The organism is Pseudomonas sp. CFBP13508, from assembly GCF_005233515.1.
Taxonomy (GTDB): Bacteria; Pseudomonadota; Gammaproteobacteria; order Pseudomonadales; family Pseudomonadaceae; genus Aquipseudomonas; species Aquipseudomonas mercuritolerans.
The window spans coordinates 115,344-228,942 of sequence record NZ_QFZZ01000007.1; the positions used below are offsets into that span (position 1 = coordinate 115,344).

The window sequence follows — 113,599 nt, forward strand, 5'->3', positions numbered from 1 at the left end:
TGCAGCGATTATTGCCCGCGATCAGCCCTTGAGCGCTTCAATCAACTGCGCCAGCCACGGCTCGGCATCGGTTTCCGGCGTGACGCTTTCGCTGGCGTCGATGCGCAGCATTTCCTGAACCTCGTTCACGCCCAGTTCGGCAAACAACTCCCGCATCTGCTCGCCACCGCCGCAGAAGGTGTCGCCATAGCTGGCATCACCCAACGCAATCACCGCGCCGGGCAGACCGCGCCATGCCGCAGGCAATTGATCACGAATAGCCGAATACAACGGTTGCAGGTTGTCCGGCAGCTCGCCCATGCCAGTGGTCGAAGTCACAGCCAGAAGCGCCTCGGGGCCGAACGCCTGGATATCGGCCAGCGTGGCGCGCGAGTTGTAGAAGGTTTCAAAGCCGGCGGCTTTCAGCAGGTCCTGGGCGTGGCGGGCGACTTCTTCGGCGGTGCCGTAGACTGAACCTGAGAGGATGGCGACTTTCATCAATCTGATCCTGGAACTGAAAAAAAGAGCCGCGATAGTAACAGCCCATGCCGCGAAGTTGCGATTGGCTCTCAATGCAAGCTGCTGGCCTATAGACAGCCTGTGGCTTTCTTCTAGAATGCCTGCCACTGACATAACGGAAGGGATTCTCGGATGATCAACGCCAGCCTGCTGCAAATGGTGATCAACGCATCAAACGACGGAATCGTGGTCGCTGAAAAGGAAGGCGAGCAGGACAACATCCTGATTTACGTCAACCCCGCTTTTGAACGGCTGACCGGCTACAGCAGTGAGGAGATTCTTTATCAGGATTGTCGTTTCCTGCAGTCTGGAGACCGCGACCAACAGAGCCTGGAACTGATTCGCGATACATTGCGCGAGGGCGGCTCATGTCGTGAAATCCTGCGTAACTACCGCAAGGATGGCACCCCGTTCTGGAACGAACTGTCGCTTTCGACCGTTAAGAACGCCGATGACGGGCAGACTTATTTCATCGGCGTGCAAAAGGATGTGACGGTTCAGGTCAAGGCGCAGCAGCGGGTTGCGCAGCTGGAAGCGCAAGTGGCGGCGCTGCAAAGCGAGCTAGCGGCGTTGAAAGCGACGAACGGCGCAAACAAAACCGCGAACTGATGGTCATTAACTACAATCACCAATGACTTTGTAACTATCCACTTCGAGTTAGCCATGCAGCGCGACGCCCTCCTCACTCAGGACGAGCTGGATTTCATCCAGACCATGCAGCACAACCCGCAATTGAACGTGCGGGATGCGACGTCGAGTCTGCTGGTTAATGGCGGTTCGCAGATCCGCGATCTGCTGACGCGCCTTGCAGCACATGAGCAAGTGACGATCCAGGCCAACTTCGAAAATCAGCAGATGACCTTCCCTCTGCATCTGGTTGAAGACGAGTTCCACGCCCTGCATCTGCGTCTCGGTGTGCCGAGCATCTACGAAGACGGCCCGATGGTGCGCCCATGGCGTCTGGTTCTTGAAGAGCCGGTGGCGCTGGAAAACGCCAAAGGCCAGCCCGGCACGCTGTGGGTACACGAGGTATCGCACAAAGGCGTGTTGCTGGAAGTGCGCAACAAGACCAAACCACCGAAACATTTCGCCCTGTGGTTCAGCCCTTCCGGTTATGAGCGCATCTCGTTGCGCGGCCATTTCGAGCGTGAAACCGAGCAAGGTTTCTTCGCCTACGAACTGAGCCAGACCGATGCCGACGAAACCGAGCGCTTGCGCCAGTTCATTCTGCAACAGCATCGTTTGACCCACCCCGCCCTGCACGCCTGAGTTTCAGGTATCCAGCGTGCCTGCCATGAATTGTTTCATGCGTTGACGCATTGTTGCGCCCTCATTCCCCAGACATGCCACGGATGAACCGGCCAGACTGTCTTCTGCAAGTTCGGAGGCATCGCCGGCCAGCATCAACTGACAGTCGAGGCTAAGCGCGAGGCGATTCAGACGCCGTGGCAGTTCAGCGCCAGGCGCATGATTGGAAAATAGCACCAGTACGTCAGGTTTGACCTTTTCGCAGACCAGCGTCAATTCATCGAATGGCTGGCCCGTGGTCAGCACCCGCACGCCAGAGTCGTTGCCACTGAGAAACAGCGCCGCGACCAGCAACTCAAGCTCTCTGCATTGCCCCGCAAGCGCACTGACGACCACCCGGCGCGGTTGCGCGCCGCGCAACATGACAATGCGCTGCAGCACGCGCGCCCTCAGAAATCCATCGAGAAACAACCATTCGCTGGTTTGCCCGAAAGCGTCCTGGCGCTGCAGCAATTGCCGCCACAACGGCATGATGATGGCTTCGAACACCACCGGCAGCGTGTACGACGAGAAAATCTGCCCGTAGACGCGATCCAGCTGCTGGTCGTCGAACGCACTCACCGCCTGCTGAATCTGCTCCTGCCATTGCCTGTAATCGGCCTGCACATGGTCATCGGGGATGAAATTGGCCAACACCTTCAACGGCTCTGTCTTCGCCAGAATCTTGCCGACCTTGCTCACGGCCACGCCGCGATCGATCCAGTCGACAATGCTGCGAACACGCTCGATATCGTTCATTGAGTACAGACGATGCCCGCTTTCGGTGCGGGTCGGCTGGATCAGGCCGTAACGGCGCTCCCAGGCACGCAGGGTCACCGGATTGACGCCGGTCAAACGCGCCACCTCGCGGATGGGGAACAGCTCTTCGCGCTCGAGCGTACCGGGCGCTGTTGAAGCCGGGCGAGTGTCCGTGATTACAGGCATCTGGCGGTCAACTTCCATGTCGGTTCATTGGATCCCATTCTAAACATGGCGGGGCGGAAACGTTCAAGTAATGATCTACGACGAAAGTGGCTGGTTTAATCGATAAAATCAGGAATAATCCTTGCTTGCTGTAAAGCGCAGGCCTCTACCCCGGCCTGCGTCAGGCGTAGCTCCTACCCGGAGAGACGCACTCGAAATACGGAGATACAAAATGTCTACTTCCCCCGTCACGCTCATGGTAGCGCGTCGCGTCGCTGATGGCCGCTATCACGAACTGATCGCCTGGCTTCGCGAAGGCGAACAACTGGCAACCGATTTTCCCGGCTACCTCGGCTCCGGCGTCCTCGCGCCACCACCGGGTGACAACGAATTCCAGATCATCTTTCGCTTTGTCGATGAGCAGACGCTGCATGCTTGGGAATATTCGGCGTCGCGTACCGCCTGGCTGAACCGCGGCAGCGATTTGTTCGAACATCCCAAAGAGCACCGAGTCAGTGGCATCGAAGGCTGGTTTGGTGCGACCGGGCAACGTCCACCGCGCTGGAAACAGGCCGTGGCGATCTGGCTGGCGTTTTTTCCGGTGTCGCTGATATTCAATTTTGTACTCGGCCCGTTGCTCGCTGAGTTGAGCCTGTTGCCACGCATATTGATCGGCACGGCATGCCTGACGCCGCTGATGGTGTACTTCTTCATCCCGTTGTCGACGCGCCTGCTGGCGTCTTGGTTGAACAGCACACCGACGCGGCCACTGGCTGGCGCACCGTCGGCGCAGAATCGCTGATCTGCAGCGGGCGGCGAGCCTGTTATAGTTTTCGCTTCAACCGCGATGCGAGCCGCCCATGCCAGATTCCGCAGCCCCGATCCTCATCACCGGCGCCGGCCAGCGTGTCGGTTTGCACTGCGCGCAGCGCTTGATCGAGGACGGCCACCCGCTGATTTTCACTTACCGCACCGAACGCCCGGGCGTGCAGGCCCTTCGCGATCTTGGCGCGACAGCGCTGTTCGCGGACTTTTCCAGCGAGGCAGGAATACTGGCCTTCATTGATTCACTGAAAGCGCACACCGACAGCCTGCGCGCCATCGTGCACAACGCCTCCGAATGGCTGGCAGAAACCCAGGGCAGCGAAGCACAAGCCTTCAATCGCATGTTCAACATTCACATGCTCGCGCCTTACCTGATCAACCTGCACTGCGCCGAGTTGCTGCAGTGCTCGACACCTGCCGACATCATCCACATCAGCGACGATGTCACCCGCAAAGGCAGCAGCAAGCACATCGGTTATTGCGCCAGCAAGGCCGGGCTCGACAGTCTGACCCTGTCGTTTGCCGCGCGCTTTGCGCCGGCCATCAAGGTCAACGGCATCGCCCCGGCGCTGTTATTGTTCAACCCAGACGATGACGCGGCGTACCGCGCCAAGGCGCTGGCCAAGTCCGCGTTGGGTATCGAGCCCGGCAGCGAGGTGATCTATCAGAGCCTGCGCTATCTGCTCGACAATCCCTATGTCACCGGCACGACCCTCACCGTCAACGGTGGACGGCACGTCAAATAGGCCGTCCCGCTTCGGCCGCGAGTCGAGTAAGATCCACCAGAACGCCTGCAATAGACTGGACGGAGCAAATCAATGCCACAACTTCAACCGGGGATGGCGCGCATCCGGGTCAAGGATCTGCGCCTGCGCACCTTTATCGGCATCAACGAGGACGAAATCCTCAACAAGCAGGATGTGCTGATCAACCTGACCATCCTGTACGCAGCGCAGGAGGCGGTGCGTGACAACGACATCGACCACGCGCTGAATTACCGCACCATCACCAAAGCGATCATCGCCCACGTTGAAGGCAACCGCTTCGCGCTGCTCGAACGCCTGACCCAGGAATTGCTCGACCTGGTGATGACCAATGCATCGGTGCTGTACGCCGAAGTCGAAGTCGACAAACCGCACGCCCTGCGCTTCGCCGAGTCGGTATCGATTACGCTCGCGGCAAGCCGCTGAGCTTCAAGCTTCAAGCTTCAAGCTTCAAACGGTAAGCTAACAGCCGACCCCGATCCATCTTGCAGCTTGCAGCTTGCCGCTTGAAGCTGTCTCGAAGAGACCCCCCATGACTGATCAACAACGCCTTGAACTCGAAGCCGCCGCCTTTCGCCGACTGGTCGCCCACCTCGACAGCCGCAAGGACGTGCAGAACATCGACCTGATGAACCTCGCCGGGTTCTGCCGCAACTGCCTGTCGAAGTGGTACAAGGCCGAAGCCGATCAACGCCAGATCGAGGTCAGCCTCGATGACGCCCGCGAAGTGGTGTACGGCATGCCCTACGCCGAGTGGAAAGCTCAATACCAGCAAGAAGCCAGCGCCGAACAGCAAGCGGCGTTTGCCAAAGGAAAACCCCAATGACTGATCTGAACACCCTGCGCGCCAGCCTCAAGAGTGGCGAGCATGCTTTCGCCGACACCCTGGCGTTCATCGCCGCCGGTTACGACTACCAGCCTCAAACGTTCAACAACGGCGGCGTGGAAAACGCTGCCGGCCAGAACGAAGGCTCCTGCAAGACACTGGGCCTGGCATTGCTTGAGGGTCTGAGTAATGAAGAAGCGCTGCTGGCGTTCGGCGAGCATTACCGTTCGGTACTGGCGACGCCTGAGGGCAGCGATCACGGCAATATTCGCGCGTTGATCAAGCACGGCCTGGCCGGGGTGAAATTCACCGCGCAACCGCTGAGCCGCCGCTGATCCCAATAGCCACACCTATCCCCTGTGGGAGCGAGCCTGCTCGCGAAGACGGACTGACATTCTTCGATGATGTCGACTGATACACCGCTTTCGCGAGCAGGCTCGCTCCCACACTGGATGCGTGGCGGCTGCGAATCTCGGGCACAAAAAAACCGGCCAATCTCTGGCCGGTTTTTTATGCCCGCGGTCTTAGAACGTGGCGTTCTGCAGGCCGTCCAGGTAGCGTTCGGTGTCGAGTGCCGCCATGCAACCGGCGCCGGCCGAGGTGATGGCCTGACGGTAAACGTGGTCAGCCACGTCACCGGCAGCGAAGATGCCTTCGACACTGGTGGCCGTCGCATTGCCTTCACGGCCGCCCTGCACGACCAGATAACCGTCCTTCAGAGTCAGCTGACCTTCGAACAGAGAAGTGTTCGGGGTGTGGCCGATGGCGATGAACACGCCGTCGACTTTGATCTCGTCGAAGCTGCCATCGTTGTTGCGCAGACGCGCGCCGGTGACGCCCATGTTGTCGCCGAGGACTTCGTCCAGGTTGGCGTTCAACTTCAGGATGATCTTGCCTTCAGCCACACGGGCGTTGAGCTTGTCGATCAGGATCTTCTCGGCGCGGAAGGTTTCGCGACGGTGGATCAGGGTCACGGTGCTGGCGATGTTGGCCAGGTACAGCGCTTCTTCGACAGCGGTGTTGCCACCGCCAACCACGGCGACCGGCTTGTTGCGGTAGAAGAAACCGTCGCAGGTCGCGCAGGCCGACACGCCTTTGCCCATGAACGCTTCTTCCGACGGCAGGCCCAGGTAACGGGCACTGGCACCGGTGGCGATGATCAGAGCATCACAGGTGTAAACCGCGCTGTCGCCGGTCAGAGTGTACGGCTTGGCAGCGAAGTCCACGGCGTTGATGTGATCGAAGACGATCTCGGTCTCGAAACGCTCGGCGTGCTCGCGCATGCGCTCCATCAGCACCGGGCCGGTCAGACCGTGGACATCACCCGGCCAGTTGTCGACTTCGGTAGTGGTGGTCAGTTGACCGCCGGCCTGCATGCCGGTGATCAGCAATGGCTTGAGGTTGGCGCGGGCCGCGTAGACCGCAGCGCTGTAGCCGGCGGGGCCGGAACCGAGAATGATCACTCGCGAATGACGGACTTCAGACATGAATCTGCTCCTGTTGGCCGGCCATGAAAAATCTGGCGCGGACGCCGGACGGCCGGCGGAATAAAAAAGGACCGTGGACACCTTGGGGAAGGCTTGAACTCGACAGTCCTGTAAAAAGTTGGGTGCAGCGTATCGAGGGGGGCAAGATTAAGGAAATACGGTTTAACAATCCAGCTCATAGGTGGTCTCTATGCCGAGACGCTGACGAGATAGACCTCTTTGTTACAGTGAATGTCGATTGCTCTGCCGCGCTTTCGCCGCTAGGGCAAAGCCGGTAACGTCGGCGCGTTTTCCCTTGCTTCGGAGCACCTTATGCCCGCCCCCGTTCTGTCCGGCCCGCAATACTTGCGCGAAGGCCTCAAACTGGTCTTGAGCCCAGGCTTGCGCCTGTTCGTGTTGCTGCCCTTGGCGATCAACCTGGTGCTGTTCGTCGGATTGATCTATCTGGCCGGCCACCAGTTCAGCCTTTGGGTCGATACGCTGATGCCGTCGTTGCCTGAATGGCTGAGTTTCCTCAGCTATATTCTGTGGCCGTTGTTCGTGGTCCTCGTGGCCTTGATGGTGTTTTTCACCTTCACCATGCTCGCCAACATCATTGCCGCACCGTTCAACGGCTTCCTTGCGGAAAAAGTCGAAGTGGTGGTGCGCGGCACCGATGATTTCCCGGCGTTCAGTTGGGGCGAACTGATCGCGATGATCCCGCGCACCCTTTCCCGGGAAATGCGCAAGCTCGGCTACTTCCTGCCGCGCGCCATCGGCCTGTTCATCCTGTCGTTCATCCCGGTGGTGAATATCGTCGCCGCGCCGTTATGGCTGCTGTTCGGCGTGTGGATGATGGCCATCCAGTACATCGACTACCCGGCGGACAACCACAAACTGGGCTGGAACGAGATGCTTGCCTGGCTGCGGCAGAAGCGCTGGCAGAGCATGAGTTTTGGCGGGATCGTCTATCTGGTGTTGCTGATTCCGGTGGTCAACATCCTGATAATGCCGGCGGCGGTAGCCGGGGCGACGTTGTTTTGGGTGCGTGAGCGTGGCGCCGAAAATCTGGTGATCCAACACTGACCGCGTCACAAATCCATCATCCGACCGTAACAAGCTCGACATGGCCTCAGCCGACACTGAGGTCATGACGACAGCTCTACATATCACTCTCATCAGCGAAACCTTCCCACCGGAAATCAACGGCGTGGCCAATACCCTTGGCCGCTTGTGCGAGGGTTTGCGCGCACGTGGGCATCAGGTGGAGCTCGTGCGCCCGCGCCAGGCCATCGATCCGCAACGCAGCGAAGACGATGCACTGTTGCTGTGTCGCGGATGGCCACTACCGGGCTATCCGGGGCTGCAATGGGGCCAGTCGTCGATGCATAAACTGCTGCGCCGTTGGAAACGCCAGCGCCCGGATGTGCTGTACATCGCCACGGAAGGCCCGCTCGGGTTGTCGGCACTGCGCGCGGCACGGAGGTTGGGGATTGCGGCAGTGAGCGGCTTCCACACCAACTTCCAGCAATACACCAGCCAGTACGGCCTCGGCCTGCTGACGCGAATGCTCACGCATTATTTGCGCTGGTTTCACAATCGTTCGGCAATGACTCTGGTGCCGAGCGCCAGTCAGCGCCTGGAGCTGGAGCGGCGGCATTTCGAACGGCTGGCGTTGTTGTCGCGGGGTGTGGACAGCCAGTTGTTCCATCCGAGCAAACGTCAGAGCGCGTTGCGTGAGCAATGGGGACTCTCTGATAAAGATATCGCGGTCATCCACGTAGGAAGGCTCGCCCCCGAGAAAAATCTGGGCCTGCTCAAACGCTGCTTTGAAGGTCTGCGCGAAACTTATCCACAGCGCCATCTGAAGCTGATCGTGGTCGGAGATGGACCGCAGCGTTCGGCGCTGGAAAAAGAACTGCCGGAGGCGATCTTCTGCGGCGCGCAGCGGGGAGAAGCACTGGCGGCGCACTACGCCTCAGGGGATCTGTTCGTATTTCCCAGCCTGACCGAAACCTTCGGCAATGTGGTGCTGGAAGCCCTCGCCTCGGGGCTTGGCGTGGTGGCTTATGACCAAGCAGCGGCGGCGCAGCATATTCGCCACGGCTACAACGGCGTGTCAGCCATGCCCGGTGATGAGCAGGCGTTCTGCGAAGCGGCGGCGTGGTTGCTGGAGGAGGATGAGCGGTTGCGCTGTGTAAGGCTGAATGCGCGGCAGCATGGCAGTCGCCAGGGCTGGGCGGCAATTATCGAGCAGTTCGAGGGGTATTTGCGTGGGGCTTGTGTGGGTGAGCTGGTGGTGCCTGGGGCGCAGACACAACCTTAGATTTTCGGCGACATAGAAACAGCTTTCGCGAGCAGGCTCGCTCCCACATGGGTACTGCATTCTTTCAGATGGAATGCGGTCGAAGGTGGGAGCGAGCCTGCTCGCGAATGGTTCGAACTGGCGCCGCTTAGACCAAGGTCATCAACGCCTCACGACTAAACGGAAGAATGTCCTGCTCCCGCCCTTCACGGACTTTCTGCGCCCAGTCCGGATCGACCAGCAGCGCGCGGCCCACTGCTACCAGGTCAAACTCTTCTTTGTTCAGACGCTCCAGCAGGTTTTCCAGGCTGGCCGGTTGCGCGACCTTGTCGGTGTTGACCATGAACTGCAGGAACTCGCCATCCAGGCCGACGCTGCCCACGGTGATGGTCGGTTTGCCGGTCAGCTTGCGGGTCCAGCCAGCAAGGTTCAGATCCGAACCGTCGAACTCCGGCTCCCAGAAGCGTCGGGTCGAGCAGTGGAAAATGTCCACACCGGCGGCGGACAGCGGCTTAAGAAACTCGCCCAGCGCTTCGGGGGTTTGCACCAGACGCGCAGTGTAATCCTGCTGTTTCCATTGCGAAAAACGGAAGATGATCGGGAAGCCCTCACCGACAGCCGCGCGCACTGCTTGAATCAATTCGATGGCAAAACGCGAACGATTGGCCAGGCTGCCACCGTATTCGTCGGTGCGCTGGTTGCTGCCTTCCCAGAAGAACTGGTCGATCAGATAGCCGTGGGCGCCATGGATTTCCACACCGTCCATGCCGATGCTTTGCGCATCTTTGGCAGCCTGGGCAAATGCAGCGATCACGTCCTGGATGTCCTGCTTGGTCATGCCGTGAACCACGACCTGACCATCCTTGAGTTTTTCCGACGGACCGTAGCCCGGCACGCTGGCGTCCGGCTCGGTGCCAAGGCGACGTACGCTGCCGACATGCCACAGTTGCGGGACGATCTTGCCGCCCTCGGCGTGCACGGCGTCGACAACTTTTTTCCAGCCGGCCAGCGGCGCGTCACCGAAAAACTGCGGCACGTTTGGATAGCCATTGGACGCGATGTGGCCGACCGTGGTGCCTTCGGTGATGATCAAGCCAACCCCAGCGGCCGCGCGACGGCGATAGTACTCAATGACTTTGGAATTCGGCACGCCGCCCGGCGAGAACGAGCGGGTCATTGGCGCCATGACCACGCGGGTCGGCAGTTCGAGGGCACCGAGATGGAACGGTTTGAACAGGGCTTGAACAGGCATCGAGAGGCTCCATAGCGATCGATTTATGACGGCGATAATATGGAGAGCCGGAGCCTTTGAATAGCATTATTGATTTGGGTGATTAATGATTAAAAGATTGAAAAGCAAAGATCGCAGCCTTCGGCAGCTCCTACAGAGGAAACACAAACCACCTGTAGGAGCTGCCGAAGGCTGCGATCTTTTGATGCTGCTTGTCAGCTCAGCGCTTTTTCAATCGCATGCACGATGGTCGGATCATCCGGCGCCGTGCGCGGCGAGAACCGCGCCAGCACGCGGCCGTCCTTGCCGAGCAGAAACTTTTCGAAGTTCCAGGTGATGTCACCGGGAAACTCGGCGCCCTCGCCCGCCAGCAGGCGATACAACTGATGCCGCTCGTGGCCGTTGACTTCGAGCTTGCTCGACAACGGAAAGGTCACGCCATAGTTGAGGCTGCAGAACTCCTGGATTTCTTTCTCCGAGCCTGGCTCCTGACCGGCAAACTGGTTGCACGGCAGGCCCAGCACAGCAAAGCCTTTATCTTTGTATTGCTGGTAGAGGTTTTCCAGTGCCGCGTACTGAGGGGTCAAGCCGCATTTGGAGGCCACGTTGACCACCAGCACGACTTGGCCCTTGAACGGCGCCAGCGGTAGCTCCTGACCATCCAGGGCTGTCAACTTAAGGTCGTGAAAAGCACTCATGCCGAACTCCAGGATTCTCGTGTTCTACTCGAAACAGCCACTTGGCGAGGCCACCAAGGACAGCCGCGGACTAAAAAGGCGCCCACAGGCGCCTCTCCAGTACTCGAAGCTTAGCGCAGAAAATCAGTGGTGATGGCCACCTTCGCCATGGACGTGACCATGAGCGATTTCTTCCTGGCTGGCGTCACGGATATCAACGATCTTCACTTCGAAGTTCAGGCGCTGACCGGCCAGAGGGTGGTTGCCATCAACGGTGACGTCGTCGCCGTCCAGATCGCGGATGGTGACGATCTGCATCTGGCCGTCCGGCGCCGAAGCGTGGAACTGCATGCCGACTTCCAGCTCGTCAACGCCTTCGAACATGCTGCGGCTCAGGGTGCTGACCAGTTCAGCGGCGTATTCACCGTAAGCGTCTTCCGGCTCAACGGCCACTTTCAGCTCGTCACCGACAGCTTTGCCTTCAAGGGCTTTTTCCAGGCCCGGGATGATGTTGCCTGCGCCTTGCAGGTAAACCAGCGGAGCGCCGCCGGCGGAGCTGTCGATGACCTCACCAGCGTCGTTGGTCAGGGTATAGTCGATGGAGACAGCCTTATTGGCGGCGATCAGCATGGGGCGAGACCTTTTGCATAAGAATATAGAAAGGCCAAGTTTAGCGAAGCAATCGCGTGAAAGCGACCACAAGCCGGACAAACGGGTTTCGACCATCACCGGCTTCCATCAGGACGAAGACGGCCATTGGGTGGTCGAGCTTTCCTGTGGCCACACCCAGCACCTGCGCCACCAGCCGCCGTGGCAAACCCGCGCGTGGGTCCTGGATCCGGCGCAACGTATTGAAAAAACAGGTCAACCCTTTGCCTGCGGTTGGTGTGCACAAGGCTCGGTTAGCGATAACCTTGGCGACTGAATTTCGGTAGTCGGCCAGACATAGGCTGACACCCTTGCATAGAGAATTCCCATGCAAACTTTTTTTATCGCCCCCACCGATTTTGGCGTGGGTCTGACCTCCATCAGCCTCGGGCTGGTGCGCACGCTTGAACGCGCCGGCCTCAAAGTCGGCTTCTTCAAACCGATCGCCCAGCCGCACCCGGGCGACACCGGCCCTGAACGATCCACCGAACTGGTGGCGCGCACCCACGGCCTGAAACCGCCGCAGCCGTTAGGCCTGGCGCACGTTGAACGCATGCTCGGCGACGGTCAGCTCGACGAACTGCTCGAAGAAATCATCGCCCTGTATCAGCAAGCGGCCGTCGGCAAAGACGTGCTGGTGGTCGAAGGCATGGTGCCGACCCGCAGCGCCAGTTACGCGGCGCGGGTCAACCTGCACTTGGCCAAGAGCATCGATGCCGAGGTCATTCTGGTCTCTGCGCCGGAAAACGAAGTGCTCGCCGAGCTGTCCGGCCGCGTCGAGTTGCAGGCACAAATGTTCGGCGGCCCGAAAGATCCGAAAGTCCTCGGCGTGATCCTCAACAAGGTCAAGACCGACGAAAGCATGGACGCCTTCGCCACGCGTCTGAAGGAACATTCGCCGTTGCTGCGCAGCGGTGATTTCCGCTTGCTTGGCTGCATCCCGTTTCAGCCGGAACTCAACGCGCCGCGCACCCGCGACGTCGCCGACCTGATGGGCGCGCAAGTACTCAACGCGGGCGACTACGAAACCCGGCGCATGAGCAAAATCATCATTTGCGCACGAACCATGCGCAACACTGTCGAGCTGCTCAAGCCCGGCGTGCTGGTGGTAACGCCGGGCGATCGCGACGACATCATCCTCGCTGTCAGCCTTGCGGCGATCAACGGTGTGCCGCTGGCCGGCCTGCTGCTGACCAGCGACACCCTGCCCGACCCGCGCATCATGGACCTGTGCCGGGGCGCGTTGCAGGCCGGTCTGCCGGTGTTGTCGGTAAGCACCGGCTCGTACGACACCGCCAATCTGCTCAATGGCCTGAACAAGGAAATTCCGATCGATGACCGCGAGCGCGCGGAGATCATCACCGATTTCGTCGCCAGCCACCTCGACGCCAACTGGCTGCACCAGCGCTGCGGCACGCCTCGGGAGATGCGCCTGTCGCCGGCGGTGTTCCGCTACCAATTGATCCAGCGCGCGCAAGCGGCGAACAAGCGCATCGTGTTGCCCGAAGGCAGCGAGCCGTTCACCGTGCAAGCGGCGGCGATCTGTCAGGAACGCGGGATCGCCCGCTGCGTATTGCTGGCCAAACCCGAAGACGTAGAAGCGGTCGCCCGTGCCCAAGGCATCGTGCTGCCGCCGGGTCTGGAAATCCTTGACCCGGACCAGATCCGCGAGCGTTACGTCGAGCCGATGGTCGCCCTGCGCAAGAGCAAAAGCCTCAACGCACCGATGGCCGAGCAACAACTGGAAGACACTGTGGTGATCGGCACCATGATGCTTGCGCTGGACGAGGTCGACGGCCTGGTCTCAGGCGTGATCAACACCACCGCCAACACCATCCGCCCGGCCCTGCAACTGATCAAGACCGCACCGGGCTGCACGCTGGTGTCGTCGGTGTTCTTCATGCTCTTCCCGGAAGAAGTGCTGGTCTACGGCGACTGCGTGATGAACCCGCACCCGAGCGCCGCAGAACTGGCAGAGATCGCCCTGCAAAGCGCCGACTCGGCGGCCGCATTCGGTATCACTCCACGGGTGGCGATGATCAGCTATTCCAGCGGGGAATCGGCGCGCGGTGAAGAAGTCGAGAAAGTCCGCGAGGCAACTCTGCTCGCCCATGAGCAACAAAATTCGCTGTTGATCGACGGCCCGTTGCAATACGACGCTGCCGCCAACGCCGACGTGGCGCGGCAACTGGCGCCGAACAGTCAGGTCGCCGGGCGCGCCACGGTGTTTGTGTTCCCCGATCTGAACACCGGCAACACTACGCACAAAGCCGTGCAGCGCAGCGCTGATTGCGTCAGCCTCGGGCCGATGCTGCAAGGCCTGCGCAAACCGGTGAACGACCTGCCGCGCGGTGCGCAAGTCGATGACATCGTCTACACCATCGCGCTCACTGCGATTCAAGCCGCCAACCGACCTATGGATGTGTAAATGCTGGACTTTCTCCCTGCACCGTTGCGCGGCGTGATCGCCTCGCTGCTGTTGGCGCTCAATACGATTCTGCTGTGCTCGTTCCTGTTCTGCGTGGCGCTGGTCAAGGCCCTGCCGTTTGCCTTTACCCAGCGCATCGCTGGTTGGCTGATGAGCCACACCCATGAGGCGTGGATCAGCAACAACAAAGGCTGGATGAATCTGGTACGGCGCACCCGCTGGCACGTCAGCGGCCTGCAAGGCCTCGACTATCAGCACTCGTACCTGATCACCAGCAACCACCAGAGCTGGGTGGATATTCTGGTGCTGCAATACGTGCTCAACCGCAAGATTCAACCGCTGAAGTTTTTCCTCAAGCAGGAGCTGATCTGGGTGCCGGTGATTGGCCTGGCCTGGTGGGCGCTGGGCTTTCCGTTCATGAAGCGCTACTCCAAGGCGTACCTGGAAAAACACCCGGAGAAGAAAGGCAAGGACCTGGAAACCACGCGCAAGACCTGTGCGAAATTCCGGCATAACCCGGTGGGAATTTTCAACTTCGTCGAAGGCACACGCTTCACCGAAGGCAAGCATGCGCAGCAGCAGTCACCGTTCAAGTACCTGCTCAAGCCCAAGGCCGGCGGGATCGCCTTTGTGCTCGATGCGATGGGCGAACAGCTGGAGTCGATCGTCAACGTGACCATCCACTACCCGGCCGGACGTCCGGGGTTCTGGGACTTGCTCTGCGGCAATGTGCGCGATGTGGTGGTGCATTTTGAAGAAATCAAAATCCCGCCGGCCTTCATCGGCAAGAACTACGACCAGGACGGCGAGTATCGATTGCAGTTCCAGGGCTGGATCAATCAGCTGTGGCTGGACAAAGATGCGTTGCTGGAGCAGATGCACCGCGAATATCCAACCAAACACTAACCCCCTGTGGGAGCGAGCCTGCTCGCGAAAGCGGTGGATCAGCTTGCAAAGATGTTGAATGAGATAACGCTTTCGCGAGCAGGCTCGCTCCCACAGTTTTGATCGCCGTATGCCCGAATAAAAAAGCCCGCCGATGATTGCTCATCGGCGGGCTTTTTATTTGTCGCTAACGCTTAAATCGCGCCACGCTGACGCAACAGCTCCAGCACTTGCTTGACGCTTTCTTCCAGGCTCAGCGACTGCGTGTCGATCACCAGGTCGGCATTGAGCGGCACGTCGTACGGGAAGGATTCGCCGGGAATGTTGTCGCCGCCAGCGGCGTAGAGACCTTGCGGATCACGCTCGGCGCACACGGTCGGCGAGGCCTGCACATAGACCGTCAGCAAGCGATCCTTGCCGATCAGTTCCTTGGCCTGCTCGCGACCTTCGGCACTCGGCGCAACGAACGCGGCCAGGGTCAGCAGCCCCGCTTCGTTGAACTGACGCGCCACGTGGGCGGCTCGACGCCAGTTCTCGGTACGCCCGGCGCGATCCTGTGGCAGACCTTTGTTCAAGTCATGACGCAGGTTCTGGCCATCCAGTACAAACACCGCGCGGCCCATGTCGAACAGCTTGCGCTCGACCGCGTATGCCAGGGTGCTTTTGCCCGCGCCCGACAGGCCGCTGAACAGCACGGTGGCCGGTTGCTGGCCGAAGCGCTGGGCACGCTCTTCAGTCGCCACGTGCGCCAGTTTGCCGTGGTGGGTGGCAGTGCCGTGCGCTACAGGCTGAGCGACGATCATGCCAGCGCCAACGGTGCCATTGGTCAGGCGATCGATAACGATGAACGCGCCGGTGGTGCGGTTGCTTTCGTAACCGTCGAGGGCGATCGGCGCGTCGAGCGCGATCTTCACCTTGCCGATTTCGTTGAGCTGCAACGCGCTCGCCGGGCCTTCTTCCAGAGTGTTGACGTCGACCTTGTTGACGATGCTGGCGATCGAGCCCGGCACGTAACTGGTGGCGCGTTTGATGTCATATTTCTTGCCCGGCAGCATCGGCTCTTCAGCCATCCACACCAGCATCGCTTCAAAGCTGTCGGTGACCGGCGGCACGTTGTCGGCATGCACCAACAGGTCGCCACGGGAGATGTCGATTTCGTCTTCCATGGTCAGCGTTACCGCCTGACCTGGGCCTGCGTGTTCCAGTTCACCTTCAAAAGTGACGATGGACTTCACCCGGCTGCTCTTGCCCGACGGCAGCACCACGACTTCGTCGCCCTTGTGCACGATGCCGCTGGCCAGGGTGCCGGCGAAACCACGGAAGTTCAGGTTCGGACGGTTGACGTACTGCACCGGGAAACGCAGATCGGTGAAGTTGCGGTCGCCCGCCACTTCCACAGTCTCGAGGATTTCCATCAGCGACTGGCCTTTGTACCACGGCGAGCGCTCGGACTTGTTCACCACGTTGTCGCCTTTAAGGGCAGACATCGGCACGAAGTGCATGCTGGTCGGCTTCATCTTCAAGCCTTCGGCGAACTTCAGGTAGTCGGCCTTGATCGACTCGAACACGCCTTCGTCAAAGTCCTTCAAGTCCATCTTGTTGATGGCGACGACGATGTGTTTGATACCCAGCAGGGAGGCGATGAAGCTGTGGCGACGGGTCTGGGTCTGCACGCCGTAACGGGCGTCGACCAGAATGATCGCCAGGTCACAGGTGGACGCACCGGTGGCCATGTTGCGGGTGTACTGCTCATGGCCGGGGGTGTCGGCGATGATGAATTTGCGCTTGGCAGTGGAGAAATAGCGGTAAGCGACATCAATGGTGATGCCCTGCTCACGCTCGGCCTGCAGACCGTCGACCAGCAATGCCAAGTCGATGTCGTCACCGGTGGTGCCGACTTTCTTTGAATCGCGGGTGATTGCTTCAAGGTGATCTTCGTAGATCATCTTCGAGTCGTGCAGCAGGCGCCCGATCAGGGTGCTCTTGCCGTCATCGACGTTACCGCAGGTCAAAAAGCGCAGCAGCTCTTTACGTTCGTGCTGGCCCAGGTAGGCGAGGATGTCCTCGCTGATCAAATCAGAAACATGCGACATGACAGCCCCTTAGAAATAGCCTTGACGTTTTTTGTCTTCCATCGAGCCTGCGCCATCGTGGTCGATGACCCGGCCCTGGCGCTCGGAAGTTCGCGTCAGGAGCATTTCCTGAATGATGTCCGTCAGGCTTTCGGCCTCGGACTCCACCGCGCCCGTCAACGGGTAGCAGCCAAGGGTGCGGAACCGCACTTTCTTTTTCACGATGCGCGCTTTGTCTTCATCGGACAGGTGCTCGAGGATGCGCTCGTCGTCGATCATGATCAGCGTGCCGTTCTTCTCGATCACTTCGCGTTCGGCGGCGAAGTACAGCGGCACAATCGGGATGCCTTCGAGGTAGATGTACTGCCAGATGTCCAGTTCGGTCCAGTTCGACAACGGGAACACACGAATGGATTCGCCCTTGTTGACCTTGCCGTTGTAGACGTTCCACAGCTCCGGACGCTGGTTTTTCGGGTCCCAGCGGTGCTTGCTGTCGCGGAACGAGTACACGCGCTCTTTGGCGCGGGATTTCTCTTCATCGCGACGGGCGCCGCCGAACGCTGCGTCGAAACCATGCTTGTCGAGTGCCTGTTTCAGGCCTTCGGTTTTCATGATGTCGGTGTGTTTGGCACTGCCGTGGGTGAACGGGTTGATGTTCTGCGCCACGCCATCGGGGTTGATGTGGGTGATCAGGTCCAGGCCCAAGTCTTCGACCATCTTGTCGCGGAACTTGTACATTTCCTGGAATTTCCAGCGGGTGTCGACGTGCATCACCGGAAACGGCAGTTTGCCCGGGAAGAACGCCTTGCGTGCCAGGTGCAGCATCACGGCGGAGTCTTTACCGATGGAGTACAGCATCACCGGGTTATCGAACTCGGCGGCCACCTCGCGGATGATGTGGATGCTTTCCGCCTCCAGCTGTTTCAGATGCGTCAGTTTGTCGACCATGGCTACTCACGAAAGCTTTCTTATGAACGGCCAGCGGGCCGTGTTCGAGCGAGGAATCCTAGCACAGCGACCTCTTCTAATCAGGACGCCAACTAGATCGAAAGGGTATATGAATATGCCCACCAGTTCGGCCCGTCAGGGCCGAATGTGGGAGCGAGCCTGCTCGCGAAAGCGGATTGTCAGGCACCTTTGTATTGAAGGTCTGAGGCGTTCGCGAGCAGGCTCGCTCCCACAGGAGTTTGCGGCGAGCTCAGATCGGATTCGGGCAATCGATGAAGATGTGCTCAAGGGCAAAGCGCTTCGCCAGATACTCACCCAGCGCCTGCACGCCGTAGCGTTCAGTAGCGTGGTGGCCAGCGGCGATGAAGCTGATGTCGTTTTCCCGGGCGCTGTGGAAAGTCTGCTCGGAGGCCTCGCCACTGATGAACAGGTCGACCCCCGCCGCCACGCCCTGATCGATATAGCCCTGGCCGCCGCCGGTGCACCAGCCGACGCGGCGGATCATGCCGCTGCCTTCGATCAGCAGCGGCTCGCGCCCCATGACTTCCTGCACCTTGCGCGCGAAATCCCGCGCAGTCATTGGCTCATTCAGCGAGCCGACCAGCCCGACGACTTTCGGATTGCTCGGGTCGAGCGAACCTTCGACAGTGATGTCGAGCTGACGCGCCAGTTGCACGTTGTTGCCGACGTCCGGGTGCAGATCCAGCGGCAGGTGATAGGCGAGCAGACTGATGTCGTGCTTGAGCAGGGTTTTCAAGCGGCGCTGTTTCATGCCGGTGACGCAAGGGTTTTCGCCTTTCCAGAAATAACCGTGGTGGACCAGGATCAGGTCGGCCTCGGCTTCGACGGCGGCATCGAGCAACGCCTGGCTGGCGGTGACGCCACTGACGATGCGCATCACCTGCGGGCGGCCTTCGACCTGTAATCCGTTGGGGCAATAATCGGCAATTTTCGCACTGCCCAGGTAACGGTCGGCTTCTTCGACGAGGGTGCTGAGGGCAACGGCCATGAAAGACTCCTAAATATCCCGTTCAGAGGCACGCGCGGCCTCGTATAATGCGCGACATTATGGGCGGTCTGACCTCGCCTGCAACCTTTCCAGGAACGTGCTTAATGCTCAAGGCGCTGCGTTTTTTTGGCTGGCCGCTGTTGGCCGGTGTGCTTATCGCTCTGTTGATTATTCAGCGTTACCCCGAGTGGGTCGGGCTGCCGAGCCTCGACGTCAATCTGCAACAGGCCCCTCAGACCACGATCGTGCAACAGGGACCGGTGTCCTATGCGGATGCGGTGGGCATCGCCGCGCCGTCGGTGGTCAACCTGTACACCACCAAGGTCATCAACAAACCGGCGCATCCCTTGTTCGAGGATCCGCAGTTCCGCCGCTTCTTCGGTGACAATTCGCCGAAACAGAAGCGCATGGAATCGAGCCTCGGTTCCGGGGTGATCATGAGCCCGGAAGGCTACATCCTCACCAACAACCACGTCACCAGCGGCGCCGACCAGATCGTCGTGGCGCTCAAGGATGGTCGCGAGACGCTGGCACGGGTGATCGGCAGCGATCCGGAAACCGACCTCGCTGTTCTGAAAATCGATCTGAAAAACCTCCCGGCAATCACCGTCGGCCGCTCCGACAGCATTCGCATCGGCGACGTCGCGCTGGCCATCGGCAACCCGTTCGGCGTCGGCCAGACCGTGACCATGGGCATCATCAGCGCCACCGGCCGTAATCAGTTGGGCCTGAACAACTACGAAGACTTCATCCAGACCGATGCGGCGATCAACCCGGGCAACTCCGGCGGTGCGCTGGTCGACGCCAACGGCAACCTCACCGGTATCAACACGGCGATCTTTTCCAAGTCCGGCGGCTCGCAAGGCATCGGTTTTGCCATTCCGGTGAAACTGGCGATGGAAGTAATGAAGTCGATCATCGAGCACGGTCAGGTGATTCGCGGCTGGCTGGGCATCGAAGTGCAACCGCTGACGCAGGAACTGGCGGAGTCGTTTGGCTTGTCCGGGCGTCCGGGGATTGTCGTCGCGGGGATCTTCCGTGACGGCCCGGCGCAGAAAGCCGGCCTGCAACTGGGCGATGTGATTCTGAGCATCGATGGCGAGCCCGCCGGCGATGGTCGCCGCTCGATGAACCAGGTGGCGCGGATCAAACCGACCGACAAGGTGACGATTCAGGTCATGCGCAACGGCAAGGAGCTGAAGTTGACCGCTGAAATCGGCCTGCGTCCCCCACCGGCACCGGTGAAAGAAAAAGAAGAGTAAAAATGTTTTCGCGCCAGCGGCGCGAATAACAGACATTCTCAACGGGCATGTTATATTGTTTCAATTCTAGCAATTGGAACAACATAACATGTCGTCTCGCAAAAAGGCCTCGCTGTTGGGCCTGACTCTGGGTTTGCTCTGCGATCCCGCCTTCGCCGATGAGCCGCAGCCCGTTGAGCTGGAAGCCATCAGCGTCACTTCCGACTACGAATCACCCACCGGCCCGGTCAGCGGATATCGCGCGACTCGCTCGGCCAGTGCGACCAAAACCGACACGGCGATTCGCGATATCCCACAAGCCATCAGCGTCGTGCCGGCCAGTGTGCTCTCGGATCTGGGCAGCACCAGCGTTGAACGCGCGCTGGATTTTGCCGGCGGCGTGTCGAAGCAAAACAACTTCGGCGGCCTGACCCTGTACGAATACAACGTGCGCGGCTTCACCACCTCGGAGTTCTACAAGGATGGTTTCAGCGCCAATCGCGGTTACCCGAGCACGCCAGATGCGGCCAATATAGAACGCATCGAAGTGCTCAAAGGCCCGGCCGCCAGCCTGTACGGCCGGGGTGATCCCGGCGGCACGGTGAACATCGTCACCAAGAAACCGCAGCCTGAAGCGTTCACCACTCTGCAGACCAGCGCCGGCAGTTGGGACCGCTACCGCACCGCGCTGGACGTCAACACGCCCCTTGATGATCAGGGCAATGTGCTCTCGCGCATCAACCTCGCCGTGGAAGACAACAAAAGCTTTCGCGACCACGTCGACAGCCAGCGGGTATTCGTCGCGCCTTCGATCAGTTGGCAGTTGAACCCGGACACCTCGCTGCTGGTGGAAAGCGAAATCGTCCGTCACAACTCGACGTTCGATCGTGGCGTGGTGGCGCCGAACAACAAGTGGAGCGGCGTATCGCGCTCGACGTTCTTGGGCGAGCCCAACGACGGCAACATCGACAACCACAACAACCTGCTCCAGGCCACTCTTGAACACCATCTGAACGACAGCTGGAAACTGCGTCTGGCCAGCCACTACAAGGAAGGCAAGCTCTGGGGCGACGCCACGGAACAACGCGCGCTGAACGCCGACGGCCACACGGTCAACCGCCGCTTGCGCGAACGCGATACGAGTTGGCACGACAGCATCACCCAACTGGAACTGCGCGGTCTGTTCGACCTCGGGCCGTGGCAGCATGAATTGCTGATCGGCACCGAGTACGAGAATTACCGCAAGGACGAACGCGTCACCACCATTGCTGGCGGCCCCTACGCCATCGACATCTATAAACCGGTTTACGGCCAGCCGAAACCCAACGGCGCACGCTCGGGCACCGACTTCTTCGAACACGTCGAAAGTCATGCGCTGAATCTGCAGGACCAGATCATCTTCACCGACAAGCTGCGCGGCATGGTCGGCGCGCGCTTCGAGCATTTCGATCAGCGCATCGACGATCACAGCCGCAACGCCAAAAGCCAGCAACGCCACGACGCGCTGACTCAACGCGCCGGCCTGCTCTATCAGCTCACGCCGAACACCGGCCTGTTCGCCAACGCCTCGACCTCGTTCAAACCGAACAACGGCCTGGATGCATCGGGCAAATCCTTCGACCCGGAAGAAGGCGTCGGTTACGAAGTGGGGATCAAGAACGAGCTGTTCGATGAGCGGGTGAGCAGCACCCTCTCCTTCTTCCACATTGACAAGGAAAACGTTCTCGCCCTCGATCCGGGCACCGACACCAGCCGCGCCATGGGCAAGGCGCGCAGTCAGGGTTTCGATTGGCAAGTGAGCGGTCAGGTGACCGACGCAGTGCGGGTGATCGGCGCCTTCGCCTACATCGACGCCGAGGTGACCAAGGGCGACGCGACCATTCCTACCGGCAGCCGCATCCTCGGCGTGGCTAAACGCAGCGGCAGTCTGCTGGGTGTTTATGAATTTCAGGATGGCCATCTGCGCGGTTCAGACGTCGGTGCAGCGTTCACCTACGTCGGTGATCGTTCGGGCGAATCCGGCAGCGACTTCGAATTGCCGGCCTACCAGACCGTCGACTTGCTCGCCCATTACAAGGCAAGCGACAACGTCACGCTCGGCCTGAATCTGAACAACATCTTCGACGAGAAATACTACGAGCGCTCCTACAGCAACTACTGGGTCAACCCCGGCGAGCCACGCAATTTCACTGTCAGCCTGACACTCAACCTGTAAAAGGACGTCACCATGCACTACGGCAAATCCCTTCTGCTCATCGCTGCGCTGTTCACCGGTCAGGTGTCGGCGCACGGCCTGTGGACAGAGGAGCGACGCGGCAACATCGAAGTGGTCTACGGCCACGGCGCCGAAGACAACGCCTTCAAGGCGCAGAAAATCAGCGGTGCCTGGGCTTATGACGCAAGCGGCAAAATGATCCCGGTCAGCGTCGAGCGCCTGGCCGATCATGCCCGTTTGAAACCATTGAAGCCGCCGGCGCTGATGGCCGTGGCGCTGAACAATGGCATGTGGTCGCAGACGGCGGACAAGAAGTGGATCAACGAAGGACGCAGCAAAGTACCCGGCGCCACCGAGGCCACGCAGACGTTCAAGTACAGCCTGGCGATCTATCAGCCGGGGGCGAAGTTGCCGAAACTGGAGCAGATCAAACTGCTGATCCTGCCGGAGGTCGATCCGTTGACGGTCGGGCCGGGTAAATCGTTACCGGTGCGGGTGCTGCTCGATGGCAAACCGGCGGCGGGGGTGAAGTTGTATGGCGACTATCGCAGCGCGCCAAACACCCTGAGCACCGAGACCGACAAGGATGGGCGTGCGCAGGTGCTGGTGCGTAATGAAGGGTTGAATGTGATTGCGGCGCAGGTCGAGGTGCCGGTGAAGGACAGTGTGGATGTGGAAAGTAGAGGTTTGTTTACCTCACTGACCTTCCTTGGCGAGCCGCATCACGAGTGAGCAAGGGTCGTTTTCAAAATCCATGTTCGATCTGAATACCATCCCCCTCACCCCAGCCCTCTCCCCCAAGGGGGCGAGGGGGAAAGGGAGCCGATCTGTTTGCTTTTCAACACTGGAGTTCGACTCGGTATCTCACGTCGGTGCAACTCTAAAGTGCGCCTCGGTCAGTCCCCTCTCCCTCTGGGAGAGGGCTAGGGTGAGGGGCTTTTGCTTTTAGAGGTCGCCAAGGCCGTTGATCAACGCCTGATTCTGCTCAGGCGTCCCCACCGATATCCGCAGGAACTGCGCAATCCGCTCCTGCTTGAAGTGCCGCACGATCACGCCCTGCTCGCGCAGCTTGGCCGCCAGGCCCGCCGCATCATGCTGCGGGTGGCGAGCGAAGATGAAGTTGGCCGCCGACGGCAGCACTTCAAAGCCTTTAGCCTGCAACTGCGCCACCACCCATTCGCGGCTCTCGATCACCTGACGACAGGTCTTGTCGAAATACTCGCGATCGGCAAAAGCCGCCGCCGCGCCGACAATCGCCAGACGATCCAGTGGATAGGAGTTGAAGCTGTTCTTGATCCGCTCCAGCGCTTCGATCAAGTCCGGATGCCCTACCGCCAGACCGACACGCAGGCCGGCCAGCGAGCGTGACTTGGACAGCGTCTGCGTCACCAGCAGATTCGGATAGCGGTCCACCAGACTGATCGCCGTCTCGCCGCCGAAGTCGATGTACGCCTCATCTACGACTACGACCGAATCAGGACTGGCCTTGAGGATTTGCTCGACCGCGTCCAGCGCCAGCAGGCACCCGGTCGGCGCGTTCGGGTTGGGGAAAATGATCCCGCCATTCGGTTTGGCGTAGTCGGCCGGGTTGATCTGGAACTGCGCATCCAGCGGAACAGCGTCGAATTCAATGCCGTACAGACCGCAGTAGACCGGATAGAAGCTATAGCTGATGTCCGGAAACAGCAGCGGCTGGTCGTGTTGCAGCAGACCGTGGAAGATGTGCGCGAGCACTTCGTCCGAACCGTTGCCGAGGAACACCTGACTGGTTTGCACGCCGTAGTATTCGGCCACGGCGTTTTTCAGCAGATCACTGTTCGGGTCCGGATACAGGCGCAGGTTGTCGTTGAGCTCGGCTTGCATCGCCGCCAGCGCTTTTGGCGACGGGCCATACGGATTTTCGTTGGTATTGAGCTTGACCAGTCTGGTCAGCTTCGGCTGTTCGCCCGGCACGTAGGGCACCAGGTCCTTGACGAACGGGCTCCAGAATTTACTCATCGCTCAGTTCCCCTGCCCTTTCAGAAAGTCTTGGTCTTTGATGCGGTATTCGGCGCTGCGTGCGTGGGCGCTCAGCGATTCACCACGGGCCAGTACCGATGCTGTTTTGCCCAGCTTGGAAGCGCCGGCCTCGGAGCAGAAGATGATCGACGAGCGCTTCTGGAAGTCGTAGACGCCCAGCGGCGAGGAGAAACGCGCGGTGCCGGAAGTCGGCAACACGTGGTTCGGGCCGGCGCAGTAGTCGCCCAACGCTTCGGAAGTGTGGCGGCCCATGAAGATCGCACCGGCGTGGCGGATCTGCGGCAGCCAGGCCTGTGGATCGGCGACCGACAATTCCAGGTGTTCCGGGGCGATGCGGTTGGCGACTTCGATGGCCTGGGCCATGTCGCTCACCTGAATCAGCGCACCTCGGCCATTGATCGAAGTTTCGATGATGGTCGCGCGGTCCATGGTCGGCAGCAGTTTGTCGATGCTCGCGGCCACCTTGTCGAGGAACTCGGCGTCGGGGCTGACCAGAATCGCTTGCGCGTCTTCGTCGTGCTCGGCCTGGGAGAACAGGTCCATGGCGATCCAGTCCGGATCGGTCTGGCCGTCGCAGACCACAAGAATTTCCGAAGGGCCGGCGATCATGTCGATGCCGACTTGGCCGAACACGTGGCGCTTGGCCGTGGCCACATAGATATTGCCCGGGCCGACAACCTTATCGACACGCGGCACGCTTTCGGTGCCATAAGCCAGTGCGGCAACCGCTTGCGCGCCGCCGATGGTGAACACGCGGTCGACACCGGCGATGCAGGCAGCGGCCAGCACCAGCTCGTTGATTTCACCGCGCGGGGTTGGCACGACCATGACCACTTCGGTCACGCCGGCCACCTTCGCCGGAATCGCGTTCATCAATACCGACGACGGATACGAGGCCTTGCCGCCCGGCACGTAAAGGCCTGCGCGATCCAGTGGCGTGACTTTCTGACCAAGCACGGTGCCGTCAGCCTCGGTGTAGCTCCAGGAATCCTGCTTCTGTTTTTCGTGATAGCTGCGCACGCGGGCGGCGGCTTTTTCCAAGGCCTCGCGTTGCGGCACAGTGATGCGGGTCAGGGCCAGTTCAAGGCGCTCGCGCGGCAGGATCAGGTCGGCCATCGAGGCGACTTCGAGGCCGTCGAACTTCTGGGTGAACTCGACCAGCGCCGCGTCACCGCGCTCGCGCACAGCCTTGATGATGTCCAGCACGCGCTGATTGACCGAGTCGTCAGACACACTTTCCCAGCTCAGCAGATGATCCAGATGATGCGCGAAATCCGGGTCAGCAGCGTTGAGTCGGCGAATTGCAGTCGGTGCGGTCATAGCGAGAGCCTCATAGGAATTGGCAAAAAACTCAGGCGCCCGAAACTAGCATTCGATCCGCTTGGGCACCTGAGAATTCTGGCTATGAGGCGGATAGACGGCGCGGCCTCGGGCCGCGCTGGTAGATCAGCCGCGGTGTCGCGATTCCACTGCGTTGCGCAGGGTGTCGATCAACGCCTGGATTCGGGCGTGCTGCATTTTCATCGAAGCCTTGTTTACCACTAGACGCGAGCTGATCGTGGCGATCAGTTCCTGTGGCTCCAGACCGTTGGCGCGCAGGGTGTTGCCGGTGTCGACCACGTCGATGATCTTGTCGGCCAACCCGATCAGCGGCGCCAGTTCCATCGAGCCGTACAGCTTGATGATGTCGACCTGACGGCCCTGCTCGGCGTAATAACGCTTGGCAACGTTGACGAACTTGGTCGCCACGCGCAGACGGCCCTTGGGCTCGGCCGCGCCGATCTTGCCGGCGGTCATCAGCTTGCACTGGGCGATCTGCAGGTCCAGCGGCTCGTACAGGCCCTGGCCGCTGTATTCCATCAGCACGTCCTTACCGGCGACGCCGAGGTCGGCCGCGCCATGCTCGACATAGGTCGGCACGTCGGTGGCACGCACGATCAGCAGACGCACGTCGTCCTGGGTCGTGGGAATGATCAGCTTGCGGCTCTTGTCCGGATTCTCGGTCGGCACGATGCCCGCTTCAGCGAGAAGCGGCAGGGTGTCGTCAAGGATGCGGCCCTTGGACAGTGCGATGGTCAACATGGGAAACGTCAGTCCTTATCAAGGTACTCATGCCCGGTCGCAATCGGCGCCGGACACACATCGAGGGTGCGTACACCCTCGACTCGAAACGAATTCAGTGGACACGTCCCTGTGTCCCGATGCAGCGATCAGCCCGGAACGCGGCGGATCTTGGCACCCAGCATTTGCAGTTTTTCTTCGATGCACTCGTAACCACGGTCGATGTGGTAGATGCGGTCGATCAGCGTGTCGCCTTCGGCAACCAGCGCCGAGATCACCAGGCTGGCCGACGCGCGCAGGTCGGTGGCCATGACTGGCGCGCCCTTGAGCTTCTCGATACCGGTGACGATGGCAGTGTTGCCTTCAACCTGGATGTGCGCGCCCATGCGGTGCAGTTCGTACACGTGCATGAAACGGTTTTCGAAGATCGTCTCGATCACCGCACCGGTGCCTTCGGCAATGGCGTTGAGCGAGATGAACTGGGCCTGCATGTCGGTCGGGAACGCCGGGTACGGCGCGGTGCGCACGTTGACCGCTTTCGGGCGCTTGCCGTGCATGTTCAGCTCGATCCAGTCTTCACCGCAGGTGATTTCCGCACCGGCTTCACGCAGCTTTTCCAGTACCGCTTCGAGGATGGTCGGATCGGTGTCCTTGACCTTGACGCGGCCACCGGTCACGGCAGCAGCGACCAGGTAGGTGCCGGTTTCGATACGGTCAGGCATGACCTTGTAGAAAGCCGAACCCAGACGCTCGACGCCATCAATGGTGATGGTGTCGGTGCCAGCACCGGAAACCTTGGCGCCCATGGCATTGAGGAAGTTCGCCAGGTCGACCACTTCAGGTTCGCGAGCGGCGTTCTGCAACACGCTGCGGCCTTTGGCCAGTGCAGCGGCCATCATGATGTTCTCGGTACCGGTCACGCTGACGGTGTCGAAGAAGAAGTGTGCGCCGCGCAGGCCGCCTTCAGGCGCCTTGGCCTTGATGTAGCCGCCTTCGACGTCGATGACCGCGCCCATGGCTTCCAGACCGCGGATGTGCAGGTCGACCGGACGCGAACCAATGGCGCAACCGCCAGGCAGTGCGACTTCGGCTTCACCGAAACGCGCGACCATCGGGCCGAGCACAAGGATCGACGCGCGCATGGTTTTCACCAGTTCGTACGGCGCGATCAGGGTCTTGATGGTACGTGGGTCGATTTCGACGCTGAGCTTCTCGTCGATCACCGGCTCAATGCCCATGCGCCCGAACAGCTCGATCATGGTGGTGATGTCGTGCAGGTGCGGCAGGTTGCCAACGGTAACCGGGCCATCGCACAGCAACGTCGCGGCCAGAATCGGCAGGGCGGAGTTCTTCGCGCCGGAAATGCGGATCTCGCCATCGAGACGAGCGCCACCGGTAATAATCAATTTATCCATTAGTATCTCGACGCCCTAGGGCTCAGGTGCGCTCGGCCCAGGCCGTGCTGCTGAAAAATTTCATAGTGACCGCATGGATGCTGCCATCGACGATCCATGGGTTCAAATGGGCATAGACCTGCTGCTGACGCTTCACCGGGCTCAACGCCGCCAGTTCATCGCTGATCACGTTCAGCTGGAAGTTGCAGCCTTCGCCTTCAACTTCTACCAGCGTTCCTGGCAGCTTTCCTTCAAGGAAGCTCTTCACTTCTACGGCCTGCATGCTCAACCTCAATCGGCGCCCTGTGCGCACGGGTCGGACATCATACAAAAAAGCCCCGCGCCTGCGAACCCCGCAACGCAGGACTCTGACGGGGGGCTTCTTTATAGATGCGGGTTCAGGGGTGCGCCAACAGCTCGGTCAACTCGCTGACCTGAGCGATTTCGCGCATGTCTTCGGGCATCGCGCGGATGCTGACGGCCTTGCCGGCCGCCTGTGCATCACGCATGAAGCACAGCAGCAACGACAGGCCGACGCTGCTGGACTTCTGCACCGCCGAACAATCGATGACCAGCGCCGACGCCTTGCTCGACTTGATCAGCGCCTGCCCTTCCTTGCGCAGCTCAGGCCCGGTGCGGTAATCCAACACGCCGCTGAGCACCAGCTCGTCGACATCACTCATACGAACTGCCGCCTCACTCATTGCGCTGGCTTCGCGGCGGCTTTGTCGGTTTCCTGCTTGGCCTTGGCCACTTCACCGGCCCAGCCATCGATGGTCTTGTCCAGATCGTTGCCATTGCGCTGCATGGCGTCGGCGAACTGGTCACGGAACAGCTTGCCGATGTTGATGCCATTGATGATCACGTTGCGCAGCTTCCACTCGCCGCTGATCTTCTCAAGCGTGTACTGCACCGGATAGATCGCGCCATTGCTGCCCTTGACGGTCATGTTGACGCTGGTGCGCTCGCCCGATTCGTCTTTGGCCGGGTCAACGGTGATGCCCTGGTTGTTGTATTCCAGCAGAGCGTTGCCGTAGAACTGGAACAGACCGCGCTTGAAGTTTTCCTGAAAGCGCTGCATCTGCTCAGGCGTGGCCTTGCGCGAATACTTCACGGTCATGATGCTTTTGGAGATGCCCTCGGCATCCACCACCGGACCGACAATGTTGTTCAGCGCCGCATAGAAATCCTGCGGATCCTGCTTGTACTTCTCTTTGTTTGCCTGCAAGTCGGCAAGCATCCGGTTCGTGGTGTCCTGAATCAGGTCATGAGCCGATTGCCCCGGTGCAGCGTTAGCCATCAACGGCAGGGCCGCGAGCAACACCAACAGGCCACGTCGCAAGATAGAGATCATTCAAAAGCTCCTCATTTGGCGTCTTTGCTAACGGTATTGAGCAGGAATTTACCGATCAGGTCTTCCAGTACCAGTGACGACTGCGTGTCGTGGATGGTTCCGCCGTCTTTCAACTGTGTGTCCTCGCCGCCGACGCTGATACCGATGTATTTCTCGCCCAGCAGACCCGCGGTGAGGATAGACGCAGTCGAATCAACCGGCAGGTTGTCGACCTTTTTATCCACCTGCAGCGTGACCCGACCGGTGAAGCTGTCGCGATCCAGATCGATAGCGGTGACCTTGCCGATGGTCACACCGGCCATGGTCACTTTGGCTCTGACCGTCAGACCGGCGATATTGTCGAAATACGCATACAACTTGTAAGTGTCGGTGGACGAAGTCGGAGACAGGCCGCTGACGCGCAAGGCGAGCAGCAGCAAAGCCAGGATCCCTGCCAGCAGGAACAGGCCGACACCGATTTCCAGGGTGCGGTTTTGCATCAGAAATCTCCAAACATCAAAGCGGTCAGAATAAAGTCCAGGCCGAGCACTGCCAGCGAGGCAAACACCACGGTCTTGGTGGTGGCACGACTGATCCCCTCGGAAGTGGGCTCACAGTCATAGCCTTGGAATACGGCGATCCAGGTCACCACAAAGGCGAAAACGACACTCTTGATCACGCCATTGAGCACGTCACTGGTGAAATTCACGCTGTTCTGCATGTTCGCCCAGTACGAGCCTTCATAAACGCCCAGCCAGTCGACTGCGACCCACGAACCGCCCCAGATGCCGACGACGCTGAAGATCATCGCCAGCACCGGCAGGGAAATGAAGCCGGCCCACAGGCGCGGGGCAATGATGTACTTGAGCGGATCGACACCGATCATTTCCAGGCTGGACAACTGCTCGGTGGATTTCATGTTGCCGATCTCGGCGGTCAACGCCGAACCGGCGCGCCCGGCAAACAGCAACGCGGTGACAACCGGCCCCAGTTCACGCAGCAGCGTCAGGGCGACCATCTGCCCCACCGCCTGCTCTGAACCATAGCTGGAAAGAATGCTGAAGCCCTGCAACGCCAGGACCATGCCGATGAAAATGCCGGAGACCACGATGATCACCAGCGACATGACGCCGACCGAATGCAGCTGCTTGACCAGCAGGCCGAAACCACCGCTGATACCGCCACGGCCCAGCAGGGCGTGAAACAGGAACAGGGTCGCCCGACCAAACACCGCGACCGCGTCGATCGCCGATTCGCCGAACCGACGCACGCGTTCCATCAATGAAATTCTGCGCATCAGCGCTTCCCCAGAAGATCTGCGCGGTAATCCGTCGCTGGAAAGTGATACGGCACCGGGCCATCGGGATCACCGGTCATGAACTGGCGGATACGCGGGTCATCGGATTTCATCAGCTCATCCGGTGTGCCTTGGCCCAGCACCTGACCATCGCCCACTACATAGATGTAGTCGGCAATGCTCGCGGTTTCTGCAAGATCGTGCGAGACCACGATGCTGGTGATGCCCAGGGCATCGTTGAGCAGGCGGATCAGGCGCACCAGCACGCCCATGGCGATCGGGTCCTGGCCCACGAAGGGCTCGTCGTACATGAGAATCTGCGGATCGAGGGCAATCGCCCGGGCCAGCGCAACACGGCGCTTCATGCCGCCGGACAGTTCGTCCGGCATCAGCTCGATGGCGCCACGCAGACCCACTGCCTGCAATTTGAGCAGGACGATGTCGCGGATCATGTCTTCCGGCAGTTGCGTGTGCACCCGCAGCGGGAAGGCCACGTTCTCGAACACATCAAGGTCAGTGAACAGCGCACCGCTCTGAAACAGCACGCCCATGTGCTTGCGCGCATCGAACAGATCACTGCGCGACAGCGTCGGCAGATTCTGCCCGTTGACCCAGACTTCACCGCTGGACGGCCGCAACTGTGCGCCCATCAGGCGCAGCAGCGTGGTCTTGCCGCAGCCGGAAGGCCCCATGATGCCGGTGACCTTGCCGCGGGGGATGCGGATATCGACGTTATTGAAAATGCTCCGCGCACCGCGCTTGAAGGAGACTCCCTTCAGCTCGACCGCGTAGGCGTTATCGGCACTCATCTAAACTCCTTGCGATGCAGCCTCTCACTGGGATGCCAGACTTTCCTCGGAAACACCTGCATCCCGGGCAGGCCGAACTGGCGGCGAACTATATCACTGCAAAGGCTGAGCGCCCAAGCGAGAACCCGGCCAGAATCGCCGACACATGAGGGTCGCAGCGACTTTCAGAGTGTTTTGGTAACCAGTAATGACAAAGCACGACGAACTTGCGTGAGGCTTTGCCACATAACCGCTATAATCGCCGCCTTTTCATCGGCCCATACGATTCTGACATGAGCAAAACCCGCGACCTGATTCAGTCGGCACAACGCACCATCCGCCTCGAAGTGGAAGCCGTCCAAGGCTTGATGGCCCATATCGACGCCGATTTCGTACGCGCTTGCGAGATGATTCTGGCCAGCAAGGGCCGCGTCGTCGTGGTCGGCATGGGCAAATCCGGGCACGTCGGCAACAAGATCGCCGCCACCCTGGCCAGCACCGGCACCCCGGCGTTTTTCGTGCATCCGGCCGAAGCCAGCCATGGCGACATGGGCATGATCACCCGCGACGACGTGATTCTGGCACTGTCGAACTCCGGTTCGACCAACGAAATCGTGACCCTGCTGCCACTGATCAAACGCCTGGGCATCCAGTTGATCAGCGTTACCGGCAACCCGCAGTCGCCCTTGGCGAAGGCCGCCGAGGTCAATCTCAATGTGCATGTCGAGCACGAAGCCTGCCCGTTGAATCTGGCGCCGACTTCTTCTACTACTGCAGCACTGGTCATGGGCGATGCCCTCGCCGTGGCTTTGCTGGAAGCGCGCGGATTTACCGCTGAAGACTTTGCCTTCTCACATCCGGGTGGCGCCCTTGGTCGTCGCCTGCTGCTGAAAGTCGAAAACGTCATGCACGCCGGGCAGGAGCTGCCGCAGGTACAACGCGGCACCCTGCTCAAAGACGCGCTGATGGAAATGACCCGCAAGGGTCTGGGCATGACCGCTATCCTTGAAGCCGACGGCAAGCTCGCCGGGATCTTCACTGACGGCGATCTGCGCCGCACCCTGGATCGTGCCATCGACATTCGCAGCGCCACCATCGATCAGGTGATGACCGCCCACGGCAAGACCGCCCGGCCCGACATGCTCGCCGCCGAAGCCCTGAAAATCATGGAAGACCATCGAATCAACGCCCTGGTAGTCGTCGACGAGGAGGATCGCCCGATCGGCGCCTTCAACCTCTCCGATCTGCTGCGCGCAGGAGTCATGTAATGAGCAACGATCTGCTGCACCGCGGCAAAGCGATCAAACTGGCAGTGTTCGACGTCGACGGTGTGCTCACCGACGGCCGCCTGTACTTCCTCGAAGACGGCAGCGAGTTCAAGACCTTCAACACCCTCGACGGCCAGGGCATCAAAATGCTGATGAATGCCGGCGTGCAAACGGCGATCATCAGTGGCCGCAAAACCCCGGTGGTCGAGCGCCGCGCGAAAAACCTCGGCATCCCGCACCTGTTTCAGGGGCGCGAAGACAAACTGGTGGTGCTCGACGGCCTGCTCGGACAACTGGGCCTGAGCTATGAAGAAGTCGCCTATCTCGGTGACGATCTGCCAGACTTGCCGGTAATCCGCCGTGTAGGGCTGGGCATGGCGGTGGCCAACGCTGCCGACTTTGTCCGCGAACACGCCCACGGGGTTACCCGCGCCCGCGGCGGCGAAGGTGCCGCCCGCGAATTCTGCGAATTGATCCTGCGCGCCCAGGGCCGCCTTGAAGCGGCCAATGCCGCGTACCTGTGAGCCTGACCATGTTTAGCAAAAAGTTTCGCAACTTCCTGCTGTTTGGCTGCATCGCGGCGATTTTCGCTGCGGTCGGCTACTGGAACATCAGCCCGGAACGCTTCCTCGACAAGCCACCGGTTTCGGCGGCCGAGAATCCGATCGACTGGTACGCGACCAACACGCATACCATTCAGTACCTGCCCGACGGTAAGGTGCAGTACGAGATGACTTCCGACAAGGCCGAGCACGTCAAGGCTACCGATATCACCCTGGTGACCAAGCCTGATTTGAACATGTACCGCGGCACCGACTTCCCATGGCACGTGACCAGTGAGCGCGGCGAAGTGAATTCGGGCGGTACCGAAGTGGAATTGATCGACTCGGTACGCGTACAGCGCACCGACGAGAAACAGCGCGGCACCCTGATCACCAGCACCCGCATGACCGTGTTCCCGCAGCAGGAATATGCGCAGACTGCGCAACCCGTTAGAATCGAGGGCGCTGGCGGTGTATCGACTGGCGTCGGAATGAAAGCGTACCTGAAGGAAAGCAGGATACACCTGCAATCGAACGTAAGAGGACAGTATGAGGCTCGTTAAAACCCTCCCTATTTTGCTCAGTCTGGGCGCAGCACTGGGAAGCGCGAGCGCCTGGTCCCTGCCGAACGATCAGCAGCAGCCTATCCGCATTCAGGCCGACGACGCGCAACTGGACGACAAGAATGGCATCGCCACCTATAAAGGTGACGTGATCATTACCCAGGGTTCGATGATCGTCAAAGGCAACACAGTGACCATGACTCGCGCGCCCAATGGCGACATCGACGTGGTGACCTCGGTGGGCAACCTGGCTTACTTCGAGCAGCTGCAGACCCAGGGCGACGCCAACCCGGTCAAGGGCTACGGCGTGACGATTCAATACCACGCCCAGCAGAACCGGGTGGTGCTGATCGACAAGGCCAAGGTTATCGACAAGGATAACAACGTCACCCAGGGCGAAAAAATCGTCTACGACACCGTGAAGAAACTGGCCAGCGCCGGTCGCGCCACGGGCAGCAAGGTCACCGAATCGCGTCCGCGCATCGACATGGTGATCCAGCCGAAGAAGAAAACCGAAGAGAAATCCCAGTAATGGCAACTCTGAAAGCTCAGCACCTGGCCAAGGCCTATAAAAGCCGCCAGGTCGTGCGTGACGTCAGCCTGTCGATCGACAGTGGGCAGATCGTCGGCTTGCTCGGTCCGAACGGCGCCGGCAAGACGACCTGTTTCTACATGATCGTCGGCCTGGTGCAGGCGGATCAGGGCCGCGTGCTGATCGATGATCTGGACGTCAGCCATCAGCCGATGCACGGCCGCGCCAAGGCCGGTATCGGCTATCTGCCGCAAGAAGCGTCGATCTTCCGCAAACTGTCGGTCGCCGACAACATCATGGCGATCCTCGAGACCCGCCCGGAACTCGACAAGGCCGGCCGTCGCAAGGAGCTGGAAAGCCTGCTGCAGGAATTCCACATCAGCCACATCCGCGACAACCTCGGCATGAGCCTGTCCGGTGGTGAACGCCGCCGAGTGGAAATTGCTCGCGCGTTGGCCACTGCGCCGAAGTTCATCCTGCTCGACGAACCGTTCGCCGGCGTCGACCCGATCTCGGTCGGCGACATCAAGCAGATCATTCATCACCTCAAGGCCAAGGGCATCGGTGTGCTGATCACCGACCACAACGTCCGTGAGACGCTGGACATCTGCGAAACCGCTTACATCGTCAACGACGGTCAACTGATCGCTGAAGGCGATGCCGAGACGATCCTGGCCAACGATCTGGTCAAGGAAGTGTATCTGGGTCACGAGTTCCGCCTGTAAGCGCGACAGCGCTGTATCGATTCAAGGTGCATTTATCCGCTTTAATTGTTACAGCGCTCTAGGCAAACACTTCAGTTTCAGGCATATAATTTGCTTAAGTTTGGCGCTTCGGCGCCCTGTAGTGGATGGCGCAAAGCGCCGGCGAATAAGGTGTTAAGCCCCTGCCATGAAACCATCGCTAGTCTTGAGAATGGGCCAGCAGCTGACGATGACACCGCAGCTGCAACAGGCCATCCGCCTGCTCCAATTGTCGACCCTGGACCTGCAACAGGAGATCCAGGAGGCTCTGGAATCCAATCCGATGCTCGAACGCCAGGAAGAAGGCGACGACTTCGACAACGCCGATCCTCTGGCCGACAACGCCGAACAGAAGCCCGCCGAAATCCAGGAACCCTCCTACCAGGAAACCGCCCCGACGGTGGACAACCTTGAGGATGGCGAGTGGAACGAACGCATCCCCAACGAACTGCCGGTGGATACCGCCTGGGAAGACGTCTACCAGACCAGCGCGAGCAGCCTGCCCAGCAGCGATGACGACGAGTGGGATTTCACCACCCGCACCTCCGCCGGCGAGAGCCTGCAAAGCCATCTGCTCTGGCAACTGAACCTGGCGCCGATGTCCGACACCGATCGATTGATCGCCGTGACTCTGATTGATTGCATCAACAATCAGGGCTATCTGGACGAAACACTCGAAGAAATTCTCGAAGCGTTCGATCCTGAACTGGACATCGAGCTCGACGAGATCGAAGCCGTCCTGCATCGCATCCAGCAATTCGAGCCCGCCGGTATCGGCGCCCGCAACCTCAGCGAATGCCTGCTGCTGCAATTGCGTCAGTTGCCCGCGAAGACGCCGTGGCTGACCGAGGCCAAGCGCCTCGTCGCCGATTACATCGACCTCCTCGGCAGCCGCGATTACAGCCAGTTGATGCGCCGGATGAAGCTCAAGGAAGACGAGCTGCGCCAGGTCATCGAGCTGGTACAGAGCCTCAATCCGCGTCCGGGCTCGCAGATCGAATCAACCGAAGCCGAATACGTCATTCCCGATGTGATCGTGCGCAAGGACAACGAGCGCTGGCTGGTCGAGCTGAACCAGGAATCGGTGCCACGCCTGCGCGTCAATGCCCAGTACGCCGGGTTTGTTAAGCGTGCCGACACCAGCGCCGACAACACCTTCATGCGTAACCAGTTGCAGGAAGCCCGCTGGTTCATCAAGAGCCTGCAGAGCCGCAACGAAACCCTGATGAAAGTGGCCACGCAGATCGTCGAACATCAGCGCGGCTTCCTCGAATACGGCGACGAAGCGATGAAGCCGTTGGTATTGCATGACATCGCCGAAGCGGTCGGCATGCACGAATCGACGATTTCCCGGGTGACCACACAGAAATTCATGCATACCCCGCGCGGTATTTATGAGCTGAAATACTTTTTCTCCAGCCACGTCAGCACCTCCGAAGGCGGCGAATGCTCGTCCACGGCGATCCGCGCGATCATCAAGAAACTGGTCGCAGCGGAAAATCAGAAAAAGCCGTTGAGTGACAGCAAGATCGCTGGTTTACTGGAGGCACAAGGCATTCAGGTGGCTCGCCGCACCGTCGCCAAGTACCGCGAATCCCTCGGAATCGCGCCTTCGAGCGAACGCAAGCGGTTGATGTAAGCCACGTTACAGCGTTCCAGTGGCAGGCTTTTCGGCCTGCCGCTTTATGCACTGGCAACGAAGGAGAAGCTGTATGCAAGTCAACATCAGTGGACACCAACTGGAAGTGACCCAACCTCTGCGTTCCTACATCGAGGAAAAACTCCAACGACTGGAGCGACATTTCGACAAGATCACCAACGTGCAAGTCACGATGTGCGTCGAAAAGCTGAAGCAGAAGATCGAAGCCACCTTGCATATCCCCGGCAGCGAAGTGGTCGCCAACGCAGAAGATACCGACATGTATGCTGCGATCGACTCACTCACCGACAAGCTGGATCGCCAACTCAAAAAGCATAAGGAAAAGACCCAGAGCCTCCTCCAGGGCGCGACCGGTCGTTAACCCCCCTATCCCATGATCCGACTTGAAACCATCCTGACCCCCGGCCGTTCCCAAGTGAACGCGCCGGGCGGCAGCAAGAAAAAAGCCCTCGAACATATTGCCAACCTGATCCACCGCGAAGTGCCGGATCTGGCGATGCAGGATGTCTTTGAGGCGTTGATCGCCCGTGAAAAACTCGGTTCTACCGGTTTTGGCAACGGCATCGCCATTCCTCACTGCCGCCTCAAGGGCTGCACGGCGCCTGTCAGTGCCCTGCTGCATCTTGAAGCGCCAATCGATTTCGACGCCATCGACGGCGCTCCGGTCGACCTGCTGTTCGTGCTGCTGGTCCCGGAAGCCGCGACCGATGCGCATCTGGAGTTGCTGCGCCAGATCGCCAGCATGCTCGACCGCAAGGAAGTTCGTGAAAAACTGCGCAGCGCCGCGAGCAACGAAGCCTTGTACCAGGTTGTACTGGACGAGCAGAACGGGCACTAATCATGCGTTTGATCATTGTCAGTGGCCGTTCGGGCTCGGGTAAAAGTACCGCCCTGAATGTCCTTGAGGACAACGGCTACTACTGCATCGACAATTTGCCGGCCGGTTTGCTGCCGGAACTGGCCGAGCGGGCGCTGATTCACACCGAACTGGCGCAGCCGCTGGTCGCCGTGTCGATCGATGCACGCAACCTGCCCAGCCATCTGTCACGTTTCCCTGAGCTGCTCGAAGACGTGCGTGCCAAACATATCAAGTGCGATGTGCTGTACCTGGACGCCGATGAAGAAACCCTGCTCAAGCGTTTTTCCGAGACCCGTCGTCGTCACCCGCTGAGCAACGCCAATCGCTCACTGGCCGAGGCGATTCACGATGAAACCGCCCTGCTTGGCCCGATCGCCGATCTGGCTGACCTGAAAATCAACACCACCAACCTCAATCTGTATCAACTGCGCGATACCCTGAAGTTGCGCCTGTTGAATCAGCCTGAGCCCGGCACGGCGTTTCTGGTTGAATCATTTGGCTTCAAGCGCGGCATGCCGGTCGATGCCGATCTGGTCTTCGATGTGCGCTGCCTGCCCAATCCGTACTGGAAACCGGAGCTTCGTGCGCAGTCGGGCCTTGATGCACCGGTGGCGGAGTACCTGGCGCAGCAGCCGGATGTCGAAGAAATGTATCAGGACATCTACGCCTACCTGAACAAGTGGCTGCCACGTTTCGCCGCCAGCAACCGCGCTTACGTGACCATTGCCATCGGCTGCACCGGCGGGCACCACCGCTCCGTCTACCTGACCGAACGTCTGGGTCAGGCCCTGCAGAAAACCCTGAAGAACGTCCAGGTTCGCCACCGCGACCTCACCTAAAGGATTCACACCGCGATGCCTGCTCGTGAAATCGAAATCATCAATAAGCTGGGTCTGCATGCCCGGGCGTCGGCCAAATTCGTCGGCGTGGCCGGCAAGTTTCCCGAGACGACGATAAGAGTCGGTCGCACGCCCGAGACCACCGTGGACGGTAAAAGCATCATGGCAATGATGATGCTCGCAGCTGGCAAGGGCACCAAGATCCATTTGAGTACCGAAGGCGAGCAGGCAGAGGAAGCCATGGATGCGCTGGTGGAGTTGATCAACAACTACTTCGATGAAGGTGGTTGAAAGAACCATCAAAAGATCGCAGCCTTTGCCGGCGCTGCCGAAGGCTGCGATCTTTTGATCTTCTTCAACCCAACGCCGTATCCATCACCATCATCAGACAAAACCCGATCAGCAGGCCCAGACTGGCCAGCTTGTCATGCCCATGACGGCGCGACTCCGGAATAACTTCGTGGGTCACCACCAGCAACATCGCCCCGGCCGCCAGTGCCAGTCCCAGCGGCAGCAGGACCTGAGCCAGACTCACCAGCCACGCGCATAACAGTGCAAATACCGGTTCGACCAGCCCAGACGCCGCGCCGATCAGAAAGGCCCTGACCCGCGACATCCCCGCCCCGGCCAGCACCAAAGCAATACAGGCCGAATGCGCCGAACAGGATGCCGAAGCAGATCAGGCCACTGGCGGCCCACGGCGTCAGGCCAAGACTCTCCGCCGCAGCAATGCCCGGCACGATCAACGAGAACGCCGTCGCCGCCAGCATTACCCCGGCACCAAACCCAAGCAAGGTATCGCTGAGTGCCTGCGGCATGCGCCGAATGACCAGCACCGGCACCGCGCCGAGCGCCGTGCCCAGCGCGCAAATGGCGCCGCCCTGCAAGGCGCGTAACAATCTCGGTTCCAGATTCAGCCATTGCAAACCTTGGGTAACCAGCAAAGCCATCCCCGCCAACAGCAACAGTGAACCCACAGCGTAACGAAACATCCGCCCGCTGCCAATCGCCAGTGTTTCAGTGCCCATAGTCAGCCCTGGAATGTTTTTATTGAAGGCTTAAACCAGTGCGGCCTGATAGCGCGCAGCAACTTCCGGCCAGTTGATCACGTTGTAAAAGGCGTTGATGTATTCCGGACGACGGTTCTGGTAGCGCAGGTAGTAAGCGTGCTCCCAGACGTCGAGCCCGAGAATCGGGGTGTTGCCGTTCATCAACGGACTGTCCTGGTTGCCGCTGCTTTCCACGATGAGCTTTTTCTCCGGGGTCACGCTGAGCCAGGCCCAGCCACTGCCGAAGCGGGTCAGCGCGGCTTTGGTGAACGCTTCCTTGAAACTGTCGAGTCCGCCCAGTTGCTCATCAATAGCCGTGGCCAGCGCGCCGTCGGGCTTGCCGCCTCCGTTGGGCACCATCACTTCCCAGAACAGCGAATGATTGGCGTGCCCGCCGCCCTGGTTGATCACCGCCGCGCGAAGTTTTTCCGGTAGTTGCTGGACGCTGGCGACGAGTTTTTCCACCGGCCATTCGGCAAACTCGGTGCCTTCTACGGCGGCGTTGAGGTTGTTGATGTAGGTCTGGTGATGCTTGGTGTAATGGATCTCCATGGTCTGCGCATCGATGTGCGGTTCGAGGGCATCGTAGGCGTAAGGCAAGGCAGGCAAGGTAAAAGCCATTTCAATGGACTCCATGCTGATGAGAAGCTGAGGCGCGGCGGGCATTGCCGGTGTCTGGATGCAGCAGGCGCTGGGTGCGCGGGTACTCGCCGTGCTCGCTGATGAAATTCAACAGTTCGACGTAGGTCTTGCTGCTCTGGCGCAACGCTGCCTCACGCAGGGCCGGGCGCAGGCGTTCGTCCTGCATGGTCTGCAACAAACGCTGATGGATAGCGCACAGGTATTCGGCGCTCTCCTCCGGTTGATTCAGGCGCAAATGCAGGTCGGCGAGGTTGTGATGAGAGACGACGCAGGCCGCCACCGCTTCGTCGGCATCCGCCCAGCGTTCGAACAACACTTGCGCCAGGGCCAGGGCCTGCAGGTAAGCCTCGCGGGCGTCGATCAGTTCGCCCAGCATGAAGCAGCGATTGGCCCGTTCGATCGTGCGTTTCCAGTGCTCCATGGTGAGCCTCCAAAGCGGTTGCGGGGTTTACACGCCGCCGGCGGTGAGTTTCTCGGGGTTGAGCAACTCTTCCAGTTGGCTGCGCGACAGGTCGGTGTGTTCCAGGGCGACGTCGATCACCGCGCGACCTTCCTTGTAGGCCTGCTTGGCGATTTCGGCGGCTTTCTGGTAACCGATGATGGGGTTGAGCGCGGTGACCAGAATCGGGTTGCGCGACAACGCTTCCTGCAAGCGCGACTCGTTGACCTTGAAGCTCGCAATCGCCTTGTCACCGAGCAGGCGACTGGCATTGGCCAGCAGTTCGATGCTGCTCAGCAGGTTGTGCGCGATGATCGGCAGCATCACGTTCAGTTCGAAGTTACCGGATTGGCCGGCCACGGTGATCACCGAGTCGTTGCCGATCACTTGCGCAGCGACCATGGCGGTGGCCTCCGGAATCACCGGATTGACCTTGCCGGGCATGATCGACGAACCCGGTTGCAGCGCTTCGAGTTCGATTTCGCCGAGACCGGCCAGCGGACCAGAGTTCATCCAGCGCAGGTCATTGGCGATTTTCATCAGCGACACGGCGGTGGCCTTGAGCTGGCCGGAAACGGCGACGGCGGTGTCCTGCGAGCCGATCAGCGCGAACAGATCCTTGCCTGGGGTGAACTGCACGTCGGTGAGTTGGCTCAGATGCCGACTGAATCGGGCGGCGAACTCCGGATGCGCATTGATCCCGGTGCCGACCGCGGTGCCGCCCTGCGCCAGCGCTTGCAGGCTTGGCAGCAAATCCTGCAGATGCCCGATATTGGCCTTGAGCTGCTGTGCCCAGCCGTTGAGCACCTGGCTCATGCGCACCGGCATCGCGTCCATCAGGTGGGTGCGCCCGGTCTTCACATGATGATGCACCTGCCCGGCCTTGCGCTCGATGGCCTGGACCAGATGCAACAGCGCCGGCAGCAATTGTTCATGCAGGGCCAGCGCGGCGCTGACGTGGATGGTGGTCGGGATGATGTCGTTGCTGCTTTGCCCGCAGTTGACATGATCGTTGGCGTTGACCGGCTCGCCGAGCATGCGACTGGCCAGCGTCGCGATCACTTCGTTGGCGTTCATGTTCGAGCTGGTGCCGGACCCGGTCTGGAAGATATCCACCGGGAAATGCTGCATGAAATCGCCTTCGAGCAGACCTTGCGCGGCATCACTGATGGCTTTGCCCTGGGCCGCGCTGATCTGGTTCAGCTCAACGTTGGCCCGGGCAGCGGCGGCTTTGGCGAGGATCAGCGCGCGGATGAACTGCGTCGGCATCGGTTTGCCGCTGATCGGGAAGTTGTCCACGGCGCGCTGGGTCTGCGCGCCATAGAGCGCATCGACCGGCACCTGCAGTTCGCCCATGCTGTCGCGCTCAATACGTGTCTTGGTCATGCGAATGTCCTTGCAGCAAATCAATGAGAGGAATCGACGGTTGCAACTCGCAAGTGGCGAGCTGCCAGGTGTAGCGTTGCCAGCGCCGCAAGCGGCATTGGCATAGCGACAGGCGCTCCATTTCACGCAAGGGACGCCAGGCTTGATCGAGACAGACGCTGCGCCAGTGCCACGGCAACGCAATGTCGGTGGCGGTATCGAGCAGCAGACGGAAAGACGTTTCGGCGACAGTCCAGGGCGAAGTGGCTGTGCAACAGGACAGATAGCGCCCTTCGGCGAGGTAGTGTTCGATCAGGCGCGGTTCGTCAGGATCCAGCGCGCAACGGATCTGGCGACTCATCCAGCGCCAGCTTTCGAGGTAGGGCTGCTCGTGCAAGGCAGAACTCATGATCCGGGACTCGTTCTGAGATGAGATTCATTATTAGATGATAATGAGAACCAACACAAGCATTCGAGTTTGCGCTGTTCGCTTGTGGGAGCGAGCCTGCTCGCGAATGCGCTGTGTCAGTCAGCACATTTACAACTGATCCACCGCTTTCGCGAGCAGGCTCGCTCCCACAGGGGATTTGTGCGAAGCGAATAAAAAAGGCGCGCCATCCAGAACGGAGGGCGCGCCTTTTTTTGTTGGCGGATTCGCGGCTTAGCTGCCGGCGACAGTCATCCGCTCGATCAACACCGAGCCGGTGCGGATGTTGCTGCGCAGCTCCAGATCATTACCCACCGCGACAATCTGCTTGAACATGTCGCGCATGTTGCCGGCGATGGTCACTTCCTGCACGGCGAACTGGATCTCGCCGTTTTCCACCCAGAAGCCCGCCGCACCGCGCGAATAGTCACCGGTGACCATGTTCAGGCCGTGGCCCATCAATTCGGTGACCAGCAGTCCTCGGCCCATGCGCTTCAACAGCGCTGCCTGATCCTCGTCGCCATGGGTGACGAACAGGTTGTGCACACCGCCCGCGTTGGCGGTGCTCGGCATGCCCAGTTTCCGTCCGGAGTAAGTGCCGAGGATGTAGGAGACCAATTCGCCCTTTTCGACGAACGGTTTGGCGTAGGTCGCCAAGCCGTCACCATCGTAGGAAGCACTGCCCATGGCGCGCATCAGATGCGGACGCTCATCGATGGTCAGCCATTCCGGGAACAGCTTTTGCCCGAGTGTGCCTTCGAGAAACGACGATTTGCGATACAGGCTGCCGCCGGATACTGCCGAGAGGAAGCTGCCGAACAGACCGCCCGCCAGTTCGGCGGAAAACAGCACCGGCACTTCGCAGGTCGGCACCGGCCGCGCGCCCAGACGGCTCGCCGCCCGTTGCGCGGCACGCTGGCCGATGCTCACCGGATCGGCGAGCAAACTGCCCTGGCGATTGACGTCGTACCAGTAATCGCGCTGCATCTGGCCGTCAGCTTCGGCGATCATCACGCAGCTCAGGCTGTGCCGGGTCGACGCGTAGCCGCCGATGAAACCGTGGCTGTTGCCATACACCCGGCAGCCCTGATGGGTGCTGAGGGTGGTGCCGTCGGCGTTCTTGATCCGCGCATCAGCATCGAACGCCGCCGCCTCGCAGAGCAAAGCCTTCTCGATGGCCTGCTCCGGGGTAATGTCCCACTCGTGGAACAGGTCGAAATCCTGCACATCCCTGGCCATCAGTGCGGCGTCGGCGAGGCCCGAGGCTTCATCTTCGGAAGTGTGCTTGGCGATGGCCAGTGCTGCTGCGACGGTTTCACGAATCGCCTCCGGCCCGGTGGCCGAGGTGCTGGCCGAGCCTTTGCGCTGGCCGACATACAAGGTAATGCCAAAACCCTGGTCACGATTGAATTCAACGGTTTCGACCTCGCGCTGACGCACCGAAGTCGACAGCCCCTGCTCCAGCGACACCGCGACTTCACAGGCGCTGGCGCCCTGGCGCTTGGCTTCGGCGATGATCTGCTCGACCTGTTCTTGCAGTGCCGGCAATGCCTGCGGGCCGACGCTTTGAACTGCACTCATGCTCATCTCCACTCAAATTCTGCTTTCGGCTGGGGTCATCGAGCGACCGGGCCGGACAAGCGGCCCCCGACTGGTTATCATGGCGGCGTTTCTTTGCGGACTGCCACCATGGTTGATTCTTACGACGACTCCCTCGATACGGGAGAAAAAAGCAAATCTCAGGTCAAACGCGAGTTGCATGCGCTGGTTGACCTCGGCGAGCGCCTGACCACACTCAAGCCTGATCTGGTCGCCAAACTGCCGTTGACCGACGCTTTGCGCCGGGCATTGGCCGATGCGCCCAAGCACACCGCGAACATCGCGCGTAAACGGCATTTGCAGTTCATCGGCAAACTGATGCGCGACCAGGACACTGACGCGATTCTGACTCTGCTCGATCAACTCGATGCCTCCACTCGCCAGTACAACGAGCGCTTCCATAATCTGGAACGCTGGCGTGACCGCCTGATCGCGGGCGATGACGCCGTGCTGGAGAAATTCGTCATCGAGTACCCGGACGCCGATCGCCAGCAATTGCGTTCCCTGATCCGTCAGGCCCAGCATGAGGTTGCGCAAAACAAACCGCCTGCTTCGAGCCGCAAGATCTTCAAATACATTCGGGAGCTGGACGAGACTCAACGCGGCCTGCGTTGAAAATCGCCACCGGGTGGCCGTCCTGCGCGCCACCCGAAAGCCCCACCGTTCTTATGCGCCCGTGCCACCCACGGTGATCGCATCGATTTTCAGCGTTGGCTGGCCGACACCCACCGGCACCGACTGCCCATCCTTGCCACACGTACCCACACCGCTGTCCAGCGCCAGATCGTTACCGACCATCGACACCCGGCTCATCGCCTCGGGACCATTGCCGATCAATGTCGCGCCTTTGACCGGTGCAGTAATCTTGCCGTCCTCGATCAGATAAGCCTCGCTCGTGGAGAACACGAACTTGCCGCTGGTGATGTCGACCTGACCGCCGCCGAGGTTGGCGCAGTAGATGCCCTTCTTCACCGAAGCGATGATTTCTGCCGGATCGCTTTCACCGCCGAGCATGTAGGTGTTGGTCATCCGAGGCATCGGCAGGTGCGCATAGGATTCGCGACGACCGTTACCGGTGCGTGCCACGCCCATCAGCCGCGCATTGAGCTTGTCTTGCATATAGCCCTTGAGTACGCCGTTTTCGATCAGCGTGGTGCACTCGGTCGGGGTGCCTTCGTCATCGACGCTCAGCGAACCGCGACGGCCGCTCAAAGTGCCGTCATCGACGATGGTGCATAACTTGGAGGCAACCATTTCGCCCATGCGCCCGCTGTAGGCCGAGCTGCCCTTGCGGTTGAAATCGCCTTCCAGGCCATGGCCGACCGCTTCGTGCAGCAGCACGCCGGACCAGCCGGAACCCAGCACCACCGGCAAGGTACCGGCCGGCGCCGGAATCGCTTCCAGATTGACCAGCGCCTGACGCAACGCTTCACGGGCATAACCCATGGCGCGGTCTTCGGCGAGGAAGTAGCGGTAATCGGTACGCCCACCGCCGCCGTGCCCGCCGCGTTCGCGGCGGCCATTCTGTTCGACGATGACGCTGACATTGAAACGCACCAGCGGACGCACATCGGCAGCCAGGCCACCGTCCGTCGAGGCCACCAGAATTCGCTCCCAAACCCCGGCCATGCTCACGCTGACTTGCTGAATCCGTGGGTCGAGCGCGCGGGTAGCAACGTCGATACGCTTGAGCAGCTCGACTTTTTCCGCGCGGCTGAGCACTTCCAGCGGATTATCCGGCGCGTACAGTTGCGCCACGTCCTGGGTGCTGAACGCCTGCACCGTGCCGTTCTGCCCGGCGCGGGAAATCGAGCGCGCAGCACGGGCAGCAGCACCGAGGGCTTCGAGGGTGATCGCGTTGCTGTAGGCGAAACCGGTCTTCTCACCGGACTGCGCACGTACGCCGACACCCTGGTCGAGGTTGAAGCTGCCTTCCTTGACGATGCCGTCTTCCAGCGCCCACGACTCGGAGATCTGGCCCTGGAAATACAGGTCGGCGGCATCGATGCCCGGCCCGGCCAGATCGCCGAGCACGCCTTGCAGGCTCTCGATCGTGACACCGCCGGGTGCCAACAGGTGATCACTGACTGAGGACAACAACTCGCTCATAGGTTTACGCCTTAAATTCGTGTTCTGAAGCAGGCCGCTGGGCGCCCTGCGAGAAAAACCGCCGATGACGCGTCACCGGCATGCGCGCCCGGATGGACGCTTGTTCATCGCTGTCGCGGGCGGCCAGCAACACCGCCTCGCCTTGATCCTGCTGGGCCAGCACACGCCCCCACGGGTCGACAATCGCCGCATGCCCGAAGGTCTCGCGTGGCCCCGGATGACTGCCGCCCTGTGCGGCCGCGAGGATATAACACTGTGTTTCGATGGCCCGCGCGCGGATCAGTACATCCCAATGCGCGGCGCCGGTTACGGCCGTAAACGCCGACGGAGCGGTAATCAACTCGGCACCGGCGGCACGCAATTCGCTGTACAGCTCCGGGAAGCGCAAGTCGTAACACACGCTCAGACCGACTCGCCCCACCGGCGTATCCGCCACCACTACATTACCGCCATAAGCATAGTCATCGGATTCACGGTATTGGCCGCGATTGTCGGCGACATCGACATCGAACAGATGCAGCTTGTCATAGCGCGCGACGATCTCGCCGTATTCATTGATCAACAACGAGCAGGCATTGGCCTTGGCCGTGGGTTGACCCAACGGTGGCAACGGCAATGTGCCGGCGACTATCCATAAGGTGAGGTCGCGGGCGGTCTGTTTCAACCAGGGCAGGATCGGCCCTTCGCCCAAGGCTTCGGCGCGGCCGATATCGGCGACGTCACGACGGCCCATGGCGGCGAAGTTTTCCGGCAACACCGCAAGTTTCGCCCCGCCGGCGGCGGCCTGTTCAAGCAGGCGTCGGGCCTGGGCCAGATTGGCCGGCACGTCGCTCTGGCTGACCATTTGAATCACCGCTAAAGACATGGCCACTCCTCGGGATTTGCATATGACTGTGTAGGAGCTGCCGAAGGCTGCGATCTTTTGATTTTTTTTAAGAGCCAGATCAAAAGATCGCAGCCTTCGGCAGCTCCTACAGGGGTAGTGTCTGCTAGTTAAAAAGGCTTGTCGAAGGTGATTTTCGGCTCTTTCCATGGGCCTTTGACGGTGTACTTGACGCTGGCGAAGCGCGCCACGCGGTCGCCGATCAGCTTGTCGATGAGGAACAGCGCGCCGCCGACCGCCGGTGCGCCGACGAGCAGCGCGGCGATCGGCAGGTTGTTGGTCACCGGCAACGTCACCAGCAATTTCGCATCGACCTTGTCACCGAGCAGATCCAGCGTGCCGTCCAATTCCAGGTTGCTCGAAGGCCCGGTCAGGCGAATCGGCTCACGTGTCACGTAGACACCATTGTTCGCCACCAGCAGACCTTTGACCCGGTCGTAGCTCAGGCCTTTGCCGAACAGGTCGGAGAAGTCCAGACGCAGGCGCCGGCCGATGGAGTTGAAGTTGAGCAGGCCGAACACCCGCAGCGCCTGAGCACCGCCTTCCACTTCAACGAACTGGCCCTTGTTCAGCGAGGCATCGAGCGTGCCGGAGAAGCGCTTGGTCGCCAGCCACGCCGGCGAGCCCGGCCAGCGGCCATCGACATCCATGTGGAATTCTTCACTGGTGACGCTTGGCGCGAAGCCCCAGCCTTTGAGCACGTCGGCCAGATTCTTGCCGCCGACCCGGCCCTTGTACCAACTGCTGGTTGCCCCCGGCGCGCCTTCCCAGCCGCCGTTGCCTTGCAGGAGGATGCCCTTGAGGCCCATGTCGAGGTTGTTCAGGGCGATGCCCTTGGCCGTCGGCCGCACTTTCAGCGACCAGCCACCGACCAGATCGGGGCCGAGGAACAATTGATTGAGGGTGATATCCAGCGCCGGGATTTTCGTCGGGTCGACCGACGCCAATGGATCAGGCGCGTTCTCGTCAGCCTGCACCGCCGGGTCCGGCGCCGGCAGTTTCACGTATTGCAGATTCACCGCAATCGGCACGCCGTTGGCGTCCGGCAGGCTGGCACTGCCCTTGGCCTGTTGGCTGTCGAGCGCCAGATTCCACGCGCCGGGCTTGCGATTGATTTGCACCGAGGCCTGATCCAGCGTGGTACCGAACGCTGTCAACTTGCCGACTTTGACGTCAGCGCTGCTGAGCAGTTGTTTGGCGCTGCCGCCCGGATCCCCGCCAGCGTACTTGCTGGCCAGATCCTGCCACGGCGCGACGTCCAGCTCTGATAGCACGCCGCGAATGCGCAGGCCCTTGGCGCCTGGCAACACCGCTTCGCCAGCGCCGAGAAACAGTTCACCACGACCATCGGCGAAATTGCTCGGCGGCGCGGCAAAGGTGAAATTGGCCAGTTGATCGTAATTGACCCAGTAACGCCGCTCCTGCCCTTGCAAGGTCATGCGGAACACCGTGTCGCGCCCGACATCGGCGGCCATGCCGAACGGCGCCGGCAAATCCACTGCAACGCCTTTGAGGCTGGAACTGACTATCAACTGACTGTCGACCCCTGAGAGGTTCAGCTGCAACTGATAAGGAATGGTCCCGGACACCGGCAACGGCTGGGTCACGCCCAGCCAGTCAGTGAGTTTTTTCACTTCAACCTGCCCCGAGGCAGCCACCCGAGTCTTGATCTGGTTGGGGCTGCCGTCGGCGAATATCTGCGCAGTGACCGGTTTGTCGAAGGCCCGTGCAGAGATGTTCTGGCCGCTGAGGCCTTTATTGCTGTCGAAGCGGAAATCGCCCTTGAGCTGGCTAAGTTCCAGTTTCGGTTCGGCCAGTTTCAAACGCGCATTGGCGGTCTTGAAATCTACGAGGATTTTCGGTTGTTCGCCCTTGGCCAGCGGAATATCCAGCTTGAGCTTGCCGTTCAGATCACCCGCGCCCTCCCAACCGGCAAAGGTTTCGCCGGTGCCGATCGGCGCGTCCTGAAGAATCTTCAAGCCATCGCCCAGGCCACCAGCAAACGCGCCGTCGAGGAACAGATGGCTATTCTGCCCGGCCGGTACGTGCGGAATATTGACGAAGACATCGCTGACTTGGGTATCGAGCAACTGGCCCTTGCTGGCCCAGATGCGCACGCCGCTGTCCTCGATGAACACGTCACCGCTGACCTTGCTCACGTGCGGCCAGCCCGGCTGAAAGGCCAGTTCGGCGTCATGGACCTTGAAGAACAGGCTGATGCTGCGATCAGCCTCGCCGGCGTTCTTGCTCAGTGAGCCCTGATACTGGAAGAAGCCCTGGTCCACCGCGCCTTTGAGGATCGCCGTGCGCAGCCACTCATCGAGCGCCGGGCTCAACACAGCCGGCAGGTATTTGGCGGTGTAGCGACCGTCGCCATCGACCAGGCCGACGCGCAGGTCCATGTAATCTTCCTGGCTATGGTCGAAGTGCAGGCGGATGAGGAAGTCGCCGGCAATCTTGCCCTCCTCGCCCAGCACCTTCAGGTACGGCGCAATCAGGGTGAAGCCATCCTTGTCGATCTTCCACGTCAGCCGCGCATTGGCCTGCAGGTATTGCCATGGTTTGGCGAAAATCGGATCGAGGTGCAGGACGAAGTCCTTGCTGTCGAGGCGCAACTCGCCGCCGTCGAGGTTGCCACTCAGGCTGCCACTGACATTCCGCGCCGCCGGAGCGCCGTGGTAGGCATCGAAACCGACATTATCGAGGTTGGCGGCAAAGCCGAATTTGCTGCCATCGGTGGCGGTCGGGCGGAAGTCCAGCAACACGTTGCGCAGGCCGCCGGTTACCTTCAAACGCTCGACCACAGTGGCGAAGCTTTGCGGTAACGGCCCCAGCGCATTGAGCAGCGGCGTGATCGGGGTCAGATCGAGGCGATCGGCCTGCAAATGCCAGAGCTCTTCAGCGTTGGCGCTGGCGCGAGCCTGCTGCACCTGCACATGGGATTCCCAACGGGTGTCGCCGAAGCTCATCGCCAGTGAATCAAGAGTGACCTTTGCGCCCTCGGCGGTGTTGCGGTAATAGGCGTTGAGCGCCAGATTGTTGATCTGGATCGGCTTGCGCTCGGCGTAGGCACCGGTCACTTGCGGCGCATTCAGGCGCAACGCGGCGCTTTGCAACGCGCCTTCGGCCCAATCGACCCAGAGTTCACCGCCGGCCTTGATCTCGGAAAAATTCCATTGCTGGGTCAGGCGCTCGGGCAGCCATTTCGACCAGTCGCTTTGCGGCAGGCTGGCATAACCCTCGATGACGCTGTTCTGCCACTGATCAGGACGCAACTGGCTGCGCAGGCTCAGCGCCACAGGCTGGCCGTCGGGCAAGGTCAGACGCGCATCGAGACGCTGGCGACTGGCGCCGGTACGCACATTGAGGCCGACATAGGTGAGCGTCATGGGCGGGTGATCGAGCGGTTGCAGGGTCACCTGGCTGTCTAGTACCGACAGTTGCTTGATCATCTGCGAGCGCTGGAACAGTTGTGCCGGATCGAACGGTTGGTCCTTCTGCACCGGCAGGCCTTCCAGCGCCCAGGTGCCGTCTTCGGCTTCCTTGAGGCTGATCTTCAAACCGTTGAGTTCGATATGCGCGAGGCGCACCTCGCGGGCGAGCACACTGGCCCACATATCCGGCACCACCCGCACGCGGTCGAGGCGCAGCGCGTTGGCGCCGTCGCCGACCATCACGTCATGGGCCAGCAGGATCGGCGCGAAACCGCTCCAGTTGCCTTCCAGCTCACCGATCTGCAAGGGCATGCCGAGGGCGGCGCTGGCCTTGTCTTCGATGTCGGCGCGGTATTCCGCCACCAGAGGGGTCAGCTCGCGGCCGAGGCTGACGTACAACGCCATCAACACCAGAACCAACGCGCACAGGCCCAGCCCCCAGCGGGTGAGTGCGGCCAGAATGCGTGTCAGACGCTCCATGTCAGTTGGCTCCCATGGCAAAAATACTGCGAAAAGCTGAGGCCAGCCGCGTTGAATGAGTGGTGATGCAGGGCTTCAGAGCAGCACCACGTCATATTGTTCCTGGGAATACATGGTTTCCACCTGGAAGCGTATGGTGCGGCCGATAAAGCCTTCAAGCTCGGCGACGTTACCGGACTCTTCATCGAGCAGACGATCGACTACTTTCTGGTTGGCCAGCACCCGATAACCCTCGGCCTGGTAGGCCCGGGCCTCGCGCAGAATCTCGCGGAAGATCTCGTAACAGATGGTTTCGGCGGTTTTCAGTTTGCCGCGTCCCTGGCAACTGCTGCACGGTTCGCACAGTACCTGCTCAAGGCTTTCGCGGGTGCGCTTGCGGGTCATCTGCACCAGGCCCAACTCGGTGATGCCGATGATGTTGGTCTTCGCGTGATCGCGCTCCAGCTGTTTCTCCAGAGTGCGCAGGACCTGACGCTGGTGCTCTTCATCTTCCATGTCGATGAAGTCGATGATAATGATCCCGCCAAGATTGCGCAGGCGCATCTGCCGGGCAATCGCCGTGGCCGCTTCGAGATTGGTCTTGAAAATGGTTTCTTCGAGGTTGCGATGACCGACGAACGCCCCGGTGTTGACGTCAATGGTGGTCATGGCTTCCGCCGGATCGATCACCAGATACCCCCCGGACTTCAGCGGCACCTTGCGCTCCAGCGCGCGCTGGATTTCGTCTTCGACACCGTACAGATCGAAGATCGGCCGCTCGCCCGGATAGTGTTCCAGACGATCGGCGATTTCCGGCATCAGTTCGGCGACGAACTGCGTGGTTTTCTGGAAGGTTTCCCGCGAGTCGATGCGGATCTTCTCGATCTTCGGATTGACCAGATCACGCAGGGTGCGCAGGGCCAGGCCGAGGTCTTCGTAGATCACGCTCGGCGCGGCGATGGTCTTGATTTGCTCGTTGATCTGGTCCCAGAGGCGCCGCAGGTAGCGGATGTCCATGAGGATTTCATCAGCGCCCGCGCCTTCAGCGGCTGTGCGCAGAATGAAACCGCCGGCTTCCTTGATGCCTTCTTTGGCTACGCAATCGCTGACCACCTGCTTGAGACGCTCGCGCTCGGCTTCGTCTTCGATCTTCAGGGAAATCCCAACGTGGGCAGTGCGCGGCATGTACACCAGATAACGCGAAGGAATCGACAGTTGCGTGGTCAGGCGTGCGCCTTTGGAGCCGATCGGATCTTTGGTGACTTGCACCACCAGGCTCTGGCCCTCGTGCACCAGCGAACTGATGCTTTCCACCGCCGGGCCTTCACGCAGGGAGATTTCGGCGGCGTGAATGAAAGCCGCGCGATCAAGACCAATGTCGACAAATGCCGCCTGCATGCCCGGCAGGACGCGGACGATCTTGCCTTTATAGATGTTGCCGACGATCCCGCGTTTCTGCGTGCGCTCGACGTGGACTTCTTGCAGCACACCGTTTTCGACCACCGCCACGCGCGACTCCATCGGCGTGATGTTGATCAGAATCTCTTCACTCATGGCAGGATCTCGTTCAGGCATGTTCACGATAGTGGCCGCATCTGGATTCGTACGACGCTCAGGGCGTGTTCAGGTTTTGCCAACAGGGTATGCCGAAATGGCCCAACACCTCGCAGGTTTCGCACAGCGGCAGGCCGACCACCGCCGAATAGCTGCCGTCGAGCCCGGCGACAAACACCGCCCCCAGGCCCTGAATGCCATAGCCGCCGGCCTTGTCGCGCGGTTCGCCACTGGCCCAGTAGGCGCCGGCCTCTTCGCGGCTGATGCTGCGAAAACGCACGCGACTGCGCACCACCCGCGACTCGCAGCGCTCACCTTCAAGCACGGCGATGGCGGTCAGCACTTCGTGTTCGTTGCCGGACAACATCATCAGCATGGCGCATGCATCGGCTTCGTCCACCGGTTTGCCAAGTATTTTGCCGTCGAGTACCACAGCGGTGTCGGCGCCAAGCACGCAGAACGGCTGGTCAGAGACGACCGAGCGGCGCCCGGCCTCAGCCTTGCCACGCGCGAGGCGCTCGACATAGGCCGATGGGGATTCTTCAGGAAGCGGGGTTTCGTCGATGTCCGCGCTGATGGCAGAGAACTGCACGCCGATCTGCGTGAGCAATTCACGGCGGCGCGGTGAGCCGGAGGCGAGGTAAAGCAGTTTCATCAAAACATCTCCCTGTTCAGTGCCCTGCTTCACCGGCTCAATAAATTCTGTAGCGTCGGCACATCCCGCGAAGGGCGAAGCTGACCCACGGCCAGAGCAAGGCGCTGACCAGCGCCGGCAAGACCAGCGCCAGGGTTGGCTGACGGTTGCCGGTCAGAGCGCTGAGCCACAGTTGCGCCAATTGTGCGAGGCCGAAGATCACCAGGATCACCAGACACTGCTGCCACATCGGGAACATGCGCAGACGCTGCTGCAACGACAACACGAGGAAGGTAATCAGGGTCAGGATCAGCGCGTTCTGCCCGAGCAGGTCGCCCTGCAGGACATCTTCGGCCAGTCCCAGACAGAACGCGGTGACCATGCCGACCGTGTGCGGCATGTACAGCGCCCAGAAGGTCACGAGCAAGGCCAGCCACAGCGGGCGCAGGATTTCCATGAAGATCGGCAGCGGCGAAACGCTGAGCAGGATGCCGACGAAGAAGGTTAGCCAGATCATCCAGCCGTTTGCGGATTTTTTCGCGCCGACCATTATTCTCGTCCCCCGGTAGTCGCTGGCGGTTTCGCCGGTGGTTTGCTGGTGGCCGGTGGTTTGGCCGCGGCGGGAGCGGCAGCGGGCGGCTTGCTCGCGGCGGGCTTGGCAGGCGTGGTGGCAGGCGCCGCTGCTTCAGCGGCCGGCGCTGCGGCAGCGGTCGACGGCGTGGCAGGCATGATCAACGGTTTCGGCACGCTGGCCGGCAACATCGGGCCGCCGCCGTGGGCATCGAGCTGTTCCTGGGCCTGGGCGGCGTCATTGGCGCGTTCCTCGGCGGTGCGGCTATCGCTGAACACCAGCAGCAGGTAGCGGCTGCGGTTCAGGGCGGCGGTAGGTACCGCACGGACAATGGCGAACGGTTGGCCGGAGTCGTGGATGACTTCTTTTACCGTCGCCACCGGATAACCGGCCGGGAATCGCTGGCCAAGACCGGAGCTGACCAGCAGATCGCCTTCCTTGATGTCCGCCGTGTCGGCGACATGACGCAATTCCAGGCGTTCCGGGTTGCCGGTGCCGCTGGCAATCGCGCGCAGACCGTTACGGTTTACCTGCACCGGAATGCTGTGGGTGGTGTCGGTCAGCAGCAGGACACGCGAGGTGTAAGGCATCAATTCGACCACTTGACCCATCAGCCCGCGTGCATCGAGCACCGGTTGGCCGAGCACCACGCCGTCGCGCTCACCTTTGTTGATGATGATGCGATGGGTGAAGGGGTTGGGGTCCATGCCGATCAACTCGGCCACTTCGACCTTTTCATTGACCAATGCGGAGGAATTGAGCAACTCGCGCAGCCGAACGTTCTGCTCGGTCAGGGCCGCGAGCTTTTGCATGCGCCCCTGCAATAGCAGGTTTTCGGTCTTGAGTTTTTCGTTTTCGGCGACGAGCTCGGTGCGGCTGCCGAACTGACTGGCGACCCCTTCCCACAAGCGGCCGGGCAGGTCCGTGATCCAGTAGGCATCCATGAGCACCAGCGACGCTTGCTTGCGCGCGGGCTTGAGCAGGTCGAAACGTGCATCGACCACCATCAGTGCGACCGCAAGCACGGCCAGCACCAACAGGCGCACGCCCAACGAAGGGCCTTTGGTGAAAAGCGGTTTAATAAGCCGCTCCTCCCAGGCAAATGTTCTGTTTATTCATACGGCATCAAACCGGCCTGGATGAAGACTGACAGAAGATAAACGCCAACAGGCAGCACTGCAAAGTGCTGCCTGTGCGTTCACCCACGTATTGCATTCGAAGCTTATTCGCTCGAAAGCAGATCCATGGTGTGCTTATCCATCATTTCCAGCGCACGGCCCCCGCCGCGAGCGACACAGGTCAGCGGGTCTTCGGCAACGATCACCGGCAGACCGGTTTCCTGGGCCAGCAACTTGTCGAGGTCACGCAGCAGCGCGCCACCACCAGTCAGCACCAGGCCACGCTCGGCGATGTCGGAAGCCAGTTCCGGCGGCGATTGCTCCAGCGCGCTTTTCACCGCCTGAACGATGGTGGCCAGCGACTCTTGCAGAGCCTCGAGCACTTCGTTGGAGTTCAGGGTGAATGCGCGTGGAACGCCTTCGGCCAAGTTGCGACCGCGAACATCGACTTCGCGCACTTCGCCGCCCGGGTAGGCAGTACCGATTTCCTGCTTGATGCGCTCGGCGGTGGATTCACCGATCAGGCTGCCGTAGTTGCGGCGCACGTAGGTGATGATCGCTTCGTCGAAACGGTCGCCGCCGACACGTACGGATTCGGCGTAGACCACACCGTTGAGGGAGATCAGGGCGATTTCAGTGGTACCACCGCCGATGTCCACAACCATCGAACCGCGCGCTTCTTCAACCGGCAGGCCGGCACCGATCGCAGCAGCCATCGGCTCTTCGATCAGAAACACTTCACGGGCACCGGCGCCAAGGGCCGATTCACGGATGGCGCGACGCTCAACCTGGGTGGACTTGCATGGAACGCAGATCAGCACACGAGGGCTGGGCTGCAGGAAACTGTTTTCGTGAACCTTGTTGATAAAGTACTGCAGCATCTTTTCGCAGACGCTGAAGTCGGCGATCACGCCGTCCTTCATCGGACGAATGGCGGCAATGTTGCCCGGCGTACGGCCGAGCATGCGCTTGGCCTCGGTGCCGACAGCGACGACACTTTTCTGGTTACCGTGTGTCCGAATGGCCACAACCGATGGCTCATTCAGGACGATACCGCGCTCGCGCACGTAAATAAGGGTGTTGGCAGTGCCCAGGTCAATGGAAAGATCGCTGGAAAACATGCCACGCAGTTTCTTGAACATGGGAAAGGGACCCTAGGCAACGCGTGGGTAAAAAAGTGCGGCAAACTCTAACAACGACAGGGATTTTGGGCAAGGCGCCAATATGTTAAATTGGCCGCTTTTCTGTGCACCAAGCCCCACAATCGCGGCCTTATGACCGTAGAAGTGCGGTAGTGTTCCGACAATCTAACACACGGACGCCGTCCGTTCTGTTTTCCACTGGAGAATCCCGATGGCGCTAGAACGCTCCGACGTGGAAAAAATCGCGCACCTGGCCTGCCTTGGCCTCAACGATGCCGATCTTCCGCACATTACTTCCGCCCTCAACAGCATTCTCGGGCTGGTCGACGAAATGCAGGCCGTTGATACCGACGGTATCGAGCCGCTGGCCCACCCCCTGGAAGCCAGTCAGCGCCTGCGCGCCGACGTGGTGACCGAGACGAATAATCGCGAGGCCTACCAGTCCATCGCACCAGCGGTCGAAAACGGCCTGTATCTGGTTCCGAAAGTCATCGACTAAAGGGAAAGAGCCTGCAATGCATCAAATGACTCTGGCCGAGATCGCCCGCGGTCTCGCCGATAAAAAGTTTTCTTCCGAAGAGCTGACCAAAGTCCTGCTGGCGCGTATTACCCAGCTCGACCCGCAGCTCAACAGTTTCATCAGCCTCACCGAGGATCTGGCCATCGAGCAGGCGAAAGCCGCCGATGCACGCCGGGCCAATGGTGAGAGCGGCGCCCTGCTCGGCGCGCCGATCGCCCACAAGGATCTGTTCTGCACCCAAGGCATCCGCACCAGTTGCGGCTCGAGGATGCTCGACAACTTCAAGGCTCCCTACGACGCCACCGTAGTCGCGAAACTGGCCGCTGCCGGCGCCGTGACCCTGGGCAAGACCAACATGGACGAATTCGCCATGGGTTCGGCCAACGAGTCGAGCTGGTACGGCGCAGTGAAAAACCCGTGGAATCTGGAACACGTGCCGGGCGGTTCGTCCGGCGGCTCGGCGGCGGCGGTTGCTGCTCGTTTGTTGCCAGCGGCCACGGCCACCGACACCGGCGGTTCGATCCGTCAGCCGGCGGCGTTCACCAACCTCACCGGCCTGAAGCCGACCTACGGTCGCGTTTCGCGCTGGGGCATGATTGCCTACGCTTCCAGCCTCGATCAGGGCGGCCCGTTGGCGCGCACGGCCGAAGACTGCGCGATCCTGCTGCAAGGCATGGCCGGCTTCGACCCGAACGATTCCACCAGCATCGATGAGCCGGTTCCGGATTACTCCGCCAGCCTCGGCGAGTCGCTGCAAGGGCTGCGCATCGGCGTGCCGAAGGAATACTTCAGCGCCGGTCTCGACCCGCGCATTGCCGAGCTGATCCAGAACAGCATCCAGCAGTTGCAGAAGCTCGGTGCGGTGATCAAGGAAATCAGCCTGCCGAACATGCAGCACGCGATCCCGGCTTATTACGTGATCGCCCCGGCAGAGGCCTCCTCGAACCTGTCGCGTTTCGACGGCGTGCGTTTCGGCCATCGCTGCGAGAACCCGGAAAACCTCATCGATCTGTACAAGCGTTCCCGTGGCGAAGGCTTCGGCGCGGAAGTGCAGCGCCGGATCATGGTCGGTGCCTACGCGCTGTCCGCCGGTTACTACGATGCCTACTACCTGAAAGCGCAGAAGATCCGTCGTCTGGTGAAGAACGATTTCATGGCTGCGTTCAATGAAGTCGACATCATCCTCGGCCCGACCACGCCAAACCCGGCGTGGAAACTCGGCGCGAAGAACAGCGACCCGGTCGCTGCCTATCTGGAAGACGTCTACACCATCACCGCCAACCTCGCCGGCCTGCCGGGCCTGTCGATGCCGGCCGGTTTTGTCGACGGTCTGCCGGTGGGCGTGCAGTTGCTCGCGCCGTATTTCCAGGAAGGCCGCCTGTTGAACGTTGCCCACCAGTATCAGCTCAACACTGACTGGCACACCCGCACCCCAACCGGCTTCTGAGGAGACACACATGCAATGGGAAGTCGTGATCGGGCTGGAGATTCACACTCAGCTCACCACCCGGTCGAAAATCTTTTCCGGTAGTTCCACCACCTTCGGTTCCGAGCCGAACACCCAGGCCAGCCTGATCGACCTGGGCATGCCCGGCGTGCTGCCGGTGCTCAACCAGGAAGCGGTGCGCATGGCGGTGATGTTCGGTCTGGCGATTGACGCCGAGATCGGCCAGCACAACGTGTTCGCCCGCAAGAACTACTTCTACCCGGATCTGCCGAAGGGCTATCAGATCAGCCAGATGGAATTGCCGATTGTTGGCAAGGGCCACCTGGACATCGCCCTCGAGGATGGCACGGTCAAACGCGTCGGCATCACCCGCGCGCACCTGGAAGAAGACGCCGGCAAGAGCCTGCACGAAGAATTCAACGGTGCCACCGGCATCGACCTGAACCGTGCCGGCACGCCGCTGCTGGAAATCGTGTCCGAGCCGGACATGCGCAGCGCCAAGGAAGCCGTGGCTTACGTCAAGGCCATCCACGCGCTGGTGCGCTACCTGGGTATCTGCGACGGCAACATGGCCGAAGGCTCGCTGCGTTGCGACTGCAACGTCTCGGTGCGCCCGAAAGGCCAGGTCGAGTTCGGCACTCGCTGCGAGATCAAGAACGTCAACTCGTTCCGCTTCATCGAGAAAGCGATCAACTCGGAAATCCAGCGCCAGATCGAGCTGATCGAAGACGGCGGCAAAGTCATCCAGCAGACCCGTCTGTACGATCCGAACAAGGACGAGACCCGTCCGATGCGTTCGAAAGAGGAAGCCAACGACTACCGTTACTTCCCCGATCCGGACCTGCTGCCGGTGGTCATCGAAGAGTCGTTCCTCGGTGAAGTGCGTGCCACCCTGCCGGAACTGCCACCGCAAAAGCGCGAACGCTTCCAGAGCCAGTTCGGTCTGTCGGCCTACGACGCCAACGTGCTGGCCACCAGCCGTGAACAGGCGGACTACTTCGAGAAAGTCGCGGCCATCGGTGGCGACGCGAAACTGGCGGCGAACTGGGTGATGGTCGAGTTGGGCAGCCTGCTCAACAAGCAGGGCCTGGACATCGAAGACTCGCCAGTCTCCGCCGAGCAACTGGGCGGCATGCTGCAGCGCATCAAGGACAACACCATCTCCGGCAAGATCGCCAAGGTGGTGTTCGAAGCGATGGCCAACGGCGAAGGCAGTGCTGACGAGATCATCGAGAAGCGCGGCCTCAAGCAAGTCACCGACACCGGCGCGATCTCGGCTGTGCTCGACGAAATGCTCGCGGCCAACGCCGAACAGGTCGAACAGTACCGCGCGGCAGACGAAGCCAAACGCGGCAAGATGTTCGGCTTCTTCGTCGGCCAGGCCATGAAAGCCTCGAAAGGCAAGGCCAACCCGCAGCAGGTGAACGAACTGCTGAAAAGCAAGCTCGAAGGCTGACCACCAATGGAGCCGGATGCAAAGCCTGGCTCCATCCCCTGTGGGATTGATCTTCTGTGGCAGAAGATCAGTCCCACATTTGTATTCGGGAAACCTTGAATGAAGCGTCTGTTGCTGAGCAGCGCCCTGCTCTCTCTGCTGGCCGGTTGCGCCAGTACCGACACCATCGACCCGCACGGTTACGACCAGACCGGCGTCGCCTCCTACTATGGAGCCAAACATCACGGTAAACGCACCGCCAGCGGCGAAGCGTTCAACCAGCATTCCCTGACCGCCGCCCACCGCCAGTTGCCGTTCGGCACGCGGGTGAAGGTCACCAACCTGAAAAATGATGAATCAGTCGTGGTCCGCATCAATGACCGCGGCCCGCACACCCGTGGCCGGCTGATCGATCTGTCGCGCGAGGCCGCCGATGAAATCGGCATGCTGCGCAGCGGCACCGCACGGGTTCGCGTGCAGGCCCTGGACTGATGGAGCGCCGACCATTTTCGGACTAGCCGATCTGCCGCTGATCAACGTCATCGAATTGCTCAGCGGCCTGGTTCTTTTGCTCATCGGCGCCGAGCTGATGGTGCGCGCCGCCGTGCGCCTGGCCGAGCGCCTGCACGTGCGTCCGTTGATCATCGGCCTGACCATCGTCGCTCTCGGCAGCAGCGCGCCGCAGATGACCGTGAGCCTGCAAGCGGCGTTGACCGACAACCCGGACATCGCCGTCGGCAGCGTGGTCGGCAGCGGCATTTTCAACATCCTCGTAACCCTTGGCCTCTCGGCATTGATCATCCCCCTGCGCGTGTCGCGGCAACTGGTGCGCCTGGATATCCCGCTGATGATCGGCGCCAGCCTGCTGGTATTCATCCTCGCTTGGAATAAAGATCTCGGGCGTTTCGACGGCGTCCTGCTGCTCGGGGCGTTGGCGCTGTACCTTGGCTTGTTGTTCCGCCAGTCGCGACACTCGACCCGCCCCCATACCGAACGCCCGAAGGATACGCAGCAATCCTGGCTGATCAGTGTGCTGATGATTCTCGCTGGCCTGGCCATGCTGGTGTTCGCCGGGCGTTTGCTGCTCGGCGCCGCCGTGGTCGTGGCCACCGACCTTGGCCTGTCCGAACGGGTCATCGGTCTGACCGTGGTCGCGGTCGGCACTTCGCTGCCGGAGCTGGCGACTTCGCTGATCGCTGCGTTGCGCGGGCAGCGCGACATTGCCGTGGGCAACGTGATCGGCGCCAACCTGTTCAACCTGCTCGGGGTGCTGGGGCTGACCGCGCTGCTCGCACCGACGCCGCTTTCCGTTTCCCCGAATGCGCTGGATTTCGACTTGCCGGTGATGCTCGGCGTCGCGGCGCTGTGTCTGCCAGTGTTTTACTCGGGCTACCGCGTTACCCGGGCCGAAGGCTTGCTGCTGCTCGGTTTGTATCTGGTCTACGGGCTGCATGTGGTGTCGTTCACCACCGGCATGCCGCTGGCCGGCAAACTCGAGCGCTTGATGCTGTTTTATGTCCTGCCGGCGCTGCTGACGTTTCTGCTGTTCACGTCGATCCGCGCCTGGCGTCGCCAACACCACAAGAGAGATGTGCCATGAGCGAGTCGAAGCAGTCCGGGGTTGAAATCCGTCGTCAGGTCATGGGCGATGCGTTCGTTGATCGCGCCCTGGGCAACGCCACCGAGTTCACCCAGCCGTTGCAGGATTTCGTCAATGAACACGCCTGGGGTGGGGTGTGGAATCGTGAGGGGCTGCCGCTGAAAACCCGCAGCCTGATCACCCTCGCCGCGCTGACCGCGTTGAAGTGCCCGCAGGAGTTGAAAGGCCATGTGCGCGGTGCGCTGAACAACGGCTGCACGGTGGAAGAGATTCGCGAGGCGCTGCTGCATTGCGCGGTGTATGCCGGCGTACCGGCGGCGATCGATGCGTTTCGCGCGGCGCAGGAAGTGATCGATACCTACCAGAAACCGCAGTGACCGCCTTCGCGAGCAGGCTCGCTCCCACATTTGCAATGCGCTTCCCTGTGGGAGCGAGCCTGCTCGCGAAGAGGCCCTGGCAGACAATGCGAATCCTTGCTCAGATCCACCCACCCCACTGCAACACAAAGATCCCGACATTGGTGGTAATCGCCGCCATCAAGGTGGTCATCACGATGATCGCCGCTGCCAGCTCATGATTGCCCTGCGCTGCCCGGGCCATGACGAAACTCGCCGCTGCCGTCGGGCTGCCGAAGTACAGAAAAAGAATCCCCAGTTCCGCCCCGCGAAAGCCCCACAGCCACGCGCCCACGGTTGCCAGTAACGGCAGACCGACCATCTTCACCAGACTGGAACTGAGCGCCATCTTGCCGCTCTTGCGCAACGCCGCCAGCGACAGCGTGCCGCCGATACAGATCAGCGCCAGCGGCAAAGTGGTCTGCGCCAGATACTGGCCGGAGGTTTCCAGCCAGCCCGGCAAACCGATCTTGAAATAAGCGAACGGCGCCGCCGAAATCACGCTGATGATCAGCGGGTTGCTGAACACGCTTTTGCAGATGCTCCACGGATCGGACTTGATCACCGGGCTGTACACCGCCAGCACGATGGTGGAGAGCGTGTTGTAGAACAGGATCACCAGCGCCGCGAGAATTGCCCCGAGGGAAATGCCGTAATCGCCGTACATGCTCGCGGCGAGTGCAAGGCCGATCACGCCGTTGTTGCCACGAAACGCGCCCTGGGTGTAGATGCCGCGATCTTCCCGCGGACATTTGAAAATCGCCCAGCCCCAGGCCACGGCGAAACTCACCAGGGTCGCGAGGGAAAAGTAGATGAGCAGCGAGGGTTGCAGCGCGGCGTGCAGGTCAGCGTGGAGAATGCCGAGGAACAGCAGCGCCGGCATGGTCACGTTGAACACCAGCGACGAGGCGGTGTGGATGAAGTTGTCGTTGATCCAGTCGATGCGCTTGAGCAGCACACCGAGAAACAGCATGGCAAACACCGGCGCGGTGATGTTCAGGGTTTCAAGAAAGATTGCCAGCATGCCGGGGAGCCTTGGGTGAGCTTAGTCAGGGGGGCAATGATAAAGCAAAAGCCCCTCACCCTAGCCCTCTCCCAAAGGGAGAGGGAACCGATCGGGGGATATTTAAACAATCCACCGACCTGAAATGACATCGTCGAATCCATAATCGACCCGATTCGTCAGGTCGATGTATAGCGCAGAACAACTCGGTCGGCCCCCTCTCCCTCCTGGAGAGGGAACCGATCGGGGGATATTTAAACAATCCACCGGCCTGAAATGACATCGTCGAATCCATAATCGACCCGATTTGTCAGGTCGATGTATAGCGCAAAACAACTCGGTCGGCCCCCTCTCCCTCCGGGAGAGGGCTGGGGTGAGGGGCTTTTGATCTTCCATGAAACGATCAGGTAATCGGCGCCGGGTTGAACAGGGTGATGTCGTTATGCAGCTTGTGCTTCTCCGCCCAGGTCTGTTGCTTGCCACTGGCAACATCCAGGTAATAGTGGAACAACTCCCAACCCAGCTCTTCGATGGTCGCGCGTCCGGTAGCGATACGCCCGGCATCAATGTCGATCAGATCTGGCCAGCGCTGCGCCAGTTCGGTCCGCGTCGACACCTTGACCACTGGCGCCATGGCCAACCCATAAGGCGTGCCGCGACCGGTGGTGAACACGTGCAGGTTCATCCCCGCCGCCAGTTGCAGCGTCCCGCAAACAAAGTCGCTGGCCGGCGTCGCGCAGAAAATCAGGCCCTTGTGCTTGAAACGCTCGCCCGGGCCAAGCACGCCGTTGATCGCGCTGCTGCCGGACTTGACGATCGAGCCCAGGGACTTCTCGACAATGTTCGACAACCCGCCCTTCTTGTTACCCGGCGTGGTGTTGGCGCTGCGATCGGCTTCGCCCTTGGCCAGGTAACGGTCGTACCAGTCCATCTCGCGCACCAGCTCTTCGGCGACGGTTTGCGTTTGCGCCCGCGACGTCAGCAGATAGATCGCATCGCGCACTTCGGTGACTTCGGAAAACATCACCGTCGCCCCCGCACGCAACAGCAAGTCCGAGGCATAACCCAGCGCCGGGTTGGCGGTGATGCCGGAGAACGCGTCGCTGCCGCCGCACTGCATACCGAGAATCAGCTCGGAGGCCGGCACGGTTTCGCGGCGGCGCTGGTCGAGTTTCTTCAAACGCACTTCGGCCAGTTCCATGATCTGTTCGATCATTTCGGTAAAACCGTGACTGGAATCCTGCAAGCGGTACAGCCACGGATCGCTGAGATCCACCGAGGCATCGTCCTCGTGCATCACCTGCCCGGCCTGCAATTTCTCGCAGCCCAGACCGATCACCAGCGCCTCGCCACCCAGGTTCGGGTTGCGCGCAAGATTGCGCACGGTACGAATCGGGATATAGGCGTCGGTGGCGGTGATCGCCACACCGCAGCCATAGCTGTGGGTCAGCGCCACCACGTCATCGACGTGCGGGTACTTCGGCAGTAGCTCTTCCTTGATGCGCTTGACCGCGTGATCGAGCACACCGGTGACGCACTGCACGGTCGTAGTGATGCCGAGAATGTTGCGCGTGCCAACGGTGCCGTCGGCGTTGCGATAGCCCTCGAACGTGAAGCCTTCCAGCGGTGCCTGCGCATCCGGCACCTCGGTGGACAGCGGCAAGCTGTCCAGCGGTGGCGCGGTGGGCATGCGCAGTTGATCTTCCTTGACCCAACTGCCACGGCGAATCGGCTGCAAGGCGTAGCCAATGATCTGCCCGTAACGAATCACCGGGCCGCCTTCGGGAATATCCTCCAGGGTGACCTTGTGGCTCTGCGGTACGAAATCCAAGGTGACCAGGCCGTCGGCAAACTCGGTACCGGCCGGTACGCCCTGATCGTTGACCACCACTACAACGTTGTCCCGCTCGTGCAGGCGGATGTAGCGCGGCGAGTCGGAATGTTCAATCAACTGCATGACGCCGCTCCTCAGGAATGCGCTTGAGACAAGTTACCGGTGACTTCATTGCCGCCCTTGGCTGGCGGCTCTTTCAAGACCACACGCTTGATCGGGCCGACGATCACCAGATAGCTGAACACCGCGACCAGTGCGTTGGCGCCGACAAACACCAGCGCCCACTTGAACGAACCGGTGGAGCTGATGATGTAGCCAATGACGATCGGCGTGGTGATCGAAGCGATGTTGCCAAAGGTGTTGAACAGGCCACCGCTCAGACCGGCGATCTGTTTCGGCGAAGTGTCGGAGACCACCGCCCAGCCCAGTGCGCCAACGCCTTTGCCGAAGAATGCCAGAGCCATGAAGCCCACGACCATCCATTCCACTTCAACATAGTTGCACGCGACGATGCTGCTCGACACCAGCAGGCCGGCGATGATCGGCGCCTTGCGGGCGAAGGTCAGCGAGTGGCCCTTGCGCAGCAGGTAGTCGGAAATCACCCCGCCAAGCACGCCGCCGATAAAGCCGCAGATCGCCGGCAACGAAGCGATGAAACCGGCCTTGAGAATGGTCATGCCACGCTCTTGCACCAGATACACCGGGAACCAGGTCAGGAAGAAATAGGTGATGCCGTTGATGCAGTACTGGCCCAGATACACGCCGAGCATCATGCGGTTGGTCAGCAGCTGACGGATGTAATCCCACTTCGGACCGTCGGACTTCTTGCCCTTCTGATCCATGTCGACCATGCCGCCGTTGTCAGCGATGTGCTTGAACTCGGCCTCGTTGACCCGTGGGTGCTCGCGCGGGCTGTAGATGACTTTCAGCCACACCAGCGAGAAGATGATGCCGAGAATGCCCATGACGATGAACACGTGCTCCCAGCCGAAGCTGTAGACGATCCAGCCCATCAGCGGCGCGAACAACACGGTGGCAAAGTACTGCGCCGAGTTGAAGATCGCCGAAGCGGTGCCGCGTTCAGCGGTCGGGAACCACGCCGCCACGATGCGAGCGTTGCCGGGGAACGATGGCGCTTCGGCCAGGCCCACCAGAAAGCGCAACATGAACAGCGCAACCACTGCCGTGGACATGCCGAATTCACCGACAAAGCCTTGCAGCACGGTGAACAGCGACCAGGTGAAAATGCTCAGGGCATAGACTTTTTTCGAGCCGAAGCGATCGAGCAGCCAGCCACCGGGAATTTGCCCGGCGACGTAGGCCCAACCGAATGCGGAGAAGATGTAGCCGAGGGTAACGGCGTCAATGCCCAGATCCTTTTGCAGGCTGGAACCGGCAATGGCGATCGTGGCACGGTCGGCGTAGTTGATCGTGGTCACCAGAAACAGCATGAGCAGGATCAAATAGCGGACGTGAGTCGGCTTGGAGGATTGCATGCAGATGTACTCCCACTGATTATTTTTATGCGGGGTGAAGCTTCTTTGGTCTTGCATCTATTCCCTGTAGGAGCTGCCGAAGGCTCGGGCCGCGATCGGACGATCTTTTGATCCTGATCTTAAAAACAGGATCAAAAGATCGCAGCCTTCGGCAGCTCCTACAGGGGTATTGCGGGTATCAGGAGCCTACGTAGGCGGTTTTCACCACGGTGTAGAACTCTTGTGCATAGCGGCCCTGCTCACGGGAGCCGTAGGACGAGCCTTTACGCCCGCCGAACGGTACGTGGTAATCCACACCGGCGGTCGGCAGATTGACCATCACCATCCCGGCCTGGGAGTGGCGCTTGAAGTGGTTGGCGTACTTCAGCGAGGTGGTGGCGATGCCGGCCGACAAGCCGAATTCGGTGTCGTTGGCCATTGCCAGCGCGGCTTCGTAATCGGCCACACGAACAATGTTGGCCACCGGGCCGAAGATCTCTTCGCGGCTGATGCGCATCGACGCTTCGCTGTCGGCAAACAGGGTTGGCGCGAGGAAGTAGCCCTCGGTGTCGCAAGTCACCACACCGCCGCCGCTGACCAGACGTGCACCTTCGGACTGGCCGATGTCGATGTACTTCATGTCCTGCTCAAGCTGCGCCTGGGAAACCACCGGACCGATGTCGGTGCCGGCCTTCAGCGCGTGGCCGACCTTGATCGACTTCATGCGCTCGGCCATCGCTTCAACGAACTTGTCGTGGATGCCAGCGGTGACGATCAGACGGCTCGACGCTGTGCAGCGCTGGCCGGTGGAGTAGAACGCGCTCTGCACCGACAGCTCGACCGCTTGCTTGAGGTCGGCGTCGTCGAGAATGATCTGCGGGTTCTTGCCGCCCATTTCCAGCTGCACCTTGGCCTGGCGCGAAACGCAGTTGACCGCGATCTGACGACCCACGCCCACCGAACCGGTGAAGCTGATGCCGTCGACTTTCGGGCTGTTGACCAACGCCTCGCCAACCACGCGACCGCTGCCCATTACCAGGTTGAACACACCGGCCGGGAAGCCCGCGCGGGAAATGATTTCCGCCAGCGCCCAGGCGCAGCCCGGCACCAGATCGGCAGGCTTGAGCACGACGCAGTTGCCGTAGGCGAGGGCCGGAGCAATCTTCCACGCAGGAATGGCGATCGGGAAGTTCCACGGGGTGATCAGACCGACCACGCCCAGCGCTTCGCGAGTGACTTCGACGTTGACGCCCGGGCGTACCGACGGCACATAGTCACCGGACAGGCGCAGGCATTCACCGGCGAAGAACTTGAAAATGTTGCCGGCGCGGGTCACTTCACCGATCGCTTCCGGCAGGGTCTTGCCCTCTTCACGGGCCAGCAGGGTGCCGAGCTCTTCGCGACGGGCGAGGATCTCGCTGCCGACTTTATCCAGCGAATCGTGACGGGCCTGAATGCCCGAAGTGGAGTACGCCGGGAACGCAGCGCGAGCAGCGTCGATGGCGGCGTTGACCTGGGTCAGGTCAGCCTTGGCGTAGTCGCCGATGGTGTCGCTGAGTTCGGACGGGTTGATGTTGGCCGAGTAATCGGCACCGGCGACCCATTCGCCATTGATGTAGTTGTCGTAGCGTTTTGCAGTTGTCACAGGGCAGCCCTCAACTCTAAAAGCCTTCACGCAAAAAGCCGCTGATTGCTCAGCGGCCTCGCTTTTCTCGTTTATTGCGCGCCTTGCTTGTCGATCAGCGCGGCGAGCATTTCGTACTCTTCGCCGGTCAGGTCGGTCAGCGGCGCACGCACCGGACCTGCGTCATAGCCGGCGATTTTTGCACCTGCCTTGACGATGCTCACGGCATAACCGGCCTTGCGGTTGCGGATGTCCAGGTACGGCAGGAAGAAGTCGTCGATGATCTTGCCGACGGTGGCGTGATCTTCGCGAGCGATCGCGTGGTAGAAGTCCATCGCGGTTTTCGGGATGAAGTTGAACACCGCCGAGGAGTAGACCGGCACGCCCAATGCCTTGTAGGCAGCGGCATAGACTTCAGCGGTCGGCAGACCACCGAGGTAGCTGAAGCGATCACCGAGGCGGCGACGGATCGACACCATCAACTCGATATCGCCCAGGCCATCCTTGTAGCCGATCAGGTTCGGGCAGCGCTCGGCCAGACGTTCCAGCAGCGGCGCGTTGAGGCGGCAAACGTTGCGGTTGTAGACGACCACGCCGATGTTGACCGATTTACACACGGCTTCAACGTGAGCGGCAACGCCGTCCTGGCTCGCTTCAGTCAGGTAGTGCGGCAGCAGCAACAGGCCCTTGGCGCCCAGACGCTCGGCTTCCTGAGCGTATTCGATGGCCTGGCGGGTCGAACCACCGACGCCAGCGAGGATCGGCACGCTGGTTGCGCAGGTGTCGACGGCAGTCTTGATGATTTCCGAATACTCGCTGGCGGCCAGGGAGAAGAACTCACCGGTGCCGCCGGCGGCGAACAGAGCCGAAGCGCCATACGGAGCCAGCCATTCCAGGCGTTTGATGTAGCCCGCGCGGTTGAAATCGCCCTGCGCGTTGAAATCGGTCACCGGGAAAGACAGCAGGCCGGCAGAGAGGATGGACTTCAGTTCTTGTGGATTCATTATTCGAACACCCTGGTAGCAACGTTTTATTGTGAGTGGACCGTTCAGCCTTCGCCGAAGTTGTAGGTCATCGTACAACTTAAAAAATAACCGTCAACTGCATTTCATCGTTGGCAGCGCTTTTTTGTCGGACAAGATTGGCTTTCGCGCTTAACGAAATGGCTACGAGGCGCGTGCTTGACGTCTTCGATGGCTGAAATATCCGGTCTGGATTCGTTTAATTCTGAGGGGACCAGCGGCTCGTAAAGTACGTCGACTGCCACGAAGGATCGTGGCGAACCACTCAAAGGAAGCCGTTATGTCGATGCACTTTGCTGCCCCTACCCTCACCCACATCGCCCCCGCACAGGACGACTGCGTCACGCTTCAGCTCTCGCAATTGCCGGACATCCTCACCGTGCACGTCCCGGACTCCAGCGATTTCGCAGCGAACTGGAGCGTCTACGCGATTCTCGGCAGCGATGGAGAAGAACCTGAATGGGAAGGTGATGAAGTGGACACTGGCGCCTGGGGTGACGCCGAGGATGAAATGGAAAAGCTCTTCGACATCGAGGTGCAGCTGCCGAAAGAAGCATTGCAACCGTACCTGAATCGCGAGGTGGAACTGCGCTACAAGTTTCGGGATGAGTCGAGTATGGAGCCGTATTCGCAGGGGTTGAGGTTGCGGATCGAGGCGTGAACACGGCGTTTCTCATCACCATTTCACGTTTCCAGGCGCAGCCGCTTTGCGTGACGACCGTTGGTCGGGACTGGTATTTCTAACAGGTGCGCAAGAAAGGGCCTAACTGAGCTAATGACCGCAGGGGATAGCGAACCGGCTCCTATCGTAGCGCGTCATTACTACGGAATTAAAAGGTTTGATTAGGTATAAAAGGAATTTCAATCATGACTGCAAACCCAACAAACCTCGCCCCGCCTCAACTTCTCGAAGCCACCGTGCATGACGGGAAACTCACGCTTTACATCCATAATTTGGTTGACCCTGCTCACGGCAGCGTCGAGTCGTACCCAAATGTTATGGAGGGAGACAAGGTGATCTTCGAGGTGAGCACTTCCACAGGGAACCAAGATAAGCAGGAGCTCGAAGTAAAATCACCCACCGACGCCTCATTTGTATTCGTTATTGCGAAAAAAATCTTTGCAGAAAAATTTGAGCCGGGTGCCATCGCTACATTGAGCTATAGCGTGCAGAGATCATCTGGTAATACTGCACAGTCTGAAGAGCAGAAGGTTTATCTCGAACTCTGACAACATCACCCCTGCGCCTGCGCCTCTTCATGGGCCTGGCGCAGTCTTTCGCGGCTGTTCGTCAGGTGCAGACGCATCGCCGCACGCGCGGCATCGGAATCCTGGCGGGCAATCGCGTCGTAGATTTCTTCGTGCTCGCGGCTCAGGCGGCCCATGTAGTGCTGCTGGTCATCATGAGCCAAACGCGCCGAGTTTAGCCGCGTACGTGGAATGATGCTGGTGCCCAGGTGCGTCATGATGTCGGTGAAGTAGCGGTTGCCGGTGGACAGGGCGATTTCCAGGTGGAAAGCGAAGTCCGACGACACCGCATCGCTGGCATGCGAGGCGCTTTCGTTCAGAGCGTCGAGGGCGGCGCGCATGGTTGCCAGTTGTTCGGGGCTGCGGCGTTGCGCGGCGAGGCCGGCGGATTCGACTTCGAGGCTGATGCGCAATTCGAGAATCGCCAGCACGTCACGCAGGGTGACCACGGTGGCCGGATCGATACGGAAACCGCTCGGGCTTGGCGTGTCGAGGACGAACGTGCCGATGCCGTGGCGGGTCTCCACCTGGCCGGCGGCCTGCAGACGGGAAATCGCCTCGCGCACCACGGTGCGGCTGACGCCATGGGCTTCCATGATCGCGGACTCGGTGGGCAACTTGTCGCCACGCTTGAGCAGGCCATCGCGGATCTGCTCGCTCAACACCGTCACCAATTCCTGGGCGAGGCTGCGGCGCTTGCGGGGGAGGCGCGGGGTGTCGATCAGCTTTTCCATGGTCTGCATCTTGTCTCGAAAGTTCGGCTTGGCGCCATCATAGCTCAAGCGGGTTGTACGATCACCGGGCAGATCACATTACCCCACTGTGGGAGCGAGCCTGCTCGCGAAAGCGGTGGTTCAGACGACAGATTCGTCGACCGATATGGCCCCTTCGCGAGCAGGCTCGCTCCCACAGGTGAGTGTTCAGACAGTTATGGCCTGTTCGACCAGACGACCGCTGTCGATCCGCACATGCCGTGGATGGAATCGTTTCAAACTGCTTCGGTGACCGACGCTGACAATGCTCAACCCCGGAATCTCGTCGATCAACGCCTGATACAAGGTCGCCTCGTCTTCTTCATCCATCGCCGAAGTGGCTTCGTCCATGTACAACCATTGCGGTGCATAAAGGAGCGCGCGGGCGAAGGCCAGGCGTTGCTGTTCACCCGGCGAGAGCATGCGCTGCCAATGATTGGCTTCATCCAGCCGCCCAACCAAGTGCGGCAGACGACAGGTTTCCAGCACCTGTGCATAACGCTCCGGCGTGTAAGTGTCGCCCGGTTGTGGATAACTCAACGCTTCACGCAATGTGCCGATCGGCAGATAAGGCTTCTGCGGCAGGAACAGATAACGCGCCGCCGGCAAACGAATATTGCCGTGCCCCGCCGGCCACAAATGCCCCATCGCCCGCAACAACGTGGACTTGCCGCTGCCGGAACGGCCGCTGAGCATCACTCGCTCGCCCGGTTCAACAGTCATGCCGGCGTTGGTCAGCAGGTGACGACCATCGGCCAGATCGAGGCCGAGGTTGTGCACCTGCAACTCACTGCCCTGGTTCTGCACATTGATAGCGGGCACCCGCTCTTCGTTGTTGCTCATGGCATTGCGGAAACTCAGCAGACGATCGCAAGTGGCGCGCCACTCGGCCAGATCCTGGTAAGCACTGATGAACCAACTGAAGTTCTCTTGCACATTGCCGAACGCCGAGTTGATTTGCATCAGCTCACCCAGCTCGATCTTGCCGCTGAAATACCGTGGCGCCGCAACAATGAACGGGAAAATGATCGCGATCTGTCCATAGCCCGAAGTGAAAAACGTCAGACGCTTGGACACCCGCATGATGTCCCAGAAGTTGTGCCAGACCAGGCCGAAACGATTGCTCAAGCGGCGGTTCTCATTCGGCTCGCCGTTGTAGAGGGCGATGCTTTCTGCATTTTCACGAACCCGCACCATCGAAAAACGCAGGTCAGCTTCGAAACGCTGCTGGTTGTTGTTCAAGCCGATAAGGCGTCTGCCGATCAGATGGGTCAGCCAACTGCCGACCGCCGCATAGACCAGTGCACACCAGAACATGTAGCCGGGAATAGTGAAACCGAACACCTCGATGCTCCCGGAGACGCCCCACAGGATGATCGAAAAGGACACCAGACTGACGATCGTGCGGATCAACCCCAAGCCAAGGGCCAAGGTGTTCGCGGTGAATTTATTGAGGTCTTCGGAGATGCGCTGGTCCGGGTTATCGGTATAACCGCCCTGCTCCAGCTGGTAGTAATTCTTGTGTTCAAGCCAACGGGTGAAGTGTTTTTCGGTCAGCCACGCCCGCCAGCGGATGGTCAGCATCTGCGTCAGATACTGCCGGTAAACCGCGGCGAGAATCGCCACGGCGGCGATACCGCAGAAGTACAGAATCAACTGCCAGAACGCCGCCTCATCCTTTTTCTGCAAGGCGTTGTAGAAATCCTTGTACCAACTGTTCAACCACACCGCGATCCATACGCTGAACAGCGTCAGCGCGATCACGGCAATCAGCAACGTCCAGGCCTTGCCCTTCTCTTCGCTGCGCCAGTAAGGCGTGGTCATCGCCCAGACTTTGCGAAAAAACTGCCCGCGCACAGCATCGTTGACCGCGGAATATTCAGCGTTCTGATTCATGGATAAGGCTCGATAGTAGAAAGAACGGACACGCGCCGATCATAGATGATCGGCGCGATTTATCGCGAGGGCTGGCGATAGTCGTTCAGCGCAGGTTCAGCGACGCACCGGACGCTTCTGCAATTTGCGCTGCAAGGTGCGGCGGTGCATGCCCAGCGCGCGGGCCGTGGCGGAAATGTTGCCTTCATGCTCGGTGAGCACGCGCTGGATGTGCTCCCATTGCAGGCGGTCGACCGACATCGGGTTTTCCGGCACCAGACTGTCGAGGTCGGCATGCTCGGACAGCAGCGCGGCCAGCACGTCGTCGGCATCGGCTGGTTTGCACAGGTAGTTGCAGGCGCCACGCTTGATCGCCTCCACCGCCGTGGCAATGCTCGAATAACCGGTGAGGATCACCACGCGCATTTCCGGATCGAGTTCCAGCAGCTTGGGCAGCAGGACCAGACCGGAATCGCCGTCCATTTTCAGGTCCAGCGCGGCGTAATCCGGCAGATCGGCCTGGGCGATGGTCAGGCCTTCTTCCGCAGAACCGGCAGTGCTGACGCGAAAGCCGCGGCGGGCCATGGCACGGGCCATGACGCGGGTGAAGGTCGCGTCGTCGTCGACCAGCAGCAGATGCGGCAGTTCTTCGCCTTCGACTTGAATTTCGTCACTCATGTTGGTCTCCTCGGGCGCCGTGGGGCAGGCGCAGCTCGGTGAGCGTGCCGCCTTCCTCATGACTATAGAGTTTCACTGAGCCGCCGGCGCGTGTCACGCTGGCCTTGCTCAAAAACAGGCCCAGGCCGAAACCTTTGCCCTTGGTGGTAAAAAACGGCTTGCCGATCTGCTCGGCGATGGCCAGCGGCACACCCGCGCCGTGGTCGCGAATGCTGATGGTCAAAGTCTCTGCGTCCCAGTCCAGCGTCACCTGGAGGTTTTCCGGGCAGGCGTCGGCGGCGTTGTTGAGCAGATTCAGCAAGGCCTGGGTCAGATCCGGCGGCGGCGCCATGCGCGGCACCGCCCCCTGGCCGAGACGCTGGAAGCGGTAACTGGCCTCCGGGCGCATCAGGTGCCAACGGTTCAACGCCTCGTCGAGCCAGTCGGTAACGTCCTGCATCTCCACCGCCAGACGCCGATTGGCCTCAGCGGCGCGGACCAGTTGCTGCAAGGTTTCCTTGCACAGCTTGACCTGATCCTGCAGCACTTTCAGATCGTCCTGCAGCAACGCATCGGGGTGATCCTGCTGCATTTCCTTGAGCAACACGCTCATGGTCGCCAGCGGCGTACCCAGCTCATGCGCCGCACCGGCAGCCTGGGTCGCAACGGCGAGCAACTGTTGATCGCGCAGACCTTCTTCGCGGCGAATCGCGCGCAATTCTTCCTGCCGGCGCAGCTCTTCAGCCATGCGCGCGGCGAAGAAGGTGATCACCGCAGCGGCCAGGGCAAAGCTTAGCCACATGCCATAGATCTGCAGATTCTCACGGGCGACCGGCAGGGTTTCCAGCGGATAGAAACGCGTCAGCATCAGCGTGTACAGCGCCAGCGCGATGCCCGACAGAATCACCGAATAACGCCACGGCAGCGTCACCGCCGCGATGGTCAGCGGCACCAGATAATAAGAAACGAAGGGGTTGGTCGAGCCGCCGGAGAAATACAGCAGCGCACTGTGAATCACCAGATCGCAGGCCAGTTGCAGCGCGTATTCAAGCTCGGTCACCGGCCACGATGTGCGCAGGCGCACGGCAGTGAACACGCAGAGCAGAATCGAACAGCCCAGGGTCATCGCCAATTGCACCCACGGCAACGGCAACAATTGCAGCCAGTAGGCCAGGCCCACGGACCCGGCCTGCGCGGCGAGCACCAGGGTGCGGATGAAAGTCAGCCGCCAGAGGTTCTGGCGAGTGGCGGAAGTCAGTTGTACGGGGGCGAGCATGAGCTCTCCTGATGAGCGCTCCAGGCGGATCGCACGGAGTATAACCAAGGCGCGGGGTTCAGAGGCGAAAGTGCGGCAAACGACCACAGGAGAGCAGCTGCAAGTTGCAAGCTTCAAGCGGCAAGCAAGATCAAAAGCAAGGGCAAGAGCTGCGGCGCTTTTGATGTAGCTTGCAGCTTGATGCTGAAGCTTGAAAGGAAGGCAGCTGCAAGTTGCAAGCTTCAAGCGGCAAGCAAGATCAAAAGCGCCGCAGTTCTTGCTCTTGCCTTTACTTGCAGCTTGAAGCTTGCAACTTGCAGCTGCTTTATAGAGTCTGATGGTTCACGCAGCGCCCTCTGCGCCTCACTCAAGGAGCCTTCATGCACACATTTCGCCGCAGCGCCGCCCTCCTCGCCCTGACCGTCGGCAGCGTCGCCAGCCTTCCGGCGCTGGCCGCCGATGAGCTGCACTACAACCAGATTTCCCTGCGCGCCGAAGTCAGCCAGGAAGTGGCCCGCGACCAGATGATCGTGACGCTCTATACCGAAGAGCAGAACACCGACCCGGCCAAACTCGCCGCCGCCATCAGCACCACCATGAACAAGGCCACCGCCCAGGCCAAACAAGTCAAAGACATCACCCTGCGCACGGGCAGCCGCAACAGTTATCCGATCTACGACACCAAAGGCCAGAAGATCACCGGCTGGCGCGAACGCGCCGAACTGCGCCTGGAAAGCACCGACTTCGCCGCCCTGTCCAAACTCACCGGCGAGTTGCTGACCGAGCTGAAAATGGGTGGCATGGACTTCGCCATCGCCGATCCAACGCGCAAGGCCAGCGAAGACCAGTTGCTCAAAGAAGCCGTCACCGCCTTCAAGACCCGCGCGCAACTGGCCACCGATGCACTGGGCGGCAAGGGCTACAAAATCGTCAACCTGAACCTCAACAGCAACGGTTACCCACAACCGTACCTGCGCGCGCCGATGATGATGAAAGCCGCGGCCATGGATTCCGCGCCGGTGACCCCGGAAGTTGAAGCCGGCACCAGCCAGGTCAGCATGACCGCTGATGGCTCGATTGAAGTGCTGATGCAGTGATTTGAGCTTGGCTGAATGAAAGACCGGCAATCAGTAAATGGTTGCCGGTTTTTTTGTGTCCGGGTTTTGTAGTGAATGATCCACCGCTTCGCGAGCAGGCTCGCTCCCACAGGTTGAACGCATTTGAATGTGGGAGCGAGCCTGCTCGCGAAGAACGATGACGCGATCTCAAGCGTGCGGATCAACCCGATCCAGCGCCCGATTCACCGCCAGCTCCGCCAGCATAATGATCTGCTGAATCGCCAGCGCCGTATTGCGCTGCGGACGACCAAGCTGATCGGCGAAATCGCTGGCCAGCGTATTGGCTGAAGCAAGGGACTCACAGGCGTGAGCCAGCAGGCTTTCGGTGTCGATGTCGGGCCGGATCTGAAACATCGTGCCGGGTGGATGGGGTTTGCCGGGGGGCGGGCAGAGATAGAAATCGAGGGCACGCTTGATGGCTTCGCGGTTTTTTGCGAGATCGTCGGCGCGCAGCGCGGCTTCAAGGGGGGTTGAGGTTTCTTCGGGTGGGTCGGGGACTGGTTTGGTCATTAAATAGCCCTACTTTGCTAAATGAACGCCATCACCTGCCGTTTCTCACGCGGCGAAGTGGGTGGCAACTATGTGCGGGGTGAGAAACCGGAAAAATAGGAAAACCGGCCAGACCGAAGTCTGCCCGCACACAGTCGCCATATCGCTATTGCAGACAACTGAAGAGCTGGCGGCAATTATGCGGACATGCGCACTGAATCACTAATTTTCCGGGTTCTCACACCCGATCGCTGAACAACCAGCGACGACCCAAGCCTAGAGAGCGGACGTCCGACGGACAACCTGAAAACCTTGTGGGAAGGTTCTGGCTGTTTCGCATCGAATTTAAACAGCCAAAAAGCAAACCCTCACCCTAACCCTCTCCCAGAGGGAGAGGGGACTGAACGAGGTGTTTGGGGGAGATACGCCAACGTGAAATTCCGAGTTGAACTCAGGATTTGAAAAGCACACAAATCAGCCCCCTCTCCTCGGGAGAGGGCTGGGGTGAGGGGCAAATCCACAACAAAGATAACGCCGAACACCCGCTCTTCACCACTCAATAGGCCGAGTGTCAGCTCGCCTGCTCTTGATCTTGATCCACCGGCGACGTCGGAAGGCTGAGTGGAGGGATTGATCCGGGCGTGGGAGCGCAGCGACCGTTCGACGAAGTCGAACACAGCGGAAGGAGGTGCAGCGAAGCAAACCGTAGCCGCTGCGCCCGGATCAGTCCCGGAGCGAAGGAACCCGAGCCTGCGAGGGCCGAACGCAGGAGCAAGCGTTTTGGGTTACCTTTTTGGCGTTTGAAAAAGGTGACTCGCCGTAAGGGCGAAACCGTAATCAGCAACACCCGCAGAAACGGATATACACCCAAACCCCCAACACCCTGGTCGGCCCAAAGGCCGCCAAGGTGCCACCAACGGAAACACCCAGTTGCACCAAGTAAAACTCCCTAATCCCTGCCCCAATCCACCCCACCCAAGCCCACCCCAAAAACCCCTCAACCCCGCCCATCCCCAAGGGTATAAATAAGTAACACCAAGCCCCACCCAAGCGCACAGAACAAGACCGGCGCACCATTTCAGTGCCCCAAATGCACCGCAAAAACCACCCGCAAACGGTCAAATGCGTCAAAAGTTATACGGATGCGACATTAAGGTACGTTCGTGCCACCGTTTAACGCCGCCGACCGCTCTGGATCTTGCATTGGGTATGGGGCCTGCATAAGTATCCGCAGGCACGACTCACGAGGTCGTACCTCACAACTAAAAAATGACAACAAATCATGAGGCCAACATGCTTAAACACGCGGTCATTCCGTTTCTAGTCGGCGCAGGCTTGTTAGCCTCCGCACCTTTCGCCACCGCTGCGACTAACCTGGTGTTCTGCTCCGAAGGGAGCCCGGCCGGTTTTGATCCAGGCCAGTACACCACCGGAACCGACTTCGACGCCTCAGCCGAAACCATGTTCAACCGCCTGACCCAGTTCGAGCGCGGCGGCACCGCCGTGATTCCTGGCCTGGCGACCAAGTGGGACATTTCCGATGATGGCCTGACCTACACCTTCCACCTGCGTGAAGGCGTCAAGTTCCACACCACCCCGTATTTCAAGCCGACTCGTGAATTCAACGCCGACGACGTGCTGTTTACGTTCAACCGCATGATCAACAAGGACGACCCGTTCCGTAAGGCCTACCCGACCGAATTCCCGTACTTCACCGACATGGGGATGGACACCAACATCACCAAGATCGATAAAGTCGACGACCACACCGTCAAGTTCACTCTGAAAGAAGTCGACGCCGCGTTCATCCAGAACATGGCCATGAGCTTCGCGTCCGTGCAGTCCGCCGAATACGCGGCCCAACTGCTCAAGGATGGCAAAGCCGCCGACATCAACCAGAAGCCGATCGGCACCGGCCCGTTCGTGTTCAAGAGCTACCAGAAAGACTCGAACATCCGTTACACCGGCAACAAGGATTACTGGAAGCCTGAAGACGTGAAGATCGACAACCTGATCTTCGCCATCACCACCGACCCGTCGGTGCGTATCCAGAAGCTGAAGAAGAACGAGTGCCAGGTCACCCTGTTCCCGCGTCCGGCCGATCTGAAAGCGCTGAAAGAAGACAAGTCGCTGAAGATGCCAGATCAGGCCGGCTTCAACCTGGGCTACATCGCTTACAACGTGATGGACAAGGTCAAGGGCAGCAACGAGGCCAACCCGCTGGCTGACCTGCGCGTGCGTCAGGCGCTGGACATGGCCGTGAACAAGCCGCAGATCATCGATTCGGTTTACCAGGGCGCCGGCCAACTGGCCGTCAACGCCATGCCGCCGACCCAGTGGTCCTACGACACCACCATCAAGGATGCCAAGTACGACCCTGAGAAAGCCAAACAGCTGCTCAAGGAAGCCGGCGTCAAGGAAGGTACCGAGATCGTCCTGTGGGCGATGCCGGTGCAGCGTCCGTACAACCCGAACGCCAAACTGATGGCTGAAATGCTCCAGTCCGACTGGGCCAAGATCGGCTTGAAAGTGAAGATCACCAGCTACGAGTGGGGCGAGTACATCAAGCGTTCCAAAGGTGGCGAGAACCAGGCCATGATCATTGGCTGGAGCGGTGACAATGGTGATCCGGACAACTGGCTCAACGTTCTGTTCGGCTGCGACTCGCTGAGCGGCAACAACTTCTCCAAGTGGTGCGACAAGAAGTTCGACGGCCTGGTGAAAGAAGCCAAACGCACTACCGACCAGGGCAAGCGCACCGAGCTGTACAAACAGGCGCAACACGTCCTCAAAGATGCAGTTCCAATGACACCTATCGCTCACTCGACGGTGTATCAACCCATGCGCGCCAACGTGCAGGACTTCAAGATCAGCCCATTTGGCCTGAATTCCTTCTACGGCGTCAGCGTCAGCAAGTAAGACATTGCAACGGCGGCGTTTCTGACGTCGCCGTTACTTTATCTACCGGGAAAAAAGGAAAAGGCCTACACCCAAATCCGCCGCAGATGATTGCTTCGGTATAGGCGCGTCGACTTTTCCTACGAGCATTAAGGCAATTACGTATTTACTGCCAGAGGCACGGTGCCTACCGTCGCGTACTGACCAGTGTCTGCGTGGGCCACCGGTTTTGCCGTACGTATTGGATTGAGCTCAATGCGACCAGAAAGTCCCGGGATAGGGACCCTGACGCATTGCACAACACTAAAAAGAGGGAGCGTCATGCGCCATACCTTGATTTTTTCCGCACTGTTGGGCGCCGGCCTGTTGGCCGCCACGTCTGCAAGCTACGCCGCCAGCGACAGCCTGGTGTTTTGCTCGGAAGGCAGCCCGGCGGGTTTCGATACCGCGCAGTACACGACGGCCACCGACAACGACGCCGCCGAGCCGCTGTACAACCGCCTCGTCGAGTTTGAAAAAGGCGCGACCAATGTCGTACCGGGCCTGGCGACCAAGTGGGACATTTCCGAAGATGGCCTGAAATACACCTTTCACCTGCGTGAAGGCGTGAAATTTCATACAACCCCTTACTTCAAGCCGAGCCGCGATTTCAACGCTGACGATGTCGTGTTCACGTTCACTCGCATGCTCGATGCGCAACAGCCGTTCCGCAAGGCCTATCCCACCGAGTTTCCGTACTTCAACGGGATGAGCCTGAACAAGAACATCGCCAAGGTCGAGAAGACCGGGCCGCTGACCGTGGAGTTCACGCTCAACAGCGTCGATGCCGCGTTCATCCAGAACATCGCGATGAGCTTCGCTTCGATTCTGTCTGCCGAATACGCCGACAAGCTGCTGGCCGACGGCAAGCCGAGCGACATCAACCAGAAGCCGATCGGCACCGGGCCGTTCGTATTCAAGAGCTACCAGAAAGACTCGAACATCCGCTATACCGGCAACCCGCAGTACTGGGATCCGAGCCGGGTCAAGCTGAAGAACCTGATTTTTGCGATCAACACCGACGCTTCGGTACGCGTGCAGAAGCTCAAGGCCAACGAGTGCCAGATCACCCTGCACCCGCGCCCCGCCGATGTTGAAGCACTGAAGGCCGACCCGAAACTGCAACTGATTTCCAAGCCGGGCTTCAACCTCGGCTACATCGCCTACAACGTGCGCCACAAGCCGTTCGATCAACTCGAAGTGCGTCAGGCACTGGACATGGCGGTGAATAAACAGGGAATTCTCAACGCTGTTTATCAAGGCGCCGGCCAACTGGCCGTCAACGCCATGCCACCGACCCAGTGGTCCTACGACGACACGATCAAGGACGCCGCCTACAACCCGGAAAAAGCCAAGGAACTGCTCAAGGCTGCCGGGGTGAAAGAAGGCACCGAGATCACCCTGTGGGCAATGCCGGTGCAGCGGCCGTACAACCCGAACGCCAAGCTGATGGCCGAAATGCTCCAGTCCGACTGGGCCAAGATCGGTCTGAAAGTGAAGATCGTCAGCTACGAATGGGGCGAGTACATCAAGCGCACCAAGAACGGCGAGCACGACGTCAGCCTGATCGGCTGGACCGGTGACAACGGGGACCCGGACAACTGGCTGGGCACGCTGTACAGCTGTGACGCCATCGGCGGCAACAACTATTCGATGTGGTGCGACCCGGCGTACGACAAGCTGATCAAACAGGCCAAGGTCGTCACCGACCGCGACCAGCGCACCGAGCTTTATAAACAGGCCCAGCAATTGCTTAAACAGCAAGTGCCGATCACGCCTGTCGCCCACTCGACGGTCAACCAGCCGTTAAGCACCCGGGTCGACGGGTTCAAAGTCAGCCCGTTCGGCCGCAACGTGTTCTCGGGTGTCAGTATCGATTAAACCAACCGATTAGCCGCAATGCTGAGGGGAGCCGTCTACTCCCCTCACGCAAGCGCTTTGCCGAAATTCGCCAATCCGGCTTTTTGCAAACGTTTGCGATGTGTGAACGAGTTCTAAACCAATAACCGGCATACCAAAAAAAGCCGGGATAAAAAGAAAGTAAAGGAGCTTCACCCATGAAACTGAGCAGCACCGCGATACTGGCCCTGGCCATCAGCAGCATCACCGCCACGGCTTATGCGGAAACCCAGAGCCAGGCGTTCACCCCGGTGACCGTCAACACCAAAAGCGCCCAAGCTGAGGCCACCGGCTTTCTGGAAGGTCAGTCGATTACTGGATCGACGCGTAACTGGTACGCCAACGAAGAACTCAAGCGTGGCGCCAAATTCCGCTATAAACATAACGACACGCTGCAAACCACTGATCGCCGCATCAACTGGGTACAGGGGACCATCATCAAGTACAACTCCGGGTTCACCGAAGGTACTGTCGGTATCAGCACCGAAGTTGCGCTGTACAACGCCATTGCGCTGGAGCGTGATCGCAAAAACCTTGCATCCGGCAACGGCGGCGCTCCGGAAGCCGGTCTCGAGCGCCCAGGCAACAACCGTACACTGACCCGTAACGGCGGTGACGCTGAAGGCCAATGGAGCAAACTGGGCTTGGCTAACGTCAAGGCTCGGGTTTCCAATACCACCCTGACCGCTGGCCGCCAGAACTTCAGCAGCCCGATGGTTGACGTGATCGGCAACCGTCCCCTGCCTTCGAGCTTTCAAGGCGTCAGTCTGCACAGTGAAGAGCTGGAAAACCTGACCTTCGACATCGCGACGTTCGATCAGAACTCGCCGCGTACAGAAGAAAGCCAGCGCAAGTTCCGTTCCGAATACGCTGATTCGATCATTGAAATTGATCACGTCAACACCGCTGGTATTTCCTATCAGCCGTTTGCCAGCCTGAAAACCAGCTTGTGGGCCACTCAAGCTGAAGACATGTGGAAACAGTACTACTTCGGCGCCACCCACGAACTGGGCGACAGCCAGATTCTGAGCCTGACCACCGGCCTGAACTACTACAAGACCGTGGATGAAGGTAAAGCCAAGCTGGGTGACATCGACAACGATACGTACTCGCTGTCCCTGGGTCTGACTCACCAGGCCCATAGCCTGACGTTCTCGTACCAGGAAATTAACGGCAACGAGTACTTCGACTACCTGCACGAAACCAACGGTATCTACCTGGCCAACTCCCTGCTCTCGGACTTCAACGGCCCGAACGAGAAATCCTTCCAAGTCGCTTACGGTCTGAACATGGCTGAATATGGCGTGCCTGGCTTGAAGTTCAACGTCTACAGCGCTCGTGGTTGGGGGATCGACGGTACCCACTATAAAGGCGGCGCTTATGACAGCGTGCTGGCGATGGACGGCGAACACCACTACGAATACGGAATCGGTGCTGCTTACGCGGTTCAAAGTGGTCCGCTCAAAGCCACGGCCATCCGCGCCACCTACACTGCGCACCGTGCCAGTGATAATCAGCTGGATGGCAGCATCAACGAGTTCCGTCTCGTAACCACCATCCCGTTCAACATTCTGTAAAAACGCCAGCCGACGGCTGACTCATGATGAGTCGGCCGTTCGGCTTTTTGTCTTCAACCGATTGCAGAGGGTTATCGATGAAAATGCTTCCCCTACGTGCGGCCATCGCGGCTGCGTTGCTGAGTGTCGCTGTCGGCGCCTCGGCCAAACCCTTGGTGGTCTGCACCGAAGCCAGCCCGGAAGGCTTCGATATGGTCCAGTACACAACTGCAGTCACGGCGGACGCTGTGGCCGAAACCATCTTCAATCGCCTGGCCGATTTCAAGCCCGGCACCACCGAAGTGATCCCGGCGCTCGCCGAGTCCTGGGACATCAGCGAAGACGGCCTGACCTACACGTTCCACCTGCGCAAAGGCGTCAAGTTTCACACCACCGAATATTTCAAGCCGACCCGCGACATGAACGCCGACGACGTGGTCTGGAGCTTCCAGCGTCAGCTGGACCCGAATCACCCGTGGCACAAACTGTCGAGCGTGGGCTTCCCGTACTTTGAAAGCATGGGCTTCAAGGAATTGCTCAAAAGCGTAGAAAAAGTCGACGACAACACAGTCAAGTTCACCCTGACCCGCCGCGAAGCGCCGTTCCTGGCCGACATCGCCATGGCCTTCTCGTCGATCTACCCGGCCGAATACGCCGACCAGTTGCTCAAGGCCAACAAGACTGGCGATCTGAACAACAAGCCGATCGGTACCGGCCCGTTCATCTTCCAGCGTTACGCCAAGGATGCGCAGGTGCGCTTCAAGGCCAACCCGGATTACTTCCGTGGCAAGCCGCCGGCCGACGCTTTGATTCTGGCGATCGCCACCGACAACAACGTGCGCCTGCAAAAGCTCAAGGCCAACGAGTGCCAGGTCGCGCTGTATCCGAAACCGGATGATATCCCGAGCATCAAGAAAGACAGCAAGCTGAAAGTCGACGAGCTGGACGCGATGACCGTTTCATACATCGCCATGAACACCCAGCACAAGTACATGAGCGACGTGCGCGTGCGCAAAGCCATCGACATCGCGTTCGACAAGGAAGCCTACGTCAACGCACTGTTCGGCAAGGGTAACGCGTCGGTGGCGGTCAACCCGTACCCGCCGACCCTGCTCGGCTACAACCATGATCTGAAGAACCCGCCGCGCGACCTCGACGCAGCGCGCAAGCTGCTCAAGGAAGCCGGGGTTCCGGAAGGCACCACCTTCACCCTGTTCACCCGTAACGGCGGCGGTCCGACCAACCCCAACCCGATGCTCGGCGCGCAGATGATGCAGGCTGACCTGGCGAAAGTCGGGATCAAGATCGACATCCGCGTGATGGAATGGGGCGAGATGCTCAAGCGCGCCAAGGCCGGCGAGCACGACATGGTCTCGGCCGGATGGGCGGGCGACAACGGCGACCCGGATAACTTCCTGACGCCTATGCTCAGTTGCGAGGCCGCCAAGAACGGCGAAAACTACGCACGCTGGTGCAACGAGAAATTCCAGGCACTGCTGGATGAAGCACGGGCTAAAGTAGATCCGGCCGAACGCGCCGCGCTCTACGAACAGGCCCAAGTGCTGTTTAATCAGGACCAGCCATGGATCAGCATGGCCCATACTCGGATGTTCACTGCAATGCGCAACAATGTAGAGGGCTACCACATCAGCCCTCTCACCACTAATAACTTCGCCACCACCCAGGTGAAGTAGATAAGAAACGCCCGGCGTCCCTTACCTGAGGGACGCCGGACACGCCTAACCGGCTGATGAGGTACCACACAAGATGTTTAGTTTTATTGCCCGCCGACTGGGGTTGTTGATCCCCACGTTTTTCGGCATCACCTTGCTGACTTTCGCGTTGATTCGCATGATTCCGGGCGACCCCGTGGAAGTGATGATGGGCGAACGTCGGGTCGACCCCGAAATGCACGCTCAGGCAATGGAACGCCTGGGGCTGAACAAGCCGCTGTATGCCCAGTACCTGGACTACATCGGCAAACTGGCCCAGGGCGATCTCGGTGAGTCGTTGCGTACCCGTGAAAGCGTGTGGACCGAGTTCACCTCTCTTTTCCCGGCGACCCTGGAACTGTCCATGGCCGCCCTGCTGTTCGCTGGCATCCTCGGGCTTCTGGCCGGGGTGATCGCGGCACTCAAACGAGGATCGCTGTTCGACCACGGGGTGATGGGCATCTCCCTCGCGGGCTATTCGATGCCGATCTTCTGGTGGGGCCTGATCCTGATCATGTTCTTCTCGGTGAGCCTGGGCTGGACCCCGGTCTCCGGGCGCATCGACCTGCTGTATGACATCGAGCCGAAAACCGGCTTCATGCTGATCGACACGCTGCTGGCCGATGACGTCGGCGCGTTCTTCGACGCCCTGCATCACCTGATCCTGCCGGCCATTGTGCTCGGCACCATTCCGCTGGCGGTGATCGCGCGGATGACCCGTTCGTCGATGCTCGAAGTGCTGCGCGAAGACTACATCCGCACCGCCAAGGCCAAAGGCCTGTCGCCGTCGCGCGTGGTCTTCGTGCACGGTCTGCGCAATGCGCTGATTCCGGTGCTGACCGTAGTCGGCCTGCAAGTCGGCACGCTGCTGGCCGGTGCGGTCCTGACCGAAACCATCTTTTCCTGGCCCGGCATCGGTAAATGGCTGATCGAAGCCATCGGCGCCCGGGACTATCCGGTGGTGCAAAACGGCATCCTGTTAATCGCCTGCCTGGTGATTCTGGTCAACTTCGTGGTGGACATCCTCTACGGCTTTGCCAACCCACGCATCCGTCATCAGCGCTGAGGTCAATACCCATGAGCACTCCAACATCCTCAGTAGCCACCGCCACGTCCGCCGTGGATCAAAGCCTGCTGTACCCGTCGCCGTACAAAGAATTCTGGCAAGCGTTCTCGAAGAACAAGGGCGCCGTTGCCGGCCTGCTGTTCATGCTGCTGATCATCTTCTGCGCGATCTTCGCGCCGTGGGTCGCGCCGCATAACCCGAGCGAGCAATACCGTGACTTCCTGCTGACGCCGCCGGCGTGGCTCGAAGGCGGGCAGATGCAGTTCCTGCTCGGCACCGATGAACTCGGCCGTGACCTGCTGTCGCGTCTGATCCAGGGTTCGCGCCTGTCGCTGCTGATCGGCTTGTCGTCAGTGGTGATGTCGTTGATTCCGGGGATCCTGCTGGGACTGTTCGCCGGTTTCTTCCCGAAAGTGGTCGGCCCGACCATCATGCGTCTGATGGACATCATGCTGGCCCTGCCATCGCTGCTGCTGGCCGTGGCGATCGTCGCCATCCTCGGCCCTGGCCTGATCAACACCGTGATCGCGATTGCTGTGGTTTCCCTGCCGTCCTACGTGCGTCTGACCCGTGCCGCCGTCATGGGCGAACTGAACCGCGACTACGTCACCGCCGCGCGTCTGGCCGGTGCCGGTCTGCCGCGCCTGATGTTCATCACCGTGCTGCCCAACTGCATGGCGCCGCTGATCGTGCAGGCGACCCTGAGCTTCTCCTCGGCGATTCTCGATGCCGCTGCACTGGGCTTCCTCGGCCTCGGCGTACAACCACCAACCCCTGAGTGGGGCACCATGCTGGCCTCGGCCCGCGACTACATCGAACGCGCCTGGTGGGTGGTAAGTCTGCCTGGTCTGACCATTTTGCTCAGCGTGCTGGCAATCAACTTGATGGGCGACGGCCTGCGCGATGCGCTGGACCCGAAACTCAAGAACGCCGCCTGAGGAGATTCAAATGTCACTGCTAGAAATCAAGAATCTCAACGTCCGCTTCGGCGACAAGACCGCGACCCCGGTGGTCGACGGCCTCGACCTGAAAGTCGACAAAGGCGAAGTATTGGCCATCGTTGGCGAGTCGGGTTCGGGTAAATCCGTGACCATGATGGCGCTGATGGGCCTGATCGAGCATCCCGGCATCGTCACCGCCGACTCGCTCAGCTTCGACGGCAAGGACATGCTCAAGCTGAGCAATCGTCAGCGTCGGCAGATCGTCGGCAAAGACCTGTCGATGGTCTTCCAGGACCCGATGACCGCGCTGAACCCGAGCTACACCGTCGGTTTCCAGATCGAGGAAGTGCTGCGCTTGCACCTGAAAATGTCCGGCAAGCAAGCGCGCAAGCGTGCCATCGAACTGCTGGAAAAAGTCGAAATCCCGGGCGCCGCCAGCCGCATGGACGCCTACCCGCATCAACTGTCTGGCGGTATGAGCCAGCGTGTCGCGATCGCCATGGCGATTGCCGGCGAGCCGAAACTGTTGATCGCCGACGAACCGACCACCGCGCTGGACGTGACGATTCAGGCGCAGATCATGGATCTGCTGCTGGCGTTGCAGAAAGAGCAGAACATGGGCCTGGTGCTGATCACTCACGACCTCGCGGTCGTGGCGGAAACGGCCCAGCGCGTCTGCGTGATGTACGCCGGCCAGGCCGTTGAAGTCGGTCAGGTGCCGCAACTGTTCGACATCCCGGCGCACCCGTACAGCGAAGCGCTGCTCAAGGCGATTCCCGAGCACAGCCTCGGCGCCTCACGCCTGTCGACCCTGCCGGGCATCGTTCCGGGCCGCTACGACCGTCCGCAGGGTTGCCTGCTGTCGCCGCGCTGCCCGTACGTGCAGGACAACTGCCGCACCCAACGTCCGGGCCTTGATCCGAAAGCCAACAGCCTCGCCCGCTGCTTCTACCCGCTGAACCAGGAGGTGGCGTAATGGCCGTCGTACTTACCGCCCGCGACCTGACCCGTCACTACGAAGTCTCGCGTGGCCTGTTCAAGGGCCACGCCACCGTGCGCGCGCTCAACGGCGTGTCGTTCGAACTGGAAGCCGGCAAGACCCTCGCCGTAGTAGGCGAGTCGGGCTGCGGCAAATCCACCCTCGCCCGCGCCCTGACGCTGATCGAAGAACCATCTTCGGGCTCGCTGCAGATCGCCGGCCAGGAAGTTGCCGGCGCCGACAAGGCCGAGCGCAAGCAACTGCGCAAAGACGTGCAGATGGTGTTTCAGAGCCCGTATGCGTCGTTGAACCCACGGCAGAAAATCGGTGATCAACTGGCCGAGCCGCTGTTGATCAACACCAAGCTGTCAGCCGCCGAACGTCGCGAGAAAGTCCAGGCGATGATGAAGCAGGTCGGCTTGCGCCCCGAGCACTATCAGCGCTATCCGCACATGTTCTCCGGTGGCCAGCGCCAGCGTATCGCGCTGGCGCGGGCAATGATGCTGCAACCGAAAGTGCTGGTCGCGGACGAACCGACTTCGGCGCTGGACGTGTCGATTCAGGCCCAGGTGCTCAACCTGTTCATGGATTTGCAGCAGGAGTTCAACACAGCCTACGTGTTCATCTCGCACAACCTCGCGGTGGTGCAGCACGTGGCCGATGACGTGATGGTGATGTACCTCGGCCGCCCGGTGGAACTGGGTCCGAAGAACGACATCTACGAACGCCCGCTGCATCCGTACACCCAGGCCCTGCTGTCGGCGACCCCGACCATTCATCCGGACCCGAACAAGCCGAAAATCAAAATCGTCGGCGAACTGCCCAACCCGCTGAACCCGCCTTCAGGCTGTGCTTTCCACAAACGCTGCCCGTATGCGACCGAGCGTTGCAGCACGGAAGAGCCGCTGTTGCGTGAACTGGATAACCGGCAAGTGGCCTGCCACTACGCCGAGCAGTTTCTCGACGGCGCGGCGTAAGGCCACGGAATATCCATGTGGGAGCGAGCCTGCTCGCGAATGCGGTGTAACAGTCACCAACATTGTCGACTGAAATGACGCTTTCGCGAGCAGGCTCGCTCCCACAGGGAGTTCGTGTTGATTCAAGAATTCATGCGATAACAAAACCCCCTCCACCTCGATTGCGCATCAGTCGAGGCCGAAGGGGTTTTTGTTTGGCCGGCGATCTATGTCTGGCTATCGCCTTCATCATCCGGGTCATCGGTATCCGGATCGTCCGTGGTCGAGTCGTCGTCATCGGCGCTGCCACCCTGCCCCAGATCACCCGGTTCCGACTCGGACTTGGCGAGCATCAGCCCGCTATGCCCGACCTGCCCATTGAACGCCTGAGATTCGTGATCCTCGCACTCGGCCCACGCCGTTGCGGTGCCGAGGGACAGCATCACCATCACTTTCAACAACATCAAAATCCGTAGCAATCTGCTTTTCATGGCCCACTCCATCCTGTTGCGCTAAGACATGCTTGCCGGACTGGCTCCGTGTGAAATCTAGTTGCGATCCGACCGGCTCACCACTTAGGACGCGACCGCGCAGGCAGAAATGCCATCGACCACCAGATTGCTTTCGAATAACCCCGATAACCGAAACAGCTAAGCGCCGCGCGTGGCCTGCCAGGTCAACGGAATGGAGATCAACACCAGCAGCGCACTCATCAGCCAGACACTGTGCCCGCCAAACTGGCCGTAGAGCTGACCGCTGAGCACCGGTGACAACAACGCACTGGCGCTCCAGCTCATGAAGAACAGCCCGAAGTACTGACCGCTCTTGCCGCTCTGCGCAAACTGCATCGCCAGTACATTCAACGGGGGCATGAACAAGGCCTCGCCCAGCGTCCAGATCAGCGTCGACAGACAGACAAAAGCCAAGCCGGAACCGTACGGCAACATCCCCAATCCGCAGGCCAACAGCATACTGCCGACGAGCATTTGCCAACGCGAGCCCCAGCGTTCGACAGAGTGCGACAGCGGGATTTGCAAAGCGATCACCAACAGCGCATTGAGCCCGAACTGCCAGCCGATCGCTTCGGTGCTCAGGTGGTAGTAATCACGCAGATAATTGCCCAGCGTGCTGTAGACCGTGTCGAATGCAATGCCGAGCACGGCCGTCGCCGCCAGCAGCCAGAGGAACGGCTTGTCGCGATACGGCACGCTTGAGCCATCGGCGGATTCGTCTTCAACCACCAGCACCGACCGCCGCCACGTCGTGCGCACGAACCAGAGCAACGCCAGCATCGTCATTGCCGCACTGACAAAAAACACCCAACGAAAATCCGCCTGCGCCAACACTCCGCCCGCCACCCCGGCAGCGGCCATGCCCAGATTACGCGCCACCCGGCTCAGCGCTTGCGCACGGGAACGTTGCGCGACTTCGCAATACTCCATGATCAGCCGCTGATGCAACGTCCGAATCGCCCCATCGATGACACCGCTGAGCAACAACAAAGCGGCCAGCCACGGCACCTGCGTCACCAGCCCCAACAGCATCAGCACCCACACCGAAACGAAAAACAGCACCGCCGTCAGCCGCGCCGTGCGCACATGATCACTGAGCCAACCACCGAGCATCGAACCGCCCAGCAACCCCGCGCCATAGGCCGAGAGCAACCAGCCGACGGTTTCAATCGCCAGGCCCAATTCCTGACGCAGGTACAGCGCCATGAACAGCTTGACCATGGCGCTGAGGCGGTTGATGAACAACAGCGCCGCGAGGACCCAGGCCATGGGGGTGAAATAGCCGTTGGGGCGCAGGAGTTGGGTCAGTCCTTTGAGCATGTAACGTCCGATGGGCACGAGGGTTTGCTGAACAGTAGACGGGTTGGATTGGAATGTCGTGGGGGTGAGGTCAGCCGAAGTAAAAACAGAGTATGGCTACGACGTAGAGGGAAAACGCCTTACGGAAAAATCGCCGCGCCCGGATTCAACTTGATTTTTCACGCGGCGTTAAAGACCAAAAGCCCCTCACCCTAACCCTCTCCCGGAGGGAGAGGGGACTGACCGTGGTGATTGGGCGAGGTACGCCGACCTGCAATACCAAGTCGAATGCAGATTTTGAACAACCAACAGATCGGCTCCCTCTCCCTCGGGAGAGGGCTGGGGTGAGGGGCAGCAACAATGCAAATCAAAAGCCGAAAACCCACGCTTTTCACCACTCAATAGGCCGAGTGTCAGCTCGCCTGCTCTTGATCTTGATCCACCGGCGACGTCGGAAGGCTGAGCGGAGGGATTGATCCGGGTGTGGGAGCGCAGCGACCGTTTGACGAAGTCGAACACAGCGGAAGGAGGTGCAGCGAAGCAAACCGGAGCCGCTGCGCCCGGATCAGTCCCGGAGCGAAGGAACCCGAGCCTGCGAGGGCCGAACGCAGGAGCTAGCGTTTTTTGCTTACTTTTTTTGGCGCTTGTAAAAAAGTAAGTCGCCGTCAGGCGAAACCGTCAGCAGCCGCTACCGAAGCAACGGATATTCACCCAAAACGAAAAGCAAAGAAAAACCCCCAAGGCATTCACCTTGGGGGCTTTCAGAAAAACAACTCAAACCTTAATGATGCTCCCGCGTCGCGCGGAATTTCACATCCGGCCAGCGCTCTTCCATCAATGCCAGATTCACCCGCGTCGGCGCCAGGTAAGTCAGGTGACCACCGCCATCCAGCGCGAGGTTCTCCACCGCCTTGTTGGAGAATTCCTCAAGCTTCTTCTTGTCGTCACACTCGATCCAGCGCGCCGAATACACGGTGATCGGCTCATACGAGCACTCGACCTTGTATTCCTCTTTCAAGCGGCTGGCGACCACATCGAACTGCAGCACACCGACGGCGCCGAGAATGATGTCGTTGCTGCGCTCGGGGAAGAACACCTGCGTCGCGCCCTCTTCCGCCAACTGCTGCAAGCCCTGACGCAACTGCTTGGATTTCAGCGGATCACGCAGACGCACGCGACGGAACAGTTCCGGGGCGAAGTGCGGGATGCCGGTGAAACCGAGGACTTCGCCTTCGCTGAAGGTGTCGCCGATCTGGATCGTGCCGTGGTTGTGCAGACCGATGATGTCGCCGGCGTAGGCCTCTTCCAGTTGCTCACGCTCGGAGGAGAAGAACGTCAGGGCGTCGCCGATGCGCACGTCCTTGCCGGTACGCACGTGGCGCATCTTCATGCCTTTTTCGTACTTGCCCGAGCAGATACGCATGAAGGCAATGCGGTCGCGGTGTTTCGGGTCCATGTTCGCCTGGATCTTGAAGATGAAGCCCGAGAACTTCTCTTCCACCGGCTCGACAGTACGCTCGTTGGCCACACGGGCCAGCGGACGCGGCGCCCAATCGACGACAGCATCGAGCACGTGGTCGACACCAAAATTGCCCAGCGCCGTACCGAAGAACACCGGGGTCAGTTGGCCGTCGAGGAATTCCTGCTGGTTGAATTCGTGGCAGGCGCCCTGCACCAGTTCCAGCTGTTCGATAAAGCGCTCGTACTCATCGCCCAGGTGCGCGCGCGCCTCGTCGGAGTCGAGTTTCTCGATGATCTTGGTTTCGGTGCGTTCGTGACCGTGACCGGCGGTGTAGACAATGATGTAGTCGTCGGCCAGGTGATACACACCCTTGAAATCGCGGTAGCAACCGATCGGCCAGGTGATCGGCGCAGCCTTGATTTTCAGGACGGCTTCGATTTCGTCGAGCAGTTCGATCGGGTCGCGGATATCACGGTCGAGTTTGTTGATGAAGCTGACGATCGGCGTGTCACGCAGACGGCAGACGTCCATCAGCGCAATGGTCCGTGGCTCTACACCCTTACCGCCGTCGAGCACCATCAAGGCCGAGTCCACCGCGGTCAGGGTGCGGTAGGTGTCTTCGGAGAAGTCTTCGTGGCCCGGGGTGTCGAGCAGGTTGATCATGTGTTCGCGATAGGGGAACTGCATGACCGACGTGGTAATGGAAATACCCCGCTGCTTCTCCATCTCCATCCAGTCGGATGTCGCATGGCGATCGGATTTACGGGATTTCACCGTACCGGCCACTGCAATCGCCTTGCCCATCAACAGGAGCTTTTCGGTGATCGTGGTTTTACCGGCATCGGGGTGGGAAATAATGGCGAAAGTGCGGCGTTTCGCGACTTCGGCGGCCTGTTGGGTCATGGGAAATCGCCTGGCGGTGATTCAAAAAAGGGCCGCGATTATAGCCCAACTCGCTGCAATAACCGAACCGTTGAGCACATTAAGGGTGGCCAAATGCTGCCGCAGATGGGAACCTTTTAAAGCACGGAGACGTCCATCCCCTGTTACGAACTTTCGTCAGGGGCTGAAAAATCAGCAAGTTAGCCTGACGAGGCTGCGCTCATGGCTCGCTTTCGCACCGCTTGGCCGGTGCTGGAAAACGGCTACTTTTCGCGAACGCTGACTCCGGCAGCCAGGAATGGCTTGCCACGCGGAGCAGCGCTCGCCGACTACAAAAAAAGGAGTCCGCCTGTGGCTATCCGCTATGGCAAAGGGCTGATGGGAGGTGCGGTGGTGATCGCGCTCCTGGCCCTGCTGGTCCACTGGATCGGCATCAACACGATCGAACACTACCGCGACGATTTGTTGTTTTACCTGCAAGCTCATCTGATTCTCGTCCTCGCTTCCATGCTGGCCGCCCTTGTCGTGGGCATCCCCGCCGGTATCTTCCTCAGCCGCCCGAGCATGGTCGGCCGCGCCGAACGCTTCATGCAGATCTTCAATATCGGCAACACCGTGCCACCGCTGGCCGTGCTCGCGATTGCGCTGGGCATCCTCGGCATCGGCAGTGGGCCGGCGATTTTCGCCCTGTTCCTCGCCTCGCTGTTGCCGATCGTGCGCAACACCTATGAAGGCCTGAAAAATGTCCAGGGCTCGCTGAAGGAAGCCGCTGTCGGCATCGGCATGACCCCGCGCCAAGTGTTGTGGAAAGTCGAATTGCCCAACGCCGTGCCGATTATCGTCGGTGGTGTGCGTGTCGCGCTGGCAATCAACGTCGGCACCGCGCCGCTGGCGTTCCTGATCGGCGCCAACAGCCTCGGCAGCCTGATCTTCCCCGGCATCGCCCTGAACAATCAGCCGCAACTGTTGCTCGGCGCCGCGTGCACCGCGCTGTTGGCGCTGTTGCTCGATGGCGTGGTCACCCTCGCCAGCCGTCTTTGGCTGGAACGCGGTCTGCGCCCGTCTTAAGGCTTTGCGAAGGAATATTTATGAAACGACTTAGCTTGATCTTAGGCTGCGTCCTGCTGTTCGCAGGAATCGCGCAAGCCGCTGAAAAACCGGTCATCCGCCTCGGCGCCCGGGTCTTCACAGAGCAGACCCTGCTCGCCGAAATCACCGCGCAATACCTGCGCAGCAAAGGCTATGACGCGCAGATCACCGGCGGTCTGGGCAGCAACCTCGCGCGCAGCGCCCACGAAAGTGGCCAATTGGACCTGCTCTGGGAATACACCGGCGTGTCGCTGGTGGCCTACAACCATGTCACCGAGAAACTCGACAGCGCGCAGTCCTACGCCCGGGTCAAAGAACTCGACGCGAAAAAAGGCCTGGTCTGGCTGACGCCGTCGAAATTCAGCAACACCTACGCCCTCGCTTTGCCGAAAAAAGTCGCCGAGCAATACCCGCAGATCGGCAATATCAGCCAGCTCAACGAAGTGCTGCGCGCCGAGGCCAAGACCAACCACCTGGTGGCGCTGGATACCGAGTTCGCCAACCGCTCCGACGGTCTCGACGGCATGGTCAAGCTCTACGACATGAACCTGACCCGCAAGAACATCCGGCAGATGGACGCCGGCCTGGTCTACACCGCGCTGCGTAACGGTCAGGTATTTGCCGGTCTGGTCTACACCACCGATGGCCGCCTCAATGCCTTCGGCCTGAAATTGCTGGAAGACGACAAGCATTACTTCCCCGACTACACCGCCGCTCCCGTGGTGCGTCAGGCCACGCTGGACGCCAACCCGAAACTGGCCGAACAACTTAAGCCGCTGGCCGAACTGTTCGACGACGAAACCATGCGCCAACTCAACGCGCGGGTCGATGTCGACCACGAAAGCCCATCGTCCGTTGCCGCCGATTTCCTGCGCCAGCACCCATTGAATTAAGAGAGGAGAAGTCATGGAATTCCTGAACGCCTTTTCCCATCTCGACTGGCAGCAGGTGATGCACCTGACCTGGCAGCACATTACCCTGGTCGGCATCGCCGTGACCCTGGCGATCGTCATCGGCGTGCCACTGGGCATCCTGATGACGCGCTTCCCCACCCTCGCCGGCCCGCTGCAAGCCAGCGCCACGGTGCTGCTGACCGTGCCGTCGATTGCCCTGTTCGGTCTGCTGCTGCCGTTCTACTCCAAGTTCGGCCAGGGCCTCGGGCCACTGCCAGCGATCACTGCCGTGTTCCTTTATTCACTGCTGCCGATCATGCGCAACACCTACCTCGCCCTGACCGGCGTCGAGCCGGGCATCCGCGAAGCTGCGCGCGGCATCGGCATGACCTTCGGCCAGCGCCTGCGCATGGTTGAACTGCCGATCGCGGTGCCGGTGATTCTTGCTGGCGTGCGCACCGCCGTGGTGATGAACATCGGCGTAATGACCATCGCCGCGACCATCGGCGCCGGCGGCCTCGGTGTGTTGATCCTCGCCTCCATCAGCCGCAGTGACATGTCGATGCTTATCGTCGGCGCGCTGCTGGTCAGTCTTCTGGCGATTTTCGCCGACCTGTTTCTCCAATGGCTGCAACGCTCGTTGACTCCAAAAGGACTCCTCAAATGATCGAACTTCAAAACCTCAGCAAAACTTTCCAAAGCAACGGCAAAGATGTCAAAGCCGTGGACTCGGTAAGCCTGACCGTCAATGAAGGCGAGATCTGCGTGTTCCTCGGGCCATCGGGTTGCGGCAAAAGCACCACGCTGAAAATGATCAACCGCCTGATCAAACCGACCTCGGGCAAGATCCTCATCAACGGCGAAGACACCACCGACCTGGACGAAGTGACGCTGCGCCGCAACATCGGCTATGTGATCCAGCAGATCGGTCTGTTCCCGAACATGACCATCGAAGAGAACATCGTCGTCGTGCCGAAACTGCTCGGCTGGGACAAACAGAAATGCCACGACCGCGCCCGCGAACTGATGAGCATGATCAAGCTCGAGCCCAAGCAGTATCTGCATCGCTACCCGCGTGAATTGTCCGGTGGTCAGCAACAGCGTATCGGCGTGATTCGTGCGCTTGCGGCTGACGCCCCGCTGCTGTTGATGGACGAACCGTTTGGCGCGGTCGACCCGATCAACCGCGAGATGATCCAGAACGAATTCTTCGAGATGCAGCGCGCGCTGAACAAGACCGTGATCATGGTCAGCCACGACATCGACGAAGCGATCAAGCTGGGCGACAAGATCGCCATTTTCCGCGCCGGCAAGCTGCTGCAGATCGACCACCCGGACACCCTGCTGGCGCATCCGGCGGATGACTTCGTCAGCAACTTCGTCGGCCAGGACAGCACGCTCAAACGCCTGCTGTTGGTGAAGGCCGAAGACGCGGCGGACAACGCGCCGTCGGTCAGCCCGGAAACCCCGGTGGCCGATGCGCTGGAGTTGATGGACGAGCATGACCGTCGCTACGTGGTGGTCACCTGCGCCGAGAACAAGGCGCTGGGTTACGTGCGCCGTCGCGACCTGCATCGCCAGACCGGCACCTGCGCGCAATTCCTCCGTGAGTTCAACGCCACCGCAGCGTACGACGAGCACCTGCGCATCCTGTTGTCGCGCATGTACGAGTTCAACCGCGCCTGGCTGCCGGTGATGGATGCCGAACGGGTGTTCTTGGGCGAGGTGACGCAGGAATCGATCGCGGCGTACCTGAGCTCGGGACGTTCGCGGGGGATGAAGACCAGTATCGTCTCGCCGGCTGAAACCGTCGTCGCCTAAAAATACAGACCCTGTGGGAGCGAGCTTGCTCGCGAAAGCGAAATATCAGTCAACAACGATGTCGACTGTGAAAATGCCTTCGCGAGCAAGCTCGCTCCCACAGGATCTGCGTGATTATGTTGATCTCGCAGGGTGACAAAGAATCTCAACAGCCTCTCCTGCAAGAGCGTCGTCAATCCAGCTTCTTCAAGATCCAAATCCCCCTTCAACACCCTCTCTCGACGCCAACGTCGCCGATGTTGCCGCTATCACACTTACCCGCGATCTAGCTGCCAAAAGCCCCGAACGTGCAGATATGTTTAACACCTGAAAATTCGCCGGGAACATCTGCCCGTCATCTCGGTCGGGTAGAAGAAGTGATGAACGCGACGCACGTCAGAAGCGTGCAAAAACGCGACATTTTTAGTTGATCTCGCGCCCCTCACGCCCTAAAGTTCGCGCCGAACGTCCATGCTGGAAACGATCCATCCGGCTCAAGTACTGACGACGAGACAGCAAGGCCAAGGGATAGCTGCACATCTCTGGGCCTTTTTGCTTTCGGCGACATGCCTTGGGAAGTAGGCGAACCAAAGTGGGGATACGGAGGGCGTTCATGCACCCATTGTTTTTACGAGTTTGCCCATAGGAGCACCCAGCATGTCGATCCAGGTCGAAGACTATTTCGCGCGCGCTACATTCGACAAAATGAAGGCGTTCGCCGACAAACAGGAAACCCCGTTCGTGGTGATCGACACCGCGATGATCGCCCAGGCCTACGATGACCTGCGCGCCGGTTTCGAATTCGCCAAGGTCTACTACGCGGTCAAGGCCAACCCGGCCGTCGAGATCATCGACCTGCTCAAAGACAAGGGCTCGAGCTTCGACATCGCCTCGATCTACGAGCTGGACAAGGTCATGGATCGCGGCGTCAGCCCGGACCGTATCAGCTACGGCAACACCATCAAGAAATCCAAGGACATCCGCTACTTCTATGAGAAGGGCGTGCGTCTGTTCTCCACCGACTCCGAAGCCGACCTGCGCAACATCGCCAAGGCTGCACCGGGTTCGAAAGTCTATGTGCGCATCCTCACTGAAGGTTCGACCACCGCTGACTGGCCACTGTCGCGCAAGTTCGGCTGCCAGACCGACATGGCCATGGACCTGCTGATCCTCGCCCGCGACCTCGGCCTGGTGCCGTACGGCATCTCGTTCCACGTCGGCTCGCAACAGCGCGATATCAGTGTCTGGGACGCGGCGATCGCCAAGGTCAAAGTGATCTTCGAACGCCTGAAAGAAGAAGACGGCATCCACCTCAAGCTGATCAACATGGGCGGCGGCTTCCCGGCCAACTACATCACCCGCACCAACAGCCTGGAAACCTACGCCGAAGAGATCATTCGCTTCCTCAAGGAAGACTTCGGTGATGACCTGCCGGAAATCATCCTCGAGCCGGGCCGTTCGCTGATCGCCAACGCCGGTATTCTGGTCAGCGAAGTGGTGCTGGTTGCGCGCAAATCGCGCACCGCTGTCGAGCGTTGGGTTTACACCGATGTGGGCAAGTTCTCCGGCCTGATCGAAACCATGGACGAAGCGATCAAGTTCCCGATCTGGACCGAGAAGAAAGGCGAGATGGAAGAAGTCGTGATCGCCGGCCCGACCTGCGACAGCGCCGACATCATGTATGAGAACTACAAATACGGGTTGCCGCTGAACCTGGCGATTGGTGATCGTCTGTACTGGCTGTCGACCGGTGCGTACACCACCAGTTACAGCGCGGTTGAGTTCAATGGGTTTCCGCCGTTGAAGTCGTTTTACGTTTAAGCGCTGAATCGGTAATGCAAAAAGCCCATGATGTGTCATGGGCTTTTTTGTGTCTGGCTTTGAGATTGGTGGTGTGCTTTCGATCTATCCCCCTCACCCCAGCCCTCTCCCCCAAGGGGGCGAGGGGGAAAGGGAGCAGATCGGGGGCTCTTCAAAACCTGAGGTCGACTGGATATCTCAGGTCGGTGTACCTGGAACATCCAACTCGGTCAGTCCCCTCTCCCTCTGGGAGAGGGTTAGGGTGAGGGCTATTGGCACCGAAGCGCATACCGCCCAGCCAACGCCTGAATCTTCGGATCTACAGCACTCGCCAGCGCCTGACTCGCCACCCGCAGAAAATTCAGATTGCCGCCGGCCAAGGCTTTCTCAAGCCATATGACTGCGTCATCGATCCGGCCTTCATCGGCCAACACCGCCGCATAACTGAACTGCCCACGAAAATCCCCAGCTTCAGCCGAACGCCGATACCACTCGCGCGCCGCCAGCGGATCCGCTGGACACACCTGCCCTTCCTCCAGATAGCGCCCCAGCAGGTTCATCGATTTCGCATGGCCCAACTCAGCCGCGCTCCGATACAACGCCAGCGCTTGCTGATGATCAACCGTCACCCCGCGCCCGGTCGCCAGCAAGTTGGCCAGGTTGTACATCGCCCAATCAAGACCCGCCTCGGCGGCGGCTCGATAATGCTGCGCCGCCACCGAGGCATCCGCCGCACATCCCCAACCATGCTCATGACAACGCCCGAGCATGTTGCGCGCCATCAGATGCCCGCGACCGGCGGCAATAGCGAACCAGCGCAGCGCCAATGGCTGATCCTGGGCGATGCCTTGGCCATCCAGCAGGATCTGCCCAAGCAACGCCTGCGCTTCAACCTCGCCCTCGCCCGCCGCGAGCAAAATCGCCTGCGCAGCGCGGGCGGGACTTTCGGCGAGCATGGCGCGCAGCTGTCCACCGTCGAGGACTTCCTCGCGGCGCAACTGGAAACTCATACCTCGACCCAACGCCGCAGCAAGTTGTGATAAGTGCCGGTGAGGCGGATCAGCGAAGGGTGATCGGGCACGTCCTGGGTCAACTGCTGAATCGCGCCGTCCATCTCGAACAGCAAGGCGCGCTGGCTGTCTTCGCGCACCAGGCTCTGCGTCCAGAAGAATGAGGCGTAACGCGCGCCGCGAGTGACGGCATTGACCTTGTGCAAACTGGTGCCCGGATACAACACCATGTCGCCGGCTGGCAGCTTCACTCGCTGGGTGCCGTAGGTGTCCTGAATCTCCAGTTCGCCGCCGTCGTAATCTTCCGGCTCGCTGAAAAACAGCGTCGCCGACAAATCGGTGCGCACTCGCTCGATGCTGCCCTTGGGCTGGCGCACGGCATTGTCGATATGGAAATCGAAACTGCCGCCAGCCGTGTAGCAGTTCACTAGCGGTGGGAAGACTTTGTGTGGCAGTGCGGCAGACATGAACAGCGGATTTTTCCACAACCGCTCAAGCATCGCCGCGCCGATTTCCTTCGCCAGCGGGTGGCCTTCGGGCAGTTGCAGATTGTGCTTGGCCTTGGCCGACTGGAAGCCGGCGGTGATCTTGCCGTCGGCCCAATCCGCTTGCTCCAGGGCCTGGCGGATGCGCTGCACTTCGTCTTTTGCGAACAGCCCGGGAATGTGCAGCAGCATGGCGATGTCACCTGATGGCAAGAAGGCGGCAATGGTATTGATTCTTATTGACTGTGTAAAACCCCCAAGACGGATGAACAAGCAGAAACCGTAAGGGCAAATTGTAAAGAATGTAAATTCAATGCGAATAACAATGTTTCGCAATTGATACGAATACCTGTTTACCCTATATTCCGCCGCCTCAAATCCTTGGGGAGGGGAATAAAAATGGCACGTCAACACGCACAATTACCGGTCAGTTCACCACGTCTGCTCGCCTCGGCAATCGGTGTCGCAATCACCGCCGGCTCCGCTGGGCAGATGGTCTTCGCGGCGGAAAAAACCGACAGCAAAGCGTCCGGCAACGCCATCGCCCTGGACGCCACCGCCATCACCGGCGAAGCCCAGGACTCGACGTCCTACCAGGTCGAAAAAGCCTCCTCGCCCAAGTACACCGCGCCGCTGGTCGACACGCCGCGCTCGGTCACCGTCATCCCGCAACAAGTGCTCAAGGACACCGGCGCGCTGAACATGCAGGACGCGCTGCGCACCGTGCCGGGCATCACCTTCGGCGCCGGTGAAGGGGGCAACCCGCAGGGCGATCGTCCGTTCATTCGCGGCTTCGACGCCCAGGGCGACACCTATCTGGACGGCGTGCGCGACACCGGTTCGCAGAGCCGCGAGATCTTCGCTGTGGAAAACATCGAAGTCAGCAAAGGCCCGAACTCGGCGATTGGCGGTCGCGGCGCAGCCGGCGGCAGCATTAATCTGGTGAGCAAGAAAGCCCATCTGGGCAACTCGTTCGATGGCGGCTTCACCTACGGCTCCGACCAGACCCAGCGCTACACCCTCGACGGCAACTACGTGTTCAGCGACAGCGCTGCCGGCCGTCTCAACCTGATGAGCCACGAGAGCAACGTCGCCGGTCGCGACAAGGTCGATTACGACCGCTGGGGCATCGCGCCGTCGCTGGCCTTCGGCCTGGGCACCGACACCCGTGTCAACCTCGACTACTATCATCTGGAAAGCAACGACACCCCGGACTCGGGCATCCCTTACACCATTCCCACCGGTGGTTCGGCCGCACGCACCAAGTCCAACCCGGACAAGCCATACGCCGGTGGCGATCACGACAACTTCTACGGTCTGGATCGTGACTTCCGCAAGGGCCGCACCGACACCGCGACCTTCGCCATCGAGCACGACCTGAACGATGCGCTGACCATCAAGAACACCCTGCGCCACGGCAGCAGCATGCAGGATTACATCCTCACCCAGCCGGACGACAGCAAGGGCAACGTCAACAACGGCAGCGTCTGGCGTCGCGCCAACACGCGGGTGAGCAATACCGAAACCACCACCAACCAGACCGACCTGTTCGGCACCTTCTACGTGGCCGGTTTCAAGAACAGCTTCTCCACCGGTGTCGAATACACCCGCGAGCAGAGCGAGAAATCCTCGTACAACGTCAACACCGACACCACGCCGCGCACCAGCGCTGTCACCACCAACTGCAACCCGGGCCTGATCGGCGCTGCCAGCGGTTACAACTGCACCTCGCTGTCTAACCCGAATCCGAACGATCCGTGGAACGGCGCGATCTCGCGCAACTACGCCGGCACCGACACCCAGGCCGACACCTACGCGCTGTACGTGTTCGACACGCTGGAGTTGACCGAGCAATGGCTGGTGAACATGGGCCTGCGCTACGACCACTTCGACACCGACTACAAAACCTACAACGCCGCAGGCACCACCACCTCCAAGGGTGATGACACCAGCGAATTCGTCACCGGCCAGTTCGGCGTGGTCTACAAACCGGCGGAAAACGGCAGCATCTACGCCTCTTATGCAACTTCGGCGACACCGCCGGGCAACACCTTGGGCGAAGGTCAGGAAGGAAATCCGCTGGGCGGCACCCCGGATCGCAGCGGCAACCTGCTGAGCAGCGACATGGAGCCGGAAACCACCAAGAACTACGAAATCGGCACAAAGTGGGACCTGCTCAACGATCGCCTGTCGCTGACCGCCGACATCTTCCGCACCGAGAAGGAAAACGCTCGCGTGCAGGTCGACACCAGCTCCTACGAGAACGCCGGCAAGACCCGCGTACAAGGCTTCGAACTGTCGGCCAGCGGCAAGATCACCGACAAGTGGCAGGTGTTCGCCGGTTACGCCTTCATGGACAGCGAACAGGTTGACGGTGGCCCGCTGGGTCGTGCCAACGACGGCAACGATCTGCCGAACACACCGAAAAACAGCGCCAGCCTGTGGACCACGTATCAGGTCACGCCGAAGCTGACGATCGGTGGTGGCGCGTTCTACGTCGACGACGTCTACGGCAGTGTGGCGAACACGACAATGGTCGATTCGTACGTGCGTTACGACGCGATGGCGGCCTACAAGCTGACCAAGAACGTCGACCTGCAACTCAACGTGCAGAACCTGACCGACGAAACCTATTACGACAAAGCCTTCTCGACCCACTTCGCCAACCAGGCGGCGGGCCGCACGGCGCTGTTGAGCACCAATTTCCACTTCTGACCGATGTGAAAACCTGTGGGAGCGAGCCTGCTCGCGAAGGCAATCTTTCAGCAACATCGATGCTGAATGACACACCGCTTTCGCGAGCAGGCTCGCTCCCACAGGGAATGTGCCGCGAGGCTCGGCCCCGTTCATTCAGTTGAACGGGGCTTTTGTGTGTAACGCAAAACGCTTCTTGATAACCCACGGCATAATGCGCGCCGTGATGACAATTTCCGAACGGACGGCGAGTGACGTGTTGAAGAAAACCCTGTTCCAGTTGCACTGGTTTTTTGGCATCACCGCAGGGCTGGTGCTGGCTCTGATGGGCATCACCGGCGCGGCCTATTCGTTTCAGGACGAGATCCTGCGCGCGCTGAATCCGTCCGTTCTGCAGGTGGAAAAACAGGTCGCCGGCGTGCTGCCGCCAGTGGAACTGGTGGAGCGCATTGAAGCCGCGTCCGGCAAGAAAGTCGCGATGCTCTGGGTCGAGACCGACAGCGGTCACGCCGCACGGGTATTCTTCACTCCGCCCAAGGGCGAACGGCGTGGCGAAATGCGCTACTTCGACCCGTACACCGCCGAGTTCAAGGGCGACGCCACCGGCCAGGACTTCTTTGGCCTGATGCTGCAACTGCACCGCTTCCTCGCCATGGGCGACACCGGGCGCAACATCACCGGCGCCTGCACGCTGATGCTGTTGTTCTTCTGTCTCTCCGGCCTCTATCTGCGCTGGCCGCGTCAGTGGAACAGCTGGCGCGTGTGGCTGACCCTGGACTGGAAAAAGAAGGGCCGCGCGTTCAATTGGGATCTGCATTCGGTGGCCGGCACCTGGTGTTTGCTGGTCTATCTGCTGCTGGCGTTGACCGGGTTGTCGTGGTCGTACGAGTGGTACAACAAAGGTCTGACCCGATTGCTTTCCGACGCGCCGCAGAACGAACGCGTGCGCGGTGGTCGCGGCCCGGCGCCGGAAGGCCCGGCACCGACCGCCGACTACGCGGCGATGTGGAGCAGCATCTACAGCGCTGCCGGCCCGGGTCTGGCCGCGTACAACATTCGCATGCCGGCGGTGGCCGGCCAGCCGGCGACGGTGTTCTACCTGCTCGACAGCTCACCCCATGACCGCGCGCTGAACCAGATCACCCTCGACCCGGCGACCGGCGTGGTCAAACGCGTCGACCGCTATGCCGACAAAAGCTTCAAGGCCCAACTGCTGACGAGCATTTATGCGCTGCACGTGGGCAGCTATTTTGGCCTCGTCGGGCGCATCATCGTGACGATTGCGGCGGTGTGCATGCCGCTGTTTTTCATCACTGGCTGGCTGCTGTATCTGGACCGTCGACGCAAGAAAAAGCAGATCAAGGATGCCCGCCAAGGTCTCGCACAACCGTCCGCCGATGCTTCGGCGTGGCTGATCGGTTTCGCCAGCCAGAGCGGATTCGCCGAGCAACTGGCGTGGCAGACCGCCGGACACTTGCAGGCCGCCGGATTGCCGGTCAACGTGCAGCCGCTGGCCAATCTGAGCGAACAGGATCTGCGTGAGTCGAACAACGCATTGTTCGTGGTCAGCACCTTCGGCGACGGCGAAGCGCCGGACAGCGCCCGTGGTTTCGAGCGCAAAGTGCTGGCCAAGGCCTCGGCACTCGACAGCCTCAACTACGCCGTGCTCGGTCTCGGCGATCGGCAGTATGCGCACTTCTGCGGCTTCGCCAAGCGCTTGCATCAATGGCTCGGCGAACACGGCGGCAAAACCTTGTTCGCCCCGGTGGAAGTCGACAGCGGCGATCCCTACGCGCTGCGTCACTGGCAAACCCAACTCGGCCAGCTCACCGGACAGGCGCCGAGCGAAACCTGGCAAGCACCGAGCTACGACAACTGGACGCTGGTCCGTCGCGAACTAATGAACCCCGACAGCAGCGGCGCGCCGGTCTACCTGCTCGGCCTCAAAGCCCCGGACACCCGCAGCTGGCTGGCCGGTGACCTGGTCGAAGTGCTGCCGCGCAATTGCCCGTGGGCCATCGACCACTTCCTCGACGGCCTCGGCATTCGGGGCGAGACCCCGGTGAAGATCAACGGCATCGACGAGCCACTGGAAGTGGCCCTCGCCTCACGGCAATTGCCCGAACACCGCGCACATCTGGTCGGTTTGCATGCGCAGTCGCTGGTCGACGCGATGGTGCCGCTGGCCATGCGCGAATACTCGATCGCCTCGATTGCCGCTGACGGCGTGCTGGAGTTGATCGTGCGTCAGGAACAGCACAACGACGGCAGCCTCGGCATCGGCTCAGGCTGGCTCACCGAGCATGCGCCAGTGGGCGGCAGCATCAGTCTGCGCGTGCGGCGCAACAGTGGTTTCCACCTGCCGAACGAACCCGTGCCGATGATCCTGCTGGGCAACGGCACCGGCCTGGCCGGCCTGCGCAGCCTGCTCAAGGCACGCATTGCCGATGGCCAGCAACGGCAGTGGCTGCTGTTCGGCGAGCGCAACCGTGAGCACGATTTCCTCTGCCGCGCCGAGCTCGAAGAGTGGCTGGTCAATGGTGATCTGGCGCGGCTGGATCTGGCGTTTTCCCGCGATCAGGCTGAGAAGGTTTATGTGCAGGATCGCTTGCGTGAGTCGGCGGATGAATTGAAGAAGTGGTTGGCAGAGGGGGCCGTCATTTATATCTGCGGCAGCCTTCAAGGGATGGCCTCAGGCGTCGACCAGGCGCTCAGCGATATCCTCGGCAGCGCCGAAGTTGAACGCCTGATCGAACAGGGCCGCTATCGCCGGGACGTTTACTAACGCCTGCGAAAAGCCCCTCACCCTAACCCTCTCCCAATGGGAGAGGGGACCGATTGGGGGATGCTGGAGATCGACGCCGACCTGAGCGTTCTTCACTGAATCCATAGCCATAATCACCTCGGTCGGCTCCCTCTCCTCCTGGGAGAGAGCTGGGCGGGCCGCGTTCCGATGAGGGAAATGGGCTACTGTTAAATCTCCAGTCAACTTCACAAGGACCGTGAAGCCATGCCAAGCCGCCCTACCCTCGCCCAATTCGCCCGCAACTTACGCACCAACCAGACAGATTGCGAACACCTGCTCTGGCAGCGCCTGCGTTCCCGGCAAATCGCCAATCTGAAATTTCGCCGACAGTTTCCATATCCGCCGTTTGTGCTGGATTTGTATTGTGTAGAGTTGAGGTTGGCGATTGAGCTGGATGGTGGCCAGCATTATGAGACGGCCGGGGTGCTTCACGATCGGCGCCGGTCGAACTTCCTGTCTCAACAAGGCATTGACGTCGTGCGATTCAGCAATCTTGAGGTGCTTCAGCAGATGGATGATGTGTTGGAGCAGATCATCAGAATTGCGGCAGAGCGGAAAATGCCCTCACCCTAGCCCTCTCCCAGAGGGAGAGGGGACCGACCGCGAATCATTCACGCTATGTGCCGACCTGAACGTCATTCGCCGAATCCAAATCCGACACGACCGCGTGCTCGACCCTGAACTCAGACGACGAAAGTTCCTTTATCCTCAATCACCTCGGTCTTCCAGGTCGATGCATGACGCAAGACACTTCGGTCGGCTCCCTCTCCCTCCGGGAGAGGGCTGGGGTGAGGGGCTTTTGATCCAGCGTGATTAAACAGGCTGCAACTTCTTCTCAAACACTGCTACCCCATCCAGATCCCGCAACACCACACTCATCTCGCCGCTCTGCCCTTCGATATTCACCTCACCAAAAAACTGAAACCCGGCAAACGGCGAGGTGTTCTGTGCGGGCGGTGCTTTCTCGAACACCACCTCAGGCCCAAATGTCTTGTCCAGTGGATTCGGCCCGAAACTGCCGGCGTTCAACGGCCCGGCGACGAATTCCCAGAACGGTTCGAAATCCTGAAACGCGGCACGGTCCGGGTGGTAGTGATGCGCCGCGCAGTAGTGCACGTCCGCCGTCAGAAACACGAAATTGCGCACCTGCTGCGAGCGCAGAAAGCCGAGCAATTCGGCAATTTCCAGTTCGCGCCCCTGCGCCGGGCCGGGATCGCCGTTGGCCATGGCTTCCCAGCGTGCAACGCCCGGGCTGACCTCGCCGTCGGGGACGCCCAGGCCGATGGGCATGTCGGCGGCGATGACTTTCCACTGCGCCTTCGATGCCTGCAACTCACGCTTGAGCCAGTCCAGCTGCTCGCGGCCGAGAAACGGTTTTGCAGCGCCCAGGTTGGCATCGTTGGCTTCGCGATAGCTGCGCATATCCAGCACGAATACGTCGAGCATCGGCCCGTAACTGAGCTTGCGATAAATGCGCCCGCCGCCGTCCGCCGCTTGCAAACGCATCGGCGCATATTCCAGCCACGCCTGCCGCGCGCGGCCAACCAGCTTGTGGATATCTTTCTCCTGATAGCGCTCATCCAGCTGCTTGCCCGGCGACCAGTTGTTGACCACTTCGTGGTCGTCCCACTGCCAGATCTGCGGCACTTCGGCGTTGAAGCGGCGGATGTTTTCGTCCATCAGGTTGTAGCGATAGTTGCCGCGATAATCGTCGAGGGTCTGCGCGACTTTGCTCTTGGCTTCGGTGGTGATATTGCGCCAGATGCGCCCGCTTTCGGTGGTCAGTTGCGCGGGCACCGGGCCGTCGGCGTAGATGGTGTCGCCGCTGTGGATAAAGAAGTCCGGCAGGCGCAGGCGCATGGCTTCGTAGATGCGCATGCCGCCGATGTCCGGGTTGATCCCGAAGCCCTGGCCAACGGTGTCACCGCTCCAGACAAAACGGATGTCGCGTTTTGTCGTTGGCACGCTGCGCAGATGGCCGAACCACGGTTCGCTGGCGACGCCGCTCTGCGCATCTTCGAAGTGCACGCGATAGAAGATTGCCTGGTTGGCCGGCAGGCCGGCGAGTTCGACGCGGGCGGTGAAATCGCTGCGCGCATCGGCCAGTGGCGAGACGAATTTGCGCGGGTTGCCGAACAGGCTGCCGGTGTCCCACTCGACCACCATGCGCGCCGGGCGATCGCTGCGGCTCCAGATCATCGCGCGATCGCCCAGCAGGTCGCCGGACTGCACGCCATCGGTGAGCTGCGGACGATCCTTGACCGAAGCAATCACCGCCGGCGCCAGCCCCGGCAGCAACAGCCCGGCGCCGACCGCTTGCATGACGCGACGCCGGCCGAGATTGAAGTCGCTCATGGTGTTCTCCCTGTAAAAGGGAAAACTTAAGCACGGGTGTATGAACCGGCTATGACAATGCAGACTCCTGTGGGAGCGAGCCTGCTCGCGAAGGCGTCCTGCCAGTTACCACATCTTCAGCTGGCACTCCGCTTTCGCGAGCAGGCTCGCTCCCACAGTGATTTGATGTTGTCGGTCAGGCCTTGGCGGGTTCCAGTGGTAGTTCGACAGCCTCAGGCCGTTTAAGCAGCGCATACACCACCGCCGTAACCAGGCTCCCCGCAACAATCGCCAGCAGATACAGCAGCGCGTGGTTGATCGCATTGGGGATCGCCAGCACGAACAAGCCACCGTGCGGCGCCATCAGCTTGCAGCCGAAGTACATCGACAAGGCACCGGTCAGCGCGCCGCCGGCGATGCTCGCCGGAATCACCCGCAGCGGGTCTTTCGCAGCAAACGGAATCGCCCCTTCGGAGATAAAGCACAGGCCGAGCACGAAAGCCGCTTTGCCGGCCTCGCGTTCAGTCTGGGCGAACTTGCGCCGGGCAATGAAGGTGGCGATGCCCAGGCCAATCGGCGGCACCATGCCGGCGGCCATGGTCGCGGCCATCGGTGCGTAACTCTGCGAGGCCAGCAGCCCCACCGAAAACGCATAGGCAGCCTTGTTGATCGGCCCACCGAGGTCGACGCACATCATGCCGCCGAGCAACACGCCGAGCAGAATCGCGTTGGTGGTGCCCATGCTGTCGAGGAACTGGGTGAGCGCCGCGAGCATGCCGGCGACCGGTTTGCCGACCACGTAAATCATCACCAGGCCGGTGACCAGACTGGCCAGTAACGGGATGATCAGAATCGGCTTCAGCGCTTCCAGGCTCTGCGGCAATTTCACATAGCGGGCGATGGCTTTGGCGGCGTAACCGGCCATGAAACCGGCGATGATCCCGCCGATGAATCCGGCGCCCAGAGTGCCTGCGAGCAAGCCGCCGATCATCCCCGGCGCAAGGCCAGGGCGATCGGCAATCGAGTAGGCGATGTACCCGGCCAGCAGCGGCACCATCAGCTTGAACGCGGTTTCGCCGCCGATCTGCATCAACGCCGCCGCCAGCGTGCCTTCTTCCTTGTAAGCGGTGATGCCGAACACGAACGACAATGCGATCAGCAAACCACCCGCCACCACCATTGGCAGCATGTACGACACACCCGTGAGCAGGTGCTTGTAGACGCCGGTTTTCTCGGACTTGGCCGGGGCCTTGCCGTCGCTTGCCGCACTTTCGACAGCGCCTTCGGCCAAGGCTTTTTTCAAAGTCGCTTCAGACTGCTTCAGCGCAACGCCAGTGCCGCAGCGATAGATTTTCTTGCCGGCGAAACGCTCGGTGGCGACGTCGATATCCGCCGCCAGCAGCACCACGTCAGCCTCGGCGATGGCCGTTGCGCTGAGTGGGGTTTTCGCGCCGACCGAGCCTTGGGTTTCGACCTGCAATTCATAACCCAGACGCTTGGCCGTCTGCTGCAAAGCTTCGGCGGCCATGAAGGTGTGGGCGACGCCGGTCGGGCAGGCCGTGATGGCGACGATGCGTGGCGCACGTGGCGCATCAATAGCCGGTTCGACTGCGCTGGCGACGTAGACTTCGGCCTCTTCGGCACCGCGACGCAGCACCGCTTCGACATCCTGCAAGGCCTGCGCCGGGGCGATCTGGAACACGCGCTTGCCGACGAAGCGACTCATGTCCACCGCGCCAGTGGTGACCAGCAACACCCACTCGGCGGCTTCGATGGTCGCCGCCGACAATTCGCGTTCCGGGTGCGCCGGATCGACCACTTCAACGCTGGTGCTCCAGCCCTGACGCTGCGCCGCTGCATCGAGCAGACGCGCGCACAGCACACTGGTGACCATGCCGTTCGGGCAAGCCGTAACAATGGCTAACTTCATGACAAACCCTCTTATTGTTCTGTCAGGGGACGCACGCGCACGCCCTGTTCGAGCTGCGCCAGTTGCGCAGCGTCGTTGATGCCAAAACCGATCTGGGTCACCGCCATCGCCGCAATCGCGGTGGCGGTGCGCAGGGTTTGCTCGGGGGTGTCGGCGCTGAGCAGACCGTGGAGCATGCCGGCGAGCAAGGAATCGCCGGCACCGACCGTGCTGGCCACGCTGACCTTCGGCGGCGTGGCGTGCAGGGCCGAGCCGACGCTGAACCAGTTGACCCCGTCGGCACCGTGGGAAATCACCACGTGCTCGATGCCTTGGCCGTGCAAGCGTGCAGCGGCTTGTGCTTCGGCGATTGGCGAGACCACTTCGCAACCTAATGCATCGGCGAGTTCCTCGGTGTTCGGCTTGATCAACCAGGGGCTGGCCAGCAACGCCGCGCGCAAGGCCTCACCACTGGAGTCGAGGGCGACTTTCAAGCCGAGCGCGTTCAACCGTTCAATCAGCTCGCGCAGCCACTGCGCCGTGACGCCGCGCGGCAGACTGCCGGCGACCACCACCGCATCGTGCCCCGGTGCGATCTGCTGCAAGCGATCAAGCAAGGCTTGCTGCGCCGCTGCATCGACCATTGGCCCCGGACCGTTGATGTCGGTGATGCGCCCGTCCTGTTCGGCGACTTTGATGTTGCTGCGCGTCTCGCCCGGCACGCGGATGAACGCGTCGACGAAACCGCGCTTGGCGAACAGGGTTTCGAACGCTTGCTGATTGTCTTCGCCGAGAAAGCCGCTGACGGTGACCTGATGGCCGAGATCCGCCAGCACCTGGGCGACATTGACGCCTTTGCCCGCAGCGTGGGTGTGCATTTCCTCGCTGCGATTGACCTGACCGGCATCCAGCCGCGACAGCTCGACAGTGAGGTCGAGTGCCGGGTTGAGGGTCAGTGTGAGAATCTTGGCCATTACAGGGCCTCCACTAATGCGCGCACTTCATTCGCGCTGCCCACGGCCAGGGCCTGTTGAGCGAGGGTTTGCGCCTGGGGCAGGCTGAGTTCACGGATGCGCGCCTTGACTTCGGCAATGCTGCGCCCGGACACGCTGAGCTCGTCGACACCGAGGCCGACCAGCACCGGCACCGCCAGCGGATCAGCCGCCAGTTCGCCGCAGACACCCACCCATTTGCCATGGGCATGGGCCGCGCGCACGGTGATGTCGATCAGTTGCAGCACTGCCGGGTGCAAGCCATCCGCTTGTGCAGACAGCGTCGGATGACCACGGTCGATGGCCAGGGTGTATTGGGTCAGGTCGTTGGTGCCGACGCTGAAGAAGTCGACTTCCTTGGCCAGAACCGGCGCGAGTAGTGCGGCGGATGGCACCTCGATCATGATCCCCAATTGCAGGTCGGCGACTGGAATTTCCAGACGCAGGCGTTCGGTCATGTCGCGGGCCTGGCGCCACTCTTCGACGCTGCCGACCATTGGGAACATGATCCGCAGCGGACGGTTGTCGGCCGAGCGCAGCAAGGCGCGCAGTTGCGCTTCCATGATCTGCGGCCGCTGCAGGGTCAGGCGAATACCGCGCACGCCGAGGAACGGATTTTCTTCCTTGCCGATCGGCCAGTACGGCAGCGGTTTGTCGCCGCCGACGTCGAGCGTGCGCACCACCAGCGGCCGCCCGGCCAGACCATCGAGGACGCGACGGTATTCGGCTTCCTGGGTCGCCTCATCCGGCGCCTGTGGGTGGGCCATGAAAATCAGTTCGGTGCGCAGCAGACCAATGCCTTCGGCGCCCTGCTCCACCGCGCTGGTCACCCCTGCGCTTTCGCCGATGTTGGCGAACACTTCAACGGCGTGACCGTCAGTGGTGTGCGCCGGTTGATGGCGTTGTTCGGCGGCGATCTTCAGGCGTTGCTCGCGGGTGTCGCGCTCTTCAGCGGCACGCTTGAGGGTCGCGGCATCGGCGTCGACATGCAGACGGCCACGCTGACCGTCGAGCAACAGCGGCGTGCCGGGCTCGAGCAACAGCACCGCTGCACCCGCGCCGACCAGTGCTGGAATACCGAGCGCGCGGGCGACGATGGCGCTGTGCGCGGTAGCGCCGCCGCGCGCGGTGAGAATCCCCGCCACTCGCGCAGGGTCCAGGCGCGCGACGTCGGACGGGCCAACTTCGTCCATCACCAGAATGTACGGTTGCTCGGGTTCATTCGCGGTCTGCACGCCACACAATTGCGCCAGCACGCGACGACCGATGTCACGCAGATCGGCGGCACGCTCGGCGAGCAAAGCGTCCTGCAGCGATTCCTGCTGTTTGGCGGCGGCTTCGATCACTGCCATCCACGCCGCTTCGGCGCTTTCACCTTGCTTGAGGCGGGTGTCGACTTCGTCGGTCAGATCCGGGTCGTCGAGCATTTCCTGGTGAGTGATGAAAATCTCGCGAATCGCCTTGGCCTTGCTGCGTTCGATCAAGCCTTGGATGTCGCGGCGCACGTCGCTCAGCGCTTGCTTGAGGCGCTCGCGCTCGATCGCGGCAGATTCGCCGCGCAACGGGTAATCGATGGCTTGCAGCACCTGAATGTGCGCAGGACCGATGGCGATGCCCGGTGCGGCAGGAATCGCCTGCAACAGGCTGCCGGAGGCCGGCGCGATCAATACTTCGGCGATGTCGGCGATCACTTCGCGCTGCTGACTCACGGCCGGCAGCGGCTCGACTTCCTCACCGAGGCCTTCTTCAATCGCCGCGAGCAGGGCCGGCAAGGCATCGGCGGCGATGCTCGGCTCGGCGATCAGCTCCAGCACCTGACCGCGGCGGGCGCCGAGACTGAGCAGTTTGCTCAGGCTCTTCACCGACACGGCGCTGTCCTGGCTGTCGACGATGCGCACGCGGATTTCGCCATCAAAACTCTTCGCCAGTTGCGCAAGAATCTTCGCTGGTCGTGCGTGCAAACCATGGGCATTGGCCAGGGCAATACGTGCACTCGGCCAGTCGGCCGGCAGTTCACCGCCGAGCACTTCGAGAACTTTGCGGCTGCTGGTGGCGCGGCCCAGTTCGTGGCCGCGACCTTCGATCAGCAACGCGCACAAACGCTCGAGCAGCGCCTGATGCGCTTCGCCCAGGCTTGCAAGGCAGAACAGTCCGCTGAGCGGCTGGCCGAGGTAGCGCATCGGTTTGTCCGGGGTGACGAACGCCAGCCCCGGACGCTTCACGGTCTGCTCGCTGTGCAGCCACCACAGGCCATCGCCCAGTGGCAGCGCTTCGACTTGCTGCAACACGCCGGCAAAGCCGTTGCTCACACAATCGGCCTGACGCAGCAGACGTGCGCCGCGCCAGACCAGTTCTTCGAAATCGTCGGCCGACACGCCGAGGCCGATCATCTGCGCATCCAGCGCCAGTTCCTGCGGCGCGCCTTGCAACAGTTTAAGCAGCGCTTCGGGGGAGCTGGCGCGACGCAAGGCCTGGCCCAGATCGGTCTCGCCGAGGGCGCGGGTCAGCAGTTGCAGCAGGCGCAGGTGTTCGTCGGATTTCGCCGCGATGCCGATCGCCAGATAGACGATCTGGCCATCGCCCCAGTCGACGCCGTCGGGAAACTGCATCAGGCGCACGCCGGTGGCGAATACCTGATCGCGGGTTTCCGGCGTACCGTGGGGAATGGCGATGCCTTGACCAAGAAAGGTCGAGCCCTGGGCTTCCCGGGCCTGCAGGCCGGCGAGGTAGCCGTCGGCAACCAGACCGTCGGCGACCAGATGACTGGCCAGCAATTGCAGGGCAGCGGGTTTATCCACGGCCGACTGGCCCATGGATATCTGCTCTATAGTGAGCTCGAGCATGCGATCTCCTTTTTGGCGCAGTTCAACGCCAGGTATTGTTTTGAATGGTTCACAGCTTAGGCGCTCTGCCGCGCTTTTCAGCGGCAGTTTTGGCGGTTTCACGGCAGGACCGGCCAAAGGCGTCTAAAACGTAGAAAATACGCTTGCTGAAACGTTTAATCTAGATTGATCGGCACGTTACTCGATAATGTCTCATCCTTGAAGTCCAACTTGTCGGAAGCGCGTAGACAATAAGTCGGCTGCCCTTATCGGGTAGGATTGGCGAAAATGTCGCGGCATGCTCGAAAAAACAAGGAAATACCGGGTTGAAACTCAGTGATATCGCGCGGTTGGCCGGCGTCTCCGTCACCACCGCCAGCTACGTCATCAACGGCAAGGCCGAACAGCAACGCATCAGCCACGCGACCGTCGAGCGCGTGCGCGCGGTGGTTGATCTGCATGGCTTCACGCCCAATCCGCAAGCGGCCGGCCTGCGCAGTCGGCACACGCGCACCCTGGGCTTTATCCTGCCGGATCTGGAAAACCCCAGTTACGCGCGGATCGCCAAGTTGCTCGAACAAGGCGCGCGGGCTCGCGGCTATCAACTGCTGATCGCCAGTTCCGACGATGCGCCGGACAGCGAGCGCCAGTTGCTGCAACTGTTCCGCGCGCGTCGCTGCGATGCACTGATCGTTGCCAGTTGCCTGCCGGCCGGTGATGACAGCTATCGGCAGCTGCAGGCCAAGGGTCTGCCGATCATCGCCATCGACCGGGTCATGGAGCCGGAGCATTTCTGCTCGGTGATCAGCGACGACCGCGAGGCCAGCCTGCATCTGACCCAGAGCCTGCTCGATCCGCAGCCCAAGCAGATCGTGCTCCTCGGCGCCCGCCCGGAACTGAGCATCAGCCAGGAGCGTGCCGCCGGTTTCCGCGAGGCTCTCAAAGATTTCAAAGGCGAGGTGCTGGTCGAGCACGCCGAGTCGTTCAGCCGCGAGTGCGGCAAGCAATTGATGGAAGAACTCCTGCAGCGTCTGGGGCATTTGCCTGACGCACTGGTGACCACCTCCTATGTGCTGCTGCAAGGCGTGTTCGATGCCCTGCATGATTTCCCGCTGAAATCACGGCCGCTGCGCCTCGGCACCTTCGGCGACACGCAGTTGCTGGATTTCCTGCCGCTGCCGGTCAACGCTATGTCCCAGCAACACCAGTTGATCGCCGACAAGGCCCTGGAACTGGCGCTGGCCGCGGTCGAGCAGGATGACTACCAACCGGGCGTGCAAGCCATCGCGCGGACCTTCAAGCAGCGTATTCATCGGGACTGAAGCGTGGAGCTGATCGACAGTCACACCCACCTCGACTTCCCCGACTTCGACGCCGATCGCGCCGAGTTGCTGGCCGAAAGCCGCGCTCTCGGCGTGCGGCGCATCGTCGTGCTGGGCGTGC

General features: G+C 60.6%; 104 protein-coding genes and 2 pseudogenes (1 of these 106 running past the window's edge). 53 read left to right on the forward strand and 53 right to left on the reverse strand.

The genetic code is table 11. From position 1 onward, the window contains the following. Positions 1-21: 21 nt before the first annotated feature. Complete coding sequence (locus PspCFBP13508_RS19835; RefSeq protein ID WP_130911338.1) at positions 22-477, reverse strand: flavodoxin; 456 nt, start codon at positions 475-477, stop codon at positions 22-24. A gap of 153 nt (positions 478-630) precedes the next feature. Between PspCFBP13508_RS19835 and PspCFBP13508_RS19840 the strand changes: the two genes are divergently transcribed. Further along, on the forward strand, positions 631-1,107 hold the full coding sequence (locus tag PspCFBP13508_RS19840; protein WP_130911339.1) for a PAS domain-containing protein: 477 nt from the start codon (positions 631-633) through the stop codon (positions 1,105-1,107). Positions 1,108-1,161: 54 nt separating this feature from the next. Further along, positions 1,162-1,767: a hypothetical protein gene (locus PspCFBP13508_RS19845; RefSeq protein WP_024011639.1), complete on the forward strand. Its 606-nt coding sequence runs from the start codon at positions 1,162-1,164 to the stop codon at positions 1,765-1,767. Positions 1,768-1,770: 3 nt separating this feature from the next. On the opposite strand, the gene PspCFBP13508_RS19850 is transcribed toward PspCFBP13508_RS19845, so the two are convergent. Continuing rightward, on the reverse strand, positions 1,771-2,730 hold the full coding sequence (locus PspCFBP13508_RS19850; protein ID WP_137215572.1) for a MerR family transcriptional regulator: 960 nt from the start codon (positions 2,728-2,730) through the stop codon (positions 1,771-1,773). 211 nt (positions 2,731-2,941) lie between these two features. Between PspCFBP13508_RS19850 and PspCFBP13508_RS19855 the strand changes: the two genes are divergently transcribed. The 5 genes from PspCFBP13508_RS19855 to PspCFBP13508_RS19875 all read left to right on the forward strand — a co-directional run bounded on the left by PspCFBP13508_RS19855 (position 2,942) and on the right by PspCFBP13508_RS19875 (position 5,459). Then, positions 2,942-3,511 (forward strand): antibiotic biosynthesis monooxygenase, encoded by a 570-nt coding sequence (locus tag PspCFBP13508_RS19855; protein WP_137215481.1) that lies wholly within the window; start codon positions 2,942-2,944, stop codon positions 3,509-3,511. 58 nt (positions 3,512-3,569) lie between these two features. After that, positions 3,570-4,280, forward strand: a complete 711-nt coding sequence (gene folM, locus PspCFBP13508_RS19860; RefSeq protein ID WP_137215482.1) for a dihydromonapterin reductase — start codon at positions 3,570-3,572, stop codon at positions 4,278-4,280. A gap of 72 nt (positions 4,281-4,352) precedes the next feature. Then, positions 4,353-4,724: a dihydroneopterin triphosphate 2'-epimerase gene (folX, locus tag PspCFBP13508_RS19865; protein WP_016771653.1), complete on the forward strand. Its 372-nt coding sequence runs from the start codon at positions 4,353-4,355 to the stop codon at positions 4,722-4,724. 106 nt (positions 4,725-4,830) lie between these two features. Continuing rightward, the gene (locus PspCFBP13508_RS19870) at positions 4,831-5,124 is read left to right on the forward strand and encodes a DUF1244 domain-containing protein (RefSeq protein ID WP_076565887.1); all 294 of its coding nucleotides are present in this window, start codon (positions 4,831-4,833) and stop codon (positions 5,122-5,124) included. Next, a complete protein-coding gene (locus PspCFBP13508_RS19875) occupies positions 5,121-5,459 on the forward strand; it encodes a HopJ type III effector protein (RefSeq protein WP_137215483.1) in 339 nt (112 codons plus the stop codon). Before PspCFBP13508_RS19870 ends, PspCFBP13508_RS19875 begins: the two co-directional genes overlap by 4 nt. Positions 5,460-5,648: 189 nt before the next feature. Here the strand turns inward: PspCFBP13508_RS19875 and trxB are convergent, their stop codons facing one another. Next, positions 5,649-6,611, reverse strand: coding sequence for a thioredoxin-disulfide reductase (gene trxB / locus PspCFBP13508_RS19885; protein WP_016771656.1), 963 nt, complete (start codon positions 6,609-6,611; stop codon positions 5,649-5,651). A gap of 312 nt (positions 6,612-6,923) precedes the next feature. Between trxB and cysZ the strand changes: the two genes are divergently transcribed. Together cysZ and PspCFBP13508_RS19900 are read left to right on the forward strand one after the other, a co-directional pair. Continuing rightward, on the forward strand, positions 6,924-7,676 hold the full coding sequence (cysZ, locus tag PspCFBP13508_RS19895; RefSeq protein ID WP_137215485.1) for a sulfate transporter CysZ: 753 nt from the start codon (positions 6,924-6,926) through the stop codon (positions 7,674-7,676). Between the two features lie 40 nt (positions 7,677-7,716). Then, positions 7,717-8,916 (forward strand): glycosyltransferase family 1 protein, encoded by a 1,200-nt coding sequence (locus PspCFBP13508_RS19900; protein ID WP_137215486.1) that lies wholly within the window; start codon positions 7,717-7,719, stop codon positions 8,914-8,916. A gap of 127 nt (positions 8,917-9,043) precedes the next feature. Here PspCFBP13508_RS19900 and PspCFBP13508_RS19905 read toward each other — a convergent pair whose 3' ends face one another. From PspCFBP13508_RS19905 to PspCFBP13508_RS19915, 3 genes are all read right to left on the reverse strand, one after another. Then, positions 9,044-10,147, reverse strand: coding sequence for an NADH:flavin oxidoreductase (locus PspCFBP13508_RS19905; protein WP_137215487.1), 1,104 nt, complete (start codon positions 10,145-10,147; stop codon positions 9,044-9,046). A 194-nt stretch (positions 10,148-10,341) separates the two neighbouring features. Further along, a complete protein-coding gene (locus tag PspCFBP13508_RS19910) occupies positions 10,342-10,824 on the reverse strand; it encodes a glutathione peroxidase (protein ID WP_130911284.1) in 483 nt (160 codons plus the stop codon). A gap of 123 nt (positions 10,825-10,947) precedes the next feature. Then, positions 10,948-11,433 (reverse strand): peptidylprolyl isomerase, encoded by a 486-nt coding sequence (locus tag PspCFBP13508_RS19915; protein WP_016771661.1) that lies wholly within the window; start codon positions 11,431-11,433, stop codon positions 10,948-10,950. Between PspCFBP13508_RS19915 and PspCFBP13508_RS19920 the strand changes: the two genes are divergently transcribed. Genes PspCFBP13508_RS19920 through PspCFBP13508_RS19930 form a run of 3 tightly spaced genes read left to right on the forward strand, consistent with a single transcriptional unit; the run spans position 11,402 to position 14,785 of the window. Next, positions 11,402-11,728, forward strand: a complete 327-nt coding sequence (locus PspCFBP13508_RS19920) for a DUF3565 domain-containing protein (RefSeq protein WP_137215488.1) — start codon at positions 11,402-11,404, stop codon at positions 11,726-11,728. The genes PspCFBP13508_RS19915 and PspCFBP13508_RS19920 overlap by 32 nt on opposite strands. 51 nt (positions 11,729-11,779) lie before the next feature. Continuing rightward, positions 11,780-13,879 carry a phosphate acetyltransferase gene (pta, locus tag PspCFBP13508_RS19925; RefSeq protein WP_130912449.1) on the forward strand — a complete coding sequence of 700 codons (2,100 nt, stop codon included), beginning with the start codon at positions 11,780-11,782 and terminating at the stop codon, positions 13,877-13,879. Then, the gene (locus tag PspCFBP13508_RS19930; RefSeq protein WP_137215489.1) at positions 13,880-14,785 is read left to right on the forward strand and encodes an acyltransferase; all 906 of its coding nucleotides are present in this window, start codon (positions 13,880-13,882) and stop codon (positions 14,783-14,785) included. It begins immediately after the preceding gene. A 173-nt stretch (positions 14,786-14,958) separates the two neighbouring features. On the opposite strand, the gene cysN is transcribed toward PspCFBP13508_RS19930, so the two are convergent. The 3 genes from cysN to PspCFBP13508_RS19945 all read right to left on the reverse strand — a co-directional run bounded on the left by cysN (position 14,959) and on the right by PspCFBP13508_RS19945 (position 18,793). After that, positions 14,959-16,857 (reverse strand): sulfate adenylyltransferase subunit CysN, encoded by a 1,899-nt coding sequence (gene cysN, locus PspCFBP13508_RS19935; RefSeq protein ID WP_137215490.1) that lies wholly within the window; start codon positions 16,855-16,857, stop codon positions 14,959-14,961. Positions 16,858-16,866: 9 nt separating this feature from the next. Then, on the reverse strand, positions 16,867-17,784 hold the full coding sequence (gene cysD / locus PspCFBP13508_RS19940; RefSeq protein WP_016771664.1) for a sulfate adenylyltransferase subunit CysD: 918 nt from the start codon (positions 17,782-17,784) through the stop codon (positions 16,867-16,869). A 250-nt stretch (positions 17,785-18,034) separates the two neighbouring features. Continuing rightward, positions 18,035-18,793: a Nif3-like dinuclear metal center hexameric protein gene (locus PspCFBP13508_RS19945; protein WP_130912456.1), complete on the reverse strand. Its 759-nt coding sequence runs from the start codon at positions 18,791-18,793 to the stop codon at positions 18,035-18,037. A 104-nt stretch (positions 18,794-18,897) separates the two neighbouring features. Between PspCFBP13508_RS19945 and algW the strand changes: the two genes are divergently transcribed. The 3 genes from algW to PspCFBP13508_RS19960 all read left to right on the forward strand — a co-directional run bounded on the left by algW (position 18,898) and on the right by PspCFBP13508_RS19960 (position 22,981). Then, positions 18,898-20,055, forward strand: a complete 1,158-nt coding sequence (gene algW / locus PspCFBP13508_RS19950; RefSeq protein ID WP_016770590.1) for a Do family serine endopeptidase AlgW — start codon at positions 18,898-18,900, stop codon at positions 20,053-20,055. An 88-nt stretch (positions 20,056-20,143) separates the two neighbouring features. After that, the gene (locus PspCFBP13508_RS19955) at positions 20,144-22,249 is read left to right on the forward strand and encodes a TonB-dependent siderophore receptor (protein WP_137215491.1); all 2,106 of its coding nucleotides are present in this window, start codon (positions 20,144-20,146) and stop codon (positions 22,247-22,249) included. Positions 22,250-22,261: 12 nt separating this feature from the next. After that, on the forward strand, positions 22,262-22,981 hold the full coding sequence (locus PspCFBP13508_RS19960) for a DUF4198 domain-containing protein (RefSeq protein WP_137215492.1): 720 nt from the start codon (positions 22,262-22,264) through the stop codon (positions 22,979-22,981). Between the two features lie 213 nt (positions 22,982-23,194). On the opposite strand, the gene hisC is transcribed toward PspCFBP13508_RS19960, so the two are convergent. From hisC to PspCFBP13508_RS20010, 10 genes are all read right to left on the reverse strand, one after another. After that, the gene (gene hisC, locus PspCFBP13508_RS19965) at positions 23,195-24,247 is read right to left on the reverse strand and encodes a histidinol-phosphate transaminase (RefSeq protein WP_137215493.1); all 1,053 of its coding nucleotides are present in this window, start codon (positions 24,245-24,247) and stop codon (positions 23,195-23,197) included. A 3-nt stretch (positions 24,248-24,250) separates the two neighbouring features. Further along, a complete protein-coding gene (gene hisD / locus PspCFBP13508_RS19970; protein WP_137215494.1) occupies positions 24,251-25,588 on the reverse strand; it encodes a histidinol dehydrogenase in 1,338 nt (445 codons plus the stop codon). A gap of 126 nt (positions 25,589-25,714) precedes the next feature. Continuing rightward, positions 25,715-26,350 (reverse strand): ATP phosphoribosyltransferase, encoded by a 636-nt coding sequence (gene hisG, locus PspCFBP13508_RS19975; protein ID WP_016771668.1) that lies wholly within the window; start codon positions 26,348-26,350, stop codon positions 25,715-25,717. 128 nt (positions 26,351-26,478) lie between these two features. After that, entirely contained in the window at positions 26,479-27,744 is a 1,266-nt protein-coding gene (murA, locus tag PspCFBP13508_RS19980; protein WP_016771669.1) for a UDP-N-acetylglucosamine 1-carboxyvinyltransferase, read from the reverse strand. A 22-nt stretch (positions 27,745-27,766) separates the two neighbouring features. Then, positions 27,767-28,006 (reverse strand): BolA family protein, encoded by a 240-nt coding sequence (locus PspCFBP13508_RS19985; RefSeq protein WP_137215495.1) that lies wholly within the window; start codon positions 28,004-28,006, stop codon positions 27,767-27,769. Between the two features lie 115 nt (positions 28,007-28,121). Next, complete coding sequence (locus PspCFBP13508_RS19990) at positions 28,122-28,427, reverse strand: STAS domain-containing protein (protein WP_130909585.1); 306 nt, start codon at positions 28,425-28,427, stop codon at positions 28,122-28,124. Beyond that, positions 28,424-29,077 (reverse strand): ABC transporter substrate-binding protein, encoded by a 654-nt coding sequence (locus PspCFBP13508_RS19995; RefSeq protein ID WP_110603726.1) that lies wholly within the window; start codon positions 29,075-29,077, stop codon positions 28,424-28,426. Before PspCFBP13508_RS19995 ends, PspCFBP13508_RS19990 begins: the two co-directional genes overlap by 4 nt. Positions 29,078-29,088: 11 nt before the next feature. Beyond that, complete coding sequence (mlaD, locus tag PspCFBP13508_RS20000) at positions 29,089-29,556, reverse strand: outer membrane lipid asymmetry maintenance protein MlaD (protein WP_016771673.1); 468 nt, start codon at positions 29,554-29,556, stop codon at positions 29,089-29,091. Beyond that, positions 29,556-30,353: a lipid asymmetry maintenance ABC transporter permease subunit MlaE gene (gene mlaE / locus PspCFBP13508_RS20005; protein ID WP_016771674.1), complete on the reverse strand. Its 798-nt coding sequence runs from the start codon at positions 30,351-30,353 to the stop codon at positions 29,556-29,558. Before mlaE ends, mlaD begins: the two co-directional genes overlap by 1 nt. Then, on the reverse strand, positions 30,353-31,162 hold the full coding sequence (locus PspCFBP13508_RS20010) for an ATP-binding cassette domain-containing protein (RefSeq protein WP_130909586.1): 810 nt from the start codon (positions 31,160-31,162) through the stop codon (positions 30,353-30,355). The genes mlaE and PspCFBP13508_RS20010 overlap by 1 nt, the downstream gene beginning before the upstream one ends. A 272-nt stretch (positions 31,163-31,434) precedes the next feature. Here PspCFBP13508_RS20010 and PspCFBP13508_RS20015 point away from each other — a divergent pair, with 272 nt between their 5' ends. The 10 genes from PspCFBP13508_RS20015 (at position 31,435) to PspCFBP13508_RS20060 (ending at position 38,438) form a co-directional block, all read left to right on the forward strand. Continuing rightward, positions 31,435-32,409: a KpsF/GutQ family sugar-phosphate isomerase gene (locus PspCFBP13508_RS20015; protein ID WP_137215496.1), complete on the forward strand. Its 975-nt coding sequence runs from the start codon at positions 31,435-31,437 to the stop codon at positions 32,407-32,409. Next, the gene (locus tag PspCFBP13508_RS20020) at positions 32,409-32,933 is read left to right on the forward strand and encodes an HAD family hydrolase (RefSeq protein ID WP_137215497.1); all 525 of its coding nucleotides are present in this window, start codon (positions 32,409-32,411) and stop codon (positions 32,931-32,933) included. The genes PspCFBP13508_RS20015 and PspCFBP13508_RS20020 overlap by 1 nt, the downstream gene beginning before the upstream one ends. 8 nt (positions 32,934-32,941) lie before the next feature. Next, positions 32,942-33,514 carry an LPS export ABC transporter periplasmic protein LptC gene (gene lptC, locus PspCFBP13508_RS20025; RefSeq protein WP_130910088.1) on the forward strand — a complete coding sequence of 191 codons (573 nt, stop codon included), beginning with the start codon at positions 32,942-32,944 and terminating at the stop codon, positions 33,512-33,514. Next, positions 33,501-34,046 carry a lipopolysaccharide transport periplasmic protein LptA gene (gene lptA, locus PspCFBP13508_RS20030; protein ID WP_016771679.1) on the forward strand — a complete coding sequence of 182 codons (546 nt, stop codon included), beginning with the start codon at positions 33,501-33,503 and terminating at the stop codon, positions 34,044-34,046. The genes lptC and lptA overlap by 14 nt, the downstream gene beginning before the upstream one ends. Then, a complete protein-coding gene (lptB, locus tag PspCFBP13508_RS20035) occupies positions 34,046-34,771 on the forward strand; it encodes an LPS export ABC transporter ATP-binding protein (protein WP_024011621.1) in 726 nt (241 codons plus the stop codon). Before lptA ends, lptB begins: the two co-directional genes overlap by 1 nt. A 166-nt stretch (positions 34,772-34,937) precedes the next feature. Continuing rightward, a complete protein-coding gene (locus PspCFBP13508_RS20040; RefSeq protein WP_016771682.1) occupies positions 34,938-36,428 on the forward strand; it encodes an RNA polymerase factor sigma-54 in 1,491 nt (496 codons plus the stop codon). 73 nt (positions 36,429-36,501) lie between these two features. Further along, complete coding sequence (gene raiA, locus PspCFBP13508_RS20045) at positions 36,502-36,810, forward strand: ribosome-associated translation inhibitor RaiA (protein WP_007912419.1); 309 nt, start codon at positions 36,502-36,504, stop codon at positions 36,808-36,810. Positions 36,811-36,822: 12 nt separating this feature from the next. Continuing rightward, a complete protein-coding gene (gene ptsN / locus PspCFBP13508_RS20050) occupies positions 36,823-37,287 on the forward strand; it encodes a PTS IIA-like nitrogen regulatory protein PtsN (RefSeq protein ID WP_130910549.1) in 465 nt (154 codons plus the stop codon). A 2-nt stretch (positions 37,288-37,289) separates the two neighbouring features. Beyond that, complete coding sequence (gene rapZ, locus PspCFBP13508_RS20055; protein WP_076565860.1) at positions 37,290-38,147, forward strand: RNase adapter RapZ; 858 nt, start codon at positions 37,290-37,292, stop codon at positions 38,145-38,147. A gap of 15 nt (positions 38,148-38,162) precedes the next feature. Beyond that, entirely contained in the window at positions 38,163-38,438 is a 276-nt protein-coding gene (locus PspCFBP13508_RS20060; protein ID WP_137215498.1) for an HPr family phosphocarrier protein, read from the forward strand. 64 nt (positions 38,439-38,502) lie between these two features. On the opposite strand, the pseudogene PspCFBP13508_RS20065 reads toward PspCFBP13508_RS20060, so the two are convergent. From PspCFBP13508_RS20065 to pmbA, 6 genes and pseudogenes are all read right to left on the reverse strand, one after another. Beyond that, a pseudogene (locus PspCFBP13508_RS20065) lies at positions 38,503-39,175 on the reverse strand (ZIP family metal transporter). Positions 39,176-39,205: 30 nt separating this feature from the next. After that, positions 39,206-39,817: a superoxide dismutase gene (locus PspCFBP13508_RS20070; RefSeq protein ID WP_016771687.1), complete on the reverse strand. Its 612-nt coding sequence runs from the start codon at positions 39,815-39,817 to the stop codon at positions 39,206-39,208. A 1-nt stretch (position 39,818) separates the two neighbouring features. Further along, positions 39,819-40,259 carry a hypothetical protein gene (locus PspCFBP13508_RS20075; protein WP_137215499.1) on the reverse strand — a complete coding sequence of 147 codons (441 nt, stop codon included), beginning with the start codon at positions 40,257-40,259 and terminating at the stop codon, positions 39,819-39,821. 27 nt (positions 40,260-40,286) lie between these two features. Next, on the reverse strand, positions 40,287-41,663 hold the full coding sequence (locus PspCFBP13508_RS20080) for a class II fumarate hydratase (protein ID WP_137215500.1): 1,377 nt from the start codon (positions 41,661-41,663) through the stop codon (positions 40,287-40,289). Continuing rightward, positions 41,644-42,051, reverse strand: a complete 408-nt coding sequence (locus tag PspCFBP13508_RS20085) for a hypothetical protein (protein ID WP_016771690.1) — start codon at positions 42,049-42,051, stop codon at positions 41,644-41,646. The genes PspCFBP13508_RS20080 and PspCFBP13508_RS20085 overlap by 20 nt, the downstream gene beginning before the upstream one ends. A 252-nt stretch (positions 42,052-42,303) precedes the next feature. Continuing rightward, entirely contained in the window at positions 42,304-43,656 is a 1,353-nt protein-coding gene (gene pmbA, locus PspCFBP13508_RS20090) for a metalloprotease PmbA (RefSeq protein WP_172834015.1), read from the reverse strand. 102 nt (positions 43,657-43,758) lie between these two features. Here pmbA and yjgA point away from each other — a divergent pair, with 102 nt between their 5' ends. Beyond that, positions 43,759-44,283, forward strand: coding sequence for a ribosome biogenesis factor YjgA (yjgA, locus tag PspCFBP13508_RS20095; RefSeq protein ID WP_016771692.1), 525 nt, complete (start codon positions 43,759-43,761; stop codon positions 44,281-44,283). 51 nt (positions 44,284-44,334) lie between these two features. Here yjgA and tldD read toward each other — a convergent pair whose 3' ends face one another. From tldD to mreB, 8 genes are all read right to left on the reverse strand, one after another. Further along, entirely contained in the window at positions 44,335-45,777 is a 1,443-nt protein-coding gene (gene tldD / locus PspCFBP13508_RS20100) for a metalloprotease TldD (protein ID WP_093104683.1), read from the reverse strand. A 4-nt stretch (positions 45,778-45,781) separates the two neighbouring features. After that, positions 45,782-46,642: a carbon-nitrogen hydrolase family protein gene (locus PspCFBP13508_RS20105; protein ID WP_110603717.1), complete on the reverse strand. Its 861-nt coding sequence runs from the start codon at positions 46,640-46,642 to the stop codon at positions 45,782-45,784. Positions 46,643-46,770: 128 nt separating this feature from the next. Further along, entirely contained in the window at positions 46,771-50,574 is a 3,804-nt protein-coding gene (locus PspCFBP13508_RS20110; RefSeq protein WP_137215501.1) for a YhdP family protein, read from the reverse strand. A 75-nt stretch (positions 50,575-50,649) separates the two neighbouring features. After that, positions 50,650-52,107 (reverse strand): ribonuclease G, encoded by a 1,458-nt coding sequence (gene rng, locus PspCFBP13508_RS20115; protein ID WP_016771696.1) that lies wholly within the window; start codon positions 52,105-52,107, stop codon positions 50,650-50,652. A 58-nt stretch (positions 52,108-52,165) separates the two neighbouring features. Continuing rightward, positions 52,166-52,762 carry a Maf family protein gene (locus PspCFBP13508_RS20120; protein WP_137215502.1) on the reverse strand — a complete coding sequence of 199 codons (597 nt, stop codon included), beginning with the start codon at positions 52,760-52,762 and terminating at the stop codon, positions 52,166-52,168. Positions 52,763-52,799: 37 nt separating this feature from the next. Continuing rightward, a complete protein-coding gene (gene mreD / locus PspCFBP13508_RS20125; protein ID WP_042608773.1) occupies positions 52,800-53,291 on the reverse strand; it encodes a rod shape-determining protein MreD in 492 nt (163 codons plus the stop codon). Next, the gene (gene mreC, locus PspCFBP13508_RS20130; protein WP_137215503.1) at positions 53,291-54,394 is read right to left on the reverse strand and encodes a rod shape-determining protein MreC; all 1,104 of its coding nucleotides are present in this window, start codon (positions 54,392-54,394) and stop codon (positions 53,291-53,293) included. Before mreC ends, mreD begins: the two co-directional genes overlap by 1 nt. A gap of 140 nt (positions 54,395-54,534) precedes the next feature. Continuing rightward, positions 54,535-55,572, reverse strand: a complete 1,038-nt coding sequence (mreB, locus tag PspCFBP13508_RS20135; RefSeq protein ID WP_002555108.1) for a rod shape-determining protein MreB — start codon at positions 55,570-55,572, stop codon at positions 54,535-54,537. A 211-nt stretch (positions 55,573-55,783) separates the two neighbouring features. Between mreB and gatC the strand changes: the two genes are divergently transcribed. The 6 genes from gatC (at position 55,784) to PspCFBP13508_RS20165 (ending at position 60,951) form a co-directional block, all read left to right on the forward strand. Beyond that, positions 55,784-56,071, forward strand: a complete 288-nt coding sequence (gatC, locus tag PspCFBP13508_RS20140) for an Asp-tRNA(Asn)/Glu-tRNA(Gln) amidotransferase subunit GatC (protein WP_024011606.1) — start codon at positions 55,784-55,786, stop codon at positions 56,069-56,071. Between the two features lie 16 nt (positions 56,072-56,087). Next, entirely contained in the window at positions 56,088-57,539 is a 1,452-nt protein-coding gene (gene gatA / locus PspCFBP13508_RS20145) for an Asp-tRNA(Asn)/Glu-tRNA(Gln) amidotransferase subunit GatA (RefSeq protein WP_137215504.1), read from the forward strand. A gap of 10 nt (positions 57,540-57,549) precedes the next feature. Further along, positions 57,550-58,995: an Asp-tRNA(Asn)/Glu-tRNA(Gln) amidotransferase subunit GatB gene (gatB, locus tag PspCFBP13508_RS20150; RefSeq protein WP_016771702.1), complete on the forward strand. Its 1,446-nt coding sequence runs from the start codon at positions 57,550-57,552 to the stop codon at positions 58,993-58,995. A 99-nt stretch (positions 58,996-59,094) separates the two neighbouring features. After that, complete coding sequence (locus PspCFBP13508_RS20155) at positions 59,095-59,466, forward strand: septal ring lytic transglycosylase RlpA family protein (RefSeq protein ID WP_024011604.1); 372 nt, start codon at positions 59,095-59,097, stop codon at positions 59,464-59,466. A gap of 31 nt (positions 59,467-59,497) precedes the next feature. Further along, entirely contained in the window at positions 59,498-60,574 is a 1,077-nt protein-coding gene (locus tag PspCFBP13508_RS20160) for a calcium/sodium antiporter (RefSeq protein ID WP_122610868.1), read from the forward strand. Then, a complete protein-coding gene (locus tag PspCFBP13508_RS20165) occupies positions 60,571-60,951 on the forward strand; it encodes a carboxymuconolactone decarboxylase family protein (protein WP_137215505.1) in 381 nt (126 codons plus the stop codon). The genes PspCFBP13508_RS20160 and PspCFBP13508_RS20165 overlap by 4 nt, the downstream gene beginning before the upstream one ends. 100 nt (positions 60,952-61,051) lie before the next feature. Here PspCFBP13508_RS20165 and PspCFBP13508_RS20170 read toward each other — a convergent pair whose 3' ends face one another. The 5 genes from PspCFBP13508_RS20170 to kdgD form a co-directional block, all read right to left on the reverse strand. Further along, on the reverse strand, positions 61,052-61,993 hold the full coding sequence (locus PspCFBP13508_RS20170; protein WP_016770674.1) for an AEC family transporter: 942 nt from the start codon (positions 61,991-61,993) through the stop codon (positions 61,052-61,054). A 382-nt stretch (positions 61,994-62,375) separates the two neighbouring features. Continuing rightward, positions 62,376-63,929, reverse strand: a complete 1,554-nt coding sequence (gene garD, locus PspCFBP13508_RS20175) for a galactarate dehydratase (protein WP_137215506.1) — start codon at positions 63,927-63,929, stop codon at positions 62,376-62,378. Between the two features lie 11 nt (positions 63,930-63,940). Further along, positions 63,941-65,302 (reverse strand): MFS transporter, encoded by a 1,362-nt coding sequence (locus PspCFBP13508_RS20180; RefSeq protein ID WP_137215507.1) that lies wholly within the window; start codon positions 65,300-65,302, stop codon positions 63,941-63,943. A gap of 178 nt (positions 65,303-65,480) precedes the next feature. After that, positions 65,481-66,926 (reverse strand): aldehyde dehydrogenase family protein, encoded by a 1,446-nt coding sequence (locus tag PspCFBP13508_RS20185; protein ID WP_137215508.1) that lies wholly within the window; start codon positions 66,924-66,926, stop codon positions 65,481-65,483. Positions 66,927-66,997: 71 nt separating this feature from the next. Then, the gene (gene kdgD, locus PspCFBP13508_RS20190; RefSeq protein WP_007915340.1) at positions 66,998-67,909 is read right to left on the reverse strand and encodes a 5-dehydro-4-deoxyglucarate dehydratase; all 912 of its coding nucleotides are present in this window, start codon (positions 67,907-67,909) and stop codon (positions 66,998-67,000) included. Between the two features lie 298 nt (positions 67,910-68,207). On the opposite strand from kdgD, the gene PspCFBP13508_RS20195 reads away from it, so the two are divergent. Together PspCFBP13508_RS20195 and PspCFBP13508_RS20200 are read left to right on the forward strand one after the other, a co-directional pair. After that, positions 68,208-68,588, forward strand: a complete 381-nt coding sequence (locus PspCFBP13508_RS20195; RefSeq protein WP_137215509.1) for a hypothetical protein — start codon at positions 68,208-68,210, stop codon at positions 68,586-68,588. 206 nt (positions 68,589-68,794) lie between these two features. Further along, entirely contained in the window at positions 68,795-69,157 is a 363-nt protein-coding gene (locus PspCFBP13508_RS20200) for a hypothetical protein (protein ID WP_130911317.1), read from the forward strand. Between the two features lie 5 nt (positions 69,158-69,162). Here the strand turns inward: PspCFBP13508_RS20200 and PspCFBP13508_RS20205 are convergent, their stop codons facing one another. From PspCFBP13508_RS20205 to PspCFBP13508_RS20220, 4 genes are all read right to left on the reverse strand, one after another. Next, entirely contained in the window at positions 69,163-69,909 is a 747-nt protein-coding gene (locus PspCFBP13508_RS20205; RefSeq protein ID WP_024011597.1) for a FadR/GntR family transcriptional regulator, read from the reverse strand. Positions 69,910-70,095: 186 nt separating this feature from the next. Further along, a complete protein-coding gene (locus tag PspCFBP13508_RS20210; RefSeq protein WP_137215510.1) occupies positions 70,096-71,823 on the reverse strand; it encodes an ABC transporter ATP-binding protein/permease in 1,728 nt (575 codons plus the stop codon). Between the two features lie 96 nt (positions 71,824-71,919). Continuing rightward, on the reverse strand, positions 71,920-72,480 hold the full coding sequence (locus PspCFBP13508_RS20215) for a response regulator transcription factor (protein ID WP_003221630.1): 561 nt from the start codon (positions 72,478-72,480) through the stop codon (positions 71,920-71,922). Next, complete coding sequence (locus PspCFBP13508_RS20220) at positions 72,473-73,735, reverse strand: ATP-binding protein (protein ID WP_016771713.1); 1,263 nt, start codon at positions 73,733-73,735, stop codon at positions 72,473-72,475. Before PspCFBP13508_RS20220 ends, PspCFBP13508_RS20215 begins: the two co-directional genes overlap by 8 nt. Positions 73,736-74,094: 359 nt before the next feature. Here PspCFBP13508_RS20220 and PspCFBP13508_RS20225 point away from each other — a divergent pair, with 359 nt between their 5' ends. Then, entirely contained in the window at positions 74,095-74,811 is a 717-nt protein-coding gene (locus PspCFBP13508_RS20225; RefSeq protein ID WP_137215511.1) for an SIMPL domain-containing protein, read from the forward strand. A 168-nt stretch (positions 74,812-74,979) separates the two neighbouring features. On the opposite strand, the gene PspCFBP13508_RS20230 is transcribed toward PspCFBP13508_RS20225, so the two are convergent. After that, complete coding sequence (locus tag PspCFBP13508_RS20230) at positions 74,980-75,342, reverse strand: DUF6124 family protein (RefSeq protein WP_137215512.1); 363 nt, start codon at positions 75,340-75,342, stop codon at positions 74,980-74,982. A 1,272-nt stretch (positions 75,343-76,614) separates the two neighbouring features. On the opposite strand from PspCFBP13508_RS20230, the gene PspCFBP13508_RS20235 reads away from it, so the two are divergent. From PspCFBP13508_RS20235 to PspCFBP13508_RS20270, 8 genes are all read left to right on the forward strand, one after another. After that, complete coding sequence (locus PspCFBP13508_RS20235; protein ID WP_016771716.1) at positions 76,615-78,240, forward strand: ABC transporter substrate-binding protein; 1,626 nt, start codon at positions 76,615-76,617, stop codon at positions 78,238-78,240. Between the two features lie 300 nt (positions 78,241-78,540). Next, complete coding sequence (locus PspCFBP13508_RS20240; protein ID WP_137215513.1) at positions 78,541-80,139, forward strand: ABC transporter substrate-binding protein; 1,599 nt, start codon at positions 78,541-78,543, stop codon at positions 80,137-80,139. A 176-nt stretch (positions 80,140-80,315) separates the two neighbouring features. After that, a complete protein-coding gene (locus tag PspCFBP13508_RS20245; RefSeq protein WP_041477955.1) occupies positions 80,316-81,734 on the forward strand; it encodes an OprD family porin in 1,419 nt (472 codons plus the stop codon). 77 nt (positions 81,735-81,811) lie between these two features. Further along, positions 81,812-83,407, forward strand: coding sequence for an ABC transporter substrate-binding protein (locus PspCFBP13508_RS20250; protein ID WP_130910323.1), 1,596 nt, complete (start codon positions 81,812-81,814; stop codon positions 83,405-83,407). Between the two features lie 73 nt (positions 83,408-83,480). Next, positions 83,481-84,491: an ABC transporter permease subunit gene (locus PspCFBP13508_RS20255; protein WP_016771720.1), complete on the forward strand. Its 1,011-nt coding sequence runs from the start codon at positions 83,481-83,483 to the stop codon at positions 84,489-84,491. 11 nt (positions 84,492-84,502) lie between these two features. Further along, the gene (locus tag PspCFBP13508_RS20260; RefSeq protein WP_016771721.1) at positions 84,503-85,429 is read left to right on the forward strand and encodes an ABC transporter permease subunit; all 927 of its coding nucleotides are present in this window, start codon (positions 84,503-84,505) and stop codon (positions 85,427-85,429) included. A 10-nt stretch (positions 85,430-85,439) separates the two neighbouring features. After that, entirely contained in the window at positions 85,440-86,408 is a 969-nt protein-coding gene (locus PspCFBP13508_RS20265; protein WP_016771722.1) for an ABC transporter ATP-binding protein, read from the forward strand. After that, on the forward strand, positions 86,408-87,388 hold the full coding sequence (locus PspCFBP13508_RS20270; RefSeq protein ID WP_130910324.1) for a peptide ABC transporter ATP-binding protein: 981 nt from the start codon (positions 86,408-86,410) through the stop codon (positions 87,386-87,388). Before PspCFBP13508_RS20265 ends, PspCFBP13508_RS20270 begins: the two co-directional genes overlap by 1 nt. 18 nt (positions 87,389-87,406) lie before the next feature. On the opposite strand, the pseudogene PspCFBP13508_RS27830 reads toward PspCFBP13508_RS20270, so the two are convergent. The 4 genes and pseudogenes from PspCFBP13508_RS27830 to PspCFBP13508_RS20290 all read right to left on the reverse strand — a co-directional run. Next, positions 87,407-87,532: pseudogene (locus PspCFBP13508_RS27830) on the reverse strand (metal ABC transporter ATP-binding protein); the annotation flags it as partial. 62 nt (positions 87,533-87,594) lie between these two features. Beyond that, entirely contained in the window at positions 87,595-87,858 is a 264-nt protein-coding gene (locus PspCFBP13508_RS20280; RefSeq protein WP_137215514.1) for a hypothetical protein, read from the reverse strand. 159 nt (positions 87,859-88,017) lie between these two features. Next, complete coding sequence (locus tag PspCFBP13508_RS20285; RefSeq protein ID WP_137215573.1) at positions 88,018-89,199, reverse strand: MFS transporter; 1,182 nt, start codon at positions 89,197-89,199, stop codon at positions 88,018-88,020. A gap of 760 nt (positions 89,200-89,959) precedes the next feature. Then, a complete protein-coding gene (locus PspCFBP13508_RS20290) occupies positions 89,960-91,543 on the reverse strand; it encodes a peptide chain release factor 3 (protein ID WP_016771727.1) in 1,584 nt (527 codons plus the stop codon). Between the two features lie 357 nt (positions 91,544-91,900). Between PspCFBP13508_RS20290 and PspCFBP13508_RS20295 the strand changes: the two genes are divergently transcribed. The 5 genes from PspCFBP13508_RS20295 (at position 91,901) to PspCFBP13508_RS20320 (ending at position 97,125) form a co-directional block, all read left to right on the forward strand. Then, the gene (locus PspCFBP13508_RS20295) at positions 91,901-92,590 is read left to right on the forward strand and encodes an ABC transporter permease (RefSeq protein ID WP_166554532.1); all 690 of its coding nucleotides are present in this window, start codon (positions 91,901-91,903) and stop codon (positions 92,588-92,590) included. 20 nt (positions 92,591-92,610) lie between these two features. Further along, the gene (locus tag PspCFBP13508_RS20300) at positions 92,611-93,504 is read left to right on the forward strand and encodes a glycine betaine ABC transporter substrate-binding protein (protein ID WP_016771730.1); all 894 of its coding nucleotides are present in this window, start codon (positions 92,611-92,613) and stop codon (positions 93,502-93,504) included. A gap of 13 nt (positions 93,505-93,517) precedes the next feature. Next, positions 93,518-94,171, forward strand: a complete 654-nt coding sequence (locus PspCFBP13508_RS20305) for an ABC transporter permease (RefSeq protein WP_039759484.1) — start codon at positions 93,518-93,520, stop codon at positions 94,169-94,171. Then, entirely contained in the window at positions 94,168-95,325 is a 1,158-nt protein-coding gene (locus PspCFBP13508_RS20310; RefSeq protein WP_016771732.1) for an ABC transporter ATP-binding protein, read from the forward strand. Before PspCFBP13508_RS20305 ends, PspCFBP13508_RS20310 begins: the two co-directional genes overlap by 4 nt. Before the next feature lie 636 nt (positions 95,326-95,961). Beyond that, positions 95,962-97,125, forward strand: a complete 1,164-nt coding sequence (locus PspCFBP13508_RS20320; RefSeq protein ID WP_016771733.1) for a type III PLP-dependent enzyme — start codon at positions 95,962-95,964, stop codon at positions 97,123-97,125. 248 nt (positions 97,126-97,373) lie between these two features. Here the strand turns inward: PspCFBP13508_RS20320 and PspCFBP13508_RS20325 are convergent, their stop codons facing one another. Next, positions 97,374-98,114: a tetratricopeptide repeat protein gene (locus tag PspCFBP13508_RS20325; protein WP_137215516.1), complete on the reverse strand. Its 741-nt coding sequence runs from the start codon at positions 98,112-98,114 to the stop codon at positions 97,374-97,376. Next, a complete protein-coding gene (locus PspCFBP13508_RS20330; protein WP_024011586.1) occupies positions 98,111-98,791 on the reverse strand; it encodes a Fe2+-dependent dioxygenase in 681 nt (226 codons plus the stop codon). Before PspCFBP13508_RS20330 ends, PspCFBP13508_RS20325 begins: the two co-directional genes overlap by 4 nt. Before the next feature lie 207 nt (positions 98,792-98,998). Between PspCFBP13508_RS20330 and PspCFBP13508_RS20335 the strand changes: the two genes are divergently transcribed. The 3 genes from PspCFBP13508_RS20335 (at position 98,999) to PspCFBP13508_RS20345 (ending at position 104,672) form a co-directional block, all read left to right on the forward strand. Next, the gene (locus PspCFBP13508_RS20335; protein WP_137215517.1) at positions 98,999-101,314 is read left to right on the forward strand and encodes a TonB-dependent siderophore receptor; all 2,316 of its coding nucleotides are present in this window, start codon (positions 98,999-99,001) and stop codon (positions 101,312-101,314) included. Positions 101,315-101,549: 235 nt separating this feature from the next. Then, a complete protein-coding gene (locus PspCFBP13508_RS20340; protein WP_137215574.1) occupies positions 101,550-104,078 on the forward strand; it encodes a sulfite reductase flavoprotein subunit alpha in 2,529 nt (842 codons plus the stop codon). Positions 104,079-104,303: 225 nt separating this feature from the next. After that, positions 104,304-104,672, forward strand: a complete 369-nt coding sequence (locus PspCFBP13508_RS20345) for an endonuclease domain-containing protein (protein WP_137215518.1) — start codon at positions 104,304-104,306, stop codon at positions 104,670-104,672. A 240-nt stretch (positions 104,673-104,912) separates the two neighbouring features. On the opposite strand, the gene PspCFBP13508_RS20350 is transcribed toward PspCFBP13508_RS20345, so the two are convergent. The 4 genes from PspCFBP13508_RS20350 to ptsP all read right to left on the reverse strand — a co-directional run bounded on the left by PspCFBP13508_RS20350 (position 104,913) and on the right by ptsP (position 112,177). Next, positions 104,913-106,454, reverse strand: coding sequence for an alkaline phosphatase D family protein (locus tag PspCFBP13508_RS20350; protein WP_137215519.1), 1,542 nt, complete (start codon positions 106,452-106,454; stop codon positions 104,913-104,915). 175 nt (positions 106,455-106,629) lie between these two features. Beyond that, positions 106,630-108,363, reverse strand: a complete 1,734-nt coding sequence (locus PspCFBP13508_RS20355) for a PTS fructose-like transporter subunit IIB (protein ID WP_137215520.1) — start codon at positions 108,361-108,363, stop codon at positions 106,630-106,632. An 11-nt stretch (positions 108,364-108,374) separates the two neighbouring features. Then, positions 108,375-109,316 (reverse strand): 1-phosphofructokinase, encoded by a 942-nt coding sequence (gene pfkB, locus PspCFBP13508_RS20360; RefSeq protein ID WP_137215521.1) that lies wholly within the window; start codon positions 109,314-109,316, stop codon positions 108,375-108,377. Next, positions 109,316-112,177 (reverse strand): phosphoenolpyruvate--protein phosphotransferase, encoded by a 2,862-nt coding sequence (gene ptsP, locus PspCFBP13508_RS20365; protein WP_137215522.1) that lies wholly within the window; start codon positions 112,175-112,177, stop codon positions 109,316-109,318. The genes pfkB and ptsP overlap by 1 nt, the downstream gene beginning before the upstream one ends. Positions 112,178-112,482: 305 nt before the next feature. Between ptsP and cra the strand changes: the two genes are divergently transcribed. Both cra and PspCFBP13508_RS20375 read left to right on the forward strand, forming a co-directional pair. Continuing rightward, complete coding sequence (gene cra / locus PspCFBP13508_RS20370) at positions 112,483-113,478, forward strand: catabolite repressor/activator (RefSeq protein ID WP_137215523.1); 996 nt, start codon at positions 112,483-112,485, stop codon at positions 113,476-113,478. A gap of 3 nt (positions 113,479-113,481) precedes the next feature. Further along, positions 113,482-113,599 carry the 5' end (the start) of a TatD family hydrolase gene (locus PspCFBP13508_RS20375; protein WP_137215524.1) on the forward strand. 659 nt of this gene lie beyond the right edge of the window, so 118 of the gene's 777 nt are visible here — the first part of the coding sequence; its start codon is at positions 113,482-113,484; its stop codon lies off the right edge, out of view.

What these genes read in the sequence shown, in the direction of transcription:
- PspCFBP13508_RS19835 (WP_130911338.1), bottom strand. Translation starts at nt 477, where the DNA reads ATGAAAGTCGCCATCCTCTCAGGTTCAGTCTACGGCACCGCCGAAGAA.
- PspCFBP13508_RS19840 (WP_130911339.1), top strand. Translation starts at nt 631, where the DNA reads ATGATCAACGCCAGCCTGCTGCAAATGGTGATCAACGCATCAAACGAC.
- PspCFBP13508_RS19845 (WP_024011639.1), top strand. Translation starts at nt 1,162, where the DNA reads ATGCAGCGCGACGCCCTCCTCACTCAGGACGAGCTGGATTTCATCCAG.
- PspCFBP13508_RS19850 (WP_137215572.1), bottom strand. Translation starts at nt 2,730, where the DNA reads ATGCCTGTAATCACGGACACTCGCCCGGCTTCAACAGCGCCCGGTACG.
- PspCFBP13508_RS19855 (WP_137215481.1), top strand. Translation starts at nt 2,942, where the DNA reads ATGTCTACTTCCCCCGTCACGCTCATGGTAGCGCGTCGCGTCGCTGAT.
- folM (WP_137215482.1), top strand. Translation starts at nt 3,570, where the DNA reads ATGCCAGATTCCGCAGCCCCGATCCTCATCACCGGCGCCGGCCAGCGT.
- folX (WP_016771653.1), top strand. Translation starts at nt 4,353, where the DNA reads ATGCCACAACTTCAACCGGGGATGGCGCGCATCCGGGTCAAGGATCTG.
- PspCFBP13508_RS19870 (WP_076565887.1), top strand. Translation starts at nt 4,831, where the DNA reads ATGACTGATCAACAACGCCTTGAACTCGAAGCCGCCGCCTTTCGCCGA.
- PspCFBP13508_RS19875 (WP_137215483.1), top strand. Translation starts at nt 5,121, where the DNA reads ATGACTGATCTGAACACCCTGCGCGCCAGCCTCAAGAGTGGCGAGCAT.
- trxB (WP_016771656.1), bottom strand. Translation starts at nt 6,611, where the DNA reads ATGTCTGAAGTCCGTCATTCGCGAGTGATCATTCTCGGTTCCGGCCCC.
- cysZ (WP_137215485.1), top strand. Translation starts at nt 6,924, where the DNA reads ATGCCCGCCCCCGTTCTGTCCGGCCCGCAATACTTGCGCGAAGGCCTC.
- PspCFBP13508_RS19900 (WP_137215486.1), top strand. Translation starts at nt 7,717, where the DNA reads ATGGCCTCAGCCGACACTGAGGTCATGACGACAGCTCTACATATCACT.
- PspCFBP13508_RS19905 (WP_137215487.1), bottom strand. Translation starts at nt 10,147, where the DNA reads ATGCCTGTTCAAGCCCTGTTCAAACCGTTCCATCTCGGTGCCCTCGAA.
- PspCFBP13508_RS19910 (WP_130911284.1), bottom strand. Translation starts at nt 10,824, where the DNA reads ATGAGTGCTTTTCACGACCTTAAGTTGACAGCCCTGGATGGTCAGGAG.
- PspCFBP13508_RS19920 (WP_137215488.1), top strand. Translation starts at nt 11,402, where the DNA reads ATGGAGACAGCCTTATTGGCGGCGATCAGCATGGGGCGAGACCTTTTG.
- PspCFBP13508_RS19915 (WP_016771661.1), bottom strand. Translation starts at nt 11,433, where the DNA reads ATGCTGATCGCCGCCAATAAGGCTGTCTCCATCGACTATACCCTGACC.
- pta (WP_130912449.1), top strand. Translation starts at nt 11,780, where the DNA reads ATGCAAACTTTTTTTATCGCCCCCACCGATTTTGGCGTGGGTCTGACC.
- PspCFBP13508_RS19930 (WP_137215489.1), top strand. Translation starts at nt 13,880, where the DNA reads ATGCTGGACTTTCTCCCTGCACCGTTGCGCGGCGTGATCGCCTCGCTG.
- cysN (WP_137215490.1), bottom strand. Translation starts at nt 16,857, where the DNA reads ATGTCGCATGTTTCTGATTTGATCAGCGAGGACATCCTCGCCTACCTG.
- cysD (WP_016771664.1), bottom strand. Translation starts at nt 17,784, where the DNA reads ATGGTCGACAAACTGACGCATCTGAAACAGCTGGAGGCGGAAAGCATC.
- PspCFBP13508_RS19945 (WP_130912456.1), bottom strand. Translation starts at nt 18,793, where the DNA reads ATGGCCGTTGCCCTCAGCACCCTCGTCGAAGAAGCCGACCGTTACCTG.
- algW (WP_016770590.1), top strand. Translation starts at nt 18,898, where the DNA reads ATGCTCAAGGCGCTGCGTTTTTTTGGCTGGCCGCTGTTGGCCGGTGTG.
- PspCFBP13508_RS19955 (WP_137215491.1), top strand. Translation starts at nt 20,144, where the DNA reads ATGTCGTCTCGCAAAAAGGCCTCGCTGTTGGGCCTGACTCTGGGTTTG.
- PspCFBP13508_RS19960 (WP_137215492.1), top strand. Translation starts at nt 22,262, where the DNA reads ATGCACTACGGCAAATCCCTTCTGCTCATCGCTGCGCTGTTCACCGGT.
- hisC (WP_137215493.1), bottom strand. Translation starts at nt 24,247, where the DNA reads ATGAGTAAATTCTGGAGCCCGTTCGTCAAGGACCTGGTGCCCTACGTG.
- hisD (WP_137215494.1), bottom strand. Translation starts at nt 25,588, where the DNA reads ATGACCGCACCGACTGCAATTCGCCGACTCAACGCTGCTGACCCGGAT.
- hisG (WP_016771668.1), bottom strand. Translation starts at nt 26,350, where the DNA reads ATGTTGACCATCGCACTGTCCAAGGGCCGCATCCTTGACGACACCCTG.
- murA (WP_016771669.1), bottom strand. Translation starts at nt 27,744, where the DNA reads ATGGATAAATTGATTATTACCGGTGGCGCTCGTCTCGATGGCGAGATC.
- PspCFBP13508_RS19985 (WP_137215495.1), bottom strand. Translation starts at nt 28,006, where the DNA reads ATGCAGGCCGTAGAAGTGAAGAGCTTCCTTGAAGGAAAGCTGCCAGGA.
- PspCFBP13508_RS19990 (WP_130909585.1), bottom strand. Translation starts at nt 28,427, where the DNA reads ATGAGTGAGGCGGCAGTTCGTATGAGTGATGTCGACGAGCTGGTGCTC.
- PspCFBP13508_RS19995 (WP_110603726.1), bottom strand. Translation starts at nt 29,077, where the DNA reads ATGATCTCTATCTTGCGACGTGGCCTGTTGGTGTTGCTCGCGGCCCTG.
- mlaD (WP_016771673.1), bottom strand. Translation starts at nt 29,556, where the DNA reads ATGCAAAACCGCACCCTGGAAATCGGTGTCGGCCTGTTCCTGCTGGCA.
- mlaE (WP_016771674.1), bottom strand. Translation starts at nt 30,353, where the DNA reads ATGCGCAGAATTTCATTGATGGAACGCGTGCGTCGGTTCGGCGAATCG.
- PspCFBP13508_RS20010 (WP_130909586.1), bottom strand. Translation starts at nt 31,162, where the DNA reads ATGAGTGCCGATAACGCCTACGCGGTCGAGCTGAAGGGAGTCTCCTTC.
- PspCFBP13508_RS20015 (WP_137215496.1), top strand. Translation starts at nt 31,435, where the DNA reads ATGAGCAAAACCCGCGACCTGATTCAGTCGGCACAACGCACCATCCGC.
- PspCFBP13508_RS20020 (WP_137215497.1), top strand. Translation starts at nt 32,409, where the DNA reads ATGAGCAACGATCTGCTGCACCGCGGCAAAGCGATCAAACTGGCAGTG.
- lptC (WP_130910088.1), top strand. Translation starts at nt 32,942, where the DNA reads ATGTTTAGCAAAAAGTTTCGCAACTTCCTGCTGTTTGGCTGCATCGCG.
- lptA (WP_016771679.1), top strand. Translation starts at nt 33,501, where the DNA reads ATGAGGCTCGTTAAAACCCTCCCTATTTTGCTCAGTCTGGGCGCAGCA.
- lptB (WP_024011621.1), top strand. Translation starts at nt 34,046, where the DNA reads ATGGCAACTCTGAAAGCTCAGCACCTGGCCAAGGCCTATAAAAGCCGC.
- PspCFBP13508_RS20040 (WP_016771682.1), top strand. Translation starts at nt 34,938, where the DNA reads ATGAAACCATCGCTAGTCTTGAGAATGGGCCAGCAGCTGACGATGACA.
- raiA (WP_007912419.1), top strand. Translation starts at nt 36,502, where the DNA reads ATGCAAGTCAACATCAGTGGACACCAACTGGAAGTGACCCAACCTCTG.
- ptsN (WP_130910549.1), top strand. Translation starts at nt 36,823, where the DNA reads ATGATCCGACTTGAAACCATCCTGACCCCCGGCCGTTCCCAAGTGAAC.
- rapZ (WP_076565860.1), top strand. Translation starts at nt 37,290, where the DNA reads ATGCGTTTGATCATTGTCAGTGGCCGTTCGGGCTCGGGTAAAAGTACC.
- PspCFBP13508_RS20060 (WP_137215498.1), top strand. Translation starts at nt 38,163, where the DNA reads ATGCCTGCTCGTGAAATCGAAATCATCAATAAGCTGGGTCTGCATGCC.
- PspCFBP13508_RS20070 (WP_016771687.1), bottom strand. Translation starts at nt 39,817, where the DNA reads ATGGCTTTTACCTTGCCTGCCTTGCCTTACGCCTACGATGCCCTCGAA.
- PspCFBP13508_RS20075 (WP_137215499.1), bottom strand. Translation starts at nt 40,259, where the DNA reads ATGGAGCACTGGAAACGCACGATCGAACGGGCCAATCGCTGCTTCATG.
- PspCFBP13508_RS20080 (WP_137215500.1), bottom strand. Translation starts at nt 41,663, where the DNA reads ATGACCAAGACACGTATTGAGCGCGACAGCATGGGCGAACTGCAGGTG.
- PspCFBP13508_RS20085 (WP_016771690.1), bottom strand. Translation starts at nt 42,051, where the DNA reads ATGAGTTCTGCCTTGCACGAGCAGCCCTACCTCGAAAGCTGGCGCTGG.
- pmbA (WP_172834015.1), bottom strand. Translation starts at nt 43,656, where the DNA reads ATGAGCATGAGTGCAGTTCAAAGCGTCGGCCCGCAGGCATTGCCGGCA.
- yjgA (WP_016771692.1), top strand. Translation starts at nt 43,759, where the DNA reads ATGGTTGATTCTTACGACGACTCCCTCGATACGGGAGAAAAAAGCAAA.
- tldD (WP_093104683.1), bottom strand. Translation starts at nt 45,777, where the DNA reads ATGAGCGAGTTGTTGTCCTCAGTCAGTGATCACCTGTTGGCACCCGGC.
- PspCFBP13508_RS20105 (WP_110603717.1), bottom strand. Translation starts at nt 46,642, where the DNA reads ATGTCTTTAGCGGTGATTCAAATGGTCAGCCAGAGCGACGTGCCGGCC.
- PspCFBP13508_RS20110 (WP_137215501.1), bottom strand. Translation starts at nt 50,574, where the DNA reads ATGGAGCGTCTGACACGCATTCTGGCCGCACTCACCCGCTGGGGGCTG.
- rng (WP_016771696.1), bottom strand. Translation starts at nt 52,107, where the DNA reads ATGAGTGAAGAGATTCTGATCAACATCACGCCGATGGAGTCGCGCGTG.
- PspCFBP13508_RS20120 (WP_137215502.1), bottom strand. Translation starts at nt 52,762, where the DNA reads ATGAAACTGCTTTACCTCGCCTCCGGCTCACCGCGCCGCCGTGAATTG.
- mreD (WP_042608773.1), bottom strand. Translation starts at nt 53,291, where the DNA reads ATGGTCGGCGCGAAAAAATCCGCAAACGGCTGGATGATCTGGCTAACC.
- mreB (WP_002555108.1), bottom strand. Translation starts at nt 55,572, where the DNA reads ATGTTCAAGAAACTGCGTGGCATGTTTTCCAGCGATCTTTCCATTGAC.
- gatC (WP_024011606.1), top strand. Translation starts at nt 55,784, where the DNA reads ATGGCGCTAGAACGCTCCGACGTGGAAAAAATCGCGCACCTGGCCTGC.
- gatA (WP_137215504.1), top strand. Translation starts at nt 56,088, where the DNA reads ATGCATCAAATGACTCTGGCCGAGATCGCCCGCGGTCTCGCCGATAAA.
- gatB (WP_016771702.1), top strand. Translation starts at nt 57,550, where the DNA reads ATGCAATGGGAAGTCGTGATCGGGCTGGAGATTCACACTCAGCTCACC.
- PspCFBP13508_RS20155 (WP_024011604.1), top strand. Translation starts at nt 59,095, where the DNA reads ATGAAGCGTCTGTTGCTGAGCAGCGCCCTGCTCTCTCTGCTGGCCGGT.
- PspCFBP13508_RS20165 (WP_137215505.1), top strand. Translation starts at nt 60,571, where the DNA reads ATGAGCGAGTCGAAGCAGTCCGGGGTTGAAATCCGTCGTCAGGTCATG.
- PspCFBP13508_RS20170 (WP_016770674.1), bottom strand. Translation starts at nt 61,993, where the DNA reads ATGCTGGCAATCTTTCTTGAAACCCTGAACATCACCGCGCCGGTGTTT.
- garD (WP_137215506.1), bottom strand. Translation starts at nt 63,929, where the DNA reads ATGCAGTTGATTGAACATTCCGACTCGCCGCGCTACATCCGCCTGCAC.
- PspCFBP13508_RS20180 (WP_137215507.1), bottom strand. Translation starts at nt 65,302, where the DNA reads ATGCAATCCTCCAAGCCGACTCACGTCCGCTATTTGATCCTGCTCATG.
- kdgD (WP_007915340.1), bottom strand. Translation starts at nt 67,909, where the DNA reads ATGAATCCACAAGAACTGAAGTCCATCCTCTCTGCCGGCCTGCTGTCT.
- PspCFBP13508_RS20195 (WP_137215509.1), top strand. Translation starts at nt 68,208, where the DNA reads ATGTCGATGCACTTTGCTGCCCCTACCCTCACCCACATCGCCCCCGCA.
- PspCFBP13508_RS20200 (WP_130911317.1), top strand. Translation starts at nt 68,795, where the DNA reads ATGACTGCAAACCCAACAAACCTCGCCCCGCCTCAACTTCTCGAAGCC.
- PspCFBP13508_RS20205 (WP_024011597.1), bottom strand. Translation starts at nt 69,909, where the DNA reads ATGGAAAAGCTGATCGACACCCCGCGCCTCCCCCGCAAGCGCCGCAGC.
- PspCFBP13508_RS20210 (WP_137215510.1), bottom strand. Translation starts at nt 71,823, where the DNA reads ATGAATCAGAACGCTGAATATTCCGCGGTCAACGATGCTGTGCGCGGG.
- PspCFBP13508_RS20215 (WP_003221630.1), bottom strand. Translation starts at nt 72,480, where the DNA reads ATGAGTGACGAAATTCAAGTCGAAGGCGAAGAACTGCCGCATCTGCTG.
- PspCFBP13508_RS20220 (WP_016771713.1), bottom strand. Translation starts at nt 73,735, where the DNA reads ATGCTCGCCCCCGTACAACTGACTTCCGCCACTCGCCAGAACCTCTGG.
- PspCFBP13508_RS20225 (WP_137215511.1), top strand. Translation starts at nt 74,095, where the DNA reads ATGCACACATTTCGCCGCAGCGCCGCCCTCCTCGCCCTGACCGTCGGC.
- PspCFBP13508_RS20230 (WP_137215512.1), bottom strand. Translation starts at nt 75,342, where the DNA reads ATGACCAAACCAGTCCCCGACCCACCCGAAGAAACCTCAACCCCCCTT.
- PspCFBP13508_RS20235 (WP_016771716.1), top strand. Translation starts at nt 76,615, where the DNA reads ATGCTTAAACACGCGGTCATTCCGTTTCTAGTCGGCGCAGGCTTGTTA.
- PspCFBP13508_RS20240 (WP_137215513.1), top strand. Translation starts at nt 78,541, where the DNA reads ATGCGCCATACCTTGATTTTTTCCGCACTGTTGGGCGCCGGCCTGTTG.
- PspCFBP13508_RS20245 (WP_041477955.1), top strand. Translation starts at nt 80,316, where the DNA reads ATGAAACTGAGCAGCACCGCGATACTGGCCCTGGCCATCAGCAGCATC.
- PspCFBP13508_RS20250 (WP_130910323.1), top strand. Translation starts at nt 81,812, where the DNA reads ATGAAAATGCTTCCCCTACGTGCGGCCATCGCGGCTGCGTTGCTGAGT.
- PspCFBP13508_RS20255 (WP_016771720.1), top strand. Translation starts at nt 83,481, where the DNA reads ATGTTTAGTTTTATTGCCCGCCGACTGGGGTTGTTGATCCCCACGTTT.
- PspCFBP13508_RS20260 (WP_016771721.1), top strand. Translation starts at nt 84,503, where the DNA reads ATGAGCACTCCAACATCCTCAGTAGCCACCGCCACGTCCGCCGTGGAT.
- PspCFBP13508_RS20265 (WP_016771722.1), top strand. Translation starts at nt 85,440, where the DNA reads ATGTCACTGCTAGAAATCAAGAATCTCAACGTCCGCTTCGGCGACAAG.
- PspCFBP13508_RS20270 (WP_130910324.1), top strand. Translation starts at nt 86,408, where the DNA reads ATGGCCGTCGTACTTACCGCCCGCGACCTGACCCGTCACTACGAAGTC.
- PspCFBP13508_RS20280 (WP_137215514.1), bottom strand. Translation starts at nt 87,858, where the DNA reads ATGAAAAGCAGATTGCTACGGATTTTGATGTTGTTGAAAGTGATGGTG.
- PspCFBP13508_RS20285 (WP_137215573.1), bottom strand. Translation starts at nt 89,199, where the DNA reads ATGCTCAAAGGACTGACCCAACTCCTGCGCCCCAACGGCTATTTCACC.
- PspCFBP13508_RS20290 (WP_016771727.1), bottom strand. Translation starts at nt 91,543, where the DNA reads ATGACCCAACAGGCCGCCGAAGTCGCGAAACGCCGCACTTTCGCCATT.
- PspCFBP13508_RS20295 (WP_166554532.1), top strand. Translation starts at nt 91,901, where the DNA reads ATGGGAGGTGCGGTGGTGATCGCGCTCCTGGCCCTGCTGGTCCACTGG.
- PspCFBP13508_RS20300 (WP_016771730.1), top strand. Translation starts at nt 92,611, where the DNA reads ATGAAACGACTTAGCTTGATCTTAGGCTGCGTCCTGCTGTTCGCAGGA.
- PspCFBP13508_RS20305 (WP_039759484.1), top strand. Translation starts at nt 93,518, where the DNA reads ATGGAATTCCTGAACGCCTTTTCCCATCTCGACTGGCAGCAGGTGATG.
- PspCFBP13508_RS20310 (WP_016771732.1), top strand. Translation starts at nt 94,168, where the DNA reads ATGATCGAACTTCAAAACCTCAGCAAAACTTTCCAAAGCAACGGCAAA.
- PspCFBP13508_RS20320 (WP_016771733.1), top strand. Translation starts at nt 95,962, where the DNA reads ATGTCGATCCAGGTCGAAGACTATTTCGCGCGCGCTACATTCGACAAA.
- PspCFBP13508_RS20325 (WP_137215516.1), bottom strand. Translation starts at nt 98,114, where the DNA reads ATGAGTTTCCAGTTGCGCCGCGAGGAAGTCCTCGACGGTGGACAGCTG.
- PspCFBP13508_RS20330 (WP_024011586.1), bottom strand. Translation starts at nt 98,791, where the DNA reads ATGCTGCTGCACATTCCCGGGCTGTTCGCAAAAGACGAAGTGCAGCGC.
- PspCFBP13508_RS20335 (WP_137215517.1), top strand. Translation starts at nt 98,999, where the DNA reads ATGGCACGTCAACACGCACAATTACCGGTCAGTTCACCACGTCTGCTC.
- PspCFBP13508_RS20345 (WP_137215518.1), top strand. Translation starts at nt 104,304, where the DNA reads ATGCCAAGCCGCCCTACCCTCGCCCAATTCGCCCGCAACTTACGCACC.
- PspCFBP13508_RS20350 (WP_137215519.1), bottom strand. Translation starts at nt 106,454, where the DNA reads ATGAGCGACTTCAATCTCGGCCGGCGTCGCGTCATGCAAGCGGTCGGC.
- PspCFBP13508_RS20355 (WP_137215520.1), bottom strand. Translation starts at nt 108,363, where the DNA reads ATGAAGTTAGCCATTGTTACGGCTTGCCCGAACGGCATGGTCACCAGT.
- pfkB (WP_137215521.1), bottom strand. Translation starts at nt 109,316, where the DNA reads ATGGCCAAGATTCTCACACTGACCCTCAACCCGGCACTCGACCTCACT.
- ptsP (WP_137215522.1), bottom strand. Translation starts at nt 112,177, where the DNA reads ATGCTCGAGCTCACTATAGAGCAGATATCCATGGGCCAGTCGGCCGTG.